Here is a 113,857-nt window from a genome sequence, read left to right as displayed (position 1 = left end):
ATTGCTGGCGGCGCGCGGTCTGGCGGGCCTGTTCGGCGGGCCGGCGGGGGCCCTGTCGGTCGCCATCGTCGCCGACAATGTGCCCGCCGAACGCCGGGGCAAGGCCATGGGCATGGTCATGGGTTCCCTGTCGATCAGCGCGGTTCTGGGTGTTCCGGCCGCCCTGGAACTGTCACGCCTGTTCGGCTGGCGGGTTCCGTTCCTGGTGGTGGCGGGTCTGGGCCTTGCCATCATCTTGGTCTCGCTGCGCCTGCTGGGGCCGCAGCGTCTACATCTCACCGATAAGCCGGTCCCCCTGCGCGAGGCGCCGTCACACCTGCTGAATGTGGCGCGTGGCACCTTGCCGGCCCTGGCCTTCGCCCTGTCCTTCATCGCCATCGTGCCCAGCTTCATGTTGATCACCAACATGGCGGTGTTCGTGCAGTTCAACCTGGGCTTCCCGCGCGAACAGCTGGGCCTGCTCTATATGGTGGGCGGGGTGTTGAGCTTTTTTGGCATGCGGGTGACGGGCGCGCTGGTGGACCGTTATGGATCGACGCTGGTCACCACCGGTACGGCCCTGGGTCTGGCGACGCTGATCTGGCTGCTTTATTACGACTGGCACTGGGCCGCACTGCCCATCGTGACCCTGGTGCCGGGGTTCATGGTGTTCAACAGCGCCCGCATGGTGGCGCAGAGTGCGGCCGTGTCCAAGGTGCCGGCCCCCGCCGACCGGGCCGGCTTCATGGCCCTGGTGCAATCGGTGACGCAGGTGGCCGGCGGTCTGGCGGCCTTGACCGGTTCAGCGATGCTGACCACGGGCGACAAGGGGGAATTGCATAATATGGAGGCGGTGGCCCTGGTTTCCCTGATCATCACCCTGCTGGCCCCGCCGCTGATCTGGGCCCTTGAACGCCGCCTGCCCCGGAATGCCGATGTCAGCCACCGCGTGAAGGCGATGGTGAAGGGCAGTTCCGGGGGCTAAGCCTGGCCAGCCGACGTACCGGGATCACTGCCAGTCCTTGACGCCATACTTGGCGAGGATGGCCGTCAGCTGCCCGTTCTTGCGCAACTCCGCGACCTTGGCGTCGATCAGCTTGGCATAGGTGGCGCTGTTCGGGTCCTTGGGCGAAAAGCCGATGGACACGCTGCTCTGCTGACCCAGGGCGTGATAGTTGAACAGGGTACGGTAACCCTTCGATTCCAGCAGATAATCAACGACGTTGCTGTCCTCGACCATCGCGTCGATCTTGCCGTCGATCAGCAGATTGACCAGATCCTCGGTTACATTGTCGCCCGACACCTGAACGATGTTGGGGGAGCCCTTGTTGGCATCAATGAAGGCGTTCACTTCGGTGCTGTAGAAATAATCCTTGATCGACCCGAAGCGCACGGCCTTCAGCGCGTCCAGGTTCGTCACCTTGAAATCCTTGGTATCCTTGCCCTTGCGGATGACCAGGGTGGGGCGGGAGATGCCAAGGCCCAGGCTGGGGTAGATCATGCCCGGCGCTTCTTCCTTGGTGGCCCCGACAGCCCCCGTGGCCGTACCGGCGGCCACAGCGGCCAGCGCATCAGTCCAGGCCATCAGCTGGTAATCGACCTTGTGGCCCGCCGGTTCCAGAGCGGCGCGCGCAATCTCGATCAGATAGCCGGGGCGGTTGCCCGGTTCGCAATTATAGGGGCACCAGCTATCGGCCCGCAGCTTGACCTCTCCCGCCATCGCCGGCAGGGAAACCATGACCACGCCCAAGGCCAGAAGAGCCACAGCACCGGAAAGTCCAGACATGCGCCGCATTACCTTACCCCATTCCTTCAGCTTAAATTTTAGGCATGGGTGTTAATCTTCACGACAGTCTGTGTCAATTCATGCAGACCTGACCAAATGGATTGCAGACGCGCGCGCCAGGACTGTCAAAATTCATTGCCCGGAACCATCGGGCCTTTCCGTCTGTTTCAAGACCAGGGGAGACTGGACAGAAGCCATCCCCCGCCCCACCCTTATGTCCGTCAACATATGGAAAGCGACACATGGAACGGGTGCACCTGTCCGTCTGCATGTCACTGGATGGTCATATCGACACCGATCTCGGCCAGCGGCTGGTGTTGTCCGGCGAGGAGGATTGCCGCGACATGCATGCGGTGCGCGCCGATTGTGACGCCATCCTTGTCGGCGCCGGCACCGTCCGGCGCGATCAGCCGCGCCTGACCGTGCGTTATCCCGACCTGCTGGCCGCCCGCCGTGGGCGCGGCATGCCGGACCACCCCGCCAAGGTGGTGGTGACGCGGGGCGGCGACGGGCTGGAACCGGAATCCTGTTTTTTCCAGCAGGGCGGCCCCGTGATTGTGCTGTGCGCGGAAACCGCCCTGCCCGCGCTGCGCGCGCGTCTGTCATCGGTGGCCCAGATCGTGGGGTTGGGGGATGAAGGGGTTCCTGCCATCCTGTCCCGCCTGTCGGGTCTGGGCATTCAGCGGTTGATGGTCGAAGGCGGGTGTCAGGTTCTGACGCAGTTCCTGGCCGCCGGTGCCTTTCACCGGCTGCGGGTCGCCGTGGCGCCCTTCATGGTGGGCCGGGCCGGCGCGCCCCGGCTGGCGGGACCCGGCCCCTTCATCCATGGACCGGATAACCGCCTGCGCATCCTGTCGACGCGCACCCTGGGCAATATCGCGGTGATCGATATGGAAAACCCGGACCCGCAGGTCAGTTTCCGCTGCCAGGGTTAGTTTCCGCTGAACGTATCGCGAAGGCGCGGGGCGCTCTGCACCTGCTCGCGCGCGGCGGAACGGTCATTGGGACCATTCATGGTTCCGCCGGACGCGAAGACCTGGTCGCCACGCGGCTGGCCCGGCGGCTCCTTGCCGAACATCGCGTGCAGGCGCTGATATTCCTTCTGGTGATATTCCTGCGCTTCCTGGAAGTCGGGCTCCCCGTTGCGGGGGGCCGTCACGATCACTTCGTCCATCACTTCCGGCTGCGGCTGGGCATTCTGCGCAGCGACAGGGCCGGCCAGCGCCAGAAGCAGCAGGGACAGGGCAGGGATACGCATGCAAGCAAACATGGCGGGCCTCATGATCGATAAACCCATCATAGCATAAATGGGTGGCGCGCACCGTTGTTCCCACCCGCACGAAAGATGGGTTACTCCCACCCGCCCAACAGCGGACGCATGCGCAGGCTTTCCTTGTTCCGCACGCGGACCTTGCCATGCACATGCTCCGGCATGGCATCGCGCGGGCCGCCCACACGCACCGGCCGTTCGGCGAAGCGGCCCAGGCTGATCATGCGGTCGTAGGTGACAATGGCGGCGGCCACCGAGACATTGACGCAGAACTTGGTGGGGATCTTCACGACATGGTCGCAGCGGGCCAGCATGGCCGCCGACAGGTTGCCCCGTTCCGGCCCGAACACATAGGCCGCGCGCAGCGGATGACGAAAGCTGGGCAGTTCCGCTGCATCGTCGGTCAGCTCGCACCCGACCAGCTGGCAGCCCTCGGGCAGCGCCATTTCCCCGATCGAACCCCAACCATAATAGGGCACATGATCGACCCCGCCCGAGGTGTCGGTGACGCGCAGTTCATTCATATCGACGACGGCGTTCACGGAAAAGACGAAGCTGGCGCCGAACGCATGGCCCGTCCGCATGATGGTGCCAAGATTGCCGGACTTGCTGATGCCTTCGGCACCCAAGGCGAAATAGCCGCGCATGATGACCTGATGATGAAAGGGGGTGATTTGCCGGGACTCCTTGCATGGAAAGGGCCGCCGGGGCAAGGTGCCTGCCCCCATCCCTCGCCTGCGCGCTGGTCATGCCCGATCCCAACCAACCCCATATCCATGGTCCCGGCTGCGGCCATCACCATCACGAATCCGGTCCCGCTGGCGGTGTCGCGGTGCGCCTGCCCGATGACAGCGCCAACCCCATCCTGATCCAGGTGACGCGCGGCGGGCTGGTGGAAAGCATCCATCGCGGCCGCGCGGTCGTGGTGGGGGCCGACGGCCATGTTCTGGCCAGTTTCGGCGATGTGAAGGCTATCACCTTCCCCCGGTCCGCCAACAAGGCCTTGCAGGCCCTGCCGCTGGTCGAAACCGGGGCCGCCGACGCTTTCGGCCTGGGCAGCGAAGAACTGGCACTGGCCTGTTCCAGCCATGATGGCGAACCGATGCACACGACCCGCGTGGCCGCCTGGCTGTCGCGCATCGGCCTGACCCCGGACCATCTGGAATGCGGCAGCCACGCCCCCTACTCGGTTCCAACCTGGGAGGCGATGCTGCGCCGGGGGGAAGAGCCGACGAGCCTGCACAATAACTGTTCCGGCAAGCATGCGGGCATGGTCACCACGGCCCTGCACCGGGGAGAGGCCATCCGTGGCTATGTGAATTATCAGCACCGGGTGCAGCAACGTATCCTGGGCGTCATGGAGCAGGTAACGGCGCAGGATCTGACAAGTGCCCCCTGGGGCATTGACGGCTGTTCCATCCCGACCATCGGTTTGCCTCTGGAGGCGCTGGCCTTTGGCATGGCCCGCATGGCCGATCCACAGGATTTGCCATCCGCCCGCGCCGACGCGGCCCAGCGCCTGCTGGCCGCCTGGGGTGCGCATCCCGAACTGGTCAGCGGGACGGAAGGTTTCGACACTTTATTCATGCAGACCCTGGGCAGCCGCATCCTGTCCAAGGCCGGGGCGGAGGGGGTCAGTGTCGGGATCATTCCCGAGGAAGGCATTGCCATCGCGGTGAAGATCGATGACGGAGCCAAACGCGCCGCAGGCCCCGCCATGGCTGCGGTCCTGCGCCGACTGGGCCTGCTGACCGACACCGACTGGACGGCCTTGCAGCCCCTGGTCAATCCCGCCCTGCGCAACCGCGCAGGCGTGAAGGTAGGGGCGGTGGAGGCGGGGTTTTGACCCCGCCCCTCCCCCTCACTTCCACCCGGCCCGGTCCATGATCTTCAACGCCTCGGCATTGTTCTGGCCATAGACGCTGGCATTCAGGCTGTCGCGCTTGAACTCACCCCAGGCGGCCACCGCCGGGTGCGAGGGGATGCCCGCCACCACGGGGAATTCGTAATTGGCCTCGGCGAAGATTTTCTGCGCTTCCGGCTTGGCCAGGAATTCCAGGAACTTCAGGGCGTTGTCACGGTTGGGGGCGAATTTGGCGACACCCGCACCGGAAATATTCACATGTGCGCCGCGATCCTTCTGATTGGGGAAGAACAAGCCCACCTTCTGCGCCGCCGCCTTTTCCGCCGGGTTGTTGGAATTCAGCATACGGGCAAAATAATAGGTGTTGGAGATGGCAACATCGCCCTCCCCCGCCGCCACGGCTTTGATCTGGTCGATATCGCCGCCCTGCGGCTTGCGCGCGAAGTTGGCGGCCATGCCCTTGGCCCAGGCTTCGGTTTTCTCTGCGCCATGGGCGGCCAGAATCGATCCGGTCAGCGACTGGTTATAGACATTGGTGGAGGACCGGACCAGCAGTCGGCCCTTCCATTTCGGGTCAGCCAGATCTTCATAGCTGGACAGGTCCGACGGCTTCACCGTCTCCTTGTTATAGATGATGACGCGGGCGCGGGCCGACAGGCCAAACCAATAGCCATCCTTCTCGCGATATTCCGCCGGCACTGCCTTTTCCAGCGCCGCACTCTTCACCGGCTGGAGGACACCTGCATCCTGTGCCCGCCACAGCCGTCCGGCATCAACGGCCAGCAGCACGTCCGCCGGGCTGTTGCGACCTTCGGCCTTCAGGCGCTCGATCAGTTCGTCATCCTTGCCTTCGATGACATTGACCTGAATGCCCGTCTCCTTCTCGAACGCGGTATAAAGCAGCTTGTCGGCATCGTAATGGCGCGAGGAATAGATATTCACTTCAGCCGCACCCGCCGCCAGTACCGGCAACGACAGCAATGCGACACCCAGGCCGATACAAGCCGCCTGACGGGCCATGGTATGCAGCAGGGTACGGCGGGCGAACATCTTCATCATCGGCTCCTGGGGTGGCTGGGCCAGCGGCGGTTAAATCCGCCCGATATGTCGGCCCGCCCCTTCTTCCTGTCAAGATGCCAATGAGAGCGATTCGCAAAATGACTTTCCTCGCGAACAGCCCTTCGACGCCACACCACCGTATGTTATTGACAGAATTGTAAAATTCTCACCGCGACAGCTTGCCGCGCCTCAATGGAAACCATACTCTGCGGTTGCAACCAACCGGGGGGATGAATTGACCAGCCTGCCTTTGAGCGACGATTCCACGATACCCTATGCGGACAGCACGCCGCCCGGCGACGACGGCATCCTGGTCGATATCGACCGTGGCTCCCTGATCGGACTGCTGCTGCTGAACACCTTTCTGACAGTCATCACACTGGGTATCTACCGGTTCTGGGCCCGGACCAAGGTGCGGCAGCGTCTATGGTCCGCCGTCATCCTGCGCAGCGACCGGTTCGCCTATACGGGAACTGGCAAGGAACTGTTCGTGGGCTTCCTGGTGGCACTCGTTGTACTGCTGCCGTTTGGTATCGCCATCTCGGTGGTGAATAACCTGATCCCGCCGACGGCCTTCGGTCAGCGATTCCTGTTCCAGATGGTGGTGGCGCTGGGGGCCGGTCTTCTGGGCCTGATGGCGATGTATTTTGCCCGCCGCTATCTGCTGACCCGCACCCGCTGGCGCGGCATCCATGGCAGCCAGGATCGGGAACTGGGACGGTTCATGCTGACCCACCTGAAGGCGTATCTGCTGGTGATGGTGACCCTGGGCCTTTACCAGCCGGCCGCCGACGCAGAGACCTATAACTACCGCACCGGCATCACCTGGTTCGGGACGGAGCGGTTTCGCGGCACAGCAACCAGTCAGGGGCTCTGGGCCTCCTACCTGCCCAGCTGGCTGTTATTCATCATCGGCTACGGCACCATGGTTGCCGCCTTCATCCCCTTCATGACCTGGTCGGCGGCGGCGCAGCAGGCCCAGGCAACGGGCGTCAGCCCCGGTCCGATGCCGGCCTTCGAGCCCACAATGTGGATTGTGTCCGGCATCCTGATCCTGTTGGGAACCGGGGGATTCTTCCTTTATGCCGTGCGCCGGTCCATCGCCTTTCTGGGCGCGACGCAACTGGGCGCGATGGTGTTCCACCTGCCGCTGCGCACCCGGCAGGTCCTGTATATCCCGCTGGTCGGCATGGTCATCTATGTGGTGACGCTGGCATTGATGGTGGGTGCCGGGGCGCTGTTCATCTGGGCCCTGGGGCCCAAAAGCGCCATCATGTCCCTGCTGCCGCTGATACTGATCATTGTGTTTCTCTCCCTGAACAGCCTTGTTTCTGTGGCCTGGACCCAGGTGGAGGTGCTGCGTCAGATCGGCCGGCACCTGCGTCTGCACAATACTGGCGTGCTGGACGATCTGCTGAACCGGGGGCAGCCGGCACCGACCCGGGGTGAGGGGCTGGCCGATGCCATCGGTGATATCGGCATCGGTGCGTGATGCAGGCATCCTATGAAGACCGTCAGACGGGCCGGAGCATCCCGGTCCGTCTGACCTTCCTGGAACAATGGCTGGTGATCAACCGCGAGGATGGGCGCGAGTTGGACCGCTGGTCCTGGGGCGACGTCGCCCCCGTTCCAGGGACGTTCAGCGACGGGCGCATGCGCGTCGGTCTGGCCGCCGATGCCCATGCTGTTCTGGCACTGGACGATCCCGACGCCCTGCTGCGGCGGGCCCACGCCGTCGGCATGCCCCAACCCGTGAAGCGGGAACACCGACACCGGCGCGAGCTGCCCCTGGCGGTCTGGCTAGTCGGGGCCGTGGTGTCGGTGGCGCTGCTGGTGGAACTGGTCATTCCCGCCATGGCCGGCATGCTGGCCCCTATGGTGCCGGCCTCCTGGCAGGCGCGCATCGGCGATCAGGTGCAGACCATGGCCACCGCCCTGCTGACCCGCAAGGATGGCAACCACCGATGCGACGCACCCGATGGCACCGCCGCCCTGACGAAGTTGGCGGGCCGGCTGGGTGACGCTGCTGGCAAGGCGCGCCTGCATGTCATCGATGCCGACCTGCCCAACGCCTTCGCCCTGCCCGGTGGTCATGTCAGCGTCACCACGGCCCTGATGGACAAGGCCGATGGGCCGGATGCCGTTCTGGGTGTCATCGGGCATGAGCTGGGGCACCTTCATCACGGCCATTCCATGGAACGGGTGATGCGCTACAGCCTCAGTTCGGCTCTGATTTCTATGGTGGTGGGGGATATCGGGGGCGGTGCCCTGGCCGTCGGCGTCAGCCAAATGGTGGAATCGGAATTCAGCCAGGATCAGGAACGTCAGGCCGACCAATATGCGCTGGACATGCTGGCCCAGGCGGGGGTGTCGCCCGCCGGCCTGTCGCGCCTGTTCGCCGCCATCCGTGACGATCATCCCGAGGCCGATGGCATCCTGGCCGAATGGATGGGCAGCCACCCAACCTTGACCGAACGGATCACCACGCTGGATAAGGCCGCCGCCAACACCACGACACGCGGCGAGACGCTGTCAGGGGCCGAATGGGCCGCCTTGCGCACCATCTGCAAACAACCCGACGCAGAACCAGCGCCCACCGCGAAGCAGGACTGATACCGGGCAGCCACCCTGCGGCAGCCTCCTCCTTTTTCCGACTTGTAATTAAGAATGATTCGCAATAACGTTCATGTCATTGGATCGGATGGCGTCGGAGAAGGTGATGAACGACATGGCTCTATGGTGGCCCGACCTTGGGGCCAGCCCTGCCCCATCAGGGTCGGAACAGTCGGACAGCCCCCATCTGGAACGCGCCCGTCTGCTGGCCGGGATGCAGGAGGGCGGCACCGTCTTCACCCTGTCACGGGGGGAGCAGCTGTTGCTCTGGTCAGCGCGGCGCTGGCGGCATGGCCGTTTCCGTTGGGATCAGGTGGAGATGGAGTTCCAGCGTCTGCTGCCCGGCGGCTGGCAGGACGCGGTCATCGCCTGGGAGGAGGTGATGGAGCTGCTGCACCAATATCCGGTTGGACGGCCCGATATCGGCAATGGCTGCCGTTCAGCCCTGTCGACTGACGAACGGGCCCTGCTGACCCTGGTGGCCTTGTTGCAGCGGGGGGTGCCAGGGCGGCCATCGGCGGCCTTGCTGCTGTCGCACCTGATCGCGCCGGCGCGGCAACGCGATGTGGCGGGGCCATTGCTGGCGCTAGCCACGACCCTGTCGCTGGCCGGGGTGGACCTGCCTCTGCGCAGCCCCGCCCCGGTTTCAGCAGGTCAAACCAGATTTACCGTTCGATCTGGAGATAGCTGACGGGCAGCAGGTCCCAGGGGAAGTAAATCCAGGTATCCTGGCTGACTTCCGTGATGAAGGTATCGACCAGGGGACGGCCCGCCGGCTTGGCATAGATGGTGGCGAAATGCGCGTTGGGCAGCAGCTTGCGCACATAGGCCGCCGTCTTGCCGGTATCGACCAGATCATCGATCAGCAGCCAGTCCTTGCCGCCATCGGTGACAGCGTCGGCGGCCTTCAGCACGCGGATTTCGCCCTGGGTCTGGTGGTCGTAGCTCTTGACCGAGATGGTCTCCACCACGCGGATATCCAGCTCGCGGGCGATGATGGCCGCCGGAACCAGACCGCCGCGCGTGATGGCGATGATGCCCTTCCATTTGGCATGATCGGCCAGACGCCAGGCCAGCGCCTTGGCGTTGCGGTGCAGCTCTTCCCAGGTGACGGGGAAGTTCTTGTCGGGGTTCTGGATCTTGTTGGTCAAGGCGGGCCTGCTTTAGAGGGGTTTCGGGCAGGAATAGCCGATGCGGCGGCGAACGGCAATCACGTCAAGGCGGCGTTGCACGCAAGCCCCGCAAAATCCCGTTGCAATCCCCATCCGCATCGGATACAAGCCCCACCTCACCGGACGGCACCCCTCACCGGGTACCGGAAATCGGATAATGCGCGCCCGTAGCTCAGCTGGATAGAGCACCAGACTACGAATCTGGGGGTCAGAGGTTCGAATCCTTTCGGGCGCGCCATTCCGAATTCATCCAGACCGGTCGATCATGGCGATGCGCCCGTAGCTCAGCTGGATAGAGCACCAGACTACGAATCTGGGGGTCAGAGGTTCGAATCCTTTCGGGCGCGCCATTTTTCATTGACCACCAAAATGGCGACGATTGTCCGGGCGACCTGGCCGCATAGTTTGCTGCCCGCTGCTGTCTACCCTTGCATGTGCCCGCCATCCTATCCTTTGGCAGAGGCCTTTTGCCGGTGCCGCGTCGCACCGACAGGGATAGGTTGACGTATTGTGCTCCGCCGGTGCCCCGCATGCATGACGTCTTTCGCCTGGATGATCTGACCAACGACACGCAGCATTATGCCTTGTCGCATTGGACAGATATTGTCCGACGCAACCCGGCAGTGCCGTTGGATGACATGATGGCCTGCCGCCGGGCCGCCGATACTGCCGACAATTGCCTGTTGTTCAATCTGGATGGCGGCAGCATTCGGGAGGCGCGGATCATCAAGGTCGGCCAGGGTGTTGCGACGGCATTGGGGATCGATCCTGTCGGGTTGACGCTGTCGGAACTGATGCCGGCTTCCTATGTCGCCGACATTATCCCCGCCTATGCCTTCTGCGCCGGCGTGTTCCGGCCATTGTCCAGTCTGGACGAGGTCACCTATGCCGACGGCGGGCGAACGCTGGTCCGCCGTCTGATCCTGCCGTTGGAACGGCAAGCGGAGGGGGCTGCCTTTGCCGCCCGTTACCTGCTGATGATCTATGACACTTTGGGGGGTGTCCGGGGATCGTCCGACGGGTCAGGCCTGTGCCGGGAGATCCTGGCCACCCACTCCCTCAGCGTCGCCGTGTTTCGCGACAAGTTCGACTGAAACGCGGCCCTCGCCCCGTTCATGCTGACGGCAGCGGCACCGGTTCAGGATCCCCATACAGATCAGGGGTCGGCCCGATGGGCCGACGCGCGGCCAGACGCTGCACGATGGCGGCCTTGGGGCTGGACACTTCACCTTGTTCAAAGGCGATCACCTGCAACCCCTGCTCCATGGCCAGACGCAGCAACTCTCCGTCACGCAGCAGGAAGGCGGGGCTGGATGGACGGCCATGGCGCTGATTGCCATTGGCGAAGGTCTCATACAGCAGCAGGCCACCGGGTTTCAGTGCCGCGACCATAGCGGACAGCAGCGGACGGTGCAGATAGTTGGTGACAACGATCCCGTCAAATCCCGACAGGGCGGGCGGCCAGCCGTCCGGCCCCTCCAAATCGGCCTGCATCAGGGTCACGCCTTCCCGACCCGTCAGGTCAGCAACACCGCGCAGGTCGATATCAACACCCGTGACCAACTGGCCACGGTCGCGGAAATGCCGCAGATGCCGCCCGCCACCGCAGGCAACGTCCAGCATGCACGCGCCGGGCCGCAGCAACGGCGCAAAACGGAGGATCCAGGGCGAGGGCGGGGCGAAGGGCAAGGCGTGGGTCATGGCACCGGATCATAGATTGATTACGGGGCGATACAAACATCCTCTGGGTCGCCAGCGACAGATCGGGGTCAGGAGCCGGGAACAGATCAAGAGTTCGGTAGCAGACCCCGAATGATGGAAAGCATCTGCTCGCGGTTGGGCAGGCCGTCAAAAACCGCGACCACCTCGTCATCGGGCGGCGGTCCGAAGTAACGCAGGACATAAGGTGTCGACGCCCCGTAGAGGCCAGCACCACCGGCTGGGATAGGCAGGCCTTCCATGGCGGTCCCGCCATCGCCGATGAGGACAAGCCAGCCATTTGCCTTGCCGGCTTTGTCCTGGCGACGCAGCAAGCGGGCGAAAGGCGGCAGTTCGGCCTCAATACAAACCTCTTCAGGCGCGTCGGGCAACCAAGGGGAAATATGGCTTTCATCCTTATGGAGCCCTGGCAGGGCAGAGCTGATACCCGGTTCCATCCGCATGGCCTCCGGCCCGGACTGTCGCGCGGGGCATGCCGTGGGACGCAGATAAAGGACGGGAAATGGCGTCGTGCCGGGGTCGATGCGAATGCCTGCCAGTGCCATCTGCATCAACCGTTCAACTGTCGCACGGTCCCGTCCGGCGGTTTTCAGTTCCATCACCCAACCGCCACTGAATAGCGCGGTAACCGCGTTGCCCCAGTCCCCCTCCCCGTCCTGCCACAAATAATGACGCAACACCGGCCTGCCATCGCCGCCCGGCAGCGCCATGGCACCTGCCTCCACCCACTGGCGCCAGGCAAAGGCCGGATTGTCCGGAACCATGATCCGCGGCGCATCGATGGCGGCAGTCCGATCAAGAAGCAAGCTGACATGGCTGTGGTCCCCGCCTTCGCGATACCAGCTCATCGCGCCGTCAATCTGGCCGGAGTTGGGGAGACCCGCGATCTCTCGTGGTACCAGGAACGGGGCCGTTCCATAGCGAAGGCCGTCAGCGTCCGGCTGATCAATCCAGCGACTGACGAACCTTCCCTGCGGCACCTTTGAACAAGGCGGCGCGGCTTCGGCAACTTGCGTCGCGGGGCCGGTTACCCCCTGGCATCCAGCCAGAAGAAGCGGCAGCACGAGCAGGGGTAGATATCGGATCACGGCACCTCCGGCGCAGGGACAGGGGGACAGGCGTCCCGCGCCAGCTGATCATGGCGAGTGGAAGGTACAGAAACCATTTACAGAATAAGGCATTTGGCCCTACCAGGACAGACGGGCGGTGGACAGCCAGCGCCCACTTGCGGCATCAGCGACATAGCACCCCGGATGCCAAGGGACTTGCCCGCCAGACCGCGACGGTCCATCTATCTGTCATCACCCAGACCATTCATCGCCCCATGATCCTGTTCGACCTTAAATGCAGCCAGGGCCACCGGTTCGAAGGCTGGTTCCGCAACGGTGCCGCATATGAGGCGCAGGCGGCCTCGCACGCCATCACCTGCCCCCTGTGCGGCGACGCCAAGGTCGAAAAGGCCCCCATGGCCCCCGCCATCGCCAAGGGTGGGCGGTCGCGCGACCGCGAAGCCCCGTCGCCCGCGCCTGTGCCGGATGCTCCCGCCCCGGCCACGGCCCCACCCGTGCCCGATGCGGTGCGCGAGGCACAGGCCGAAATCCTGCGCCACCTGCGTGATCTGCGGTCCCAGGTAGAAAAGAACGCCGATTATGTCGGCGACCGTTTCGCGGAAGAGGCGCGCAAAATCCATTATGGCGAGGTGGAAAGCCGAGCCATCTATGGCGAAACCTCCCCGGACCAGGCAGAGGCCCTGCGCGAGGAGGGCGTGCCCATCGCGAGCATCCCCTGGCTGCCGGTCGAGAACTGAACACCGTCCCTTCCAAGGACGCAGCCATGTCCCCACAGGCGCGGAAATCCACGGATTCCGCTTGACCGGGGGCCGGGTTTGGCGCATCAACCCAGCGATATCGACGCCCGCCCGTGCGGGACCGTGCTGGACGACATCCCGGCACGGCCCCGCGACGCGTGGGCGCGTGCCCGTTCCGGGATACCGGAACCCGGTCGATAGGGCACCGTCATGGTGCCGGGTGCGTTCATCCCTCAATCATCTTAATGTGGAGACATCCGATGTCGATCACGGCTGAGCGCAAGACTGCGCTGATCGAAGAGTACAAGACCAAGGAAGGCGATACCGGTTCGCCGGAAGTTCAGGTTGCCATCCTGACCGAGCGCATCAACAACCTGACCGAACACCTGAAGACCCACTCGAAGGATTTCCATTCGCGTCGTGGTCTGCTGGTGATGGTCGGTCAGCGCCGCCGTCTGCTGGATTACGTGAAGGGCAAGGAAAAGGCTCGTTATGACAGCCTGATCCAGCGCCTGGGCCTGCGCCGCTAAGGCGGGCCGGTCGCGACGGTTACAGACCCGAACGCCCAAGGTGATGTTCGACGTGAACATGCAGCCCACCGCCCACACGATGTTCCACACCCGCTCCGGCGGTGGGGGATGGCGTGCCGGTGGCGGGCCCCTGGGGCGCGGGAACCGTCGGGACCCGCGTCAGAGTTGAGGTGTGGACGGCCAGCCGGGACCCCTTCCGGCTGGCCGTTTTCCCATGCGCGCCGTGCGGATCGCGCTGAAAAATGGTACTGAAGGGGCAAGAAACAGGCGGGGCCGTCCGAACGGGCCCCGGCCCGGCCGCCCAATCCGGGGTGTTGCGGGTTTCGGATGGAAGGATCGATACAATGTTCAAGGTGTTCCGCAAGGAAATGGAATGGGGCGGTCGCAAGCTGGTCATCGAGACCGGCAAGATCGCCCGTCAGGCCGATGGCGCCGTCATGGTGAGCTATGGCGACACGGTGGTGCTGGCCACTGCCGTCGGCGCCAAGTCGCCGAAGCCGGGCGTGGATTTCTTCCCGCTGACGGTGAATTACCAGGAAAAGGCCTTCGCCGCGGGCAAGATCCCCGGCGGCTTCTTCAAGCGTGAAGGCCGTCCCACGGAAAAGGAAGTGCTGGTCAGCCGCCTGATCGACCGTCCGATCCGTCCGTTGTTCGTCGATGGCTACCGCTGCGAGACGCAGGTCGTCTGCACCGTGCTGAGCCACGATCTGGAAAACGATCCCGACATCGTCGCCATGATCGGTGCATCCGCTGCACTGACCATTTCCGGCCTGCCCTTCCTGGGCCCCATTGGCGCCGCCCGCGTCGGGTACGAGAACGGCCAGTACATCCTGAACCCGACCGCCGACCAGATGGAAAACGCCACCCTGGATCTGGTCGTCGCCGGTACGCAGGAAGGCGTGCTGATGGTCGAGTCCGAGGCCAAGGAGCTGTCGGAAGAGATCATGCTGGGTGCCGTCACCTTCGGCCATGCCCAGTTCCAGCCCGTGATCGACCTGATTATCAGCCTGGCCGAGGATTGCGCCAAGGAACCGCGCGACATCGCCCCGCCGGCCTTTGACAAGGCCGCCGTCAAGGCCCGCATCCTGGAAGTTGCCGGGGCCGACGTGAAGGCCGCCTATGCGATCCTGGTCAAGCAGGACCGTTACGCCGCCGTGGGTGCTGCCAAGGACAAGGCCAAGGCCGCGCTGAAGGACGAGTTCGCGCCCGAAGCCATTTCCGAGATGTTCAAGGAAGTGGAAGCCGACGTTCTGCGCGGCGCGGTGCTGGAGACCGGCAAGCGCATCGATGGCCGCACCACCGTGGATATCCGCCCCATCGTGGCCGAAGTGGGCATCCTGCCCCGCGCCCATGGTTCGGCCCTGTTCACCCGCGGCGAGACGCAGGCCCTCGTGGTCGCCACCCTGGGCACCAACCAGGATGAGCAGATTATCGACGCGCTGGAAGGCGAATACCGCGAAAGCTTCATGCTGCACTACAACTTCCCCCCGTACAGCGTGGGTGAAGCCGGGCGCATGGGCTCTCCGGGCCGTCGTGAAATCGGCCATGGCAAGCTGGCTTGGCGCGCCATCCACCCGCTGCTGCCGTCCAAGGAAGATTTCCCCTACACGCTGCGCGTTGTGTCGGAGATCACGGAATCGAACGGCTCCTCCTCCATGGCCACGGTCTGCGGCACGTCCCTGTCGCTGATGGATGCCGGCGCCCCGCTGGCCCGCCCCATCGCCGGCATCGCCATGGGTCTGATCAAGGAAGGCGACAAGTTCGCCGTCCTGTCCGACATCCTGGGTGATGAAGATCACCTGGGCGACATGGACTTCAAGGTGGCCGGCACCGAAGCGGGCGTCACCGCCCTGCAGATGGACATCAAGATCACTTCCATCACGGAAGAGATCATGAAGATCGCCCTGGCCCAGGCCCAAAAGGGCCGCATCCATATCCTGGGTGAGATGAACAAGGCGCTGAATACCGCGCGCGGCGAAGTGTCGGGCAATGCCCCGCGCATCACCGTCATCAACATCCCCAAGGAGAAGATCCGCGACGTCATCGGTTCGGGCGGCAAGGTCATCCGCGAGATCGTGGAACAGACCGGTGCCAAGATCGACATCGAAGATGATGGCACCGTGAAGGTGTCGGCGGTCGACAGCAAGTGCTCCGACGCCGCCATCAAGTGGATCAAGGGCATCGTGGCCGAGCCGGAAGTGGGCGAGATCTATGACGGCAAGGTCGTCAAGGTCATGGATTTCGGTGCCTTCGTGAACTTCCTGGGTTCCAAGGATGGCCTGGTCCATATCTCCGAACTGAAGAACGAGCGCGTGGCCAAGGTCACCGACGTCGTGAAGCAGGGCGACAGCGTCAAGGTCAAGGTCCTGGGCTTCGACGATCGCGGCAAGGTCAAGCTGTCGATGAAGGTCGTCGATCAGACCACCGGCGAAGACCTGTCCAAGAAGGCCGAAGCCACCGAGGGCTGATGCCTGAGGGTGCTTCCCGGCTTTCGGGATGGTGGTGTGAGTAAGGAAAAGGCCGTCGGGGCGACCCGGCGGCCTTTTTCGTATATGCTTGCATCCCGAACCCGAGGCAAACCTAGAGCTGACAAACTGATGTTTAGTATCCGCCCGTCCCGCGATGACGATGCCGAGTTGCTGCCACTGATCGAAAAGTCGGGCGACGAGCTATTTAAGAAAGTTTCTCATCTATCCCCGTTTGTGCAGGAAGATGTGCTTTCTGCCCACGAACATCGCGACCTCATGCGATGCGGCATCGCATGGGTGGCAACAGACGAAAGGGATGCTCCGTTCGGCTTTCTTTGCGCCATGCTGTTCCCGGGAACGCTGCACATCCGGCAGATGAGCGTTCATGGGCAGCAGCAGCGCCGTGGCATCGGCTCGGCGCTGCTGCTAGCAGCCATAGGATGGGCGCAGGAACAAAGACTTAAACAAATCACACTCACTACCTTCCGGGACATTCCCTGGAACGACGGCTTCTACAAGCGGCACGGATTCCTGCCCGTACTCCCTCATGAAGTTGCACACTTGGCGAGCATCATGGCCAATGAAGCGGCGAACGGCCTGCCTTCGACATGCAGATGCGCCATGCGCCTTATTGTGCCGACTGGGTGACATACCCCGAACCCCAAGAGGCGGCGTTGGACACCTGCCAGGAGTCGCTCTCGCTCCACCGACGGCACAACGACCCGAAACAACTTTGCATTCCATGGCGCTTAACCTTAATTTCTCGTTCAGGGTCCGGCAGCGTGCCGGGACCGGTGACGGAGCAACGGATCGATGTTCGAGACCCTGCCGCTTTACCTGACCTTTGTCGGTGCCTCGGTGGCGCTGCTGGCCTTGGCCTTGCTGGCCTATACGCTGATCACGCCTTATCGCGAGTGGGCGTTGATCCGGCAGGGCAATTCGGCGGCGGCGACCAGCATGGGTGGGACCGCCATCGGCATGGCCATTGCCCTGTCGTCGGTGGCGCGGGGCACCTACTCCGTGGCTGAACTTCTGATGTGGGGCGGGGTGGCGCTGGTCTGTCAGCTGCTGGTGTTTGTTGCCGTCTGTTTTCTGCTGCCCGGTTTCCGGCAGGGAATCGAAGCGGACAAGCTGGGCTATGGCGTCACGCTGGGCACCTTGTCTATTGCCATGGGAATTTTGAATGCCGGGGCGCTTTCGGTTTAGCTCGGGCCTCCCCATCTCTGGTTAACCCTGCCCGGCTGTGACCGGCGGGGCCGTTCTGCTTGGTCTTGAGGAGCCAGTTCCAATGATGCAGTTCTTCCGCACGCTGTTGGGCGTGAAAGGTGAGAAGGTGGGCCGCCAGGTGGTGGATGCCCTGGTCGCCATGGACCCCAAGAGCGCGTCCGTCGCCCAGTTGCGGGTCATGGAGGCCGATCTGGACAAGGCCGGCAAGCTGCTGACCAATCTTCGCGTTGATATGCAACGCGAACGCAAGGAAGCGGTCGAAGCGCGGGAGAATTATGACCGCCGTCTGGCCGCCGCCGAACATCTGAACAACCTGCTGACCACCGCCGAGGGTGAGCGCAAGGCCAGCCTGGAGGCCAGCCTGGCCAAGCTGCTGGCCCAGTTGGAAGAGTTGGAAAGCGAAGTCGCCATTGAGGAGCGGGAGGCCGACGAGGCCGAGGCCTTGGTGGCGGAGGCAGAGGTTGCCTATCGCGAGAAGGCCCGCGCCCTGACCGAGGCCAAGTCGGCCCTGGCCAAGGCCGAGCGCGACATGCAGCGCGCCAACATTCAGGAGGAGCGGGAGCGGGAGCGCGCCAACCGCGCCGCCCAGGTGGCGGGCCTGCGCGATGATGGCGGTTCGAAGCTGAACACCGCCATCGACGCCATGACGCGCCGCGCCAACGAGGCCCGCGCCAATGCCGAGGCCGCCCGCATGAAGGCCCAAGCCCTGGGCGACCTGTCGCGCAAGTCCGCAGATGATATGGGCGATGCGGATATTCAGGCGGCCCTGGCCGCCGTGGGCAAGGGCGGGGCGCCCGCCCTGTCGGTGCAGGAACGTCTGGCCCGCCTGAAGGGCCCGTCGCCCGATGCCGCCCCGCTGGCCATCACCGACAAGTGGAGCAAGTAGGGCCGCAACGCCCCTGACCGCAACCGTTACCCCGCCACCATCGCCATCCGGGCCGCCATGACCGACCAACAGCGCAAGCGCCGCCGTTCCGCCCATGTCTCCACCCTGCTTGTCGGGGGGGCGGCGGCCCTGATGCTATCGGGCTGCGGCGGTGATGATGTTCAGGAGACAGAGGCCCGCATCTTCCCCACGGTGGAGGCGTGTCTGGTGGAGTTCAGCCCGCAGGAATGCAACAGCGCCTTTGAACAGGCCAAGCAACTGCACCTGCAATCCACCCCGCGCTTCGACACCGCCGCCGCCTGTGAGGCGACGATGGGCAATGGCGCCTGTCAACCGATGGTGCTGTCACAGCCGGATGGCAGCCTGAGCAATGTCTTCGTGCCGGCCCTGATGGGCTTCATGATGGCGAAGGCCCTGCAGCCACCGCCGCAATATGGCGGCGGCTATGTCAGCACCGGCGGCGGTTACTATTACCCGCGTCCCATCTTCATCGACCGCGACGGCTTCATGCATAGCGGCCGGGGCAGCCTGGGCCGTGCGCCGGTCAGCCGCGACAGCTTCACCCAAGGCAAGACCGGGTACAGCATGAAGACGGAAGTCCGGGGCAAGTCAGCGCAGGTGGGCACCACCAGCAAATCGACCAGCCGGGGCGGCTTTGGCAAATCATCGGCCCGGTTCGGCGGCGGCGGTTCCTGATCGCCGCCCTTTCCTATCGTTGCCTTCGCACGCCTTCATCTGAGCGGACAAGACCATGCATCGCCAATCCATCCGCCCGCGTCCCGATTGGAAAGCCCGCATGGAAGCGCTGGGCTTTGATTTCCACACCATCCCGACCGACGAGGACCCGAGCGGCGTCTATTGGGATGAAAGTGCCTGCTGGGTGTTCAGCGAGGCGGAGATCGACCTGCTGGAAGAGGCCGGAAACGAGCTTCACAAGATGTGCCTTGCCGCCGCCAAGCGCATCATTGATGAACGGCTCTATCCGCTGCTGAACATCCCCGCCCATGCCATCCCCGCCATCGAGGCATCGTGGCAGCGTTACCAGCAAGGCCAGGAATTCTCCCTCTATGGCCGTTTTGACCTGTCCTATGGCGGGGCGGGGCATGGCGATGGCATGCCCAAATTGCTGGAGTATAACGCTGATACGCCCACGGGCCTGTATGAGGCGGCGGTGGCGCAATGGGCCTGGCTGGAGGATGTGTTCCCCGACGGGGATCAGTTCAATTCCATCCATGAGGGGCTGGTGGAGCAATGGAAGGCCCTGCTGCGTGCCGACCGTCTGCTGGCCGATGACGGCGACCGGCGCGGTGTGTGGGAAGCGGGGCGCGCCCTACACCTGACCTGCGCCATGCCACATACGGAGGATGAAGGCACGCTGCGCTACCTGCAGGACACAGCCATTGAGGCCGGGCTGGCGACCAAGAGCATTGCCCTGTCGGATATCGGCTGGACGGAGGAGCAGGACCACCTGACCCGCCGCACCCGCAGCTATTTCACCGACCTGGAAGAACAGGAGATCAAGTGCCTGTTCAAGCTGACGCCCTGGGAATGGTTGGTGGCCGATGATTTCGGGGGCAACCTGCTGACCCTGGCGCAGCGCAATGATATCCGGGTCGTGGAACCTGCCTGGAAGATGCTGCTGTCCAACAAGGGCCTGCTGGCGATCCTGTGGGAAATGTACCCGCACCATCCCTATCTGGTGGAGGCACATTTCGACCGCCGCGCTTTTGCCGCCGGCACGCGGGTGGTGGCAAAGCCGCTGCTGGGCCGTGAAGGGGCCAATATCAGCGTCGTCACCATGGGGCCCGATGGTCGTCCGACCACCCGCGAACTGGACGTGGCGGGACCTTATGGCGAAGAAGGCTATGTCTATCAGGCCTGGTCGCCTGTGGTGTCGGCGCGGGGGCCGGATATCAAGGGCGTGGTGCGCGACCACCATGCCGTGATCGGTGCCTGGATGGTGGGCGATGAATGCCGGGGCATCGGCATCCGGGAGGACAGCACCGCCGTCACCCGCGACACCTCCCGCTTCGTGCCGCACCGGTTCGAGTGAGGGCAGGCGGCAGGATCGGCGGGCCTGCGTCGTATCAGGCATAGGTCCACACCCGGAGCATGCCATGCCCAGCCGCCGTCTGTTCCTGTCCGGCCTTGCCGCCGGCCTGCTGCTGCCGCTTCCCGCCGCCCGCGCCCTGGCGGTCGATCCCGCATCACCGGACCTGCCGCAGGTCACAGCCCTGATCCAGGACGCCATCCGCCGCCACCGGCTGGACGGGGTGGCCGCCATCGCGCATCAGGGCGCGCGCGTGCTGTATCGCGGCTATTTCGGCGATATCGGGCCCGGCACGGCCATTGAGGTGGCGTCGGCCAGCAAATGGGTCGCGGGTCTGGTGATCATGGCCCTGGTGGCGCAGGGGCGGCTGCGTTTGGACATGACGCTGGGCGAGGCGGGACTGATCGGCACGGGGCCGAAGGCGCGCATCAGTCTGGCACAGTTGATGAGCCATACCTCCGCCCTGCCCGCCACGGGGCCTTTCCTGCAACAGCGCCGCTATCCCACCCCGCGCGCGGCGGCGGAGAAGCTGGCGGAAATGGACCTGATCGGACAGCCGGGCGCGGTCTTCGCCTATGCCGGCGTGTCGATGCAGGTGGCAGCCTTCATGGCCGAACAGGCGGGTGGGGCCGATTGGAACAGCCTGTTCCGCCGCCTGATTGCCGACCCGTTGGGCCTGTCGCCCGCCTGCCGCTGGGGCGACCGCTGGGGTGTGGCGGGTGGGTTGATCGCCAGCCCGGATGATTATGAACGCATCCTGCTGCTGATCGCGCGGCGGGGCGTGATGGCCGATGGACGCCGCCTGCTGCCCGCCGACATCTTCCCCGCCATGGAACATGACCAGATCGGCAATGCCATCCGCAAGGAGCAGCCGGACGCGGCTGACGCCATGAAGGGCTATGGTATCGGCCTGTGGTGCGAGGCGGTCAGCGCCGATGGCAACTGTCCCGCGATCTCCAGCCCCGGTGCCTTTGGCACTTGGCCGCGCATCGACCGCACGCGCGATCTTGCCATCCTGCTGATGGTGAGATCGCGCCTGCCACGCCTGGCGGAGGATTGGCGGGCCATCATCCGGGCGCTGACCAATGCAGCCACGCCCGGATGAAAGCAGGGATCACAGCTGACGACCGGTGCCGTCAGTGCTGGCAAAGACGCTGTGCAGGAACCAGAAGATGAAGGTTGCCAGCAGCATGAAGCCGCCCCACTGACGGCTGACGGTCATGACACCACCTGCCGCAAGCAGCGCAGCGGCGTAGAAGAACAGGGACTTTTTCATCGTTAAGGACTTTCCGGCATGGGCGCAGGGCCGGGCATGGGCCATAGCGGCCCCGCGCGCTCAAGGATCAGGGTGGATCAGGCGGAAAGTCCGGCGGGCGGACCGGTCGGCATGCGGGCGGCATGGCCGGCCCGGACCATTGCAGGCCCCGTAAAGGTCGGCGGCAGGGAGGATGCGTCCGCGGACACCGGCACCGGCATCCAGGGCGGGCTGGCCGCAACGACCTTAGCCGGCGGGGTGTCATCCCCACCCGACAGGTCGGCGCGGCGCTGATCCTCCGGCGGCGCGGCAAGGGCCGCCGGTGCCTCCGACAGGGTGGCGCGCAGACCGGCACCACTGGCCGTCAGCCCTTCGCGTGCCCGATCCCCCTCACCCCCGCCCAGCCCGGCCAGGACGCCGGCACAGGCCAGCAGCATCAGCAGGGCCAGCGTCTTCACCCGATCCGACCATTGGCCTATGGTCCCGCGCGGGCGCGGGGCGGCAATCTCGGGGTGCATCGGGGCGGGATCAATCATGGCATCAAGATGGGGGTTGGCGATGCCGGACACAAGGGTCGCGTTCACAAGTCCCGCGCCATGGCGATGCCCTGTTGCAACGCCTCGCCCATTCGGGCGGCCTTGTCACACAGAAAGGCGGCGGCGGGTGGGGTGAACAACCGGTTAGTGGTCTGCGCGAACAGCTCCAGCCAGCGTTGGAAATGCGCCGCCTCCAGACCGGGGATGCCCGCGTGCACCTGCATCGGCCGTCCCCCATATCGCCCCGTGCCCATGGTCACCGACGACCAGAAATCATGCACACGGCGCAGATGGGCCGCCCATACCGCGTCCCCATCGCCCACCATGGTCTGGAAAACCGGCCCCAGCAGCGGGTCCAGACGGGCGGCGGCATAGAATTCGATCAGCAGCGCGGTCAGGCTGTCATCATCGATACGGGTATAGGGCGGTTGGGTCACAGTCATGATGCGATCTTAACGTGCTGCGATTTACCCGACCTTTGCCCGCGCGGACGGTTTGCGTTGCGCGCTGCGCTTGCCTACAATCAGGACAACAACAAACGGATGCATCCATGCCCCGCGGCGATCTGTTCTCCCCGCTCGACCCGTTCCAGACCGGCAGGTTGCAGGTCGACGATGTTCATAACCTTTATTGGGAACAGAGCGGCAATCCCGACGGCGTGCCCGTCCTGTTTCTGCATGGCGGGCCGGGGGCCGGTGCCTCGCCCACCCATCGCCGCTTCTTCGATCCCACCTTCTACCGCATCATCATCCTGGATCAGCGCGGGGCGGGCCGCTCCACACCGTTGGGCGATCTGCGCAATAACGACATCCCGCATCTGGTGGAGGATTTGGAGGCGCTGCGCGGCCATCTGGGCATTGACCGCTGGATGGTGTTCGGCGGCTCCTGGGGTTCCACCCTGTCCATCGCCTATGCCGAGGCGCATCCCGACCGGGTGATCGGTCTGGTCCTGCGCGGCATCTTCCTGATGCGCAAGTCGGAGATCGACTGGTTCCTGTACGGGATGAGACAGATTTTCCCGGAGGCCTGGAACCATTTCAACAACTACATTCCCCTGGCCGAACGCGATGACCTGCTGGAGGCCTACTGGAAGCGGCTGACCCATCCCGACCCCGCCATCCACCTGCCTGCCGCCCGGGTGTGGAGCATGTATGAAGGGTCCTGTTCGACCCTGATGCCCAGCCCGGAACTGGTTTCCGCCTCCGGCGAGGATAATCACGCCCTGGGTCTAGCCCGGATTGAGGCGCATTTTTTCCGCAACAACATGCTGACCCCGGAGGACAAGTTGCTGCGCGATATCCGTGCCGTGCGGCATATCCCCACCGTCATCGTGCAGGGCCGATACGACATTGTCTGCCCCATCCGCACGGCCGATGAATTGCACCGTTCCTGGCCGGAGGCCGACTATATCGTCGTGCCCGATGCGGGCCACAGCGCCATGGAACCCGGCGTGCGCATGGCCCTGGTCCAGGCGACCGAGCGGTTCAAGACCCTGCGCTGATCTCCGCCATCATCGCCTCGTTTGCTGAAAGGCCCGCCACCGGCGGGCCTTTCTTCCGTTATAGGCCTGCCTTCGGACGGCCATGCGGCATAGGCGCGGTATTACCCCGAAAGTTACACCCTATACGGCAAGTTGGCCGGTTGAAGCAGGACGCCCACGCATTAATTCTAAATTAGCCTTCGCCAATGATCACGTAAGGAAAACGGAACAGAAAAAAAATACCTGAATGATAAATTATATCCAAAATCCATCCGATCAAGATTGCTTTCATTCTTTTTGATCGGCTAACTATAGAACTTCAAAAATCCCACTGAATACCCACCAATACTGACCCTTATCAAGGGCGGTCTCGCTCCTTCTTTGCCCGAATCGACCATGGTCAGGAGAAACGGCATCATGAACAAACTGCGCGACCTTTCGATTGCCCGTAAATTGCTGATCGCCTTCGGGGCACTGGTGCTGACCTCGGCGCTGGTGGGTAGCATCAACCGGGCACAGCTGGCCTTCATCGAGAATGGCAATGCCGAAACCGTTCATACCTATGAGGTGATGCGCACCGTTCGTCAGCTGAGCATGGCGAAGGTCGACCAGGAAACGGGCCTGCGCGGCTACATGCTGACCGCCGACAGCAGCTTCCTGGAACCCTACAATAACGGGGTGCGGAATTTCGACGCCAGCTTCGCTCGTGTCAGCGAACTGACCAAGGACAATCCCGAACAGCAGGCCCGTCTGCGGACGATCAAGGAGGCGTCCGACGCCTGGAACCGCGAAGTGGCGGAACCGATGATCGCCGGCATCAAGGACCCCGCCACGCGCGACGCGACGCGCGCCACCGCCGCTACGGGCGTCGGCAAGAACCGGATGGACGCAATCCGTACCAAGGTGGAGGAGGTGCAGAATGTTGAGCGCAGCCTGCTTGATGGTCGCCGTGCCGGGCTGGAGAACGCCTTCTCCACCGCCAACCTTGCCACCATCGTGGGGGCTGCCGGCTCGCTGCTGATCGCTATCGTCGCCGGCCTGTCGCTGTCCGGTGCCATCGCCCGACCCATCCGCGCCATGACGGACCAGATGGGCCTGCTGGCCGGTGGCGACAAGACCATCCATATCGCCGGCCTGGACCGCCAGGACGAGGTGGGCGGCATGGCCCGCGCGCTGGAGGTCTTCCGGCAGAATGCTATCCGCGCCGATGAACTGGCCGCTGAACAGGCGCGCGAACAGGAGGCGAAGCTGCGCCGGACGCAGGTGGTGGAGGCACTGATCGCCCGCTTCGATGCCGAGGTGACGGCCGTGTTGGGCAGCGTCGCGGGTGCCACCAGCCAGCTGGACGCCACGGCCCAGGGCATGACCGCCATTGCCGAGGAAACCCGCGCCCAGGCGACCGCCACCGCCAGTGCTGCCGACCAGACCGCCGCCAATGTGCAGACGGTGGCTTCGGCTGCGGAGGAAATGGCAAGTTCCATCCAGGAAATCTCCCGTCAGGTGGTGCATTCGACCCAGGTCGCCGACAATGCCGCCAGCCAGGCCGCCCGCACCAATAACACGGTACAATCCCTGGCCGAGGCCGCGCAGCGCATCGGTACCGTGGTGCAGCTGATCAGCGAGATTGCCAGCCAGACCAATCTGCTGGCGCTGAACGCCACCATCGAGGCGGCACGGGCAGGAGAGGCCGGCAAAGGCTTTGCCGTCGTGGCATCGGAAGTGAAAAGCCTGGCCAACCAGACCGCCAAGGCGACCGACGAGATTGCCCAGCAGATCCAGTCGATGCAGGCGGTCACGGGCGATGCCGTCGGGGCCATCGGCTCCATCACCGGCACCATCGCCCAGATCAACGAGGCGATGGCCACCATTTCCGCCGCCGTGGAACAGCAGAACGCCACCACCCTGGAGATCAGCCGCAATGTGCAGCAGGCGGCCCTGGGCACCCGTGAGGTCTCATCCAACATCGCCAGCGTGACCCAGGCAGCAGGAGAGACCGGCGCGTCGGCCACCCAGGTTTTGGGTGCCGCGCGCGAGTTGGGCGAACAGGCCGAGGTGATGAAAAGCCGTGTGGAAACCTTCCTGTCCGGCATCCGGGCGGCGTGACAGTTCCGCTCTCTCTTCCCTTCCCTGTCAACTCACGGGCGGCCTTCGGGCCGCCCTTCTTGTTTGGCGGGCAGATGTTCCCGTTTTGTTGATGCATGGCGACGGGACTTGCCTATACTCCGCCGCCATGAGCGAGATTGTCCCCTTCCGCCGGCCCGGTGCCGATACGGTGCCCGATGCGCCTGCCAAGCTGCGCACGGCACCGCCGCGCCTGCTGCTGCCTGATGCGCCGGCCATTGTGGTGGGCGCACGCGGCGTTACCTGGGTGACGCCGGATGGCGAGGTGGACCTGATCCCGCATGATGAGGCAGCCTATCGTTTGCGTCACGAAAGCGTGATCCTGGCCCATGCCCGCGCTGTGGGACGGCGACTGCGCACCGAACGGATGGCCGATCCGTTCGACCTGCTGGAACTGTTCGCCTTTGTCCGTCCGGCGCGGTTCTGCCTGCCGACGCCCAAGGGTCTGGCAGACGCCACGGGACAGCCTGTACCCGCCGACCCGGAGGCAGAGGCCCTGTCCCTGATCGACAGTGCCCGCGCGCTTCTGTCCGAACTGGCCGAGAATAACCGTCCCGAACCGGACGGGGAGAAGCGCAAGCAACGCCGTGAACTGTCGGATGCCGCTGGCATCGGCTGGTTCATGGGACAGGCGGGCTGGACCTGGGCGCCATCGGTGATGGCGGCATTGGGCCTGCCGCATGGTCCCGGCGACGGGCGGGCGCGGCGCGGCCTGATGGTCTGGAACCATCTGAAGGAATGGCAGGCCGAGGCACCGGAGCCACCGCCCGGCCATATCCCCGTGGAACCGGCGGAGGCGCGCTGGCGTCTGGCCGAACTGGTGGGCAGCGGGGCCGGGGCCGAACCCCGCCCACAGCAGGCCGATTATGCCAGCGCCGTGTCCAGCGCCTTCACACCGCGCGATGAACAGGGCGTGCCCAACGTGGTGCTGGCCGAGGCCGGGACAGGCGTTGGCAAGACCCTGGGTTACCTTGCCCCCGCCACCGTCTGGGCGGAGAAGAACAGCGGTCCCGTCTGGATTTCCACCTACACAAGACAGCTTCAACAGCAGATCGACAAGGAACTGGACCGGCTGCATCCCGACCCGGCGGTGAAGGCCAAGCGTGTGGTGGTGCGCAAGGGGCGAGAGAATTATCTCTGCCTTCTGAACCTGGAGGAAGCGGCCAACATCGCCCATACCCAGCCCGCCTATGCCAATGCCATCGGCCTGATGGCGCGATGGGCCGCCGCCACGCGTGATGGCGACATGGCGGGCGGGGATTTTCCGGGCTGGCTGGTCGATATTCTGGGCAAGGGGCGCACGCTGGGGCTGGCCGACCGGCGCGGCGAATGCGTCTATAATGCCTGCTCGCATTATTCCCGCTGTTTCATTGAGAAATCGGTCCGGCGCGCGCGCAAGGCCGACATTGTGGTCGCCAACCATGCCCTGGTCATGGTGCAGGCGGCATTGGGTGGCGGCGACGACGCCTATGTCCCCACGCGCTACGTGTTCGATGAGGGGCACCATGTGTTCGACGCCGCCGACAATGCCTTTGCCGGGCATCTGACGGCGGCGGAGGCGGCCGAACTGCGCCGCTGGCTGCTGGGGGCCGAGGTATCGGGCCGCAGCCGGGCACGGGGCCTGCGCCGCCGGGTGGAGGATCTGGTGGGTGGGGATAAGGTCTCCCTGGAGCTGCTGCAGGAAATCCAGCAGGCGGCCCAGATCCTGCCGGGGGAGGCCTGGTCACAGCGTATCCATGGCGGGGAGGTGAAGGGCCCGCTGGAGGCGTTCCTGGCCGGGGTGCGCGGACAGGTCTATGCCCGCGCGCAGGGCGTGGACAATCCCTACAGCCTGGAAACCGACTGCAAGCCGGTGGCCGAGGGGCTGGTCGATCTGGCGGGCGAACTGGACATCGCCCTGCTGAAACTCGCCACGCCGCTGGAAAAGCTGGCCGACCGGTTGAAGGAGATGCTGGATGAGGAAAGCGACGAGCTGGAGGCCGAAACCCGCCGCCGCATGGACAGCGTGGCGCGCGCCTGCAAACGCCGCGCGCAGAACGAGGTCAATGGCTGGCGGCTGATGCTGCACAGCCTGAAGGATGAAACCCCTCGCAAATTCGTCGATTGGTTCGGGGTGGAACGGGTGGAGGGCCGGGATTTCGACCTGGGCATGTATCGCCACTGGGTGGACCCTACCATCCCCTTCGCCGATACCGTGGGCACAGCCGCCCACGGTCTGGTCCTGACCAGCGCCACATTGACCGACGGCACCGGCGATGTGGAGCAGGATTGGCAGGCCGCCCACCTGCGCACCGGCACGGTTCACATGGGGGCCACCGCGCTCCGCGCCGCCGTGCCCAGCCCGTTTGATTATGCCAGCCAGACCCGCGTGCTGGTGGTGAACGATGTGCGCAAGGATGATCTGGGACAGGTGGCGGCCGCCTATCGCGAACTGTTCCTGGCGGCGGGCGGCGGCGGGCTGGGCCTGTTCACGGCCATTCAGCGGTTGCGAGCGGTCCATGAACGCATCGCCGAACCGCTGGAAGAGGCTGGCATCCCCCTGCTGGCCCAGCATCTGGACGGTATGGATGTGCCCACCCTGGTCGATATTTTCAGGGGCGAGGAAGATGCCTGTCTGCTGGGCACCGATGCCGTGCGAGACGGGGTGGATGTGCCGGGCCGTTCCCTGCGCCTGATCGTGTTCGACCGCGTACCCTGGCCCCGGCCCGATATCCTGCACAAGGCGCGGCGGAACTATTTCGACAAGATCGCGGGCCGTCGCGGCTTTGACGACATGATCACCCGCCTGCGCCTGCGTCAGGCCTTTGGCCGTCTGGTCCGCCGCGCCGATGATCAGGGCGTGTTCGTCCTGCTGGATCCGATGATGCCATCCCGCCTGATCGGTGCCTTCCCCGAGGGGGTGGAGGTGCGCAAGGTCGGTCTGGCCGAGGCGGTTCGGGTGACGAGGGGCTTTTTGCACCGCCCCGACTGACGGGCGGTGCGCTCGTACCGGTCGCGGCCTACCGGTCCAGATGCGCGGTCAGGATGGCACTGATGGCGCTAGGGGAAAAGGAATTGTAGCGCAGGGAGACGGCCAGATCGTTGATAGTCGCGGCGGTCAGGCTAATTTCATGGTCTGCCTGACGGCAGATGCCCGACGCCACATAGATGGCAAAAAGCTCGTTCACGAACAGATAGCGGCTGGCATCTGGCACATAGATTGACTGTACGGAACTGATTTTACCGACAATAAGACCGTCGGAATTAAGTTGATCAATCGACTGCTGAAGCGAGTTCAAGTTGATCACGCGCAAGGGTTTCAGCTTGCGAAGCCAGAAGGCGAAATGGCTGGCTTGCTTCAACTCATTCGGACTTGCCTTTGGGACACGATCAATGGTTTCACACGCCTTGATCGCGCTTTCATCAAGGATCGCGTGGTCAATCTCAATGACGCAGCCCCATTCCCGTTCAATTTCGGGGATAATCCGTTCTGCAAACAGTCGCAGACCGGCAATCGCCTCGTCATAAGGCTGCTTGGCCATGATATTTTTCGCTATGTAAAAGTTTAATTTTAGACTGGCTATTCCTGGGCTTCGTCAAGCAATTCGCCAACCTTCTTTAGCGATGCCCCTTCTTCACCAACCAACTCTGACGCCTTCTTTGCGGCAAGAGCCCAGTTGATCTTCCGGCCCGTATTTTCTGCCAAGGGGCGCCGGACCTTTTTCTTGGCCTGTTCGCTAAGGCCTGCTTCGTTGGTGACGATCATGTGGCAAGGCGCCCTGAATTGCGTTAACTGATTTAAAGACAGCGCAAGACCCTACAGCGCAGAAAACGCCAGGGCAATAGTGCATTTCGGCACACGCCAATTGCGAGATGGACCGTGGCATCACCACCACAACGCCATCTCGCAACGGGAACGCTGCCCCTTACGCCCCCGGCACGCCCTTGCTGGTCGAGTATTCAAAGTGCAGCACATGATCGGGATGCACCAGACTGTGCGCCGCGTGCGCTGCCATCGCCGCCTCGCTGAATCCGCACAGGATCAGTTTCAGCTTGCCCGGATAATGCGCGATGTCGCCGATGGCGAAGATGCCGGGGGCGGACGTGGCCAACGTGCGCTGATCGACCATGATATGGCCCTTTTCCATATCCAGGCCCCAATCGGCGATGGGCCCCAGGTTCATGGCAAGACCAAAGAAGGGCAGCAGGACGTCGGCGTCCAGCACCTTTTCATTATCATCCAGGTCGGCGACCCGCACGCCCGTCAGCTTGCCATCCGCGCCCTCCAGGCCGGAAAGCTGGTACGGCACCACCATTTCCACCTTGCCTTCCTTCACCAGCGCATCCAGGCGGGACACGCTTTCGGGTGCAGCACGGAATTTGGGGCGACGGTGAACGACCATGACATGGGCGGCCACTTCCGACAGGGAATTGGCCCAGTCAACGGCACTGTCGCCGCCGCCGGCAATGACGATGCGCTTGCCCGCGAAATCCTGCCGCCGCTTCACCAGATAGAAGATGCCCGTCCCTTCATAGGCCTCCAGACCGTCCAGCGGCGGCTTGTTGGGACCGAAGGCACCGACGCCGGCGGCGATGATCACGGCCTTGGCATCGATGATCGTGCCCTTGTCAGTGCCCACGCGCCAGCCGGTATCGGTGCGGGTCAGGTTCGTGACCTGCTGGCCCAGGTGATAGGTGGGGTTGAAGGGGGCCGCCTGTTCGGCCAGTTTATCGATCAGGTCGGCCCCATCAATGGAAGGATGGGCGGGAATGTCATAGATCGGCTTTTCTGGGTACAGCGCCGCGCACTGCCCGCCCACCATGTCGAGCGCGTCCACGACATGGGCGCGCATCTTCAGCATGCCGCATTCAAACACGGCAAACAGGCCCACGGGGCCAGCGCCAATGATGACGACATCGGTGGAATGGCTGTTCTCGGACGACATGCAAACGCTCCCCATCGGGCGGATATCAAATCTGGCGGGTTTGGTGCCGCGTTTCGCGCGCGATGGCAAGTGCGGATGCGCGGATGCGGGATTGCGTGCCCCCTTGCGGGGCGGGGGTCTTTTGTCGGAGTCTGGGGGCATGATCCTGGAAAGCCACCCCCAATGACCCTGACCCTTTCCCTTGCCGATGAAGCCGCGACCAAGGCACTGGCCGCCCGGCTGGCCCCGCATCTGCGGGCTGGCGACGTGGTAACCCTGCGCGGTGACCTTGGCGCTGGCAAGACGGCGCTAGCCCGCCACCTGATCCGCCATCTGGCCGGGGATGAGGCGGAGGAGGTGCCAAGCCCCACCTTCACCCTGGTCCAGACCTATGAACACCTGACGCCGCCCATCTGGCATTTCGACCTGTACCGCCTGACCGATCCGGGGGAGGTCGTGGAACTGGGGTGGGAGGAGGCCCGCGAGGCCTGTGCCCTGGTCGAATGGCCGGAACGGCTGGGCCCGTTGCTGCCGCGTGACCGGCTGGACGTACAACTGACCCTGGACGGGCCGACGGCGCGGCAGGTGGTCATCACCGGCCATGGTGCCTGGGCCGACCGCGTGGCGGGGATATAATACCAATTTGCCGAGGGTTTAACCCTTGGCAGATTGGAGGCTGGCGACGGCCAGCCCGGTGCCTGTGCGCCGTGAGCCAAGCTGCCGGATGGCAGCGCCCGGCGTTTGAGGGAGATTGGTATACGCATGATGCGCGACGATGTGATTATCGCTTTCCTGGCCCGTGCTGGTTGGGCCGATGCCACCCGTGTGCCCATGGGGGCCGATTGGTCCACGCGGCGTTATGAACGGCTGGCAAAGGCCGACGGCGCGCGCGCCATCCTGATGGATGCGGCCGGCGACGGGGCGGGACAGGTGCCGCCCTTCGTGCGGCTCTGCGGTCTGCTGCGCGATGTGGACCTGTCCGCGCCGGAGATCTTTGCCGAGGATCAGGGGCAGGGCCTGTTGCTGCTGGAAGATTTCGGGGATGACAGTTTCGCCGCCCTGCTGGAACGCGGGGACGATCCCTGGCCGCTCTATCGTGTGGCGACCGACGTCCTGTCGCACCTGCACCAGCGCTTTGATCCCGGCACCGCCCCGGACATCCAGCGCTATGACCTGACCCTGTTCACCAGACAAGTGGCGCTGTTCGGTGATGCCTATATGGACGCCGCGGGCAATTCGCTGACAGCGTCGGCGCGTGGCGCGCTGGATGATGGCTGGGCAACGGTGCTGACCCAGGTGTTGGGCATCGTGCCCGACAGCCTGCTGCTGCGCGATTATCACCCCGGCAACCTGATGCTGCTGGGCCGTCCGGGTGTGCGGGCCTGTGGCCTGCTGGATGTGCAGGATGGCGGCATCGGGCCGGTCAGTTACGATCTGCTGTCGCTGTTACAGGATGCGCGGCGCGATGTGCCCGATGCCATCCAGGCGGCAATGATCGACCGCTATCTGGCATCCATGCCCGGCCTGGCGCGCGATGCCTTCCTGGCCAGTTACGCGGTGATGGGGGCCATGCGCCATGCCCGCATCCTGGGCCGGGTGGCGCAACTGGCGGCGGGTGGGGGCAAGGCCAAGCAGCTGGCCTTCCTGTCCCGCGTCTGGGGACAGTTCCGGGCCGCCATTGCGCACCCGCTCTTGTCGCCAATACAAAGTTTCACGGATGAACATTTGCCCCGCGATGGGGCTGTGGCCCATATTCTTGGGCGTTGACTAAAGTTGGAGTAAAATTCGATGTCCTTCATGCCCAAGCGGGCGATGGTGCTGGCGGCGGGGTTGGGCCTGCGCATGCGCCCGATCACCTTGGAGACGCCCAAGCCGCTCGTGAGTGTTGGTGGCCGCACCATGCTGGATCATGCCCTGGACCGGCTGGAAGCGGTCGGCGTGCAGGAGGCCGTGGTGAATGCCCATTGGCTGGCCGACAAGATCGAAGCGCATCTGGCGGCGAACCCCCGCCGCAACCTGAAACTGACCCTGTCGCGCGAAGAGACACAGCTGGAAACGGGCGGCGGTGTGAAACACGCCCTGCCGCTGCTGGGCGACGAGCCGTTCTTTGTCGTCAATGCCGATATCGTCTGGCTGGACGGGCCGGTGCCGGCGCTGAAGCGACTGGCCGATGCCTGGAACCCGGCGGTGATGGACAGCCTGCTGCTGGTCACGCCCACGCCCAGCGCCATCGGCTATGACGGGCGCGGCGATTACCTGATGGACCCCGATGGCCGCCTGTCGCAGCGCCCGGACCTGGAAGTGTCGCCCTTCGTGATGGCCGGCGTGTCGATCATGACAGCGGCGCAGTTCACCGACACGCCCGACGGTGCTTTTTCCAACCTGCTGCTGTGGCAGCGCGCGGAAGAAGCGGGCCGTCTTTTTGGCGTCCGGCATGAGGGCAACTGGTACCATGTCGGCACGCCCAATGCCGTGCCTCTGGTCGATAGCCATCTCCAGGCCCCGGCCAGCCGCGAGGTTGTGCCCTGATGCCCCCGGCCCCGCCGTCGGCCAAGGTGTTCACACTGGCCCCCAACCTGCCCTTCGTGGATGCGTTGGCGGCGGGGTTGTGGGAACAGGCGGGTGGGGATGCGCTGGCGCTGAACCGGTTCACGGTGCTGCTGCCCACAGCCCGCGCCGTCCGGTCGCTGCGGGAGGCGTTTTTGCGCCTGTCAGGCGGGCGGCCCATCCTGTTGCCGCGCATGGCCCCGCTGGGCGATGTGGACGGGGACGAAGTATCCTTGATGATGGATGGGGTGGCGGGCAAGGCCGGTGGCCTGGACCTGCCCCCCGCCATCGCGCCCTTGCGCCGGCAATTGCTGCTGGCCCGCGCCATCGCCGCCGCCGGCGACCGTTTCGCCAAGACGCGCGCGCAGGCTGCCCGGCTGGCCCGTGAACTGGCCAAACTGCTGGATCAGACGCAGACGGAAGGGGTGGGGTTTGAGCGGCTGCACGCCCTGGTCCCCGATGATTATGCCGAACATTGGCAGGTCACCCTGTCCTTTCTGTCGATCATCGTCGACCAATGGCCCGCCATCCTGGCCGCTGAAGGGGCCGTGGACCCGGCGCAGGAACGCAATAACCGCCTGCTGGCCTATGCGGCGGCCCTGCGCGCGGCCCCACCCGCCCATCCGATCATTGCCGCCGGCTCCACCGGCTCCATCCCCGCGACATCCGAATTGCTGGCCACCATCGCGCGCCTGCCCACGGGCTCTGTGGTGCTGCCGGGGCTGGACCGGGAATGCGATGACGCGACCTGGGCGGCGCTGGACGACGCCCACCCGCAATTCGGCCTGAAGCAGCTGATCGACCGGATCGGCGTGACACGCGATGAGGTGGCGGACTGGCCCCTTGCCGTCGGCGTCACCCCGTCCTGCCCGCCGGCCCGCACGGCCCTGATTGCCGAGGCCCTGCGGCCCGCCGGCACAACAGAGGCCTGGCGCGATCTGGGCGACCTGGACCCCAGCGCCCTGTCCGGCCTGACCCGCATCGATGCCGCAACACCACAGGAAGAGGCCGGCATCATCGCCCTGATCCTGCGTCAGGCGCTGGAAATGCCGGGGCAGACGGCGGCCCTGGTCACCCCTGACCGCAATCTGGCCCGCCGCGTGGCCACCGAACTGCGCCGCTGGGACATAAGGGTGGATGACAGTGCGGGCCGCCCCCTGGCGCAGACACCGGTCGGGTCCTACCTGCGCCTGATCATGGACACGGCGGTGCAGGGGGCACCCATCCCGCTTCTATCGCTGCTGAAACATCCGATGGCTGGGGCCGGCTGGCCGGCGGGGCAGTTGCGGCGACAGGCGCGGTTGCTGGAAACCGCCATCCTGCGCGGCCCCCGCCCGCCCGCCGGGTTGGAAGGGTTGCGCCACGCCATCCGCTTCATGGCATCGGACGCCGCCGATAAGCGCCGCCGCATCACCAACCCCAGCATCCGCGATGATCTCCTGACTATGGTGGACCGGCTGGATGCTGCCATGGGCAGCCTTGCGGCGGCGGTCGCGGATGGCGAGGAGCGCCCCCTGTCCGACTGGCTGCGCCTGCATGTCGGGGCGGCAGAGGCGTTGGCAGCGCTGGAGGGGGAGGCCGGGTCCGACCGGCTGTGGCGTGACAATGACGGTGAGGCCGCCGCCAAGTTCATTGATGAACTGCGCGAGGCGGCGGACGGTTACCCGCCGCTGGGCGGCAAGGAATATGCCGGCCTGATGGAGGTGCTGATCGCCGGCAAGGCCGTGCGTTCCGCCTTTGGCCTGCATCCACGCCTGCATGTGCTGGGCCTGATGGAAGCCCGGTTGCAGCAGTTCGACGTCATGGTCCTGGCGGGATTGAACGAGGGGACCTGGCCCCCTGCCCCGCCGCCCGACCCCTGGATGTCGCGCCCCATGCGCCGGGATTTCGGCCTGCCGGCCCCCGAACGCATGGTGGGACAGGCGGCGCATGATTTTGCGACGTCGTGCGGGGCGAAGACCCTGTACCTGACCCGATCGGAACGGGTGGAGGGTACGCCGACGGTGCCGTCACGCTGGCTGTTGCGCCTGGATACGGTGCTGGGCAAGGCCGGCCTGCGCGGGCGGATTGAGGCGGATGGCGATTACTGGCGCGGCCTGTGGCAGGCGCTGGACCGCCCGGCCCAGGTGCGCCCCTGCCCCGCCCCCGCGCCGAAGCCGCCCCTGTCGGCCCGGCCCCGCCGCCTGTCCGTAACCCAGATCGAAACCTGGATGCGCGACCCCTATGCCATCTATGCGGCCAAGGTTCTGGACCTATCCGCCCTGGACCCTATCGATGCCGATCCGGGTGCGGCGGAGCGGGGGGAGATCATCCACAAGGCCTTGGACCTGTTCGTCCGCCAATATCCCGACAGCCTGCCACCCGACCCGCTGGGCGAGTTGATCGCCATCGGGCGCGGGGCGTTTGGCGACCTGCTGGACCAGCCGGGCGTGGCCGCCTTCTGGTGGCCGCGCTTTGAACGGGTGGCGGAATGGTTTGTGGCACAGGAGACGGAGCGGCGGCGCACCATCAAACCGCTGGCGACCGAGGTGACGGGCCGCATAACCCTTTCCGGCCCCGGCGGCGATTTCATCCTGACGGCCAAGGCCGATCGTATCGACCGCACGCCCACGGGCGGCCTGGTCCTGATCGATTACAAGACCGGCACCCCGCCCACAGGCAAGGAAGTGCGCCTTGGCAAGGCCCCGCAATTGCCGCTGGAGGCGCTGATCGCCAGTGGCGGCGGGTTTGAGCATCTGAAACCCGCCCCGGTGGACGGCTTGGAATATTGGCGCCTGTCAGGCGGCGACCCCGCTGGCACCATCCAGGTGTTGAAGGAGGACCCGGCGGCCCTGGCGGTGGAAGCGCGCGAAGGCCTGTTGGACCTGATCCATCAGTTCGATGATCCCGACATGCCCTATCACAGCCAGCCGCGTCCTGCCTGGGCCCCCAAATATACCGACTATGCCCATCTGGCCCGCATCAAGGAATGGTCCGCCGGCGGCGGGGGAGAGGCAGAGGGGTAAGAGATGAACGATGAAATCCGCCTGCTGGCCGAGCAGCTTCTGACCCAGGGTGAAACCGTCCTGTCGGACCGGGAACGCCGTGTCCTGACCCGCATCGCCCATCGCCGCGCCATCTCCCGCAACAGCCATTCCGACTATGAGGCCAGCATGACGCTAGGCGACCGGCTGGCCGACCGGGTGGCAACGGTGGGCGGGTCGTGGAGCTTCGTGATCGGCTTCGCGCTGGTCATGGCGATCTGGATGGGGCTGAACGCTGCCATCTGGGGTTTCGCCTGGGACCCCTACCCGTTCATTCTGTTGAACCTGATGCTGTCCACCCTGGCCGCCGTGCAGGCCCCCATCATCATGATGTCGCAGAACCGGCAGGCGGCCAAGGACCGGGCCCAGGCCAACATGGACTATGAGGTCAACCTGAAGGCCGAGCTGGAGATCATGGCCCTGCATGAGAAGCTGGACCGGCTGCGCACAGATGAGCTTGAGACCTTGATGCGCCAGCAGCAGCAGGAAATTACCCTGCTGCGTGCGGCGGTGGAGAAGTTGGGCCAATCGCCTTTCGCATCGGCACGAACGGAATGACGTTCCCGTCCGACAGTTTCTCGGCATGGGTGCCGGTCGCCACAAAGCCCAGTGCCTTATAAAGCGGAACGCCCGGCAGGGTGGCCATCAGTTCAAGGCTGCGAAATCCCTCCGCCAGTGCCGCCTGCTCGGCGGCCTTCATCATCAACCGGGCGATGCCGCGCCGGGCGAAGGAGGGATCGACAAAGAAGGCGCGGATCTTGGCTGCGTCCATATCCGGGTTCAACAATTCCGGCGACCGGCCCGCCGCCTGATCCCCGCCGAACAGGGTCCGGCGGCGGCTCCACCCGCCACAGGCGGCATAGCGGTCACCGACCATCACCGCGAAATAGGTGCCATCGGCAATCAGGGTGCCATCAATGCCGAAAATCGCCTTCAGCGAGGCATCGATCTGACCAGGGCTGTAATAACCCTGGCTGAGATCGCGTACCGACCGCTCCAACAATGCCTCCAGCGCCGGCCGGTCTTCAGGCACGGCCAGCCGCAGGACAGGTTCATCCACCATGGTTACTGCCGCATCCCCTTCACATCCTCGGGCGTCACAGCATCCTTATAGCCGTTGCCGAAATGTGTGCGGACATAATTTACAACGGCAGCCACCTGTTCATCCGACAGATAGGCGAAAGAGGGCATGGCCTTCTGCCCGTTGACCACCATGTGGATCGGGTAAGTTCCAGCCTCCAGATTGCCATTAGCGGCCAGGGCCGGATAGGCACCGGCCCCTTGCGCGCCCTTGCCGTCGGGCATGTGACAGGCTTGGCAGATGGCGTGATAGAGCTGTTCCCCGTTCTGATAGGGAAAGCGGCGGGCATCGGCGAAATCGCTGCTTTGTGCGTCGGTGCGCTGCGCGCCTACGGGACCGGTTGCGGCAAGGGCGGCCAGGAAAAGGGCGGCGATGGAAAGCGGCTTGATCATGCGCATGTCGTTCTTCCCCATGATCATTTTGCGGTGACGCGCTGGTGCAGGCGGGTGATGGCGTCCAGCGACGATTGCACCGCCCCTTCCTGCCAGGCCGGCAGGTAGGAGACATGTTCACCAGCCAGCAGGATACGCCCGTCGATCTGGCACATATTCTTGTAATGCTCGGCCCGTTTCGCCTCCGTCCATGACCCGAAACAGCCCAGCGTCCAGGGCACGCGGTGCCAAGCCACCGCCACGCCGTTATCAAATTCCTTCAGATATTGCGGGTGGATCTGCGCACCGAACTCCACGCATTTCTTCACCCGCTCCTCCGGGGCCATGGAGGCGAATTCATAGGCGAAGGGACCCCAGGGATAGGCGCCCAGCAGCACGCCCTTGCCCTTTTCGCCATAATGGCTGTTGGGATAGGCGATCAGGGAGATGGGCAGGTCGGTGTAGGTGATACCGCCATAGATCTCCTCATCCTGTTCCCAGAAGCGGCGCTTGAACTGCAAGCCCACCTTGAACGCCGCCTCATAGGGCAGCGCGTTGATGGCGGCATCCATGTCGGACGACACATTCTTCTTGATCTGCGACAGGATGGAGGCCGGGATAGTGCAAAGGCACCAGTCGGCCTTGGCCGTCTTCACGGCCCCACCGGCCCTGGTGTCTTGATAGGTGACGGTGACGCCGCCGGAATCCTGCTGAATTTCGGTGACCTTGGCATTGAAGGTGATCTTGTCCTTCACCTTTTCGGCCAGGGCCAGGGGGCCGGCATCCATGCCGCCTTCCGGCTGGAACAAAGCCGTCTGGAACTCGTACCCCGAGCCTGTGCCGATGGCCCGCCACAGGCCGGATTGCAGCAGCTGCGAGAATTCGATGGGTTTGGAGAAGACGGGTTCGCCCGACAGACCGCCGCCCGGGTCCTTCTCAAAGCCACGGCGGTTGGAGGTCTCGGCATTGGCCTTGTAGGCGTAATTATCATCCAGGGCGCCCCAGTCCTGCATGGCCTCCAGCAGCTTTTCCTGGTCCTCCTTGGTGACATAGCCATCCAGCCCGCCCCTGTGCCCCAGCTTGGACAGAAGCTCTGCGACATGGCCGTTGAAATCGGCCAGTACATGGCGATAGCGCTGCGGCTTGCCGCCAAAGGCGCTTTTGGAATGGACATAGGCGTTGTAATTGATCTGGAAGAACGGCTCCAGCTTCACGCCCAGCTCGTGATAGTAATGCATGACGCCGCGATGATGGTAGGGCACGCGCCAGGGGCCGGGGTTCAGGTAATGGCCCTTGTCGAACCCCACCTTCTGCGTGAACCCGCCCAGCTCGGTATAGGTGTCGCCGCCGCGCAGCGTCCAGGCGCGGCCACCGGCTTTTTCCCGGTACTCCAGGACCTGCACCTTGTACCCGGCCTTGCCCAGCTCATAGGCCGCTACCAGACCGGCCCAGCCGGCACCCAGGATCAGGACGGAGGTGCCCTTGGGCGCGCCGGATAGGTTGGGCGGGCCTTTGAACTCGCTCTCCGCCGCATAACCCAGGGACGTCGCCGCCTGATACATGACGGAGCTGCCGGCCGCCGTGCCGATCATGGCCAGCAGTTCGCGCCGCGTCATGCGGGAGCGGGGGGGCACGTTGTTCATTACAACCATCATCGCCTCGGAAGGGAAATTCAGGGCATGATCTCGCAAGCACCGCCCCCGGGGACGCCGGGGGCGGCGAAGGTCGAGATGACAGGGATTTCAAATGCCGGGGGCGGGGGATGGGCCACCACCCCCGGCCATGTGCCTCACGCTCAGAACTTGACGGTCACGCGGGCATAATACATGCCGCCATTGTAGCCCATGGGCGAGGTGTCGGGATAAACCTGACCCACGGCATATCCGCCACCAGCCAGCGCATCGACCTTGTCCGGGTAATTGTCGAACAGGTTCTGCACACCGATGGCGAAATTGATATCGTCATAGACATCATAGGAAATTTCGGCGTCGAACACCCATTCCGAACCGAAGGTCTTGGCATAGTTCGCCGTGTCGGTGAACTTGCTGAAATAGCTGGCGCGACCCAGGATGGAGAAAGCGTCCAGCGTGTACTGGGCAGAGAAATTGCCACGGAACTTCGGCAGCTGCTTTTCCAGGTCCGCCTTACGCGTATCGTCGATGACTGCGGCGTTGCGCTTGATCACCTTGGTCTTGTTGTAGTTCACGGCCGCCGTCAGGTCGACCTTGCCGTCGCCCGCCGGGACCGTGGTGTTGGCCACAAAATCCACACCCTGGGTACGGGTGTCAAAGGCGTTGGTGAAGTAATTGACGGCACCCAGCGTGTTGGCACCCGGTACACCCAGTGCTGCCAGGGCGATCTTGTCGGCCGCCGTCGGATTGAAGTCACCCGACAGCGCGATACGATCCTCAACCTTGATGTTGTAATAGTCGATGGTGATGTTGATATCAGCCAGATCGGCGACGATACCACCGGCGAAGTTCACGCTCTTTTCTTCAGACAGCGGCTGGGCACCGAAATACTGCGCCACGACGCTGGCCGCCGGATAGGTGCCGCGCGCCACCGGGCTGGAGCTGCCAGCGGGGAAGAAGGTCTGCACGGATGAGGTCTGCGACTGGCCCGGCGTCGGCGCACGGAAGCCGGTATTGACGGAGCCACGGACAGCGAAGCTGTCGGTAATGTCGTAACGGCTGCTGAGCTTCCAGTTGAAGGTGGAGCCGAAATAGTCGAAATCCTCGTACCGGGCAGCGGCACCGACCGTGAAGCTGTCGGTCACGTCACCTTCCATGTCAGCGTAGAAGGCGATGTTATCACGCTTGAACTCGCCCGAATCCTCGGGACGGAAGCCGGGATAGCCATTGGACCCGATGGGCAGGGCCGCCGGCAGACCGGTGCGGAGATCAATGAAGGAGGCGTAGGGACCGACCGTGTAGGAGGCCGTGTCGCCGGGTCCGATCTCATACAGTTCGCGGCGGAACTCCGTGCCGACGGCAATGTTCAGAGGCGTGGCCCAGCCGATCTCCACCGGATAGGACAGGTCGACGTTGAGATTCTCTTCCTCCTGCACCAGACGACCGACATAGAACTCGGTCGGGCTTGCCGGCCCCAGCGAGGGATTGACGGTATTCTTCAGCTCATAATCGATCTGGCTGCGCCCGAAAGAGCCGGAAACATTGTAGATCAGGCCACTTTCCAGCTCGTGCTTGAAGCCACCCAGAATGGAGGCGTCCTTCACGTCACCATAGAAGCGGGGCGTGAAGCCCAGCGGGAACCATTCAGCGAAACGGAACCCGTTCGCATCACCGGGGACCGGTATTGTCGGGCCGTTGACGGCATGCTCCAGCGTCGGCGGGCGGTAATAGAAGGAGCCATTGGCCTTCGACGCGCCGTAATTGCCGAACAGATAGATCGACGCCGTATCGGTCAGGTCGATGCCGGAATTCACGAAGACGCGTGTGGCTTCCGAATCCGGGTCGCCCCAGTTCATGGCCAGATCGGTCTTGGCTGCGGGCGCGCGCGGGTCCTGGACACCGCGGTTGGTCGGGTCACCCTGGCTATATTCCGCCGACAGGTTGAAGAAGCCATTGGGGCCCAACGGCAGACCGACATTGGCGGCGAACTTGGCATTATCGCCATCGCCTTCATAGGTGGAGCCATACTGGATCGTGGCAGAGCCGCCTTCGGACGCATCCTTGAGCTGGAAGTTCATCACGCCGGCGATGGCATCGGAACCATACTGCGCCGCCGCACCGTCGCGCAGCACTTCCACCTGCTTGATGGCGATGGAGGGGATTTGCGACAGGTCGGGGGCCTGGGCACCCGCCGCAAGGGCGCCGCCGGACAGCTGCACCAGGGCCGACCGGTGGCGGCGCTTGCCATTCACCAGGATCAGGGTCTGGTCGGGCGGCAGGCCGCGCAGCGTAGGCGGACGGACGAAGGTGGAACCGTCGGAGATGCCGTTACGGCTGACATTGAAGGACGGCACCAGAGTACGCAGGATGTCATTGGTATCGGTGAAGGCCTGCTTTTCCAGGTCACCCGCACCCAGAACATCGATGGGCGCCAAGCTTTCGGTCGCGGTGCGGTTGGCCACGCGCGTACCGGTCACAATGATCTCTTCGATCTCAAGCCCCTGGGCCGCCGCCGGGGCGGCAAAACCGAACGGGATGAGGCTGGTCGTGCACAGGATGCCGAACGCGACCTTCCGCACGGATGCGCGCTTGGCCGGCTTGCTGTTGTTTACCTGCATGAGAGGTCCCCTGTTCAACTCGGTTGTTTGGTTCCTTCCTCCTCGGTTGCGCTTCTTCCCGTTTGACGGTCCCTTTGCGGGACGCTTTTCCGGGGTCCGGTCCCCACCGCCGGTGTTCCGGTCGTGCAGGCCCCCCGTCCCCGATCCTCCTGCCGGTCCCTACCCGTAGGCCCAAGCGGAAGTTCGTTAAAAACCGAAAGGGCCGGTCAGGGGCTTTCCCCTGCCCCCGACCGGCCCCGCCGGCTATTTCTTGGCCTTGGCGGCCACCACTTCGATTTCCACCAGCATGCCCGGCGTCACCAGGCTGGAAATCTGCACCGTGGAGCGGGCCGGTTTGTTCGGCTGCTCCGGCGTGCCGAAGAACTTGGTATAGCCGGCCATCATGCCGGCGAAATCCATCTTGCCCTCCTTGGCCGGGTCACCGACCAGGTAGACATGCATCAGAACCACATCGCCCATGGTCAGACCTTGGGCCTTCAGCGTTTCCTGAATGCGGGTCAGGACATTGACCGTCTGCGTCTCGGTATCGCCAAATACGTCCACGCTGCCGGCGGGGGCTTCCTTGTTCACAGCCGGCGGCACCGTGCCGGACAGGAAGAACAGATCGGACCCGGCCGGCACCTGCACCGCCGAGGCAATGGGGAAGTTCGGCACATCCGTGCGCTTGATCTCGCGGGCCTCTTCCTTATTGCAGGCCGTCAAGGCCGCCGCGAGGACCAGGAGACTACCCAACCGCTTCAACATTCTTCCTCCGTTATGGATGGGCCGGCGGACGGGTCAGCCCCGGGCCGGCAAGGACAGGGGATGAACCAGCCAGACCTTACGGCCTTCATCCCAGGAGACGCCGGACAGAAGCTCCGGCGCTTGGAGGCTGACAACCGGCTGGCGGACCTGACGATCCGCAGCCCGCGCCTTGGCGGCAACGAGGGCCGGCGGGGCCGTGACCACCCTGACGACATTTCTGACGGCGACCCTTACGGCATGTTTGGCCATGTCCACCTTCGCGTCTGTCGGCGGGGATGGAGATGGGCAGTCCAGACAATGCCGCCCGCATCCCCCTGATACGAAACAAGGTTTCAGCAACAACCGTGCCATGGTCACGCATGTGCGAAATCAAGGGTGCCGTTAGGGAAAGGGGGAGTTGCGCTGCTTAACGAATAAGCAACGTGCCGAGAAAGAAGAGCATTTGACTTTTTTTGAGGCAACTGAGGAGTTCTAAAGAGAATATTGGTTAATTTTTTATTAATCAAGCCAAGAATAGTGCTGCTTTTCGCAGCACGATTTTATGCACTAACGATTTTCAGCGAGTGTGCTTGCGCCAACCGATACCGGCGCTCAGCCGGCCCGTTCGGCCATCATCAGGGCCGGCTGCGTATGGGCGCGGCGCCAGGTGCGGCGGCCTGGCACTTCCTGCGCCACGAAGACATAGCCTTCGGCGGCCAACTGCTCGGGCCGCATCGGTTGATGGTGGCGGTCATCCAGGTATATCTCCTCCGCCCCCTGTTCCGCCTGCCGCCGGACGGACAGGATTAGATGGTGGCCGCCATTGCCGGGCAGGCGCACGATGGTGGCGCGCAGGGCGGCGCGCGGGAAACCCCGGCGCAGCAGCCGCGAAATGCTGGTCATGACCACATCATCACAATCCCCGGCCATGCCGCGCCCCGGCGTGCCCAGAATCTCCCAACGGTCCTGCCTGTCCTCGCGATAGATCAGGTCATCCACCACCTGCCGGTGGACCAGCACCGCCATGCCCAGCGTGGCGCGCCCGGCATCGATCCGGTCCATCCCCACCGGCGTGCCGACCTTGCCGCCCAGGCCCACGGCGCAGCCGGGGTCACGGTCACCATAGGTCTGGCAATAGCTGCGGTACTGGGCCAGCGGCTCCATCTCCCCATCCCAGACCAGGGCAAAGGCCGGCGCATTGGCCGCCAGAACCGTGACCAGCAACAGGGTCAGCGCCAGGAAGGGGGACCGCCGGCGCAATCGATCAAGTGTTATAGATCGAATTATATAGAGACCATCCTGCTGACAGGTAAATATTAATATTTTAGTAACCAATATCAAAATGCCGATACGCCGCAGCGCTGAATAATAATGCCAAATATTGCGCTGCAAAATTCCCATATTTGCATCGCAATATGATGAATTTGACGTCCCATATAGGGCAATGACGGTCATGGCCGTTCACTTATCTGCGTTTCCTCTGGCCAATCACTGTATGTCAGCAAGAATTATTCGCCATCCGAAAATTGCCATGGCGACAAGAAAAGACGCGCCTTTCCTGTCCCGGCAGCAGGGGCGGCCGGGCGGGGAAGGCGCGTCAAGTGGGTAGGTATGGGTGTGAGATGACGGGAGCAGGTCGGGTCGGACGATCCCTTACTGCCCCCCGCAAGACCGGCGGCGGACATCCGCCGGGTAATCACATCATCGGTCAGAAATCCTGGCCGATGATGTCCGCGCCGACCGGCGCGGCGGCGGCACGTGCCGCCGAAGCCTTTAGCTTCGAACCATCGAAACTAAAGGCAACCCGTATCAAGCGCGACTGCGCCAGCCTGGCGCTTCCGCGTCCAGGATCCTTTCAAGCTGCAGGACCCGGTCCTCCAGCCGTGCGGCCCGTTCCGACAATTCGGCGGCCGCCCCTTCCGACAGCCCCCCGACCCGCATGGCCCGCATCTGGGTCAGATGTTTCATGACGATGGCCACGATGGGGATCATCAGGGCCATGACGGGAACGATATAGGGTGAATTGAACATCGTGCGTCGCCTTGGCTGCTGGATCAGCGATTGGGGCGTTCCAGGTCGCGGAACTGCCGGTTCAAACCGAATTCGGGGCTGGTGACATAGCGTTCGATGCCAGCCACCCGCCGGTCGATATCATCCAGCGCCCGGAAGCGCCGGCGCAGATCGACCTCGCTCTGCGCCACCTCGATATCGATCTGATGCCAACGCCGCACCCCCCGGGCAATCAAGGCCACGATAGGAATGGACAGGGCCAGAACGGGGATCATGTAGGGGCTCATGGCTTCACCTGATACGGGGGAAGAAGCGGCGACAGGCGCCTTACTTCTTCTCCAGGTCGCGGAACTGCCGGTGCAGGTCATACTCGCGGGAGGCCACAAACCCTTCCAGCTTGGCAAGGTCACGGTCCAGGTCGCGGAACTTGCCGCGCAGGCCGGACAGGGTCTGGTCGGGCTTGGTCGCCACGGAACGCATGAACACTTCCTCTTCTCGCGTCTCATACAGGCCCGACGGCCGTTCCTTCAAAATCCACCACAAGATCGGATAACCGAAGATGAAGACGGGCGGGAAGAAGAAGAAACCAACAACAAAACCCAGACGGACGATCCAGGCATCGACATTGGCATATTCGGCGATACCGCCGCAGACGCCGGCAATCTTGCTGTCGGTGCGGCTGCGCCACAGTCGGTACGGCCTGGAAGGATAATGGTCGCCCATGCTGTCCCCCGCATACTGTCCGTGGTGGTCGTTATTGCGACCGGGATCAGATGACGGGGCCGGGCCCCAATCATCACGCTGCCGCTGTTTGCGCTTGGACCCGCCAAACGTGTCGGGCCCCAGGCCGAAATAGTCTGCCCAGCTCTGTTCCGGGCGCTTACCGAAATATTCCTGTTCCCAGTTCCGGTGAGGACCGGAACCCCGCCCCGACCGCGACCGGTACTGGTCGCGGCCAGGAAAAGGCGGTGGCGTGCCCGGGCCGTGGCGGTCGCTCATGCTTTCGCCCTCCAGCCCGGCGCCTCGGCGTCCAGGATCTTTTCCAACTGGCGGATGCGGTCTTCCATCTTGTTGGCGGAATGCCAGAGCTCGGACAGCATCTGCTCATCATCCGCCGACAGCGTCTTGGCGATGCGCCAGCGGGTCACATAGTGGAAGATGATCCAGACGGGCGCCACGATCACCATGAAGATGACGGCGACGACAAATACTCCTTCAGGCATCGTTGCCCCCCTTATCCCAAGGCCCAGCCCAGTGCGGGCGGCCCCCCTCTCATTCCCGATGCGAGGGGCGCCCCTTCGGGGTTACCCCTGCTGATCCTTGGCCGCGAGCTTGGCCTTGAGTGCCGCCAGTTCCGACTCCACCTTGGACTCGGCTTCCAGTTCGGCGATCTCATCCTCCAGGCTCTTGGCACCGCGACCCATGCCCAGCACTTCAGAGCGACCTTCCAACACATCGAGGTTCCGTTCAACCTGCTCGAAGCGGGAGAAGGCATCGGTGATGCGGTCGTCATAGAGCTGGGTGCGGACCTTCAGACGGTTGGTGGCGGTTTTATGCCGCGCAATCAAGGTCTTTTCGCGGGTCTTGGCGTCGGCCAGCTTGACCTGGAGCGCACCGATATCCTCGTTGGTCTTGGCCAGTGCGCTGTCCAGACGGCCCAGCTCGCTGGACATCTGCTCTGCGGCTTCGGCCAGCTTGGCCTTGGCGACCAGGGCACCCTTGGCCAGATCTTCGCGGTCCTTGGACAGGGCGAATTCGGCCTTACGCTGCCAATCCTCCGACTCGCGGCGGATTTCGGAGAGGCGACGTTCGATCTCCTTCTTCTCCGCGACCGTCTTGACGGCGGAGGAGCGGACCTCGACCAGCGTGTCTTCCATTTCCTGGATGATCAGGCGGACCAGCTTTTCCGGGTCCTCAGCGCGATCCAGGATGGCGTTGATGTTCGAATTGACGATGTCGCCGAGGCGGGAAAAAATGCCCATGTCGGGGTCTCCTTCAGGCAAGGGCAATGAAAAGGTTGCTCAAACCGGTGGCCACCGCAAGGATGATCCAGGCTTCCACAGGCACGGCCCGAAAATCCTCGTAGAGGTCTCGGAACATGCCACCCGCAGGCCGGGCAAAGAACCCGTCGGCGGACTTGGTATAGCCGGTTGCCGGCTGATCGGACATCCCATTGTCGTAGGTGAAGTCGGTCATGGCTGGCTTCCTTGCGATCTCGTTGTTTCCCCGGTGTCTGAAAACAGTAAGAGCAAAGGGTGTGCCAACTCTCCGCCACAATCTCACTTTCGTTGAATATCAATAAGTTAGCCTATTTTGCGATTTCACGGCGACAGGGCAATGGGTGGCAATCAACCCACTCGTTGGCGATTTTCACCACTCGCTCGCCAATCCGCCCACTCTTCGCTAAGATGCTGATATTGGCAGTCAAAAAAGAGTGGCATCGGCCCCATGTCCCCTGCTGTTTCCCCCCCGTCGCTGATCGGTCAGGCCCCATCATTTCTGGGGCTGATGGAGCATGTCTCGCAGGCCGCCCCCCTGAACCGCCCCACCCTGGTGATCGGGGAGCGCGGGACGGGCAAGGAACTGGTGGCAGCCCGCCTGCATTATCTGTCCCCGCGCTGGGACAAGCCGTTTGTGAAGCTGAACTGTGCGGCTTTGTCCGACACGCTGCTGGAAACCGAATTGTTCGGGCATGAGGCCGGGTCCTTCACCGGGGCGGCCAAGCGGCATGTCGGCCGGTTCGAACTGGCCGATGGCGGCACCCTGTTCCTGGATGAGATCGCGACCGCGACCCTGCGCGTGCAGGAGAAGATCCTGCGCGTCATCGAATATGGGGAGTTTGAGCGGGTGGGCGGCAACACCACCATCCAGATCGATGTGCGCGTCGTGGGCGCGACCAATGCCGACCTGCCGCGTTTGGCCGATCAGGGCAAGTTCCGCGCCGACCTTCTGGACCGGCTGTCCTTCGACGTGGTCACCATCCCGCCCATGCGCGCGCGGCCAGAGGATATCCCCATCCTGGCCGAACATTTCGGCGTGGCCATGGCCCGCGAACTGGGCCGCCCCTTCTTCGGCGGCTTCACGCCCGATGCGATGCAGCAGATGCTGGCCTATGACTGGCCCGGCAATGTGCGTGAGCTGAAGAATGTGGTGGAACGCGCCGTCTATCGCGCCGGCGACCCGGAAAGTCCCATCACCGACATCCATTTCGACCCGTTCCAGTCGCCCTGGCGGCCCAAGCAGATGTCGATTTATGACGATGCCGCACCAGCCCCCATCGTCGTCACCATGCCCCCGGCCGCATCTGCACCCAGCGCCCCCGCTGCCGCCAGCCCGGCGGACAGTGCTGGCCCCGCCCTGCCCGAGGGGCCGTGCGACTTCCTGGGTCTGGTTGCGGATTATGAGAAGGTGCTGCTGCGCAATGCCCTGGAACGCAACCAGTTCCACCAGAAGCGGGCCGCCGCCGATCTGGGCCTGAATTATCACCAGTTCCGGGGATACTTGCGCAAGTACGGCCTTCTGGAACGCCGCCACGGCCCGCGTGAGGCCGATGATGGCGATGAGGGGGATGAGGGCTGATGCCACCCAAGGCCTATAAGACTGTCGAGGCCTTCCTGGCAGACCTGCCGGCGGAGACGCTGGCGGTTGTGCAGGAACTGCGCACCCTGATCCGGGCCGCCCATCCGGGGCTGGTGGAGGGGATCAAATGGAACGCCCCCAACTTCGCCCTGGACGGCACCGACCTTGTGACCCTGGGGCTGCAACGCGACGGCACCGCCCGGCTTGTCCTGCATCGGGGAGCCAAAGTGAAGGACAATAGCGGCTTCTGCTTTGACGACCCGGACGGGTTGGCCGACTGGCCCGCACCCGACCGGGGTGTGGTGGTGATCAAGGATGGAGCGGAAATGGCCGCGAAGGGCGAACAACTCGCGGCCATGGTCCGGCGCTGGGTTGGCGCGTAGCCCCTTTATGCCGCCAGCGGGGAGACGCTGAACGCGGCGGCCCAGTTGGCGGGCGTCATGAAGGCCTTGTAGTCGGCCTGCATCTTCGGGGTCAGGACCTCGATCATGAAGCGATTATCGACCCAGACCTCCACCACCTGAAAGGCCGGGCCGCGCCAGCAGGTCAGCGACCGCCAGCCTTCCCGCGCCGCGATGGCATGCACGGCGTCTTCCTCCAGATGCGTGCCGATGGCGATATGGGTTTCGGTGGCGGGTGCTGCTTCTACCTGTTCGGCCACCACCATCTCCGGCCCGGCATGCAGCACATGGCCGGCGGGATAGACCTCGATGGCCGTGCCGCGCCCATCGCCGCCGGCACGGTCGCCGGCGAAAACAAGATAGCAGCCGGGAAAGGGCGGAAAGGGCAATGCCTGCGCGCCCCACAATTCGGCGATGATGGTGGCGGTATGGGCGGCATCCCGGGCCGGGATGGAGGCGTGAAACAGCATGATGGGTCAGTCCTTGTTGGTCATTGTCTGGGGCTTGGCGCGATTGGCGTCCGCCATGCGCGCGGCCTCATCCAGCAGGGTCTTGATGGCCCAGACGCTGGCATCACCCGCCGCCTTGCCTTCCAGGCCCCAGTAATCCTTCATCGTCATCCAGGCAGTGGCGCTGTAGAGCAGCTGGATGGTGGCCAGCAAGTGCTGCCCCTGCTCCGCCGTCAGATGCGGCAGCAGGTCGGACAGCACATCGCGCAGGGTCGCCTGACGTTCATCATTCACCCGCAACCGGAATTCCCGCCCCTGCGGGGAGGAAAGCAGGGCGCGCATCAGCCCTTCCTGCCGGTCGAACCCGGCATAGGCGACGGGCGGCATGGACAGCAGTTCGGCCCGCGTGCGGGCAAAGCCGGGAATATCCGCCTGCCGGTTCACCCATTCCCACAGGGCAGTCAGCAGCGCGTCCTTGTTGGGAAAGTGGCGATAGGCGGTGCGTTCCTGCACCCCCGCCTCCTTGGCCATCGCGGCGAAGGACAGGCCTTCCAGCCCGTCCTGCGTCACCACACGCCCCGCCGCCGCCAGAAGCATCTGGCGGGTATCGTCCTTCTGCCGGGCGCGCAGCGGGCTGTGATAACGGGGCGGGGCGGAGGCGTCAGGCGGCATTTAAGGTCAGCAGCAAGCTATTGATGTCAGCATTCATGACATCAATAGTCCACCGCGTCAAGTGCTACCGGCGATTGCCCGGCCCCGATACGGGTGTTAAGCACTATTTCCCATGGGGAAATGGGGGCAGATGATGGTGGCGCAGGTCATGGATGATGGGGCGAATACCATGGCGGACCGGCTGTTATGGTTGTCTGCACGGCTACTGGTGGCCGTGACCTGGGTCAGTGCCGGACTGTTCGGCGCCTATATCCTGGCCTTCTATGGTGGGGCCATCGCCGATGGCCGGATGGAGGGCTGGAACGCGACGCTGCCCCGCCTCTATGTGCCGGACAGCCCCCTGTCCATCCTGGGCATGGGCGTACATTTCCTGATGGGCGGCGTGCTGCTGCTGTTGGGTCCGGTACAGTTGATCGGGGCTGTGCGCAGCCGCTGGCCGGTCTTCCATCGCTGGACGGGCCGGCTTTATGTTCTGGCCGCTTTTCTGACGGGGCTGGGCGGGCTGATCTTCATCGCATTGCTGGGGACCATCGGCGGGATGCCGATGAATCTCGGCTTCGGGCTTTACGGCGTGCTGGTGGTGCTGGCCTCGGTGGAGACCTTCCGCCATGCCAGGGCGCGGCGCATGGACCGGCACCGGGCCTGGGCCATCCGTCTGTTCGCCCTGGTCACCGGCTCCTGGCTTTACCGCATGGATTACGGGTTCTGGCTGATGCTGGTCGGCAAGCTGGGCCATGCCCAGGATTTCAGCGGCCCTTTCGACATTGTCATGGCCTTCTTCTTCTATCTGCCCAACCTGATCGTGGCAGAGGCCTTCATCCAGGGCCGGAAGCTGGCGGCGGCACCGGCTCTTAGGGTGCTGGCCGCCCTGGTGCTGCTGCTGGCCACGGGCTTCGTGGCGCTGGGCACCTTCTATTTCACGAAATTCTATTGGGGCCCGCCCATCCTGGCCCGGCTGGGCCTGTGATCCCTATGGTGCGTGGGCGTCCATCAGGTCACCCGGCAGTTCCATCATGAAAGGCCCGTCGGTCCAGAGCAGGACACAGCGCACCGCCTTGCCCGGATAGATCCGCGAAAGGGCGGCGCGGTAGGCGGCCATCTGCTGAAGATAGATGGCGGGCACCTTCTCCACCTCACGCGGGGGTGGGCGGTTAGTCTTGTAGTCCACAATCCAGACGGCATCGTCGGTGACACACAGCCTGTCGATCCGGCCCGACAGGGCGCGGCCACCGACCAGACCGACCAGGGGCACCTCTGCCCGGCTACCCGGTGCGAACAGGGGCGCAAAGGTCGGGTCAATCAGAACGCGCAGCGCCTCTGCCCCGATCTCCGCCTGCTGCACGGCGGTTAGGTTGTGGGCAGGCCGCGCCAGCCAGGCCGCCGCCACCTCCGCCCATCGCGTCGACTCCGTCTCCGGCAGGACCTGCAACAACGTATGGATCAGGTTGCCGCGCTTGAACCGCAGGCCATCGTCGGCACCCAGGGGCGACCGCAGGGATGGTTCCGGCGCGTCGGGCTGTGACGGGGCCAGCGGCTTGGACGGGCTGGGGTCGCGGGGTGCCGGTTCCAGCGCCCAGGCCGGCAGGTCCATCCCGCCCACCGCCTCTGCCATTGCCGGCGTCGCATCGGGCACAGGCACTGTCTGCGGCTCATGCAGGACCAACCCCGTTCCGGCCCAGCCGGCGGGCGACAGGCCCGTGAAATCGAACGGTTCCGGGCGGGCCAGCCCGTCCAGCGCTCCTTCGATCAACCGATACCAGGACCCAAGCCCGCCTTTGCGCTGCTGCTCCCAGCCGCAGACGATCAAGCGATCCTCGGCGCGGGTCAGGGCGACATAGAGCAGGCGGCGATATTCCTGATCGCGCCGACGGTTGGCGATGGCCCGGCGTACCCCCGCCGTCGCATCCTCCATCCCCCGCCTTGGGGCATAAAGCGGCAGCGGCGGGCCGGGATCAGCCGGCACCTCGCCCGCCAGCGGCTTTTCCGGCCACAGGATTTTCGGGCTTTTGTCCGGCTCCCGCATCGTGTCGGGCAAGAAGACGATGGGGGCCTGCAACCCCTTCGATCCATGCACCGTCATGATGCGCACCTGACCCGGCCCGTCGCCACCGCCGGTATCCAGCTCTCGCTTGATCTCCGCCTCCGACGCCTCCAGCCAATGCAGGAAACCTTGCAGGGAGGCCACATGCTCCCGCTCAAACAGCAGGCAGGCTGTTAGGAACTCCTCCAGCGGGTCCTGCGCCTCTGCCCCCAGCCGCGACAGGATGGCCCGCCGCCCCGACCCGACGGGATCGGGTGGGCATGGCCGCGACAGCACGCCGGCAAACAGCTCATAAGGGGCGCGATAGTCGGTATCGTTCAGGATGGCGCGCAGATACTCCCACGCCGCCGCCAGACCCGCATCGGCCTTGGCCTTATCCGTCAATGCTGCCCACAGCCGCCCCGGCCGGCCATGTGCCACCTGAAAAAGCTGTTCCTCGCTCAACCCCACCAGCGGGGATTTCAGCAGGATGGCAAGGTTCAGATCATCCTCTGGCAGGACCAGGAACCGGGCCAGCGCCATCAGGTCCATCACGGCCAGCTGTTCGGTCAGGACCATACGGTCCACGCCGGCCACCGGCACATCCCGATCCTTCAGCGCGCGCACCAGATGGCCCACGAACTGATCCCGGCTCCGCACCAGCACCATGATATCGCCGGGCCGCAGGGGCCGGTTGCGCGACACCAGCATTTCGCCATCGGCCAGCCAGCGGGCAATCTGATCCGCCATGGTGCGGGCCAGCCGCGCCACGGGCTTGTCCGCCTGTTCGGGTTTCAGCGGCAGGGACCAGGGGTCGGGATCAACCGCATCCTGCGGGCTGACCAGGGGCCAGATCTCCACCCGCCCCGCATTGCCGCGCCGGTGCGCCAGATGCCGCACCTCTACATCCGGCCCCGCCACCCCGTCACGGGCCAGACCGCTGGCAAAGACCTGATCCACCGCCGCCAGGACGGCCCCCACCGACCGGAAACTGGTCTGCAGGTCAACCACCCGCCATGTGCGCTGGGCCGCGTTCACCTTGGCATCAAAATGCCGGCGCATGCGGGCAAACTCGGCGGGGTCGGCGCGTTGGAAGCTGAAGATCGACTGCTTGTCATCGCCCACCACAAACAGGGTGCGCACCCGGTCATCCCGCGCGCCCAGCCCCGCAAAGAACTCCTCTGCGATGGCCGACACCACGGCCCATTGTTCGGGGTTGGTGTCCTGCGCCTCATCAATCAACACATGATCCAACCCGCCATCCAGCTTGAACAGCACCCAGGCACAGGCATCCGCCCCCGCCCCGCCGGACAGCAGGCTTGACGCCGCCAGGATCAGATCGTCGAAATCCAGGACGCCGCGCGCATCCTTCAACCGCTGATAACGGCCCAGCAGCGCCTCTCCCAGGACCAGCAGGGCCGATGTATGGGCCGCCACGGCCACCCGCCGCCGTTCCTCCATCACGGCAACCAGCCGCGCCGCCTCCCGCTGCAAAATCTCCAGCGCCATCGGATCGGCCTCCGACGGCTTCTTGGTCATCAGGGATTTGCGCGGCTCCCCCTCCGTCGTCAGGTACAGCGACGTATAATCGGCCCAGCCGCGCAGGCGGCGCGGTTCATCCCCGTCCAGCCAGGCCTGGATGCCGATCCCGCGTTCCACATCCGTCTTGGTGCCCGTGGCCAACGTGGCGCAGGCACGGCGCAACCCCATCTCATCCACGATACCAGCGGCGCAGGCGCGCGACAGCACCGACAGGTCCGTCTCCCCATCGGGCACGCGCAGACTGTCGCGCAGGGCCGCGATGGCCGGTTCCAGCCCGCCCTGGGCGTCCAGGGTACGTTTCAGCCGCCCGCGCTCCGCCGTCAGGCTGGCCAGAAGATCATTGAACTCATCCTCCGACACCGACCCGGTCAGCAGATCGACCGCGTTGGCCAAATGACTTCCGGGTTCGAAACGACCAGCCAGAAGAACCGACTGTTTCGCCTCCGCAAGTAATTCCTCTGCCGTGCGGTCGTCCATGACCTCGAAATTCGGGGCCAGCCCGGCCTCCAGCGGGAAACGGCGCAGCAGCGACTGGCAGAAGGCATGGATGGTCTGGATCTTCATGCCGCCAGCCGTATCCAGCACGCGGGCGAACAGGCGGCGGGCCGCCACCACCTCGCCCCGCGACGGCTCCCGCCCCGTCAGCGCATGCAGATTGGCACGCAGCTTATCCTCATCCTGCACTGCCCAGACCGACAGACGGTCGGCGATGCGGTTGGCCATTTCGGCTGCCGCCGCCTTGGTGAAGGTCAGGCACAGGATGCGCGACGGGTCGGTGCCGGCCAGCATCAGGCGCAGCACACGGTCGGTCAGAACCTTGGTCTTTCCCGTCCCCGCCGACGCGCCCACCCACACCGAACTGTCAGGATCGGAGGCCAGCCGTTGCAGGACATTGGGATCGGTGGGGCGAATGTCATTCATGGGGCGGCAGACTACAGGCCCGCCCCCCTGCGGGTCCAGACCAGAGCGCGGATCGCGCGAAACGTGTTCACACAGACGCTTTCTTCACCCGGCCATTGTGGATTATGCTGTTAACCCTGTTCGCTGCCCTGACGCGCGGAGGCGCCATGGACACGGTACGCTGGCTGGCATCAGCTCCAAACAAGGCAGCCTTCCGGGTGGCCTTTGTGTTTGTCGCCGTATCGGCCCTATGGATCATTTTTTCCGATCAGGCGGCGAAAGCCATGTTCGGCGATGTCGCCGACCTGTCCGCCTTTCAGACCACCAAGGGCCTGTTCTATGTCGGCGTGACGGGGCTGATCCTGTTTCTGCTGGTCCGGTTCCTGGTGGGCCGTCTGGCCGACCGGACGACAGAGGCGCTGAATGCGCGTGAGGCAGCGGCAGAGGCGATGCGTCAAGCCGGTATTGAAAGCCGCGCCCTGGAACGCGCCAAAAGCCAGTTCCTGTCTTCGGTCAGCCATGAGCTGCGCACGCCCCTGAACGCCGTCATCGGCTTTGCCGACATACTGGGTGATCCATCCCTGCCCGTATCGGCGGACCGGGTGCGCGACTATGCGGGGGAGATTTCGGCCGCCGGCCATCACCTGCTGGAACTGGTGCAAAGCATCGTGGCCTGCGCGGAAGCCGAGACGGGCCACATCCTGGCCCCGGAACCGCTGGACCTGCGTGAAGAGGTGGGGCGGGTGGCCGGACAGGCGCGCGTGCGGGCACAGCATCGCCGCACTTCGGTTGAAAACCACGTTCCCGACGGATTGATCGTGAAGGCCGACCCGCTGGCCCTGCGTCAGATCCTGTTCGCCCTGCTGGACAATGCCGTCACGCATACGCCGGAATATAGCCATGTCCGCATCGATGGAGAGGCGACGCCGGCGGGCGAGGTGGTGGTCAGCATCATCGATGATGGGCCGGGCCTGCCCCCGGAAGTGATGACCGGCATGGGCCGTCCCTTCCTGCGCGGCGGCGATCCGCTGACGGCCAGTGTCGGCGGGCTGGGCTTGGGCTTGTACCTCGCCACCCTGTTGACCAGCCGCCATGGCGGACGCCTGTCGGCGGACCGCCCCGATGGTGGTCACGGAACCCGCATCCGCATCGCCCTGCCGGCGGGCGTGGCGGCTTGATTATGCTCCCTCAAGCGCCGGGCGCCGCCATCCGGCGGCTTGGCTCACGCGCCACGTGGCGGCAGTCGCCCCCGTATCAACGGTCAATGATCTTGACCGCTGACATCACTTGGCGGGCGGTGCAGCCCAGCTGATGACGATGACCTCAATCCCCAGCAGGGCCGACATCTCGCCTGCCACCCGCTTGGCCGTCGCCTCATCCGGTTGCGGGGCCAGGGTGACCAGATACCAGGGCGGCATGCCCGGATAATCGGCCATCACAATCTGTGGGCGATATCCCTTTTCCGTCAGGCGTTTGGCAAAGACGGTGGCGCTGTCCTGGCGCGTGAAACGGCCCAACTGTACCGCCAGGATGCGGGTGGACGGTGGGGGGGCGGGCACCGCCGGCTGTGGCGGGGGCGGCGGCGGCGGGGGTGTTGCCGCCTGTGCCGCCAGCGGCCCCATCAGGGGGGATGACACGGGCTGTTTGGGGTCGGCGGCGCTGCTGACATCCGTCACCACGGGCGGCGGCGGGCCGACGGGGATGATGGGGGGCGGGTCGACAATGGTGCCCTTGGCCGGTGCCGCCGCCGCATCCGGGGGCGGGGCTGTGGCCGCCGTCGCATCCGGCTTGGCCCCCGGATCGGCCTTGGGTTCTGTTGTCTGAACCGCATCCGCGACAGGCTGCGCCTTATCGGCGGGCGGCGCTGCCGGGTGCAGCATGTTCAGCCCGACCAGCACGCCGATGCCAAAGGTCAGAAGACCAAACAGCAGAATGCCCGACAAAATCAGGATCAGGCGACCGCGCGTCACCGGGACAACCCGGACCAGCGGACGGGCGGCGGGGCCACGCTACCGCGCGCCATCTTCGCCTGCGCGGGGGCTGCCGCCGGGGAGGGCGCAACCGTGGGCGGCACAGGGGCTGTCGGGGCAAGGGCCGCAGGCGCGGCCGGGCGAGAGACGCCTGAAACCGCCGGCTTGGCCGCCGTCGGGGCGGGGGCGGCGGTCGGTTTTACCGGGGCCGGCGGCGTGGGGGTCGCTTTCACCGCGGGGCGGGCGGCGGCCCCTTCCTTCTCTGCCGCGGGGGCGGCACTGGCCGCAGGGGCTGCGGCTGGCTTGGCCGGAGACGCGGGTTTTTCCGGGGCCGTGGGGGCGGACGGGTCGCGGCGGTCCAGGAAGGTGCCGCGCTGCATCCCCACCCCGCCCATCTGCAATTTCTGCCAGGGCTGGAACCGCTCCACAGGCAGGCCCGCCTGTCCCTTGAACGCGGCCATGGGCTGGTACGTGCCGGAATAGTTGCTCCACCATTCCAGCGAACCATTATCGAATCGGGCCGTCCCGGCATAAAGCACAGGGCGTCCGGCTGCGATAGCGGCGTGCCCCGCCTTGGAAGAGACCAGCGTTTCCGCCTTGGCCCGCGTTTCCCCCGTGACCCGCACGAAATTATAGGTGCCATTGGGCCGGACCATGACGCCACGCCCGCTGTCGCGCACCTGGAACATGTCGCTTGTGGCACGGACCAGGGGGTCACCCGCCGTCGCCGTCTGCTGTCCGCCGCTGGGTCCGGGGCGCAGCGCCTCAAACGTTTTCAGCCGCTGCGCCACGGCAGCACCCGGCCCCGTCGGCGGGGCCGGACGGGACGGGTTCGGGGGCTTGCGCGCAGCATGGCCGGACATGCGGTCCTCGGGCTGGTGTATCGATAAAGATGATAAGGGAACTGGGTCCCCAACTCAACCGGTGGCAGTCAGCGTCAGGGGACCTGCACCGTTGCCTGACCCGCGAAATTGATGGCGATCGACCCGCCCCAGGCGCACATGCATTTCGAGGAATTGTTGAGCGCCGGCATATTGCCGATCAGCACGGTGGGCGCCCCGACGATCCAGGGTGCCACCGTCATGGGAATGCAGGGCATGGGCGTCAGCACACCCAGCGCCGCCGCCGTCGCCGCCGCCACCATGGGGTTGGCCATCGACATGCAGGTGCCGAACGGCATGATGTTCATCATGGGCACGTAATCCATGATATTGGCCGCCGGCATGTTGCAGGCCATGGTGCAATTGGCGGGCAGCACCATCATGCTGCTGGGTGCAGCACCCATCGTGCATTGCAGAAGCGCACCCATCACGACCTGTTGTCCCATGGATCAGCCCCCCTTCTTGCCAAAGAGTTTTTGCCGCAGTCCCGTCTTGGCCACCGGCCCAGCCAGGGGTGCCAGCGGACCCTTTGCCAGCCCTTTATCGAAGATCACACGCTCCGGCTCCGTGCCTGCCGCCCCGAAGGTCAGCACCTCGCCATGCAGCATATTGGCGACATAGGTGGACCGGCGCAGCAGGCTGCCATCGGGGTTGAACTCCTCCACCGGCCCGTGCATCTGATCGTCATGCCAGACCTCGCGCCGGAACAGGGTGCCGTCGGGCCGGAAAATCTGGCTGTCGCCCGATCGCTTGCCGCCGACAAAACTTGTCACCGCCGTCAACCGCCCGGCGGGATCGAAGCTGCGCACCTCCCCATGTAGCAGGCCGTTGACATAATGCATCTGCACCGCTGGCCGTCCCGCCTGGAAGATGGTGGAGGGCCCGTGCAGCGTGCCCTGGTGAAAACTCATCCGCGACTCCGGCACGCCATCGGCGTCGAACGTCTCCATCACGCCCTGCAACACCCCGCCCTGCATGGTGTAGCGGCGGCGGACGGTCCCCACCTCGTCCCGGTCTTCCATGGGAACGGGCGGTTCGGGCGGCGGGCTTGCCTGCTGCGTTTCGTCCATCACCGCCCCCTCAATTGATCTTCACCAGGCCACCCTTGACGGTCAGCATGCCGCCGCCATCAATGGTGCCCGTGGCCGATCCCTTAACCGTGGCCCCGACATCGCCCTGAAGCGTGGCGTTCAACCCCTGCACCTTGGCATCGGTCGATGCCTTGGCCGTCAATGCCGTGCCGGCCTTCAAATCCATGGTGGTGCCTGACTGTACCGTCAGGCCGGTGCCGGATTTCAGGGTCACCGATCCCCCCGCCTCGATGGTGATATTACCATCCACCTTGAGCGAGAAATCGCCACTGACGGTCCAGGTGACCTTGTCCTTGTTGGTCTTGGTCTCCGCCCCCTCCACCGTGATGGCGCGCGTGCCCTTCACCCCATAGGTTTCCTTGCCCTTGGCAACCGAGAAGGTGCGGTCGCCCTCCGTGATGGTCAGGGTATCATTGCCCTTGGTGATGGTGGTGGCGCGGTTACCCTTGTCAAGCGTCAGGGTATCGTCAGCCTCATTAATGGTGGTGGTGCGGGAATTCTTGATCAGGACATTCATGTCCTTCTGGGCCTGGAGATAAATCTCCTCACTGTCCTTCTTATCCTCGAACCGCAGCTCGTTATAGCCGCCACCACCCTTCGACGTGTTGGTCTTGATGGTGCTTTTCGTCTGATCGTCGGGCAGGGTGTAGGGCACCTGCTGTTCGCCATTATAGACGGACCCGGTCACCAGTGGCCGGTCGGGATCACCCTCCAGAAAGCTGACCACTACTTCCTGCCCCACACGCGGCAGGAAGAAGGCACCCCAGTTCTTGCCGGCCCAACCCTGGGCCACCCGCACCCAGCAAGAGGAGTTCTCATCCTTCTTGCCCAACTGGTCCCAATGGAACTGCACCTTGATGCGGCCGAACTTGTCCGTCCACACCTCCTCGCCCGACTTGCCGACAACCACGGCGGTCTGGGTGCCGGGGATGCGGGGGCGCGGGGTGCGGCGGGGGGGCCGGAAGGTCGTGTCGGCGGGCAGCGCCTCGAAACTGTTGGAATAGCCGCCCAGGCTGACCGAATGGTTGACCCCGTGCAGGACATAGGCGGCGTTGGCATCGGATCGCGGATGGCCCGACAGGGTGAATTTCAACCCCGCCGCCACGCCGCGCACCGTGGATGACCCGCTGGCCCGCTTGGCAGCCACCTCCAGTTCCGCCAGCCGCACCTTGCCGCGCGCGTCGCCGGCATCCTTCTTGGTATAGCCGCCGGGATATTCATAGACCTGCAGGCTGCCCGTGCCCGCGACATTGACCTTCAGCTCCGTGGACGGGGTTTCCAGGAAATAATCATCCGTCTGGTACTTTCCGGGCACCATAGCCGTTTCGATCAGAAAACTGTCGACCCGGTCATCCTCCAGCCATTCCTTGCCCGCCGGCAGCGGCAGATAAGGCAGGGTGGCCAACACGGGCAGATCGGTATGGGCGCTGGCATCATCGGCCAGGACCATGGTGTGCTTGCCGTCGGCGAAGGTGAAGAACCAGAAGATGCCCTCGTCCTCCATCAGGCGGCAGACGAAATCCAGGGCGGTTTCATTATACTGGACGCAATATTCCCGCGCCGTGTAGCTACCGGTCAGACTGTCCTTGAAATCGGAAAAGCCCAGATCGCCGAACACCGCCTTCACGATCTCCGGGACCGTCTTTTCCTGAAAAATCTTGCAATCGCTGGTCAGGCCCAGTTGCCACAGCCAGGGGCGCAGTTGCAGGGAATAGGTCTTCTCCATCTGCACGGCCCGCACGCAGATGCCGTTGATATAGCGCTTGGTGCTGTCCGGTCCTGTCAGGGTGACGGTGACCGACTTGCCCACCACCGACGTCATGTCCAGCGCTGCGTCGGATGCAACGGCGGTGATGTCGAACTGGAACAGTTCGCAGATCCCCTCCCGCCCCGTCATCTCCCGAAGGATCAGCTTGTCCGCGCCCAGCGGCGTTGTGATCGACAGCGACTGGCCGCTTTGCTTCTGATCGGCGTCGCTCATCGCCGGGCCGCCGGGCGGTCGAACTGGATACGGATGTCACCATCGTCAGCCACCGTCACATGCGCCATGTCGATGGTCTCTCCCATCGACAGCCGGTCCAGGATGGTGGCCGACATCTGCGGCAGCAGGCCATTGGTCAATATCTGATCAATGGCACGCGCCCCCGCCTCCACCGCCTGACAACGTGACAGGACATGGGCCACCAGACTGTCATCCCAGCTCAGTTCCGCCTTATAGGCATCGTCCATCCGGCGCTGAATGCGCGACAGTTTCAACGTCACAATCTCCCGCAGCCGCGCCTCATCCAGCGGCAGATAGGGCACCACCACCATGCGGCCCAGCAAGGCCGCCTTGAAATGGCGCAGCAGGTCAGGGCGGATCAACGCTTCCAACGCATCCGGCCCCGGCGGCGGGCCGGGCCGGCGGGCGCGGTCGATGATGGCGTCGGACCCCAGATTGCTGGTCAGCAGGATGACGGTATTCTTGAAATCAACCAGAATGCCCTCGCCATCCTCCAGCATGCCCTTGTCGAACACCTGATAGAACAGCTCCAGCACGTCCGGGTGCGCCTTCTCCACCTCGTCCAGCAGGACGACGGAATAGGGGTTGCGCCGCACCGCCTCTGTCAGCACCCCGCCACGGCCATAACCGACATAGCCCGGCGGTGCCCCCTTCAGGCCGGAAACGCTGTGCGCCTCCTGATATTCCGACATGTTGATGGTGATGACCGACCGTTCGCCCCCGAACAGGGTTTCAGCCAGCGCCAGCGCCGTTTCCGTCTTGCCCACACCCGATGGCCCCACCAGCAGGAATACGCCCGTCGGCTTGCCCGGTTCGGCCAGGGAGGCGTAATAGGTGCTGATGCGCTTGGTGATGGCGTCCAGCGCCGCATCCTGCCCCACCACCCGGTCGGCCAGCTTGGCGCGCAGGTTGCGCACCACCGCGATGCTGTCGGTCAGCATGCGGCCCACGGGAATGCCAGTCCAGCCTGACACGACCGATGCCACGGCCCGGTGATCGACCGACAGGGGCACCATGGCGTCGGTGGTCTGCAACTGCTCCAGCTCCAGCCGCAACCCGTCCAGTTTGGCCTTCACCCGCGTGAAATCGGCCCCGTTCAGGCCGCCACCCGCCAACTGCCCCTCCAACTCGCGCACCCGCCCCGCCAGATCGCTTTCCTGCTGCCAGCGCTGCTGCAGGTGGGCCTCTTCGTCTTCGGCCTTGGCCTGTTCGTCGGACAGGGCGTCGATCTTCTCAGCATGGTCACGGCCCAGCGCCGACTCGCGGCCCAGCAGGGCGATTTCGTCGGACAGCAGCTTGCGCCGGCGCTGTGCCGCCTCCAGCTGCGGCGGCGGGCCGCTGCGGGCGATGGCGACGCGGGCACAGGCGGTATCCAGCACCCCAATGGCCTTGTCGGGCAATTGCCGCCCGGTGATATAGCGATGCGACAGGCGGACGGCATCCGACACCGCCTCGTCCAGAATGCGCACGCCGTGATGGGCCTCCAGCTTGGCGACCAGACCGCGCAGCATGGCGATGGCGTTCTTCTCGTCCGGCTCCTCCACCTTCACCACCTGGAAACGGCGGGCAAGTGCGGGGTCCTTCTCGAAATATTTCTTATATTCGGCCCAGGTGGTGGCCGCGATGGTGCGCAGCTCACCGCGCGCCAAGGCGGGTTTCAGCAGATTGGCCGCATCCCCCTGCCCTGCCGCCCCGCCGGCCCCGATCAGGCTGTGCGCCTCGTCGATGAACAGGATGATGGGTTGGGGCGATGCCGCCACCTCCTCGATCACCTGCTTCAGGCGGTTCTCAAACTCGCCCCGCACGCCGGCCCCGGCCTGCAACAGGCCCAGATCCAGCGACAGGACGCGGACATTGCGCAGCGGTGGGGGCACCGACCCTTCGACCACGCGCTGCGCGAAGCCTTCCACCACCGCCGTCTTGCCCACGCCGGGATCGCCGGTCAGGATCGGGTTGTTCTGCCGCCGGCGCATCAGCACATCGACCAATTGCCGGATTTCCGGGTCACGCCCCACCACGGGATCGGACTTGCCCGCCCGGGCCTGTGCCGTCATGTCGATGGTGTAATCGTCAAGCCCGGGCGTCGGCCCGCCGGCCAGCTTCACCCCCGCCGGGGCAGCGGGGGAAGCGCTGGACGCTGTGGCTTGCCTGGGCACAGCGGCGGTGGCCGGTGCCGAAGACCCGCCACCGCCAGCCCCATCCTCCGCTGTCCCACGCACCAGCTCCTTCAAATCCTCCGCCAGCCGCCCGCGCGGGATCTTGGCCAGCAGTGGCACCGGCTCCAGCAGCAGGCCGCGCAAGCCATCATCCTCCAGCAGCGCCTTCAGGATGGCACCCGAACGCACATGGGTAGCGCCCAACTCCAACGAAGACACCAGCCAGGCCGATTGCAGCAGCCGCAGCACATGGTCGGAAAAGGCCGGCGTGCGGCTGTTGCCACGCTTCAGCCGGTCCAGCGCGGTGGTCAGTTCCTTCTGCAACGCCCCGGCATCGACACCGTAATAGCGCAGCACCGGCGTCAGATCGCCCTCCCCCCGTTCCACCAGCTTCAGCAGCAGATGCTCCACCTCCACGGCGTAATGGGTCTGGGCCAGACAAAGCTGTGCAGCCCCCTCCATGGCCCGCTTGGTCAGCGGATTGAGGCGGGCGATGAGGGTGGCGATGGAGGACATGCGTCACACGGCCTTTTCAGTCGTAGATATTTCTTGGACCGTTCTTTCTCGAATTGCAGCTTCGACACAATATCTGGAGGTTATCGGTGTCATTGTAGGCGGTCTTCGCGGCCCGTGAGGTGATCCGTCCATCATCGTCAGGTTCCGCATTATTGTAGATGTAGGTTCGCAATTAATGATGTGATCTATCGTAGCGTCGTGGCGCCGGTCGGATCCCGCCGGGGCATCCCTGCGACGGTATATCGGCGATCTATCGCATTCCGTGCAAGTGTAGGTATGAGGCTGGCGCACTCCGTCGGCAAGCTCTCGCCATACACTTTCTTCCCAGGCAGGACGTGTGCGGCCGTTCCAATGGCCGCGCGCGACCCGCTCAATATAGCGGACGATCAGCCGGCGTTCGCCGGCATTGGTGCCGAGCTGCTCGCGCCGCCGGGCGGAACGTATGCGCGAACCCATGTTGCGCCGGCCCACCCGCGAACCGATGGTTTCCATCATCTGGATAATGGCTGGACTGGCTTCGGAGCGCAGGCGTCCGACTTCTGCCTTCTTCAAAAGCTCCAGAGCACGACGATTGAGGTCTGCCTTGGCCTGAATTTGCGCAGGTCGCCCTGCTGTGACAAGCGGTGGGGGAGCAGGAGGCACAGGACGTGACTGTATTGAGTCGCCAGGGGCGCGCACCACCAAGGTGTGTAAACCGTTCCGCGCCGTGGCCACAGTCGATGCCGTCTTTTTCGGCATACCAGCGGAAAGGGCTGGAGGGCGGCCCGGAGGAAAAGGCGGCTTCGTCATGGCTTTCCCTAACACTGGGGTTCACGGCGGAAGCATATGATAGATAAAATCATCTTTGCCCGCCTTCTTGCGATGAAATGATACGCCACCTGAATGACTGTCCTGGTAATTCCAGGATGTCGACACCTTCATTCTCAATATGTCGATCACATGGCTCGGCACGGATTTGGCTCCGGTCACGATACCCGGTCCCGAAGAACCCCACCATGCACCGCGATTAGTCAGGGTGCCGTCCCAGCGACTATATTGATCTTGCATGTCCGCCCAAATCTGATCCGCTTCATCTTCCCCCACGAGCCTCGCGCGGACGGGCGCGAAGCCCAGCTCGACAAACGCATTGTAGGCGGCAGTTGTCTCCGAGGTGACGTTTGTGCCATCGAACGCTCTTTTCAGGTCGCCGAACGCTGACAGCCACGTAGATGAAATTTTCGGACCAGACTTGGGCCAAGCTGCGATCAACTTTTCAATTTGCCCGATCTGGAATGCCAGAATGAACGCAAAATGCGGAACAGTCGGGTCCTTGAACTTGTGCCAATTACCATTGTGGATTTTTGGCTTCGGGCTCACATCCATACATTGAATGACGTGCCGACCAACCATCGGCTTGGCTTGCAACAATGACCACCTTGATGCTGGCTGGCCAACCTTGGCATGAACCATCGGAGCAGGAGCAACAGGGCGAGGCGGCGGCGTGAAAATTACAGTACGGAAACCGGGGGCCGGCTTGGCCTGAACTGGGCCGGTTTGGCCGTACTTGGTCGGCGGCGGCAAGTGCTTCTTCATCCAAGCCCCTCTTGGGAAGGCAGTCCGGCATGCGGGCCGACAACCGCCCTCAAATCTTCCGATACCATTCCCGCGGGCTTTTCACCTTGGCACCGGCGAAATCATCCACGCCGGCCGCCCGCGCTACATCCATGGCAAAGCTGCTGCATTGTTTGCGGGCCAGACTGAACTGTGCGCCCTTGCGGTATTCGGCGACCTTGCCCATGGCCTGTTCGGCCTGTTCGCGGCTGATGGCGTAGGAGCGGGTACGCACGCCGGGCTTGGTGAAGGCGCTGGCGTCATCATGCACGCGCCCCGGCACCCCGGCGGTCAATTTGCCCAGGTCGCGCTTGGCATCCATATTGGAGAAACCGGCGGGGGAGAAGCCAAAGGCCTGACGCCCGCCGCCCGGCTTTTCGATGGCCACGAAGCCATGGCCCGCCATACCGTCGGGCAGGTCCTTTTCCTGATGCAGATAGCCACCGACGATCAGGCGGTAACCGCCGGCATCGGGAGCCTTGGGTGCCTTGGGCTGCGCCGGACGCGGGACACCGGCCCCGCGCGGCACCAGACCCGGTGCCGGCTTGGCCTGCACGGCCTCCGGCACGCGATGGTTGGCGGCTCGGGCACCCATCCGGTCGGCCTCTGCCTCCAGATGCAGGTCCTGGACAACGGCGATGCCGCTGCCGAACGGGTTGCGCACGCGCCCCTGGCGCTGCTGCACCACATGGGTCAGTTCATGACCCAGCAGGGCCAGACCCTGCGGGCTGTCGGGATTATATTGGCCCGGCGCGAAATAGAGGCTGGACCCCATGGTGAAGGCCAAGGCGCCGATGCTGGCAGCCTCCGATCCCACATGCACGCGCACGTCGGAGAAATCGGTGCCGAAGAAACTTTCCATCTGGCCGCGCACGCGTTCAGGCAGGGGCCGACCACCACCGCCGGGCCGGATCAGACCGGGCGGCAGTTGCTGGGCACCGGGATGGCCGCTGCCATGCCCGCCGGATGCCATGACGACACGCACATGCCCCGGCCCGCCGGCCGTGATGCCGCCCAGAACCCCCGGCAGTTTGGCACCGCCGCCCCCGAACCGTCCCTGTATCACCGCCCCGGCCATGACCCTGTCCCCTGGTTGGTCCACCCTGTCCGCCAGACCCTCAATTCTACCCCAGTCCTGGTACCCGTGAAAGCGTGAAGCATGGTCCCCTCACACCAACCGCTGGGTCAAAACCGCTTCGCGCTTCGTCTGTGACGGCAGCCAGGCGGTACGGCCCAGCACGCGGTCCTGGCGATCGGGCTTGAATTCCACCGCCGGCACCTCTTCCGCCTTCAGGCGCAGGCGCAGGGTGATACCCAATTCCGGTCCCGCATGCAGGGCCACCAGATCGGCCAGCGCCTTCGCCGCGTCCCCGCCCGGAAGAAAGGAGCGGAAGGTGGGCAGGTCCAGCGGCCCCAGTTCAACCGTGATCCCCGCCCCCTGGTCCCAGACGCGCGCGCCCAGGACAGCGCCGACGCCCAACCTGACATTATCGCCCTTGTCGCCCAGACGCGTGCGATCCTCCGGCTCCAGTTCCATCCAGTCGCCGGTCAGCGGCTCCACCCGCACCGGCACCGCGAAATGCGCCGCCAGCAGCCGTTCCAGCCCATGCTGGCTGGCCACGGGCCGGTTCAGCAGGCCAGAATGCCGGTACAGCGACCGGTCGGGCAGCGACAGCCGGCGGCGCAGATCCTCAACCCCCAGCCCGCACAGGGCGGCCAGCCAGTCGGCCAAGCTGGTGCGCCACGGTGCCTTGCCGGTCATATCGGGCCGGTGCGCCCGCCGGGCGCGCACCAGCAGGCTGGCCAGCCGGTGATTGAACAGGTCCAGGAAGTCGCGCATGGCGGCATCGCCGGCCCGCACCCGCTCGGCCAGCAGTTCCGATACCGGCGGCGGCAGCGGCGCGAACGGCCCACCCAGGCCCAGAAAGTTGATCTTCGCCCGGAACCGTGTGCGCCCCGATGGCGTTTCCCGCCGGTCGATCCGTTCCAGCGGGTCGGCCGACGGGCGGGCGCGCAGGCTGGCATGGAAACGGATGGCTTCCTGCCCGGCATCGGCCCCTTCGCCCACGGGCACAGGTGCCGCCCCACCGCGCGCGGCGTCGCGTTCCATGATCAAGGCCGCCTGATACAGGTCGAACCATTCCGGGTTCGACCTGAGTTGGCTGATCAGAGAATGTTCCGTTCGCCAACCCGCGCCGGCCATCGCTTCCACACTCCCTCGCGCTGCACGCTGTTCAGCACCAGTTGGGTAAAATTGTTGACCCGGCCATAAAGCGCCAGGAACCGGTCCAGTACGCTGGCCAGAAGATAGGCACTACCGCCCGCGAACTGGCTTTCATCGATGGTCAGACTGATTTCGGTGCCCCGGACAAAGCCGCGCCACGCCTCATCGCCCAGCCGCCGCGTCACGGGGCGCGACGACAGGGCCGTCATGCCGCCTGCCTGCTGATGCACGGCAAGGCCGCAGCCCTCGCCATACAGCACCATGATCTCCCTGAGCGCCCGCAGCGCCGACCCACTGCCATCATCGGCCAGCGACAGATGGTTCAGGGTCAAGGCAGAAACCAGCTGCCACAGGGTTTCGCCCTGTTCGGGCGCACTGATCTGCGGCGTAGGTCGGGTCAGGCAGCGCACTTCCCGCACCGGCGCATCCACCTCCAGGTTCAGCACCGTATCGGGCGGAAGCTGTTCGGCCATGCCCCGGTTGGTGCAGAGTGTGTGCGCGAACAGGGTGCGCGTGGGCGGCAGCGACGGGTCAAGCGCCAGATCGACAAAGGACAGGAACATGTCCGTCCCCGGCATGTCGGCCCGCACCGTGGGACGCCGCCGTGCCATCCAGAAACAGTCGGGTGCCGACCGTACCGCCAGATGGTCGTAGGAGAAGAAGGGGCGCACCAAAGCCGTCTCGTCCGCCCGGTTCATGACGGCGGAGACCTTCTGGATCGAATGGATTTCCGTGGACCGTTCCCAGCGGCTGTCGGGCAGCAGGCGATATTCCGACTGCGTCTGATCCAGGCGCAGCGGCTCGCTGGTCTTGGGGAACAGGTTGATGATGGGGGCGCAGTTCAGGCGCACCGTCACCCGTTCCAGCCGCTCCGCCCGTTCTGGCTGCTGATCCAGCAGGAAGAACAGGTCCACCTCCGACCCCGTGGGCCAGGCCGCAGGATTGCCGTCCGCATCGGTGAAATCCACGTCCAGGAACAGGAATTTCTGCGGGAACACAAAATATTCCCGGATCAGGCGATAGCCCTGATGGGCATGGGCCGGAAAGCGCAGCAGATCCTCTTCCGGTGCAAAACCGACGGGCGACAGGCAATCCCGCTTCAAGGTGGCGGTCGGTTCCGCCCCGTCCACCGCCGGGGCCAGCACAACGGCGCGTGCCTGATCCAGCAGCATTTCCATCAATGGCCCGGCAACCGCCGGCTCGCCATCCAGGAACAGGCGCAGACGGTCGGGCTGCATATCGGCGAAGGTCAGGTTGCCCTGGGCCCGCAGCCGCAAGCGCCAGACGGCCGCCCCGCCCAACCGCGCCATAAAGGGGAATTTCTCGGGCCGCAGCATCTCCTGCCGCACCACCTGCAGCGGCCACAGCTTCACCGGATAACAGGTGTTGAAGCGGCAGGTCAGCCCGTGCGAGGGGCTTTCGGCATGCAGGGCGATATTGTCGGGCAGTTGAAAACCCTGTGCCGCCCGCGCCTGACCGGGGTCCACCTCAAAATGCGCGATGGCCGCACTGGGCACCGGGGCCGTGAGGGCGGGGTAAAGCGTGTCCAGCAGGGCCGACGGGATCAGGGGGAATTCAGCGTCCAGCGTGCGCTGGATACGCGCCGTCAGGAAGGCAAAACTTTCCAGCAGTCGTTCTGTGTGCGGATCGCGGCTTTCATGGCCGTTGAAATCCAGTCGCCCCGCCACGCGCGGATAGGCGCGTGCAAATTCCGCACCCTCATTGCGCAGATACATCAGTTCGCGTTCATAGGCCGCGAACAGGGCCTCGGCCTCGTCACGCGGCATCGCGACCTCCCGAGGCGTCGCGCAACATCACGGGGAAACTGACCGGTTCGAGCCGGTCGTCCAGCCGGATGGAGCCCGTGACCTCCACCAGCAGGGCGCGGCGGCCATGTTCGGGCGGCAGCACCGTGAACCAGGCCCCTTGCCGGCGCAGCCCCTGATTGGGTGGCAGCGATGCGGCGCGCTGCGACCATTCCGTCAGAAATGCGTCCTTCAAGGCCGGCGTCAGGCGCGACACATGCACGCGCGGGGATAAAAGCCGGGGTTCGAAAGTCGCGATCGCCGTCTCCAGTTCCGCCACCAGGGCCGCCTCGGCAGCGCTGTCGAAAGGCTGGAAGCCCGACAGGTCGGGAATGCCGTAATCTAGGGTCGTGCGCCGACGCCCCGCCATGACGTCGCGCGAACGCGGGCAGCGGGTGTTGAGCAGCAGCGATATCTCCCCCGCGATGGACAGGATCAGCCCGTCGCGGTCCAGCATGGACTGCGCACCTGCCGCCTCCCCCGTATCGACCAGCCGGTCGAACAGCGGGGCGGCCACACCTGGCATCAGGCGGGGACCCGTGATCATGCATCCTCCCGTCGGGGCGGCACAAAGACACCGGCGCAAAGGCCCGATACCGGTCCAGGGTGGGCAACGCCCGCTCTGGACCGGTTGGCGCGTTGAGCGCCCGCGGGCACGTGCCCGCGCAAGCCAAGGGCGCGGATGCGCCCGCCCGGCGCCTGAGGGCGCGTGTTAAGACACTTCCTGCTTGATCAGGTCGTGCTTGACCGGCTGGGCGCCTTCGCCCGTGCCGTCATCTTCCTTCTGCGGGATGTACTTGTACTCGACGGTGCCATAGGAGAGCGTGATCGTCTCCGTCGGGATGTCGCCGGTACCGCCGCCGATGGACACGTTGGAGACGATGATCTTCTCCATCGTGATCACCAGATATTCCACCGGCTTGTTGTCGCCGTTGGAACGATAGGCGGAGAAGACACCCTTCTGAATGTGCTTGCCGCTCCAGCACATTTTCAGCAGGTCGTCGGTCGACGCGTCGATGTACTTGGTGAAGGAAAAGTCGGAGTGGTTCGCCTGCTCCACGGTGCCGCCGCCCGCACTGCTGCGGGTGGGGGAGGTGGGCTGGTTGAAGGAATGGCTCCAGGACAGGACCTGGATTTCGCCGGTATGGCTGCTGTCGGTGCTCTCACCCGTGATATCCGGGGTGGTGAGCTTAAGGAACATATTGCCGGCCATGGCCGCTCTCCGTCTCGATGTCTGTTCGGTCTATGACAGGGCGGGACCGGCCGGAAGACCCGGCCGGTCCCCATGGGATCAGGCAGCCGGCGCCGGCAGTTCGGCGACGAGGCGGATGGAGGCGGTCAGTTCCTCCAGCTGGAAATGCGGCCGCAGGAATACCGTGGCGCGGTAGGCGCCGGGCTTGCCAGGCACGTCGAACACATCGACGCGGGCTTCGCGCAGCGGATACTTGGCCTTCAGTTCCTGGCCGGCATCGTCCTTGCCCAGCACATAGTCCATGACCCAGGTGTTCAGGAAGGTCTGAACATTGTCCTTGGTCATGAAGCTGCCGACCTTGTCGCGCATGATGACCTTGATGTAATGCGCGAAACGCGAGGCGTTCAGCACATAGGGCAGCATGGCGGAGATGCGGGCATTGGCATTGGCCGCGTCCGTATTGTACAGGCGCGGCTTGTTGGCCGTCTGGCCGCCGAAGAAGGCGGCATAGTCGGTGCCCTTGCAATGGACCAGCGAAATGAAGCCGAGATCGTTCAGCTCCTTCTCGCGGCGGTCGGTGATGGCGATCTCCGTCGGGCATTTCAGCGCGACATCGCCCTCGTCGGTGCGGAAGGTGTGAGCCGGCAGACCCTCGACCTTGCCGCCGCCTTCGACGCCACGGATGGCGGCGGTCCAGCCATGCTTGGCAAAGGCGTCGGTGATGCGCTGCGTCAGGACATAAGCGGCATTGCCCCACAGATACTTCTTGTGGTCACGACCGTCCGTATCCTCCACGAAGTTCACGCCCTCGACCGGCTTGGTGTCCGGGCCATAGGGCAGGCGCAGCAGCACATGCGGCAGCACCAGGCTGACATAACGGCTGTCCTCGCTGTTGCGGAAGGACCGCCACTTCACCAGCTCCATGCTCTCGAAGATCTTGGACAGATCGCGCGGCACGCCCAGTTCGGTAAAGCTGTCCATGTCAAAGAGGCGCGGGGACGCGGCGGAGATGAAGGGCGCGTGCGCAGCGGCAGCCACGTTCGACACCAGTTCCAGCAGCTTCACATCGTTGGGATGGCGGCCGAACTCGTAATCGCCCATCAGCATGCTGTAGGGGTTGCCGCCGAAGGTGCCGTACTCTTCCTCGTACACCTTCTTGAACAGCGCCGACTGGTCGAACTCGACGGCCTTTTCCAGGTCCTTCAGCAGTTCGTCCTTAGTGATGTTCAGGATGCGCAGCTTCAGGCTCGTGCTGGTCTCGGTGTTGAAGACCAGGAAGGACAGGCCGCGCCAAGTGGCTTCCAGCTTCTGCAATTCGGGATCGTGCAGGATCTCGTTCAGCTGGGCCGACAGCAGATCGTCGATCTCGGCGATCTTGTCATTGATCAGGGCCACAACGTCGTTGCCGACCGTGCCGCCTTCTTCGGCCAGCACGGAATTGACGAACTCGGCAACCAGATCGCGGGCGAATTCCTTCTGGCTGTCGTCACGCGCCAGCTTGCCCTCGACAATGATCTTGTCAAGCAATGTAGTATCGGGCATCGCAAAGCCTCCATCGGCTCGGCCGGTACGCCTTCAGAGGCGCCGGCCCGGAATGATTTCAAGCGGGTTGCCGGCGCTTACGCCTGCGGTTGCAGCAGCTTCTTCAGCTCAGCCTGTTCTTCCGTGCTCTTCACAACGGAGGACAGCAGGGCGTCGAGGCTGTCATTGCCGTCCAGCTTGGTCAGCAGGTCGCGCAGACGCTTGCGGGCATCCAGAAGCTTCTTCAGCGCCGGAACCCGCTCCATGATCTCGACCGGGTCGAAATCATCCATGTGCTTGAAGGACAGCTCGACGCCCAGCTGCTCGTCGCTGTCCTTCACCAGCCGGTTCGGCACGCGCAGCGTGACGCGCGGGGTGGCGGCGGACAGCACCTCGTTGAAATTGTCGCGGTCGATCTCGACGAACTTGCGGTCCTTGACCGGGGCCAGGGCCTCGGCGGGCTTGCCCGACAGATCGGCCATGATGCCGACGATGAAGGGCAGCTCGCGCTTCTCGATCGCGCCGCCGGTCTCCACGTCATAGGTGATCTGGACCCGCGGCGGGCGGACCCGGCTCAGCTTATGCTGCGTACTCTCAGCCATCATGTACCCCCTTTTTGCAGCCGGCGCCCGGTTACGTGATCGGTCCGCCGCGTCAGTCAGTTGGAAGAGATATCAGACAATCACGCTCACTCGGGACTCAATTAAAGCGATTTTGATCGAGAAAACCACTCGACCTTTGAGACTCCTTGGTTCTATCCGGTGTCACCCGGCGCCCCCACCAGTTCAAAGATGGCGGCGACGTCCTTCCGGCCCCGGCTCAACTCCCCCAGCAGCACCGGCAGTGGCAGATCGCGCCACTGCACGATGCGGTGCAGGATGTAGGGCGTGGGGCTGTGGGGTTCTGTCCTGGCCAGAAAATCGGCGATTTCGGCCAGTTGGCGATAGGCGTCGCGGCGGGACGCGATGGGACCGGCGGCGGAGAGAGCTTGGCCGCCCGCGGCGGGCGCCTCTTCCTCGTCCAGTTCCAGCACGGGTTCCTCCGTCTCGGGCGGCGCCTGTTCCTCATCAATCATCGCTGGATCCTCCCCGCGTTCACGCAGGATGGTCTGGGCCCATTGCGTCATGTCGCTCAGGCGTTGCACCAGTTCGCTCATGGACGGGGCATCGCCATTCAGTTCCGCATCCAGTGCGGCCCGCAGCCCTTCCAGCGCCCCCGACACCGCGCGCAGCGAGATGTAGAGATCGCGGTAGAACGGCGTGCCCGTGCCACGGACCGTGGCGTTGAACAGCTGCAGGGTGACGGGTGCGGGGCCGGTTCTGCGGCCATTGCCCTCATTCCCGCCGCCCATCGCCTGCAGGCGCTGGCTGTTCAGGAAATCGCCGAAGGTCAGGCCGGCCTCGCGATCACCGGGCGGATTGGTGACGGCCAAGGTCAGGACCATCACCACCAGCCGGCTGTTCAGCCATTCGAACACCAGGGCCAGACGCGACCGGTCTCCATCCTCGTCGGCACGCGGATGCAGGCTGGTGCCGCGCCCTTCGACCAGCCGGGCCAGCAGGATCAGCCCCGCCTCCATGCCCGGCATGCCGTAACGGCCCAGCAGCGCCTCGCACAGCCAGGCGGCCACCTGTGCGTCCTTGCTGCGCGCGGTCAGAACGCCCTTGGCCAGCCGGATCACCTCCGACCAGTCGGCCCGCTTGCGGTCGGATTTCCACACGCCCTGCGGCAGGTCGGCATCCTCACGCCGCGCTTCCTTGATCAGATCATGTTCAGCGCCATAGCGGATATCCTCGCCGGCGGGGTCGCCGCCGGGAATATCGGCCAGCAGCGCCTCGATATCGATGGGGGGCTTGCTCTGGACAGGGCTCATTACCGGCCTCCCCCTACGCTGGCATTGTCATAGGGCGGGGCCTCCACGGGGAAGGACGGCAGGATATGGCGGCGCTTGGCCGGCGTGCCCCCGCCCTCTGCGGGGGGCGGTACCGACGCCAGGGCGACACGGACATAGATGCGGCTTTCCTTCTCGGCCTTGCCCAGGGGATCGCTGCCTGCCGGGATAGTTGGGATGGTGAAGCGCAGCAGATGGGGCTGCGGATCGCCGCCCTTGCCCACATCCTGGTCGCCGGCCTTCTGATCCTGCAAAAGGCGCAGCAGGGCCCAGCGGCCGGTATAGCCGAAGATCGCGGACCGATCCTCCACCCCCGGCCCGCCATCCAGCGCCAACGGCACCTCTGCCCCATCCTTGGCCCAGCGCAACCGCAATGCCACGGGATCACCGGGACGCCAGGTGGCGATCTGCTGTTCCGGGCCATTATGCAGCAGGCCACCGCCTACCTGCAGCACCCATTCAATGATCTGGTTGGCCCCCTGCTCGCGCTGACGGTTCACGCGGAAATCGGCGGTGACCTCATAGGCACCCGCCTCCGGCGGCTTGCCGGCATCGGGGGCGGCAAACGGGGCCAGGAAGGTTCGCATTTTCAGCACCGATTCGACAAACCGGGCGGCGGGGCGCAGGTCGGTGCTGGTCTTGGCCCGCGCCGACAGGATGGGGTAAAGCCGTTCCGCCACCGGCCCATAATCACGCAGGAACAGGGCCAGCTCGTCGGGATCGGCCTCCTCGGCCACATCCGGGTCGGTATCGCGCGCCGTGAAGGGATAACGGCCCGCCAGCTTGGTATTGAACGTCTCAGCCAGTTGCCCGTAATCGGCCTGCACCGCCGCCCCTGTCAGGTTCTGACAGCGTTCCAGCAGCTGTTGGCGGATCAGTTCACGGCGATAGAGGAAGAAATCGCCCGACTGCGCCTTTTCCGACCCCGCCAGCTTTGCCTCGCAATTATCCAGCCGTACCTCGTCCAGGTCGAAGCGAATGAACTGTTCCAGGGCGGCCAATGTGCTGCCCGGTGCCTTGGCGCGGTATTGCAGCAGTTCACGGCCCAGCGATTGCCACGACCCCAGTACGATCGGGTCCTGCCAGCCGCTGCCCAGCTCGGCCCGCGTCATGAAGGCTTCCAGCGGCCCGGCCAGATTATCCCACAGCAGGTCCAGCCGACCGCGCATCCCGTCCAGGTAATGGGCCGTGGCAACGGCATCGGTCGCATAGAAGCCGGCGGGGCGCGGCGATCCCTGACCATCCCAGCCTTCAAAGCCTTCAGCGGCTTCATAGAAGGACTGGGTACTGGCCAGTTCCTCCAGCTCCTGCAACAGGTTGCCCGACTGTTCGCGCAGCACCTGACGCAGTTCGGCATGCAGCCGGTCCATCTTGTACTGTGACAGGGTGGTCAGCAGCGCCATCAGCTGTTCACGGGCGTTCGACAGATCGCGAACCTGATTGGTCAGTGACGCCTCGCCATAATCATCGACGTCATTGTCTTCCACGGCCAGACGCTGCGCCGCCACCAGTTCGGCCCGCAGCGCATTCTCCAGCCGCTGCTTGGCCATGCGGTCCGCGGCCCCCTGGAATTCCGACGGGATGCGGGGCAGGTCGGTGATGCGGAAATCCTCATAGGATTGCTGATACGCGATGGCCTGGGCCAGATGCTCGGTGTCCCAGCTCATGCCCCGACCGGAAAAAGCGGGTGGGGCCGATGCCAGCTTTTCAGCGGCACGCGGGCGCATGAAGGGTCGGGCCAGGGCCGGCTGGAAATGTTTCGACAAGCCATCCAGATGGTCGTTCAGACGCAGGCCGGGACCGCTCGTTACAGGCACGAACAGGGGCTGACCCTGACTGTCCTTCAGACCGGTCAGATAGTCGCGCAAACTCGCCTGCGCGCTGCGCAGATCGACCGCGAACTGTTCGTGGATTTCCCGTCCCACCGTGGGCGTGTCCATGGTGCGCAGCAGGTCGGCCAGCATCGGGTCGGTGGTGATGTCGCGCAGGCCCAGCCAGAAGAAGCCGGGATCGTCCAGCATCTGGCGCACATCGACCAGGGCGTTGGCCATGTCCTGCATGCGCGCCCCGACATCGGTGCCCGACCGGGGCTGACGCACATCCACGACGGCATCGCGCAGCCGGCCGGCGCGCTGCGCAATCTCCCCCGACGGGCCCAGCCGGGCCAGGACCGCGCGCGACATCTTCTCCACCACGGGGCGGATGCGGCGGGGATGATCCTCGTTGACCTGCTCCAGCCTGATCGATTCCAGACCCAGCTGATAAAGCCGCGAGTTATGCGCGAAATTACCGTCCAGCTTAGTCTTGAACAGGCTGTTGGACAGGTCGGCCAGCCCCTCGACCGGGCCTTTGGTCACGCCATGATATTGGGCCGACAGGCGGTCCAGCTTGGCTACATCAGTCAGGAAATCGGACATCACCTTCAGGTCGGCGCTGCCGGACAGAAGGTAATAGCCATCGCTGGTCGCCTTCTCCACGCCGGGATGGCGGGCAAGATCGAGATAGCGGGCCTCCAGCTCCTTATGCAGGGAGGCGAGCACAATATGGTTGATGCCGCGCCCGAAGGCCGCCACCACCTCATCCTCCGTATCCCCGGACCAGGAGGAAGGGATAAGGCCGTAGAACAGGAAGCCCCGGCTGATCGATTCGAAATCCGTCAGCAACTGGCGGGCGGCTTCCACATCAAACGTATCCCCCTGCCCTGCCGCCATGTCGCGGCGGATCAGTTCCAGGGGCGGTTCCAGCGTGGCGACCAGCCGGCGCAGCGAGGCATCGACCAGCACCAGCCCCACGACCAGCGCCACCGTCAACCCCACCAGCCCCAGCTGTGCCATGCGCGCACCGCGGGTACGGGCCACCAGCCCGGCACGGGCAGGGCGGGTCAGGCGCGTCTCACGGAACAGCTTTTCCGACAGAAGGTCGGTGATGAACATGACCTTGGCCGGGGTCACATCCAGTGGCGCTTCCTCCACGACGGGACCACCGCCGGGACGCAAGCCGGCCAAGGCCGCCGACAGCGGCTGCGGTCCCACAGGGGCCACAGGGGGCGCGGTGAGCGGCGGCGGCGCACCGACCAGCAGATGCGCCGGTTCCAACTCCGCCTGCGCGCCCGTAAACCAGATGCCCCGCAGGAAATGGCCTTCCTGATAGGGCGGCACCCGCATCACGCGGCTCAGGATGGTCTTCAGCGGCGACGCGATGGACGAGAAGGCACCGGGGAAACTGAACATCCCGTCGGGATCGGTTGGCTTATCCAGCCCGGCGGCGGCGTGGACATAATGCGCCCACAGGTCACGCACCAGATCGACCATGGCCTTGTCGATGTCAGCCGGCTCAAACGGCAGGTCGCTGACATGCGGTTGCGACCAGCCCAGCATGGTGTCGGGACCGCCGGCGGGCGGCATCTGCCAGAAATCGCTGAAGCCGGGCAGGCGGTCACACTGGGTGATGACGATATGGACCGGCAGGCGCAAACCCGTCTGCCGCATCAGGTCCAGCAGCCGTTCCTGCAGGATGTCGCCCTTGGCCAGCAGGCTGTCAGGGCCCAGCGCACCCGCCCCCGTCAGGTCGGTAACGGGAATGGTCAGGATAACCCCGTCCAGCCCGCGTTGCGGTCGGTGGATCTGCAATCGCCGGGTCAGGCCACGCCAGCGGTCGCGGTCACCGGCCCGCCCCTCCGCCGTCATGATCAGGGCGCCACGGGCATCGATGACGATACCGCCCTCAAATGCGTGCAAGGTCGCATCCTTGCCGATGGGCGTTTCTTCTAGCGGCAGCAGACGGGGCACGCGGGCCGAATGTACCAGCGAGCTTTTGCCGCTTCCGGCCTCCCCAATCAGCAGGAACCAGGGCAGGGCATAGGGCGACTTCACGCCGGCCCAATCGGACAGCCGGCGCAGGGTGGTGATGAAGGCCATGCCGGTACCCGTGTGGCGACCGACGGAGGGGGCCGCACCCGACGCGGCAGTGGTGCCCGTTGCCCCCCCCTTTTCCGGCTTGGCCGCTGCCTTGCCACGCTTCAGCGTCACGATGACCAGGATCAGCACCAGCAGCGCCAGCAGCCCAAGGCCCAGCGCCACCCAAAGCCCATATTCCGCCAGGAAGACCCCGATATTCATCGCGCGGCCTCCGGCTTGGCGGCGGGGATGGCCGGGGCGGCGGGTGCCGCAACCGGCTTCTCCGCTGTCACCGGGGCCGCCAGCGGCCCCAGGCGATAGGTGCGGACAAACCAGATCCCGTGCGCCACCGCCGTATGCAGGGCCAGCACGATCAGCAGACCGTAAAGCCAGGGCCGCAGGTGCGGCAGCCGCACCTCCCTACCCTCGGTAACGGTGGCGGTATAGGCGGTCGGGCAGAGCAGCGGCGCCGGCCCATCATATCCCGCCGCGTCGGCCAGACGGTCGGCCAGCCCCTGACGGTAACGGCGGCGCACGGGTTCATCCTGGGGCCGGTGATACCGCCCCCGAAAACCCAGCGACAAGGCCGCCAGATAGACCGACAGCAGCTCATATTCCTGCTGCGGCGGCCCGGCCAGAAGAACGTCGAGCCGTTGAAATACCCGCTCCCCGGCCACCCTTGTGCCGAACAGCGACATTTCCAGCAGATTGTCCAACCAATGCTCCCTGCCGGTCCAGGCGTCGCCATGCAGCAGCACCTCATCGGCCAGGGCAGCCATCACATATTGCGCCTCACGGTACAGCTCGGCCCCGAACCGACCGCCCAGCCGCAGGGCCGTCGCGGCCTGGGTGTCCAGCAGCCGGTGCAGGCGGCGGTTGATACGCACCGCCACCTGGGCCGGATCAGGCAAGGGCTGCCCTTGTTCTGCCATGCGGTCGCCCAGCGACAGGGCACTGCGGATGCCCGACAGTTCGGCATGGAATTCCTGGAACATCGACAGCAAAGACAGGGCGCCGTTATGCGCCTCGTCTGCTTGCGGCCGTGTCGTCAGGGCGATGCTCATGCTTCATCCGCAGCGGTAGGAATGAACAGAAGGATTTCGCCCGGCCGCGACTTGGCCGTGCGATCCAGCGGATTGACGATCAGCAGCATTTCGCCGGCCTTCACATATTCGTCCTCGGCAATGCGGAACAGAACCATGTCGCGGCTGGTGGCGAAGCCCGATGCCTCTTCCGGGGGCAGGGCGGCACGCATGGCGCCGCGCAGGCGGTAGGACAGCAATTCCTCCACCTGCCCGTCGGGCACGATCAGGGCGGAGTCGATCCAGGCGGAAACCTCGTCCGTTCCCTGCCCGCCCTTCAGGCGCAGGCCCACGACCAAGCCCTTGCCCGTCAGCCAGTTCTCCTCGATCCGCAGCTTGAACCCATCGACCGTGGCCTGGAACGGCAGGGCGGAGAAGGCTTGGCTCACCAGATTGACGACACCGTCAAGCTGTGACAGCAGCGCGCCGATGCAGCCGCGCGGATTGTCATGGTCATAGGGTTCGGTCAGCGGCGGCGTCATGGCCGGACGCAGCACCGCCGTATGGCCCGCCACATTCTGCAAGGCCATGTACAGGTCGAACGGATGCACCTGCGGAAGGCGCAGCAGGGTTTCAAGCGCCGGCAGACCGGCCACCAGACACATGACGGTGAACCGCGCTTCGCCCCGGTTCACCTCATGCCCCTGGCTTTCGGCGACGTAAGTGGCCTTCTCCCGCAGCTTGGCCACCAGTTCCCGGCATTCGCGTGACAAGGCGTCATCCGGCTCCAGCGCCGGTGTCGGTGGCTGATAGGCGGTCAGCTGGAAGCCCTGATTGCGGAACTCCACCTCTGCGATGGGCAGGTGGGTATGGTGCGGCGGTACGTCTTCCGCCAGCAACAGCCGGGGCAGCGGACGCAGGCGCGGGACAGACAACTCCTGCTGGCCCGTATTCTCGTCCACCGCATTGCTGTGATAGGAGCCCCAGCGGGCCAGATTGTCGCGCGGCTTGGCGGCACCCGGATGATATTCCGGCACCACCAGATGCAGGCGCTTCGGCATGCGCAGCTTGTCCTTCACGGCGGCCAGATTGAAATCCAGCTCCGCCGCGAACCCGTCGGACCAGACCAGCAGCCCGTCCGGCAGCACCGCCTCCAGGCCGATAATCTGGAACCGGCCCGCCGCCAGCTGCGCCCGGTCGATCTCCAGACGCGTCACACCGTAATGAAAGGGCGACAGGCGGCGCATGTGATAGGCCAGTTGGGCCTCCCCATGCAGCCATGCCTGTTGCAGATGCTGCGGCGATAGCAGCATGCCCTCATGCCATTGCACGGGATCGGGAACAGGCTGGCTCAAGCGCTTTTCATCCTTGGCCATGATCATTGTCCTGCTTCCACGGAAAAGGCGCTGCGGCCCAGGCGCACCACGGGGTTTTCCATCCGGTCGACGCGGGCGCGGTGGGTTCCGGGTGTGGAATATCCGGCAAAGATGAAGGCACCGACGGCCTCATCTTCGTCTTCGCCGCTATCGACCTCGTATTGAATGCTACGCTGTGGAGAGAGTTCGAAGGAATGCACGCGCAACCCCGTGGGCAGGGCCAGCATGATCTGCGACTTGTCCTTGAACCATTGCGCCGATGCCAGATTGGAAACGGCGGCCAGCGCATCCTCGTCCATGGCAAAGACCAGATCGACGGCGACGGGCGCATCGGCATTGGCATCCATGGCCGCTGAAATCTTGAATTGTTCAGTATCGATGCTGGGCAATCCGCCGCCGCACCCGCCTAACGAGAGGCCGAGAATCAGGATTATCGCCGCCGTCGCAGCATGTGAAAAAGACCGGCACCGGGCAGCGGTCGAAACCACAGCAATCCCCTTGTCGCCCATTCGGGTCTATAGCTTCTGACCTCTCCAGAAGCGGTAATTCATAGTACCCCAATGAAATTCTGAATCTCCAGAATATTGGCGAAACAAGGGGTTCGCGCGTTCAACCTATGGCCGTCTCAGACGGGGTCCTTGGGCGCGGTTTTCGACTTGGGCTTCAAGGTTTTGATGGTTTCCATCAGTTTCTGCCCCAAGACCTTGATTTCGTCCCGCAGAGTCTTGAGCAGACGTTTTTCCATCGCCTGCATCGCCTCGGCCTGCCGGCGCTGCTCATCGGCCAGCTGGCCGATCTTTTCCATCAGCTCCGCATGATTTGGGGCGGGAATCGGAGAGGTTGTGGCGGAAATCCTAGGTTCCGTTCCTCCCACGACCGAAAGCCTGGGAGGGTTGACCGCAATCGGCAGCGGCTCTACCGGTGCGCGAATCGGAGGGTCATCCAACCAGACCTGAATCGTAGCATATGAGACTGAAAGCGCATCGGCGATCCTGCGATAGGACCATCCCTGTTTGCGCAGCCGTTCGGCAATCTCGCGCCGACGGCTGGCGGACGCGTGGCCGTCCACCTTGACGCCATTGGCCTCGGGCAGGCCGGCGACGATGGTGATATTGCCGTTGGTGCGTTCGCCCATGGGTCCAGGGTCCGTCCCGTGAAGGCGCGCCGGTGGCGCGCCCTTGGCATCGTATCAGAAAGAAGGCGGTGACCGCAGCCAAAGATCGCAGAGGCGCGATCATGCCTTCTGGCAGTTGGCCTTGTCCTCGCTCAACCCCCGGCAGATCAGGCCGGTGCTGGTCTTGAAGCTGTTGTCCGGGTTGCGGCGCACCGCGACGCGGTTGGAAAACTGTACCCACCCAGCGCTGCCCCAATGGGACCGGATACCGTTGGAGAAGGCCAGAGTCCCATCCGGGAACTTCACGACGGAGGTTCCGTCCTTGAAGGTGATGCGATCCCCGTCCAGGGTTACCACCTGCTTGTTAGAACAGAGCACCATGTCCTCCGTCCCTTCCTGGCGTGTACAGACCAGCGGATCATTGCCGCCCGCCAGCACCATCGCGAAGATCGTCACTTCCAGTATATTCAACGGCATTGCCGGCTCACTCCCGTCTGCGCCCCTGGCCCTACTATCCTAAATCCGGACCAGGATGAAAATACGCCGGAAGGGGAAGAGGGTGCTGCCATCGGCCTCCACCGGATAGGCCTCACGCAGCGCCGCACCATAGGCCGCCCGGAATGCGGCGGCCTGATCGGGCGGCAGCCTGTTGGTGACGGGCAGCAGGGCCGTGGCCGACACCCATTCCAGTACCGGGTCATCGCCTTCCAGCACCTGCAGGTAATCGCTGTGCCAGATATCGATGCTGCGGCAATGGGGCCGCAGGGTCCGCCAATAGGCATCTGCCGTCAGCACGGTCCCATGGTCCAGCGCACCGGTGAGGGCGTCCCGCCACGGCTGCCGCCCCGCCAGTTCGGCCAGCAGCCGGTGTGACGGGGCCGCGAAATTGTCCGGCATCTGCACCGCCAACACCCCGCCCGGTGCCAGGAATCCCGCCAGCCGCGCGAACAGTCCGGCATGGTCAGGCAGCCAGTGCAGAGCGGCATTGGAGAAGATCAGGTCGGGCGGCGTCCCCGGCTGCCAGTGCCCGATATCGCCCTGTTGCCAGAAAACCCGCGATGCGGTCTCCGCCGCCTTGGCCAGCATGACGGCATCGCTGTCCAGCCCCGTGACGGTGGCTGCCTGGAACCGGTCCGCCAGTTGCCGCGTCAGATAGCCGGTGCCACAGCCCAGATCGGTGATGGCGTCCGGCATGATGTCGGGGATGGCCGACAGAAGATCACGCCCCGGCCGTTCGCGCAGGACGCGGTAGCGCTCGTAAAGGTCCGGGTTCCAGGCCAACGCATCCTCCCGCTTCGCCAAACACCGCCATGGTGGCGCGAAGCGGCAGGGCCGGCAAGCACCCAACCAGTATTAAGCCGCCGCCGCTTCCGACACAGGCAGTTGCCGCGCCAGATGCGCACCCAGGCGCAGGGACAGGGCCACGATGGTCAGCGTCGGGTTGGCCCAGCCGGAGGTGGGAAAGACGGAACTGCCGGCCACGAACAGGTTCTCCTTGCCCCAGACCTTGGCATTGGCATCGACCACGCCGGTGGACGGATCGGCCGACATGCGGGTGGTGCCGATATGATGGTGTCCGCCTTGCAGCACATCATGATGGTCGCCATCATCCGCCCCCGTGGGCCAAGCATCGGTCCCGTCCAGCAGCCAGTCATCCAGATGGACACGGCCCAGGCCGGTGCGGGCCAGTTCCGCCCCCACCAGTTCGGTGACGGCATGGGCCGAACGCTTATCCAGCGGCGACAATTGCCAGTCCAGGTCGGCCCGGCGCTGACCCAGCATATCGCGGACCTGCGACAGGCGCACACGGCTGTCGGGATTGGGCGCCTGCTCACCGCGCACCAGCAGATAAAGCGCCTTGGGCTGCGCGATCAGGGCGCGGCGGCGGACATAACGGCGGAACAGATTGCCCGGCACCGTGGGCAGCACCGGCAGCAGCCGCATCAGGTTGCGCCCCGCCCCTTCCGGCCACCATTGCCCCTTCTTCCAGGCGGCATTCAGCTCGGTTGCCGCATCCGTCACGCCGGCGAAAGACCGGTAATAGAGCGCGATGGAGCTGTTCAGCACGCCCAGTTCCGCCTGCTTTTCCGCGGACAGGACCAGGGAGGGGCAGAGCGGGGGCATGTGGCGCGGATAGGTGGTGCGCAGCTGTTCCAGAAGCCGCACCGGATTATCGGTCTGCACCCGCGCCGTCCGGCATTTGGGATGTTCCATGAAGAAGCGGCCGACCAGATCGCGGCCATTGCCGATGCCTGCCTTCTCCACATCATTGGAGGCCAGAAGCAGGCGCGCATTCTCGATCCCGCCGGCGGCCAGCACATAATGGCGCGCCCGTACCAGGTGCCGCGTACCCGACGGCGTGGCCAGACGCAGGCCCGTAACCCGGCGGGCATCGCCGGCCACATCGATATTCACGACGGTGCCCCGCAGTAAGGTGCGCACGCGCGGGCTGGCGTCCAGTTCGGCGCGGAACGCCTCCCCGAACCGCTGCGCCTTCATGCGCCAGAACCGGGCCTGTACCAGGGCGGGATCAAAGCCGGGATCATCCAGCCCCGCCTCCAGCCACAGGTCGTTGAACTTCGCCTCCCCCACACCGCACAGTTCGGCGGCAAGCTGGTAATCGCCGGCCAGATCAGTCGCAGTCACGGGCCAGCCGCTGTGCGGGACCCAGTCGCGGCGCTCGAAATCGATGGGGTCCAGCGGCACGCAACGCCCCGACCATGTGGCCGTGGTCCCGCCCAGCACGCGGTTGCGCGTCACGTCCAGCGGGTAATAGGGCAGGCCCACATTCTCCCCGCTGTTCAGGCTTTGCAGTTCGGCCTCCAGTGTCGGCCCGCCGCTTTCGATCAGGCAGACATCGCTGCCCGCGCGGGACAATTGCAGGGCCAGCGCGATACCGGCAGCGCCCGCGCCGACGATGGCAACATCGGCGGCGAATTCCTGGTCGGGCGGCAGGGACAGCAGATCGATCAACATGATGACACGTCCGGGTTGGCTCAATTCCATGGTTTACGCACCAGCGCCGGCCTTATTCCCTGCGGTGCCAAAATTTTTGTGGCAGCGCAGCATGGCACGCCTGTCCGGGAAAATTTCGCATGGTACGGGAATAGGCGGGGCCAAGCGGCGTATATGCTTCAAACACCGCAAACCAACAGATGGGTCCCTGGCCGTGCTTCCCGACATCACCCGCCATATACCGGCGCTGCGCCGCTATGCGCTGGTGCTGACCCGCGATCCGGGGCAGGTGGAAGACCTTGTCCAGGAAAGCCTGGCCCGCGCCCTGGCCGGCAGCCGCACCTGGCGGCCCGGATCGGACCTGCGCGCCTGGCTTCTGTCCATCACCCACAACACCTTCATTTCCGGCTGGCGGCGCGAACAGGTGGCGCGCACGGGCCTGGAACAGGGGGCGGAGATGCTGCCGACACCCATGGCCGCCGCCCTGCCCGACCTGCGGGTGGAGGCACGACAGGTGGTGGAGCGGCTTCTGGCCCTGCCCGATGGCATGCGTGAGATTCTGCTGCTGGCCGTGGTGGAGGAGATGAGTTATCGCGAGATCGCGGATATGCTGAACATCCCGCTGGGCACCGTCATGTCCCGGCTGGCACGCGCCCGTCAGGCCCTGCGGCAGCAGGCGGATGACGGGCCTGCCACGCCCGCCGAACGCCGCGCATCCTTCAAGTTGGTGGAGTAGGCCGATGCATCCGTTCGACCCGATCACCGAGGATGACCTGAACGCCTATATCGATGGCGGCCTGGACGCACGCCGCCGGGCGGAGGTGGAGCGCTGGCTGGCCCAGTACCCGGAGGAAGCGGCACGCGTGATGGCGGAGCTGGGCGATGCCGACCTGCTGCGCGAAGGGCTGGGTGACAGCGGTTTCGGTGCCCCGCCGGACGGGGAGACACGCCATCTGGCCTTGCGTCTGCGCCGCCGCCTGATTTGGCGCGGGGCGGAACATGTGATGCAGCGCGCCCTGGTCATCGTCCTGTGTCTGGCCGCCGGCTATGGGCTCAGCTGGCTGCCCATCGGGGCACAGCCCTCGGCGGAGGCGGCGCATATCGTACCCCTGTTCGCGGATGAGGCGGCGGAAGCCTTCCGCACCGCCATGAAAGAGGTGCGCACCGACCAGAGCCTAGCCTATCCCACACCTGAGGTGCCGGCCCGTCTGGCTGCTGTCGATGCTGCACACCCCCTGCCCATCCCCGACCCGCCCAGCCAGCGCTGGCGGCTGCTGGGCGCACAGCTGGCGGCCTGGGACCGGGGCGACGCCGTGCAGGTCTTCTGGCGGCACGAAACCAAGGGCACAATCATGCTGTTCGTGACGGAAGACGGGGTGGACCCTGCCGAACCCGCCGTCGCCCCCACGCTTGGCCATACGGACGAAGGCGACGTCATCTATTGGCGGTCCGGCCCCTATCTCTACGCCCTGATGGGCACCGCCGACATCAAGGCGCTGGAACGCGTTGCCAACCTGATCGCCCGACCCGTGCCGGGCTGAGTTTGCGCTTCCGCGCTTCTCTATTTATGAAATTTGTTTTATTTATTCTTCCCGCCAGCCAAGGGCCGTGATGCGCGCCTGGGCCTGGACAAGAGCAGCCCCGCCAAAGGGGCCGATCCATGGGAAGGAAAAATCAATGAAGCAGGCAGTTGTCCGCCGTCATGTCCGCGCCGCCTTGTTGACAGCGCTGGCGCTCGGCCTTGCCATCCCCGCCGCCTGGGGTCAGGCACATCAGGGGCTGGGTGGTTCCGGCGGTCTCGGACCCGGCGGCTACGGCCCCTTCGATGCGCAATTCCCCGCCGGCGGCGATGGTCTGGCCAAGCCGAAGCTGGACGAGAAGCAAAGCCCCGGCGCGCCCGTCCCGGCCAATGCCCCCTGGACGCTTTATGGCTGGGTACAGGCCGAAGCGGCGGGCAAGGGCCTGTCGCTGCTGGGCGGTTTCGCCACCGCCGATGGCACGGCCCCCGCTTGGTTCCTGGCCCTGTCGGATGGCAAGCCGGCGGTCGTGGCGGGGGCCAAGACCATCAGCGGCGGCAAAACGCTGCCCCCCGGCCAATGGGCCTTCCTGGCCGCCAGCTTTGACGGGGCCAAGGCGCGACTTTATGTCGATGGACGGGAAGTGGCGTCGGGCGATGCCGCCACCACATCCGCCATGGCGCAGTTCATGCTGGCCCCGCGCCGCAGCCGCACCGCCGCCTTCGTGCCCGCCGCCGCCACGCCGTTCGCGGGCCGTCTGGCCGGCTTCTCCGCCCTGCCCCGCGCCCTGTCGGCCAGTGATATCAAGGCGCTGGGCGGCAGCGCCCCCAGCATCGACCTGACCAATTTCGAAAATGGTGCCCCCACTTGGCCCGTGCAGGTGCGGCAGATGTATGGGCAGGTCGCCCCGCAGGACCCCTGGACCCGGCCCAAGGCCAAGACGGGCTTCAGCCAACCTGTGGCCAAACCCGTCATCGAAACCCCTGCCCTGGCCCCGGCGGGGGAGGGCGAATGGGTGTTGGGGGCGTGGAAGCTGGTGGAAGCGCCGAAGCTGCGCGATGGGGGTCCCGCCCTGTCGCGCCCCGGCTTTGACGCCAAATCCTGGTATGCGGCCACAGTGCCGGGCACGGTGCTGACCACGCTGGTTGATCGCGGCATCTATCCCGATCCCGATTACGGCCTCAACAACCTCGCCATCCCGGAAAGCCTGAACAAACAGGATTACTGGTATCGCAGTGAATTCACCGTGCCCGCCGATCAGGCCGGCAAACGCCTGCAATTGTCGCTGAACGGCGTGAATTATCAGGCAGAAGTCTGGCTGAACGGGCAAAGGCTGGGCAGCATGAAGGGGGCCTTCATCCGGGGCCGCTTCGACGTGACGGGCATCGCCAAGCCGGGACAGGCCAATGCACTGGCCATCCGCATCAGCCCCCCGCCCCGCCCCGGTATCCCGCACGAGGAAAGCCTGACCTCCGCCGTAGGGGAAAACGGCGGCATCATGGCCCTGGACGGGCCGACCTTTGTGGCATCGGAAGGTTGGGACTGGATCCCGTCGGTGCGGGACCGCAATACCGGCCTATGGCGCAACGTCACCCTGTCGGCCACGGGCGATGCAAGGCTGGGCGACACGCAGGTCATCACCTCCCTGCCCAAACCTGATAATTCCGTCGCCGATATCAGTATCAATGTCCCGGTGGAAAACCTGTCGGGTCAGCCCCTATCGGCCAGCGTCACCGCCAGCTTTGACGGGGTGAGCGTCACCAAGCAGGCCACCATCCCCGCCGGTGGCGGCACCATCACCCTGGCACCGTCCGAATTCCCGCAATTGTCGGTGAAGAACCCGAAACTCTGGTGGCCCAACGGCTATGGCGAGCCAGCCTTGCATCAGATGAAACTGGCGGTATCGGTCAATGGTCAGCCGTCGGACAGCCAGGAACTCCGCTTCGGCATCCGCGAGGTCACTTACGAGTTCTCTCTGATGGATCAGAAAGGGGCGCTGCGCCGGGTGGAGGTTGACCTGACCGACGCCAAGGCACGCGGGGAGAAGATCATTGACGTCACGCATGAGGGCATCCGCAAGGTGCCCGACGGCTGGGCCGCCTCGCTGTACCCCGGTGCCGAGAACTCACCCGCGGTAAAGCCTGTGGACGGTGCCGAACTGTCGCCGCACATGGTGATCAAGGTGAATGGCGTGCGCATCGCGGCGCGCGGCGGCAACTGGGGCACCGATGATTGGCGCAAGCGGGTGGCCAGGGACAGGCTGGAGCCTTACTTCCGCCTGCACCGCGACGCGCATGTGAATGTGATCCGCAACTGGGTCGGCCAGAATACGCAGGAAGAATTCTTCGAACTGGCTGATGAATACGGCTTGATGGTGCTGAATGATTTCTGGGCCTCGACCCAGGATTATCAGCTGGAACCACAGGACGTGCCCTTGTTCATGGCCAATGCCACCGACACGGTCCGCCGCTATCGCAACCATCCCTCCATCGTGCTGTGGTTCGGGCGCAACGAAGGCGTGCCGCAGCCCATCCTGAACGAGGCGCTGGACAGCATGATCCGGGCGGAGGATGGCACCCGCCACTATACCGGCTCGTCCAACCGTGTGAATCTGGCCGGCAGCGGCCCCTATAATTACCGGGAGCCGGAAACCTATTTCACCGAGCATGCCCAGGGCTTCTCGGTAGAGGTGGGTACCCCCTCCTTCCCCACCATGGAGGCGCTGAAGGCATCCATGCCGGAGACGGAGCTGTGGCCCATTTCCGACAGCTGGGCCTATCACGACTGGCACCAGACCGGGAACGGCGCCACCCAGACCTTCATGGATGCGATATCGACGAAGTTCGGCCCCGCCAGCAGTCTGGCGGATTTCGAGCGCAAGGCGCAGATGCTGAACTATGAAGGTTACCGCGCGATTTTCGAGGGCATGAATGCCGGCCTGTGGACGCGCAATTCCGGCCGCATGCTGTGGATGACGCAGCCCGCCTGGCCCAGCACCATGTGGCAGATCCTGTCCCATGATTACGACACGCACGGTGCCTTCTACGGCATGAAGAAGGCGTCTGAACCGGTGCATGCACAGTTGGACCTGCCCGACCATCGCATCACGGTCATCAACAATACCCGCGATGGCCTGTCGGGCCTGACCCTGAATGCCCGCACGCGCTCCCTGTCGGGCAAGGCACTGGGCGACCGCACCGCCACCCTGGATGCCGGGGCCGGCTCCGTCGCCCATCCCTTCACGCTGGACCTGAAGGGTCTGCTGGCAACGGAGAAGCTGGTGCTGGTCAGCCTGGAACTGACCGACAAGGCCGGCAAAATCCTGTCGCGTAACGATTACTGGGTCGCCGCCGACGCCGCCGCGCATCAACGCCTGAATGAGCTGCCCACCACCCCGGTCACCATCTCGGCCAATGGCAAGGTGGCGGCGAATGGGGAGGTGACGCTGGACGTGACTCTGTCCAATGGCGGCAACAGCCCGGCCCTTCTGGCCAAGCTGACGCCGCAGAAGGCGGACGGCACCCGCATCCTGCCGGCCTATGTCAGCGACAATTACGTAACCCTGATGCCGGGGGAGACGCGTAACATCGCCGTCACCTATCCGGCCCGTGCGGCGGGACCGGGTACACCCGCCCTGTCCCTGCGTGGCTGGAACATCCAGCCGACCAGCGTCAGCGTGACGATCACGCCCTGACGCGCTTTGACGGGCCCGGCCTTTTCCATTCCACCCGGCAACCGGGTCGCAAGAGAGTTTGTGTTGATGATCAGGATAGGCGTGGATTTCGGCGGTACGAAGATCGAGGCGGCGGCCCTGTCGGCGGAGGGGGAGTTCCTGTCCCGTCTGCGGGCGCCCAACCCCGGCACCTATGACACCGCCATTGATACGGTGCGTGACCTGATCGCACGTACAGAGGCCGCCGTGGGTCGTGCCGCCAGCATCGGTCTGGGCGTGCCCGGCAGCGTCAATCCCGCCACCGGCCTGATGCGCAACGCCAATTCCACCTATCTGAACGGTCGCGACTTCGCCTCCGACCTGTCCGCCGCCTTGTCCCAGCCCGTGCGGCTAGCCAATGACGCCAATTGTCTGGCCCTGTCAGAGGTGGTGGACGGGGCGGCGGCGGGCGCGAAGGTCGCCTTCGCCATCATCATCGGCACCGGCTGCGGCGGCGGGCTGGTGGTCAATGGCCGGCTGGTGGAAGGGGCCAACGGCATTGGCGGTGAATGGGGCCACATGCCTCTACCATGGCCCATGGCTGATGAAATTCCCGGCCCCGCCTGCTGGTGCGGACAGCGCGGCTGTGTCGAGACCTGGGTATCGGGCACCGGCCTGCGCCGCGACCATGCCGCCGTCACCGGCCAGGACCAGCCCGGCGAATGGATCATCAACGCGGCGCGCGGCGGTGATCCGGGGGCCAAGGCCGCGCTGGATCGCTATATCCACCGGTTGGGCCGCTCCATGGCGGTCATCGCCAATATCGTGGACCCCGATGTCTTCGTGCTGGGCGGTGGCCTGTCCAACGTGGCGGAGATTTATGAGGGCCTGCCCGCCGCCATCAAGGCCCATGTCTTCTGTGACACCTGGAACGCCCGCATCCTGCCCGCTCGCTGGGGCGACAGTTCGGGTGTGCGGGGTGCCGCCCGGCTCTGGCTTTCCTGACAGATAGGCTGGCGCGACGCGCTGCGCGCTTACGCCCTATATCCCACTGCGACAATCTCATAGGCCGCGTGACCGCCATCACGGCGGCGGGGGACGCAAAGGGATAGGATAGGGGAAATCAATCATGCAGCCATTGAAATGTCATGGAACAGGCGCATGATCAAATCGTTGCCTCGTGGAACCGCGTATGCAGGCCCCTCACGGGCCCGGACAGGAGGACGCTTATGAATACCAATGACTTGCCCCTTGATCATGCCCTGCTGGGCGAAGCCAGCCTTGGCGAGCTTCTGTCCGATCCCATCGCCCTGCTGCTGATGGATCGTGACGGGGTGGTGCCGGAGGATGTACTGCGCATCGTCCGCGTCACGGCGGACCGTATCGCCAGCAATGATTGCGGCCCGGTTGGTGCGGCCATCTCGGCGGCCTGACCTTTTTAACCTGCTGTGACGGACGGGCGACCATCCCGTCCGATTGAACTGCCGCTGCCCCCGTGCCATATGCAATTGACGTGATTGCAATGCCGGAGGGGTATCGTGCCCGACAGCCTGAACCATGCCGACCTGGGCGAACTGCCCGCCTGGGACCTGTCCGACCTGTATGCCGGCCCCGACTGCCCCGTACTGGCCGCCGACCTGACAAAGGCAGAGGGCGACGCCGCCGCCTTTGCCGAACGGTATCAGGGCAAGCTGGCGGGGTTCAGCGGGGCGGAACTGGCCCAGGCCATCGCCGATTATGAAAAGCTGGACGAGGTTCTGTCGAAGGTCATGTCCTTCGCTGGCCTGCTCTATGCCTCCAACATGGCCGATCCCAATATCGGCCGCTTCTATCAGGGGATGAGCGAGCGGGTGACGGGCATTTCCGTGCATCTGTTGTTCTTCACCTTGGAGATCAACCGGCTGGAGGATGCGGCCCTGGAAGCCAAGCTGGCGAACCCCGCTCTGGCCGCCTACCGCCCCTTCCTGCGCGACACCCGCATCTTCCGCCCGCATCAGCTGTCGGACGAACTAGAGAAGCTGCTGCATGAGAAATATGTGGCGGGCCGTGCCGCCTGGACCCGGCTGTTCGATGAACATCTGGCCGATCTCCGCTTCCCCATCCGGGGGGAGGAGCTGACCTCGGCCCAGGCCCTCAACCTGCTCTCCTCCACCGACGCCGCCGTGCGCAAGGACGCGGCCCAGGTGCTGGGCGAGGTGCTGGGGAAGAACCAGCGCACCTTCGCCCACATCATGAACACCCTGATCAAGGACAAGGAGATCGAGGATCGCTGGCGCAGCTACGCCAACCCCTGGTCATCCCGCAATCTGGCCAATCAGGTGGAGGATGAGGTGGTGGACGCGCTGCTGTCCTCCGTCCGCTCCGCCTACCCGCGCCTGTCCCACCGTTACTATGCGCTGAAGGCCAAGTGGTTCGGGCAGGACAAGCTGGATTACTGGGACCGCAACGCGCCCTTGCCCGGCGATGATGACCGCAAGATCCCGTGGGAGGAGGCCAAGCGCATCGTCCGCGACGCCTATGCCCGCTTCAGCCCGAAAATGGCGGAGATCGGCCAGGAATTTTTCGACAATCCCTGGATCGACGTACCGCCGCGTCCCGGCAAGAATCCCGGTGCCTTCGCGCACCCGGTGGTGCCCTCGGCCCATCCCTATCTTCTGCTGAATTATATGGGCCGCACGCGCGATGTGATGACCCTGGCGCATGAGCTGGGCCATGGCGTGCATCAGTATCTGTGCCGCGAACAGGGGCATTTGCAGGCCTCAACCCCGCTGACCTTGGCCGAAACCGCCTCTGTCTTCGGGGAGATGCTGACCTTCCGCGGCCTGCTGGACGCCACCACCGATCCCAAGAAGCGCAAGGCGCTGCTGGCCGGGAAGGTGGAGGACATGATCAACACAGTCGTGCGCCAGATCGCGTTTTATCAGTTCGAACGCAAGCTGCACACCGAACGGCACGAGGGCGAGCTGTCGGCCGAGCGCATCGCCGATATCTGGATGGAGGTGCAGACCGAAAGCCTGGGTCCCGCCTTCCGCTGGGAAGACAGCTACCGGCCCTACTGGACCTATATCGGGCATTTCGTCCACTCGCCCTTTTATGTCTATGCCTATGCCTTCGGCGACTGTCTGGTGAACAGCCTGTATGCCGCGTACCAGGAGGCGGCGGCCAAGGGCCAGGGGGCAGAATTCGCGGACAAGTACATGGCCATGCTGTCGGCGGCGGGCACGCTGCACCATACCGACCTGCTGGCCCCGTTCGGCCTGGACCTGAAGGACCCGTCCTTCTGGAACAAGGGCCTGGGCCTGCTGGACAGCTTCATCACGGAGCTGGAAAGCCTTTGAAATAAAGCGGTGGTGAGGGTCCTTCACCACCGCTTTATTTCCTGCCCCTCAATTGCCGGCGCTGCATCCGCAGCTTGGCTACGCGCCACGTGGCGCGCGGCGGCGGTCGCCGCCGTACCGACGGTCAACAATTTTGACCGTCGGTATTACATCAACAGCAGCGATTGACCCCGCTCCACCGCCGGTCCAGTTCCGACAGGTAGAAGGCCTCCCGGTCCAGCGGCGGCTGGTCCGGGTGGCGTTCCAGATGGCGGGTCAGGTACAGGTCATAGGCTGCGTCGCCCGAAACCTCCCGCAGCACGGTCCAGGCCGTGCGCAGGAACCGGGCCGGTCCCGCCATCATCTCAATGCCCTCCCGCCCCGGCCGGCTGCGGCAGGCTGGCCGCATCGACATAGGGTGCCTCGGTCAGGGGCGGCACCGCCTTGCCCTGCACATGGCGAAGGGAGATGCGGGCCATTTCGATGATCATCACCCACAGCACAATGATGAAGAATACTGTCAGGGCCGCATCCAGCCGCTGATTGAAGATCAACTGCGGTGCAGACTCCAGCGCCTTGCCCGACAGCGACCCCGCCGCCAGCTTGCCCTCCAGCGCGTTGGCCCCGGCCAGGAAGCCGATGCGCGGGTTGGGGTCGAACAGTTTCAACCAAGCGGCATAGGTGGTGGTGACGGCCAGGAACGCCATGGGCAGGCCGGTGACCCAGGCATAGCGGGCCTTGCCCTTTTTCACGATGATGGCCGTGGCAATGGCCAGGGCCATGGCCGCCAGCATCTGGTTGGAGATGCCGAACAGCGGCCAGAGGATATTGATGCCGCCATAGGGATCAATGACCCCGATATAGAGGAAATAGCCCCAGCTGGCCACGAACAGGGCCGAACAGATAATCGCCGGCCCTCGCGCCTTGGTATCGCCCAGCGGCCGCCAGATATTGCCCAGCAGGTCCTGCAGCATGAAGCGGCCCACGCGGGTGCCGGCATCCACCGCCGTCAGGATGAACAGGGCCTCGAACATGATGGCGAAATGATACCAGAGCGCCAGCAGGTTCTGCCCGAAGGCCCCCGCGAATATCTGCGCCATGCCCACGGCCAGCGACGGCGCGCCGCCGGTACGGGCCAGCAGCGTCGTCTCCCCCATGGCCGTCGCCAGTTCCTGCATATGCTGCGCCGTTACGGGGAAACCCCAGGAACTGATGGTGGCTGTCGCCGTCTCCAGCGTGGCACCGACGATGCCCGCACTGCTGTTGATGGCGAAATAGACGCCGGGGTCCAGAACGCAGGCCGCGATCAGGGCCATGACGCCGACAAAGCTTTCCATGGCCATGGAGCCATAGCCGACCAGCCGTAGGTCCTTCTCCGACATGATCAGCTTGGGCGTGGTGCCGGCACTGATCAGGGCGTGGAAACCGGAAACCGCACCACAGGCAATGGTGATGAACAGGAACGGATACAGCCCGCCCGCCACCACCGGCCCGGTGCCGTCGGTGAATTGCGTCAGGGCCGGCATATGCAGTTCAGGCCGCAAGATGACGACGGCGAAGGCCAGCAGCAGGATGGCCCCGATCTTGATGAAGGTGGAGATATAGTCGCGCGGGGCCAGCAGCAGCCAGACCGGCATGATGGCCGCGAAGAAGCCGTAGCCGATGACCATCAGGGCCAGCGCCGGCCCGTCATAATCGAACATTGGCCCCAGGACTGGATCATGCGCCACCCAGCCGCCGCCAACGGTGGCCAGCAGCAGCAGCGCCAGTCCGATCAACGATCCTTCCAGCACCCGGCCCGGCCGGATGCTGCGCATATAGATGCCGACCAGGATGGCGATGGGAATGGTCATGGCCACCGTGAAGGTGCCCCACGGGCTGTGCTTCATGGCATTGACGACGACAAGACCCAGCACGGCCACGATCAGCACCATGATCAGCAGGGTCCCGACCAGGGCGGCCCCGCCGGCCACAGGCCCCAGTTCGTCCCGCGCCATCTGTCCCAGGGGGCGGCCATCCCGGCGGGTGGAGGCCCAGAGGACCACCATATCCTGCACACAGCCGCCAATGACGGCACCGGTCAACAGCCAGAGCGTGCCCGGCAGATAGCCGAACTGTGCCGCCAGGGTGGGGCCGACCAGGGGGCCGGCACCGGCAATGGCCGCGAAATGATGGCCGAAGGTGATCCAGCGATGGGTGGGCACATAGTCGCGCCCGTCATTGATGCGCAGGGCCGGTGTGGCCCGGCTGGGATCGGCGACCAGCACGCGCGTAACGATCCAGCCGGCATAAAGCCGGTAGGCGACGGCATAGATGCCGAAGGCCGCCGCGATGAACCACAGGGCATTGATCGTCTCTCCCCGGTGCAGGGCGATCCCGCCCAGGCAAGCAGCACCGAAGACGCCAATGACAATCCAGATCAGATTTTGGGCCAGTTTGGGCATTTATCTTCTCCCAGGCGCCGCGCGGGTCGCGGCTTTTTCCTCCCACGTTTCCCATGAAACGCTGTGGAACCGGGAAAGGCCAGCGCAACTTGACAAGCTTTTACAACAACGCCGCCACTCCGCGTCCCAGGGCCACAAGACCCAACCCCGCCAGCGCCAGGCCCGACACAATGTCCAGCCAGCGGCGGGCACCCAGACCCAGCGCATGGCGCAGCAACCCGACCAGGGCGATGATGATGCCCCACCACAGCAGGGACCCCGCGAACACCCCCGCCACGGTGGCCAGGGCCGCCCCCACCCCCGCCCCTTCCGCCGGCACCAGGGCCGTGAAGATGGCGGCGAAGGTCAGGATCGTGGGCGGGTTGGTCAGGGTCAGGAGAATCGCCGTCACAAAGTCGCGGCCCGCTCCGCCTTCGGCAATGGTCCTGGCCTCTGCTGCCGGATCGGCCCGCAGCGCCTTTACGCCCAGCCAGATCAGAAACAGGCCGGCAACGACATTCAGGGGGGCTGCATAGGCCAGCAGAAAGGCCGACAGGCCCGCCATGCCCAGCGCCGCGACGACGCCGTAAAGGGCATCACCGACGGCGATGCCGCCGCCGATGGCCAGTCCGCGCCGCCATCCCCGCGTCAGGGTGGTCCGCATGCAAAGCAGGCTCATGGGCCCCACGGGCGCGGCAATGGCCGCACCAATGCCCATGGCTTTCAGAAAAAGCGCCATATCCAGCATCTTTGATCTCCAGAAATGAAAAAACCCCGCCGACTGGCTGTCGGCGGGGTCCTTGACGTTCGTGATGTCCCGGTATCGGGGGACGGCGGGCCTTGCGCCCTATCCCGCCCTGATCCCATCCGGCCACGCGCAGGCCACCGCCAGAAGGCGGGCCTGTTGTTGGGCGAAAAGGGCGGGGCTGAAGCTGTTCATGGGCTGAACGTCACGCGGATGACGCCATCCGTCAAGGGTGATTCGCAGCGGGGCCACGCCAGAAGCCCCAAATGAAAAAGGCCGGCACCCAATCGGGCACCGGCCTTTCCTCCGTCGTCCGTTCCCTGATTACAGGGCGCGGGCGATTTCTTCCATCTCGAAGGCTTCGATCGTGTCGCCTTCGCGGATGTCGTCGTAGTTTTCGAAGGCCATGCCGCATTCGAACCCTTCGCGCACTTCGCGGACTTCGTCCTTCATGCGCTTCAGGGTCTTCAGCGTACCCTCGTGGATCACGACATTGTCGCGCAGCAGGCGGACCTTGGCGCCGCGCTTGACGATGCCTTCGCTCACGCGGCAGCCAGCGACCTTGCCGACCTTGGTGATGTTGAAGACCTGCAGGATGTGCGCGTTGCCCAGGAACTTCTCCCGTAGCGTCGGCGACAGCATGCCGGTCAGCATCTGCTTAACATCATCGATGATGTTGTAGATGATCGAGTAGTAGCGGATTTCCACGCCGTCGCGCTTGGCCATATCGCGGGCCTGCGGATTGGCGCGGACATTGAAGCCCACGACCAGACCCTTGGACGCATTGGCCAGCGTGATGTCGCTTTCCGTGATGGCGCCCACACCGGACGTCAGCACGCGCACCTTGACCTCGGTATGCTCGGCCGTCAGCTTCTCCAGCGCACCGGAGATGGCTTCGACCGAACCTTGCACGTCGCCCTTGATGACGATGGGCAGTTCCTTGGCTTCGCCCGCCTGGATCTGCTTGAACATCTGTTCCAGCGAACCACGGCCGGACTTGGCGCTTTCGGCTTCACGCTTCTTGCGGGCACGGTATTCGGTGATTTCGCGGGCGCGGCTTTCGCTGTCGACCACGACCATCTCTTCACCGGCCAGCGGCACGCCGCCCAGGCCCAGAACCTCGACCGGCATGGCCGGCGGGGCATCGGGAACATTGACGCCACGGTCGTTGACCAGGGCGCGGACGCGGCCCCATTCGGAACCGGCGACCACGATATCGCCCACCTTCACGGTGCCGCGCTTGACCAGCACCGTGGCGACCGGACCACGGCCCTTGTCCAGCTTGGCCTCGACCACCACGCCATCAGCGGTGCGGTTCGGGTTGGCCTTCAGCTCCAGGATTTCGGCCTGCAGCAGGATGGCTTCTTCCAGCTTGTCCAGGTTGATGCCGGCCTTGGCCGACACTTCCACGTCCAGGACGTCACCGCCCATGCCTTCCACGACCAGATCATGCTGAAGCAGTTCCTGGCGGACGCGGTCCGGCTTGGCCGAGGGCAGATCGCACTTGTTGATGGCGACGATGATCGGCACGCCCGCCGCCTTGGCGTGGCGGATGGCCTCGATCGTCTGCGGCATGACGCCGTCATCGGCCGCCACGACCAGCACCACCACGTCGGTGACGTTGGCGCCACGGGCACGCATCTCCGTAAAGGCGGCGTGACCCGGCGTATCGATGAAGGTGATCTTGGAGCCGGACTTCAGCTGTACCTGATAGGCACCGATATGCTGCGTGATGCCACCGGCCTCGCGGGCTGCAACGTCGGTCTTGCGCAGCGCGTCCAGCAACGAGGTCTTGCCATGGTCGACGTGACCCATGACGGTCACGACGGGCGGACGGGACATCAAATCCTCGGCCACATCCTCGTTGCCCATCACGCCGATTTCCACGTCGCTCTCGGCGACGCGAACCGGACGGTGACCCAATTCCTGCACGACCAGTTCGGCGGTGTCGGCATCAATGGTCTGGGTGATGGTGGCCATCACGCCCATGCGCATCAGCGACTTCACGACATCGGCGCCGCGTTCGGCCATACGGTTGGCCAGATCGCCGACGGTGATAACCTCGGGGATGATGACGTCGCGGGTGACCTTCTGGGTCTCCTGACGACCGAACATCCGCAGACGCTCACGCTCACGGGCACGCTTGGCGGCGGCCATGGAGCGACCGCGGCGGCCTTCATCGTCCGACAGGGCCTGCGAGATGGTCATCTTGCCGCCGCGACGCTTGTCATCGACCTTGGCCTTGACCGGAGCGGCGGGGACCTTGGCGGCGGTCTTGCCGGGACCGGCCACCTTGGCGCGGCGAGCACCACCATCTTCATCGTCGAAATCGGCGGGCGGACGCGCACCGGGCAGAGCCGGACGGGCAGCACCGGCGTCCGTCGTCGTCGTGGCGGCAGGACGGGCAGCGGCCGGACGACCGGAACGGTCATCATCGGACGCGGCCGGGGCAGCGTGACGCGACCGGCTGGTCTCCGCACGGCTGGCGGCTTCGGCCTTGCGGGCGTCCTCCGCATCCTTGCGGCGGCGCTCGGCCTCGGCAGCGGCGGCCTTCTCGGCCTCCTGGATGGCGCGCAGTTCTTCCAGCTCGCGACGGCGGACCGTGTCCTCGTCCAGCGGTTCGGACGCGCGGGCTGCGGCCTCGGCCTCGGCGCGGGCAATGGCCTCGGCACGGGCGCGGGCTGCGGCTTCGGCGGCGACAGCCGCTTCGGCTTCGGCGATGGCGCGGGCTTCTGCCTCTGCTGCTTCCTGGATCGCGCGCTCGCCCTCGGCCTCAGCGGCGGAGCGCAGGGCGCGGATGCGGGCTTCGCGTTCAGCGTCGCTCAGCTGACGGGGGGCATTGCCACGCGGCTGGGGCCCGCGGCCGCCGGCCGCACCCTCGGCTGCGCGCCGGGCAGCAGCACCGCCATCGGCGACGCCGGGAATGGCACCCTTCTCGAAGGTCTTCTTGCGCTTGACCTCGACCGCCACTTCCTTGCCGCGTCCATGCGAGAAGCTCTGGCGCACGGTGCCGGACGCGCCTGCGCCGCCGCCTGCCGCTGCGGGCTGTGCAGGGGCCGCCTGCTTCGGCTTATTGGCCCCGCCCAGTCCAAGCGTCGGGCGACCACCCAGGGTCAGCACCTTTTTGTCGCGGTTTTGGTCGTTGGTATCGCTCATCCCTAATCCGACAGTAAGCCGTTGAAACCTAACACATCCGCCCAATGACTCAGGCGGCCGTTCCGCCAAGGGCGGAAAGCCGTGCAACCTCGCGGCGGACCTGCTGTGCCAGCGGACCCGCCGCCATCACCGCATGTACCGCCTCTTCCCGGCCCAGAGCCGCCCCCAGTTCCGTCCGATCGAAGACATCGACCAGCGGCACACCCAGCGCCTGTGCCAAGGCATGCAACTTGGTCCGACCATCGTCGGACCCGTCACACGCCTCTAACCACAACCCTACACCCTTTTGGCCCGCACCGCCTGCCCGGCCTATGAAACCGGAACGCAATGCAGCCTGTACCTTCTCGAAACCCGCGATGGCACCCCCGCCCTTGCGGGCAAGACCGATCAGACCGAGGGCCCGGCGACGGATCAGCCGGCGCGTCAGCACCAGCAGGTCCGGCACGGGCTTCACGCCCTGGCGGGCGGCCTTGGCGAACAGTCCCTTGTTCAGGGCCTTTTCGACCAGTGCCGCGTCAGCCGTCAACCACAGCCCGCGACCGGGCAGGGTTTCATCCACATCGGGAACCACCTGAAGCGACGGCCCCACAACGAAGCGGATCATGCCCGCCTTGTCCTGGACCTTTCCGCTGGCGATGCAGCGGCGCAGCGGGCTTTTGCGGCCCGCCACGGCTTCCGGTTCGTCGGCCTGGGCCTCGGCGTCGAGTTCCGGCGGATAGCCGGGCGTCGTATCAGTGCCGCTGCTCATGCCTGTTCCTCAATAACCTGGAGTGGAAGGCCTCAGCCTTCCGCCCCTTCCTCGTCGGCGAACCAATGCGCACGGGCGGCCATGATCACCTCATTGGCTTCGTCCAGCGTCATCGCATCCTTGCCGATGATGTCCAAAAGCTCGTCACCGGCCAGATCGGCCAGATCGTCCAGCGTCTTGACACCCTTTTCACCCAGCTTGACCAGCATGGTCGGCGTCAGCGCCTCGATATTGGCGACATCGTCTTCCACGCCCAGTTCGCGGCGCTTGGTTTCCAGGATTTCGTTCTGCTGTTCCAGGAAGGTGACGGCGCGATTCTGCAGCTCGGCGGCCACATCCTCGTCAAACGCCTCGATCCGGGTCAGTTCGTCCAGGTCGACGAATGCGATTTCCTCAACCGAGGTGAAGCCTTCGTTCACCAGCAGATGGGCAATCATGTCGTCGACGTCCAGGGCCTCCATGAACAGGGCCGACCGCGACGAGAATTCCGTCTGGCGGCGCTCGCGTTCTTCGGCCTCGGTCATGATGTCGATAGTCCAGCCCGTCAGCTGCGACGCCAGACGGACATTCTGACCACGGCGGCCGATGGCCAGCGACAGTTGGTCGTCGGGAACCACGACTTCGATCTTGTTGCCTTCATCATCCAACACGACCTTGGCCACTTCGGCCGGGGCCAGCGCGTTCACGACGAAGGTGGCCGGATCGGGCTTCCAGGGGATGATGTCGATCTTCTCGCCCTGCAACTCGCCCACCACGGCCTGCACGCGGGAACCGCGCATACCGACGCAGGCGCCCACGGGGTCGATGGAGCTGTCCTTGGAGATGACGGCGATCTTGGCGCGGCTTCCCGGGTCACGGGCCACGGCCTTGATCTCGATGATGCCGTCATAGATTTCCGGCACTTCTGCCTTGAACAGACCGGCCATGAACATCGGATGGGTGCGCGACAGGAAGATCTGCGGGCCGCGCGGTTCCTTGCGTACATCATAGATGTAGGCGCGGACGCGGTCGCCGGTCTTGAAATGCTCACGCGGCAGGCACTCGTCCCGGCGCAGCACGGCTTCCGCGCGGCCCAGATCGACGGTGACATTGCCATATTCGACGCGCTTGACCAGACCGTTCACGATCTCGCCCTTGCGGTCGATATATTCATTATACTGACGCTCGCGCTCGGCCTCGCGCACCTTCTGCACGATGACCTGCTTGGCGGTCTGGGCGGCGATGCGGCCGAAATCGATGGGCGGCAGCGGATCGACGATGAAATCGCCAAGCTGCGCCTTCGGGTTCTTGCGGCGCGCCTTGGCCAGCGTCACCTGCACGGCCTCATTCTCCACCTCTTCCACCACTTCCATGTGGCGGGTCAGCTGGATATCGCCCGTCTTGCGGTCGATCCGGGCACGGATGTCGTGCTCGTGCCCATATTTGGAGCGGCCAGCCTTCTTGATGGCCTCCTCCATGGCTTCGAGCACATGCTCCTTGTCGATATTCTTCTCGCGGGCGACCGCGTCGGCTACTTGAAGCAGTTCCATCCTGGCGAACCCTGCCTTCTATCCTGGTCGTCAGACCGCCCCGGCGCCGGCATCGGCGTCGGAGGGGCCATCGGTGGTCACAACATCCTGTTCATCCTGGCCCTGACGGGCAAAACGCCCCGGACCCTTCTTTTTGGACGCCTTCTCGGCCTTGGGACGCTTCACCGGCTTGGCCGTGTCGTCCACATCCATCTGCCCGCCCTCGGTGCCCGCAGCCAGCCCCTGTTCGGATGCCGCCATGCTCAGCAACTCGTCGGTCAGTTCCAGCCGGGCCTTGGCGATCTGGTCAAAGGGGATCTCTGCCACTTCCACCAGACCCGGATCAATTTCCACGGGCTTCGCCTTGGCCGAAACCTTCGCCCCCGGCTTGCGCTTGGGCGGCTGTGAGGTCTTGGCATCCAGAGCGATCAGCACATTCCCGCCCTCGACCCCATAAAGGGTGCCGCGGAAGCGCTTGCGCCCATCCATCGGCATCTGGGTTTCGATACGGGCTTCCAGTCCCTTGAACCGCTCGAAATCCTTCAGGCGGGTCAGCGGGCGGTCGATACCGGGGCTGGACACTTCCAGCGTGTAGGCCGACGTGATCGGATCTTCCACGTCCAGCAGGGCCGAAACAGCATGGGAAATGTCGGCGCAATCCTCAACCGTCATGGCCCCGCCATCGGCGCGGTCAGCCATGATCTGCAAGGTCGGGCGCTCACCACCGGAAATCTGCAGGCGCACGATCTCATACCCCATGGCCTCGACCGAGGGGGTGATGATGCCACCGATGCGTTCCAGCACGTCCATTCGCGTTCCAACTCCACCCGCCACCCAGCCTGTGCCGGATAAGCGGAGCCCAGATAAACAAAAAGGCGGGCCAAAGGCCCACCCGCAAAGCAGACCAGCCTGCCAACGACGGTCGCTGGCCGGTCCGTATGGGATAAAGATGATGGGTATATAGACCCGAACGGCCCGCGTGAAAAGCGGAATCACTACAGGGCCTTGCATCCCTGCCCCCCAGGGTGGCTTTAACCATCCTGGGGAGAAGGCTTTCCTTCATCAGAAGCTGGCGCGGGCCGTCAGCTTCACAATGTGGCTGGTGACATAGTCGGACCCACCACCCTTGCTGTCTACCCACAGGTAGCGATAGCCGGGGGCCAGCGTCAGCCCATCCCAGACCACCATGTTCAGGCCGGCTTCGGCGAAGAGGGCGCCATGGGTGCCTTCCTTGACGATCAGCAGGCTGCTGTCATTCTTCAGGTCGGCGACACCGCCGCCCAAACCGACATAGGGCTGGTACGTCTTGGTGACGGGAATGTCGTAATAGGCACCGGCCAGGGCCGTCCACATGGACAGGTCACCATTGGGCTGGGTCACGGTCGCGGACTTGTTGCCCGTGATGTCCGCCAGACGCCCGAAACCGCCTTCCAGTTCAAAACGGAAATCGTCCATCCGGTAACCGGCGGCGATGGTGCTGGTGTACTTCTTGTCGGCGTTGCCCTTGGCGGTCCGCCACGTCGTCGCATGGGTATAGTCATTGCCGACAAAGGCGCCGACAGAGGCGGAGACATAAGGGCCGTCTTCGGCACGGGCAGCACCGGTGGCGGCGAGCAGCATGGCGGCGACCGCCATCAGCAGTTTGGTCTTCATGATACCTGTTCCCTGTAACTTCTAAAGCCTCGCCCCTGGCCGCAGACATAAGCGCTCGTGCCGCACTGCGGAAGTGGCGGCGTCGGCAGATGTGGGCCGCGTATTTGTGCGGTCTGCGCAGGCAAAAACTGCGACTGATCGCCCATTTGACAGGCATTCGCAAATTACCTCGAATGCCGGATAATTATCTGATCAAAAACACCGTCGCAGAGTATAAAATGAACCGAATTGTTACAATTGTTAGCGCATAGCTTGTCTTGGTTGCGATGCACAAAAGTAAAAACTCAGGCTATTGCGTTTCTGTGGGGCTGTGGCATGGTCTTTACACATCAGATTGGAATTATTTTGCAGCGCAGCACAGAGTAGGAGACCGCCACATGCTGACCAAGACCCGTTCCGCCCTTCTGCTGGCCTCCCTGCTGCTGCTGCCTGTACCGGCCTTTGCCGGCTGCGCCATCAACGCCGCGCCGACCGTTCCTGACGGTACGACCGCAGCTCCGACTGAAATGAATCAGGCTCAGGAGGCCGTGAAGGCCTACATCATGGAGACGCAGGAATATCTGTCCTGTCTGGAGGCAGAGGCAAAGGGCAACTTCACCCCCGAAATCACCGCCCGCTATAATGAGGCCACGGACCGGATGAGCAGCCTGGCCATGCAACTGAACACACAACTGCGCAGCTTCAAGAGCCGTGGCTGATCCCTGCTCCTGACGACCAGCTCAAGGCAAAACGCCCCGCATCTGCGGGGCGTTGACGTTTCAGCCTTCAGTGTCGGCCAATGCCGCCCCGGCATTGCCAGGGTCGGCGGCCCTGGGGTTCAGGGTGGCGGCCCCACCCACGGCCAGGGCCAGCCGGTTGCTGGCGCTTTCCAGCCGCGCCTCCAGTTCGAACAGGGCCACATCCTTGGGAAGGCCCGGCGGGATGGGCGGCAAGAATTCGATGGTGATGCGACCGGGCCGCTTCAGGAAGGTCTTGCGCCCCCAGAAGACGCCGGAATTGACCGCCATCGGCACCATCGGCACGTTCAGATCATCATACAGAACGGCGATCCCCACCTTATAGGGACGGTATTCACCCACGGCCACGCGCGTGCCTTGCGGGAAGATCACGATCTCGCGCCCCATCGCCTTCATCTCCCTGGCACCCTTGACCAGGGAGGCGATGGCGGCCCCGCGCTTGCCGCGCTTCACGGGGATCATGCGGGCCCGCCAGGCATACCAGCCCCAGAGCGGGATATGGATCAGCTCGTGCTTCAGCACGATGGCGGGGTCGCGGAAGATGAGGTGGAGCTTCATCGTCTCCCACATCGACTGGTGCTTGGCCCCCACCAGATAGGCCCCATCCTTGGGCAGATGCTCGCTCCCCTTCACCTCATAGTGAAGGCCGATGACGTGGCGCTCCAGGAAACACAGGCTGCGCATATAGAAGCGGATGGCCGCCAGCAGGACCGATCGGGGAAACAGCAGCGTCCAGAAGATCGCGGTGCAATAAACCGCCGTCCAGGAGAAGAACAGGACATTGAACAGCAGAGAACGGAGGAAAATCATGCGCATCTGGTCCGGAAGATCGGCGGGCGCCTGCACTTAACCCGAAAGGCCCCGGCCCTGTCCAGACCCGGTGCTGCTCATGCGGCGTAGCCGAGCCCAAAGATGGGGGCGCGGGTCATTGAAGAGCCTGAAAGATGGGGTCAAACCGCCGGGCGCGGGGCTGTCAGGGCGGCGCGGACCACGGCCAGCAGATACTTGTTATATTCCCCGATGATCAGCTCGGCTGTGCCGGGCCAGCTCCACCACCCGTCCAGACGCACCTTCTGCGGCGTCACAGGATGGGGGACCAGGGTGACGCCCGGCAGGGCGCGGCGGAATTCCACCAGACTGCGCGGCATATGGTAATTGGCGGTCACCACCCGCAGGCTGGTGAAGCCTTCCTCTTCCATCCAGCGTCCCGTCTCGACGGCGTTGCCTTCGGTATCGTCGGCGTCATAGCCAAGCTGCACACAGCATTCCAGGTCGTTGCCCGACTTGGACGACAGCGCCAGCAGCTCCCGCACCTCCACCCCGCGATAGACGCCGGAGATGAACAGCTTGCGAGCCCGCCCGGCGCGCAGCAGGTCGAACCCGACCGACAGACGCTCGCTGCCGCCGGTCAGGACCACGATGCCGTCGGTGCGCACGTCATCGTCGGGCGCCTGACGCGGCAGGGACGCCGCGAACAGGAACAGGCCGCCGCCCCAGGTCCCCGCCAGCAGGGCGACCAGCAGCAACAGGCGGCGCAAAGACCGGGATGCTGGATGTCCGCTCACGGCAGCCGGCCCAGCGCGCGCATGACGGTCAGCCGCGCCGTCAGGGCCGCCAGCAAGGCCGCCACCACCGGCACCACGGGCAGCCAGGCCCAATCCCGCATCGACAGCGCCATGTCAGGCAGCAAGGACGCGCCCATCCCCTGCCCCGCCTGTTCCAGACCCCAGAGCGTGGCCAGCGCCAGCAGGAACCCGACCCCGCCGCCCAACAGTGCCTGCCGCAGCATATGGGTCTGGAACTGACCCGCGACATAGCCGTCGGTAGCACCCATGACATGCAGAAGTTCCACCTCCTGCCGATGCACTGCGAATCCAGAGGACGCGGCGAAGATGATGGAGATGACGCCCGCCCCGCCGATCAGCGCGATGATGCCGACCGACACGGCCTGCACCGTCCGGGCCAGCCGGCGCAGATCACCCAGCCAGCGGGCGGGGTCCTCCACCGTCACATAGGGGGCGGCGCGGTTCAGCTGTTCTGACAGATCGGCGACATTGGCCCCGTCGGTCAGACGCACATCGATCAGCACGGGCAGCGGCAGTTCCGAAATCAATGCTCCCTGACCCAGCCAGGGCTCCACCAGGGCGCGGGCATCGGCGTCCGACAGGCGGCTGGCGGTCGCGACAAAGGCGCTGGCCGACAGGGCGTCCATCACCTTGCGCACCCGTTCATCCAACTCGCGTTCATTGGCGGTGCCCGTGGGTGCCACCTGCACCGTCATGCCCGCCGTCAGTTCGCTGTCCCAACGGCGCGCCAGACCCGACAGGATCAGCGACACGGCCAGTGCCAGCGCCGCCAGATAGACCATCAGGGCGATGATCCAGGGCAGGAACCGCCCCGTGGCGTCCTGGCTCAGCGGTATGTCGAAATGGGCGCGGCGGCGCATCGGTCCCTGTTCCGGCTGTGGGCGACCGGTCATCCCGGCCTGTCGGTCAGCGACAGGAATGGCATGGGCGGGCGGCGAGGTAAAGCCGGCAGACCCCGTCCGACGGAGGTAGCGCTTCTTTCAGCCCCCGTCCTTGCACAGGATGCCCGCGCCCGCCTATAAGGGATTGGCGCGGGCGGCATTGCCGTTCCGCCTTCCGATTTCCGATCCACCCCGTATCCCGGCGCCTTGACCCGATGATCCTGTCCTGTCCGTCCTGCGCAAAACGCTTCATGCTCGACGGGCGTCTTCTGGGTGCGGGCCGCAAGGTGAAATGCGGCCAGTGCGGGAATGTCTGGTTCGCCGAACCCAATATGGCGGTCGCCCCGCCACCGCCGCCCTCCCGGCCTGCGGCGGCTCCGGCACCCCGTCCTGCCGCCGCACAGCGGCCGGCAGCGCCGGCGAAGGCACCCCTGGCCGTGGTGGAACGGCCCGGTGCGGGCGGGGCCAGCCCGCCATCGCGACCGGCGGCCCGCAACGCCGTCTCGCCGCCGCCGCCTCCACCGCCGCCCCTACCGCCGGCGGAAGAACCACGCGGCAACCTGTTCGATGATCCGCCGGGCGACGATCTGGCTGGATTCGGGGATTTCGGTGGCGATGCCGGCGGCGGTGGATTCGACACCAAGCGATTCGACAATGACGCCGATGATATGGGTCTGGCCCGGCCCTTCCGGCCCCGTCCCATCCCGAAGGGCAGCAATCTGCCGGCCCTGCCCGGACAGGCAAAGGCTCGCCGCGCCGCCATGATCGCCTGGGCGGCGCTGGTGCTGGTTGTCGGCGGCATCGGGGCCGGGCTGTTCTATGGCAAGGACATGATCATCCAGGCCTGGCCCGCCGCCTTCCCGCTTTATGAAATGGCGGGTCTGGCCGAACTGCCGGGGGCCGGCTTGTCGGAACCGGGCGATCCAAAGACCACCAAGGTGGAAATCCGCGATATCGAAGGCATCAACATGCTGTTCGTGTCGGGGGAAATCGCCAATAAATCCGACAGTCAGCGCGAGGTGCCCGACATCCAGGCCGTGGCGATCGGGGAGGATGGCAAGGAACTCTACGCCTGGCGCATCGTGCCACCCGTGCGCCGCCTGTTCCCCAACCAATCGACCAAGTTCGAGTCGCGCCGCCCCGAAAACCAGGGCACCCAGGCCAAAAGCATCAGCTTCCGCTATGTAGCACCAGAGATGCCGGCGGCACATTAGGGGCAGGATCGCGGCGGGTCGGGATTGCAGACTTCCCGCCCCGTCCCTGCTAAGATGCCCCCATAAACGCCCGTCTTATGCCCACTGCCATTCAAAGCCACCGGCTTTTGCAACCGGATAGGCGCGAACCTGTGAAACACGATCCTGTTTTGTGTTTCACTTGGTTGCTTAGACTGGGAAGACCGGCCTTGCTCGGGGCCGGCGGTGGTCAGCGCCGAAAGGCCTGAACCCTGCAACACGGTCCTGTTTTGTGTTTCACTTGGTTGCGTAGACCCGCATGCCGGTCAGGGCGCGCGGCGGGCCGCCAGCCGCCAATGCTTGGCCTGTGAATAATTGCGGGCCAGGAACTGATAGGTCTTTTTCAGCACCGCTTCGAATGCCTGGCTCTTTTCCGCCGGCACGCCTTCCCAATCCTCCAGCACCTCGTCCCAGGGCAGCATGGTCTGGTGCAGGTCGTCGCGCATTTCGCGGATATAGGTGATGTTCTTGTCGAACTTGGCCAGCATCGACAGGATTTCGCCGGTCTGCGCGTCGACCTGGGCGAATCGCGCTTCCAGATCGGTGATTGGCGGCAGCGACAGGGTCTGCATGCGCACAATCTCTTCCTTCAGGTTGCGTTCGTTCTTGTAGATGCGGTGGGCATCCTCCAGCCCGGTCCGCACCGTGTGCAGCTTGGCCGCCCGTTCACGCAGCGCCTCGATATAGGACAGTTCCTTGGCCAGAGAGTCGATGCGAGTCTCGACCTGCTCCTCGGCATTGCCGGTCAGCGACAGCTTGTTGGCGATCATCTTGAACGCCTCGCGCACGCGGGCCTTGGTGTTGGGGTCCTCCACCACCTGTTCCAGCTGCTCGGGGCTGGACACCACCGTCTCACCCCCCGTCAGCCAGGTCACCATCTGCACCGTCAGGCGGCCCTTGGCGATCAGGAAGTGCCGGTCATCAACGCGCCAGGAGGCGGAACCGTCGATCAGTTCATTGGGGATCGTGTCGCCGGGCCGGATTTCGCGGACATATTTCAGCCCCTTGGCGACCATATCGATCAGCTGCCCGTCAAAGCTTTTCGGATCGATCTTGAATTCGTTGCAGATCTTATCCAGAGCCACCTCGGCCTGGACCTTGCCCAGCATGAAGCGCATCACCGCCTCTTCCGACGATTTCGACCAGACGAACCGGCAGCCATCGACCGTGAACACCTTGTGCTCGAACAAAAAGTGCGTGCTGCGATTCGGGCTGGGCTGGATGCCTTGGCTCATGGGGGGATCGTTTCCGGTCAGACTGCGTAATGACTGTGCAACAGATAGCATGGTCGCGGCCAAGCAGCCGCGCCCAAATCGATCAACGCGCCGAAACCCAGGATTTCCCCTTTCGCGGCCATGCCTTGGCGGGGTAGCTTGGCACGAAATCCTTAATTGCCCTTAATGGATGCCGATGTCGCCTGCCCCCATCGTTTCCGGTCCGGTCCCCGCCGTCGAGGTGGAGGCGCTGCATAAGCGCTTCGGCGACAATGAGGTGCTGAAAGGCGTGTCGCTGAACGCAGCGGAGGGCGAGGTGGTGGCACTGATCGGGTCCTCCGGGTCAGGCAAAAGCACGCTGCTGCGCTGCATCAACCTGCTGGAAATCCCGGATGAGGGCGTGGTGCGCATCGGCGGGGAACAGATCGCCATGAAGCGCGGCCGCCACGGTGCCATGCCCGCCGACGCAAGGCAGGTGGAACGTATCCGGCAGCGCTGCGGCATGGTGTTCCAGAGCTTCAATCTCTGGACCCATATGACGGTGCTGGAAAACATCATCGAAGCGCCCGTCCATGTCCTGAAGCAGCCCAAGGATCAGGCCATCGCCAAGGCAGAGGCGCTGCTGGCCAAGGTGGGCCTGTCGGGCAAGCGCGATGCCTATCCGTCGCAGATGTCGGGCGGACAGCAGCAGCGCGCCGCCATCGCCCGCATGCTGGCCATGGAACCCAAGGTCATGCTGTTCGATGAACCGACCAGCGCCCTTGACCCCGAACTGGTGGGCGAGGTGCTGAAGGTCATCCGCGATCTGGCGATGGAGGGGGCGACGATGCTGATCGTCACCCACGAAATGGCCTTCGCGCGTGAGGTCTCGCACAAGGTCGTGTTCCTGCATCAGGGCCGTATCGAGGAACAGGGGACGCCAGCGGAAGTCTTTGGCAACCCGACGTCGGAACGGTGCCGCCAGTTCCTGTCCCGTGAGGGGCAGCGTTAAATAACAGCAATCCACATGAAGCTATCGAGCCGGGAAACCCGGTCATGTTCCGCGCAATCGGGGGAGTTGAAAGTATGAAAAAGCTGATGGCGACGCTGGCGCTTGCCGGTGTGATGGCGCTTTCGGGCTGCGGCAAGGAAGAGGCCAAGCAGGCTGGCCCCGCTGCGGGCGGTATCCCCAACCCCCTGCGGGTCGCCACGGAAGGCGCCTACCCGCCCTACAACATGGTCGATGCGTCCGGCAATCTGGTCGGGTTCGAAGTCGATATGATGAAGGATATCTGCAAGCGCATGGGGACCGAGTGCAAGTTCCAGGCGCAGGCCTGGGACGGTATGATCCCGGCCCTGCAGGCTGGTCATTTCGACGCCATCGTGGCCGGCATGTCGATCACCGATGAACGCATGGCCGCCGTGGATTTCTCCAGCGGCTACACGACCACCCCGGCCTATCTGGTGTCGGCCAACGCCAACCCCTTGCAGGATGTCGATTACGGGATTGAACGCATCGACCTGACCGAGATCAGCGGCGACGAACAGGCCGCCATCGACAAGATCAAGGGCTTGCTGAAGGGCAAGGTCCTGGGCGTGCAGACCAGCACCATCCACGCCAATTTCGCCGACACCTATCTGGCCGACGTGGTGGAAATCCGCCGCTACGACACGCAGGAGAATCTGGCGCTGGACCTGCAGACGGGCCGGGTGGAGATCGGGCTGGCCGACGCCATCACCTGGAACGCTTTCCTGCAGCGCCCCGAAGGCAAGGATTTCAGCTATTTCGGCCCCGGCTTCGATGGCGGCCTGTTCGGGCGCGGTCAGGGCATCGCCATTGCCAAGAACCGCCCGGAACTGCTGGCCGCGCTGAACAAGGCGATTGCCGAGATGAAGGCCGACGGCACCATGAAGAACATGTCGGTGCAGTGGTTCGGCTTTGACAGCTCCATGCCGTAATTTCTGGAACGGACGCAAAGAAGATGACGATCAAGGTTGAAGTCGGCGAAGGCGAACTGATCGACAAGATCACGATCCTGGAGGTCAAGCTGGCCCGGATCAGCGATCCCGCCAAGCTGAAGAATGTCCGGCACGAATATGAGGTGCTGGAGGCCACGGCCAAGGCGGAGATCCCGCCATCGGCCGATCTGGACGCGCTGCGGGCGGAACTGAAGGCCATCAACGAGGAACTGTGGGTCATCGAGGATGATATCCGCATCTGTGAGAAGCGGAGTGATTTCGGCGATGAATTCATCCGTCTGGCCCGCGCCGTCTATTTCACCAATGACCGCCGGGCCACGGTAAAGCGCCGGATCAACGATCTGCTGGGCGCCAGCATCGTTGAGGAAAAATCATATTGCTGATGCCGGACGCCCACCTGGGCGTCAAAGGCCGGGAGTGTCGGAATGGCGCTTGAACTGAAGCAGCCCATCGTCATCAATTGGGGGGTGACGGAGGCGCACGGCTGGGGACTGGTCGGCCTGCATACGGCCCTCTACCTGCTTGATAACGGGCATGTGCCGATCCTGTTGCTGGAACCGCGCCTGGTGACCTTGCAGCCGGAGAATCTGGCGCGCCTGCAGCCCTGTGTGGTGCTGTCGGAGAAGGTTCGGGCACTGGTGGCGCAACAGACGACGCCACGCGTTCGCATGTCGGGACACACAGCGCTGCTGGCGCTCAGCCGGGATATGACGCCGTCGCTGGAAGACACCATCGTCACCGGCGACCGCAATATCGGCGTGCTGCCGGGCGAGGGGGCGGTGCTGGATGCCGCCGCCGTACAGCGCGGCAATGGCTATGACCGGATCATCAGCCATTCCACCTATATGGTGCAGCTGTTGAAACAGGCGGGCGTGCGTGATGCACGTCTCGCCTTGCAGGGTGTCGACCCCACCGATCTGCATCCCGGCCCCCGCACAGGCCGGTTTGGCGACCGGTTCGTGGTGTTTTCCGGCGGTAAGCTTGAATACCGCAAGGGCCAGGACATCGTCTTGCAGGCCTTCCGCATCTTTCATCAGCGGCACCCCGACGCGCTGTTGGTGACGCTCTGGAACAATCTGTGGCCGCAGCTGGCCATGGACATGGCCGAGAGCAAGCTGGCCCCATCCCCGCCGGTCATCGCAGGCGAGGCGATTGATCTGGAGCGCTGGTGCGTTGAGAACGGGCTGGTGCCGGGTTCGTTCTTCAACATCCCGTTCCTGCCCCGGGCACAGCTGGCGCCGCTGATGTGGGAATGCGATCTTGCGGTCTTCCCCAACCGCTGCGAGGCCGGGACCAATTTGGTGGCAATGGAGGCCATGGCCTGCGGGCTGCCCGTCGTGCTGTCGGTCAATACCGGACATCTTGATCTGATCGCACCCGGCCGCTGCTACATGCTGGCCGATCAGAAGCCGGTACCCAATACTACGGGCGGCCGCATGCTTTGGGGCGAATCCTCGGTGGAGGAGCTGGTGGCCCGGATGGAAGAGGCCTATCAGGACCGGGACGAGGCGAAGCGGCGGGGCGCTGCCGGATCGGACTTCATCCTGACCCATCGCACCTGGCGGAAATTCGCCGAGAATTTCATTGCCGCCGTGGAAGAATGAGCCAAGTGACCAGCCGCAACGGATGCCGCCATGCTTGACCTGTTACGTTTCGGCAGTGACGGATGGGGAGACGAGATCGCGCGGGGGGCCGGCATGACCCTGGCGGTCGCCATCCTGGCCTATCTGATCGGTATCCTGGCCGGGTCGGGCGTGGCCGCTGCCAAGCTGTCGGGCCCCGCACCCCTGCGCTGGCTGGCCGCCACCTATACGACCATCGTGCGCGGCGTTCCGGCCCTGCTGGTCATCTGGCTGCTGTTCTTCGGCGGGTCGGGCCTGATCAGCTGGGTAGCGGGCCTGTTCGGCTATGGCGGGCGGGTAGACCTGTCCGCCTTTGCGGTGGGTGTGGCCGCCGTCGGCATCGTCTCGGCCGCCTATGCGGCAGAGGTGATCCGGGGTGCCGTCAGGGCTGTGCCGAAGGGACAGCTGGAAGCGGCCCGCGCGCTGGGCATGGGCCGGTTCCTGATCCTGCGCCGTATCCTGGTGCCGCAGGCCCTGCGCTATGCCCTGCCGGGCCTGGGCAATGTCTGGCAGATGACCTTGAAAGATACGACCCTCGTCTCCGTGGTGTCGCTGGCCGAACTGATGCGTCAGGCCTATCTGGGCATGCAGTCCACGCGTCAGCCCTTCCTGTTCTATGTCACGGCGGCCATTCTCTACATGATCATGACCACCTGTTCGGAGGCCCTGTTCCGCGCCCTTTCGCGGCGGGCCGAACGCGGCGTGCGCCGCGCCGTGACGAACTGAGGGGCGGGGCCATGAATATCGACATGATCCTGTCTTCCCTGCCTTCCCTGCTCGCCGGCGCCTGGGTGACGGTACAGTTGGTGGTGCTGTCACTGTCGCTGGGCTTCGTCCTGGCCCTGTTCGTGGCGTTCGGGCGGCTGTCGTCGAACCGGGTCGTATCGGGCCTGACGGGGGTTTACGTCTTCCTGTTCCGCTCCACCCCGCTGCTGGTGCAGATTTTCCTGATCTATTACGGGCTGGGGCAGTTTGCGGGCATCCGGGAAAGTTTTCTGTGGCCCGTCCTGCGCGAGGCCTATTGGTGCGCCATCATCGCGCTGACCCTCAACACCGCCGCCTATACGGGCGAGATCATGCGCGGCGGCATCCAGGCCGTTCCCTTCGGGCAGATCGAGGCGGCCCGCGCGCTGGGCATGTCCCGCCCGCTGCTCTACCGCCGCATCGTGCTGCCGCAGGCCCTGCGCACCATCCTGCCCGCCTATGGCAATGAAATGATCCAGATGGTGCAGGCGACCTCGCTGGCCAGCGCCATCACCCTGATCGAACTGACGGGTGCGGCCCGGACCATCGCGTCGCGCAGCTTCCAGCCGGTGGAGATGTTCATCATCGCCGGGGCCATCTATCTGGCCATGAACTTCATCATCGCCCAGGGCGTGCGCTGGGCGGAGCGGAAGAGTGCGGCGGCCGGCTGATCCCCCACGGACGCCAAAACAAAACACCCCGCCGAATCGCTTCGGCGGGGTATTCCATTTCAGCCCTGGGGCTTGAACAATCACTCGGCGATCGAGCGGCCGTTCTTCATGCCACGGCCCGTCGTGCGCTCGGCGATACGAGCGGACTTGCCGGTCAGGCCACGCAGGTAATACAGCTTGGCGCGACGGACCTGACCCTTGCGGACCAGTTCGATGCTGTCAACGCGCGGGCTGAACAGCGGGAACACGCGCTCCACGCCTTCGCCGTAGGAAATCTTGCGGACGGTGAAGCTGGAATTGATGCCGGCATTCTTGCGGGCGATCACAACGCCTTCATAGGCCTGGATACGCTCACGCGTGCCTTCGGTGACCTTCACGTTCACCTTCACGGTGTCGCCGGGGGAGAAGGTGGGGATCTTCTTGCCTTCGGACAGCTTGGCGACCTGCTCGGCTTCCAGCTTCTGCAGAATGTTCATGGTACTCATCCTTCGTGACTGCCACCGTTCCCGTCCGGGGTAAGGGTGGTTTTGGTTGGCTCGGCCGATGCCCGACGGGCTCGGCGTTTCTTCACCTTTGGGGCCGGGCGGTTCGCCAGGTAGTCGGACCACAGGTCGGGCCGTCGGGCCTCTGTGATCTTTTCCGCCTGTTCGAGCCGCCAAGCCCGGACCTTCTCATGGTGACCGGACAAAAGGATCTCCGGCACCGCACGGCCATTCCAGACGGGTGGCCGCGTATAATGGGGGTACTCCAGCAACCCCCGTTCAAAACTCTCTTCCCCCGCCGTCTCGACATTGCCCATGACACCCGGCAACAGCCGGACCACGGCGTCGATCAGACAGAGGGCCGCCGGCTCGCCACCGGACAGCACGAAATCGCCCAGGGAGACCTCCTCCAGGCGATGTTCCTCGATCACCCGTTCGTCGATCCCCTCGTACCGCCCGCACAGCAATGTCAGGGTCCCTTCGCTGGCGATTTCTCTTACCAGCGCCTGGTCCAA

110 protein-coding genes and 2 tRNA genes (2 of these 112 running past the window's edge) are annotated in these 113,857 nt (G+C 64.8%); 44 read left to right on the top strand and 68 right to left on the bottom strand.

Annotated elements, in window-relative coordinates:
* Positions 1–964, top strand: the 3' portion of a protein-coding gene (locus tag ABC729_RS16240) for an MFS transporter (RefSeq protein ID WP_495608580.1). 284 nt of this gene lie to the left of the window's left edge; 964 of the gene's 1,248 nt are visible here — the last part of the coding sequence; its start codon lies off the left edge, out of view; the stop codon is at positions 962–964.
* Between the two features lie 24 nt (positions 965–988).
* Here the strand turns inward: ABC729_RS16240 and ABC729_RS16235 are convergent, their stop codons facing one another.
* Positions 989–1,765: a substrate-binding periplasmic protein gene (locus ABC729_RS16235; protein ID WP_495608579.1), complete on the bottom strand. Its 777-nt coding sequence runs from the start codon at positions 1,763–1,765 to the stop codon at positions 989–991.
* A gap of 242 nt (positions 1,766–2,007) precedes the next feature.
* Between ABC729_RS16235 and ABC729_RS16230 the strand changes: the two genes are divergently transcribed.
* Positions 2,008–2,700 (top strand): RibD family protein, encoded by a 693-nt coding sequence (locus tag ABC729_RS16230; RefSeq protein ID WP_495608578.1) that lies wholly within the window; start codon positions 2,008–2,010, stop codon positions 2,698–2,700.
* On the opposite strand, the gene ABC729_RS16225 is transcribed toward ABC729_RS16230, so the two are convergent.
* Both ABC729_RS16225 and ABC729_RS16220 read right to left on the bottom strand, forming a co-directional pair.
* Positions 2,697–3,023 (bottom strand): hypothetical protein, encoded by a 327-nt coding sequence (locus ABC729_RS16225; protein WP_495608577.1) that lies wholly within the window; start codon positions 3,021–3,023, stop codon positions 2,697–2,699. The two genes, ABC729_RS16230 and ABC729_RS16225, sit on opposite strands and share 4 nt — an antisense overlap.
* Positions 3,024–3,115: 92 nt before the next feature.
* Positions 3,116–3,682: a TrmH family RNA methyltransferase gene (locus ABC729_RS16220; RefSeq protein ID WP_495608576.1), complete on the bottom strand. Its 567-nt coding sequence runs from the start codon at positions 3,680–3,682 to the stop codon at positions 3,116–3,118.
* 44 nt (positions 3,683–3,726) lie between these two features.
* Here ABC729_RS16220 and ABC729_RS16215 point away from each other — a divergent pair, with 44 nt between their 5' ends.
* On the top strand, positions 3,727–4,881 hold the full coding sequence (locus tag ABC729_RS16215; RefSeq protein WP_495608575.1) for an asparaginase: 1,155 nt from the start codon (positions 3,727–3,729) through the stop codon (positions 4,879–4,881).
* Between the two features lie 15 nt (positions 4,882–4,896).
* On the opposite strand, the gene ABC729_RS16210 is transcribed toward ABC729_RS16215, so the two are convergent.
* The gene (locus ABC729_RS16210; RefSeq protein WP_495608574.1) at positions 4,897–5,958 is read right to left on the bottom strand and encodes a Fe(3+) ABC transporter substrate-binding protein; all 1,062 of its coding nucleotides are present in this window, start codon (positions 5,956–5,958) and stop codon (positions 4,897–4,899) included.
* A 235-nt stretch (positions 5,959–6,193) separates the two neighbouring features.
* Between ABC729_RS16210 and ABC729_RS16205 the strand changes: the two genes are divergently transcribed.
* The 3 genes from ABC729_RS16205 to ABC729_RS16195 all read left to right on the top strand — a co-directional run bounded on the left by ABC729_RS16205 (position 6,194) and on the right by ABC729_RS16195 (position 9,262).
* Positions 6,194–7,450 carry a DUF898 family protein gene (locus tag ABC729_RS16205; RefSeq protein ID WP_495608573.1) on the top strand — a complete coding sequence of 419 codons (1,257 nt, stop codon included), beginning with the start codon at positions 6,194–6,196 and terminating at the stop codon, positions 7,448–7,450.
* Positions 7,450–8,571 carry a M48 family metallopeptidase gene (locus ABC729_RS16200; RefSeq protein ID WP_495608572.1) on the top strand — a complete coding sequence of 374 codons (1,122 nt, stop codon included), beginning with the start codon at positions 7,450–7,452 and terminating at the stop codon, positions 8,569–8,571. Before ABC729_RS16205 ends, ABC729_RS16200 begins: the two co-directional genes overlap by 1 nt.
* A 106-nt stretch (positions 8,572–8,677) precedes the next feature.
* Positions 8,678–9,262: a hypothetical protein gene (locus ABC729_RS16195; RefSeq protein ID WP_495608571.1), complete on the top strand. Its 585-nt coding sequence runs from the start codon at positions 8,678–8,680 to the stop codon at positions 9,260–9,262.
* Here ABC729_RS16195 and gpt read toward each other — a convergent pair.
* Positions 9,237–9,722, bottom strand: coding sequence for a xanthine phosphoribosyltransferase (gpt, locus tag ABC729_RS16190; RefSeq protein ID WP_495608570.1), 486 nt, complete (start codon positions 9,720–9,722; stop codon positions 9,237–9,239). The genes ABC729_RS16195 and gpt overlap by 26 nt on opposite strands.
* A 182-nt stretch (positions 9,723–9,904) precedes the next feature.
* Between gpt and ABC729_RS16185 the strand changes: the two genes are divergently transcribed.
* The 3 genes from ABC729_RS16185 (at position 9,905) to ABC729_RS16175 (ending at position 10,837) form a co-directional block, all read left to right on the top strand.
* Positions 9,905–9,981 (top strand) — tRNA-Arg (locus tag ABC729_RS16185).
* A 35-nt stretch (positions 9,982–10,016) separates the two neighbouring features.
* Positions 10,017–10,093, top strand: a tRNA-Arg gene (locus ABC729_RS16180).
* A gap of 180 nt (positions 10,094–10,273) precedes the next feature.
* Complete coding sequence (locus ABC729_RS16175; RefSeq protein ID WP_495608569.1) at positions 10,274–10,837, top strand: hypothetical protein; 564 nt, start codon at positions 10,274–10,276, stop codon at positions 10,835–10,837.
* 19 nt (positions 10,838–10,856) lie between these two features.
* On the opposite strand, the gene ABC729_RS16170 is transcribed toward ABC729_RS16175, so the two are convergent.
* Both ABC729_RS16170 and ABC729_RS16165 read right to left on the bottom strand, forming a co-directional pair.
* Positions 10,857–11,444 carry a class I SAM-dependent methyltransferase gene (locus ABC729_RS16170; protein WP_495608568.1) on the bottom strand — a complete coding sequence of 196 codons (588 nt, stop codon included), beginning with the start codon at positions 11,442–11,444 and terminating at the stop codon, positions 10,857–10,859.
* A gap of 86 nt (positions 11,445–11,530) precedes the next feature.
* Positions 11,531–12,526: a hypothetical protein gene (locus ABC729_RS16165; protein WP_495608567.1), complete on the bottom strand. Its 996-nt coding sequence runs from the start codon at positions 12,524–12,526 to the stop codon at positions 11,531–11,533.
* A 260-nt stretch (positions 12,527–12,786) separates the two neighbouring features.
* Here ABC729_RS16165 and ABC729_RS16160 point away from each other — a divergent pair, with 260 nt between their 5' ends.
* The gene (locus ABC729_RS16160) at positions 12,787–13,269 is read left to right on the top strand and encodes a DUF1178 family protein (protein WP_495608566.1); all 483 of its coding nucleotides are present in this window, start codon (positions 12,787–12,789) and stop codon (positions 13,267–13,269) included.
* An 86-nt stretch (positions 13,270–13,355) separates the two neighbouring features.
* Here the strand turns inward: ABC729_RS16160 and ABC729_RS16155 are convergent, their stop codons facing one another.
* Positions 13,356–13,499 carry a hypothetical protein gene (locus tag ABC729_RS16155; RefSeq protein ID WP_495608565.1) on the bottom strand — a complete coding sequence of 48 codons (144 nt, stop codon included), beginning with the start codon at positions 13,497–13,499 and terminating at the stop codon, positions 13,356–13,358.
* 30 nt (positions 13,500–13,529) lie between these two features.
* On the opposite strand from ABC729_RS16155, the gene rpsO reads away from it, so the two are divergent.
* The 8 genes from rpsO (at position 13,530) to ABC729_RS16115 (ending at position 21,535) form a co-directional block, all read left to right on the top strand.
* On the top strand, positions 13,530–13,799 hold the full coding sequence (gene rpsO / locus ABC729_RS16150; RefSeq protein WP_495608564.1) for a 30S ribosomal protein S15: 270 nt from the start codon (positions 13,530–13,532) through the stop codon (positions 13,797–13,799).
* Positions 13,800–14,143: 344 nt separating this feature from the next.
* Positions 14,144–16,267, top strand: a complete 2,124-nt coding sequence (gene pnp, locus ABC729_RS16145) for a polyribonucleotide nucleotidyltransferase (protein ID WP_495608563.1) — start codon at positions 14,144–14,146, stop codon at positions 16,265–16,267.
* Between the two features lie 129 nt (positions 16,268–16,396).
* Positions 16,397–16,915, top strand: a complete 519-nt coding sequence (locus ABC729_RS16140; RefSeq protein ID WP_495608562.1) for a GNAT family N-acetyltransferase — start codon at positions 16,397–16,399, stop codon at positions 16,913–16,915.
* Between the two features lie 165 nt (positions 16,916–17,080).
* Complete coding sequence (locus ABC729_RS16135; protein ID WP_495608561.1) at positions 17,081–17,473, top strand: DUF350 domain-containing protein; 393 nt, start codon at positions 17,081–17,083, stop codon at positions 17,471–17,473.
* An 82-nt stretch (positions 17,474–17,555) separates the two neighbouring features.
* Positions 17,556–18,380, top strand: coding sequence for a hypothetical protein (locus tag ABC729_RS16130; RefSeq protein ID WP_495608560.1), 825 nt, complete (start codon positions 17,556–17,558; stop codon positions 18,378–18,380).
* Positions 18,381–18,437: 57 nt separating this feature from the next.
* Positions 18,438–19,076: a DUF1190 domain-containing protein gene (locus tag ABC729_RS16125; protein ID WP_495608559.1), complete on the top strand. Its 639-nt coding sequence runs from the start codon at positions 18,438–18,440 to the stop codon at positions 19,074–19,076.
* A gap of 55 nt (positions 19,077–19,131) precedes the next feature.
* Positions 19,132–20,433, top strand: a complete 1,302-nt coding sequence (locus tag ABC729_RS16120; RefSeq protein WP_495608558.1) for a glutathionylspermidine synthase family protein — start codon at positions 19,132–19,134, stop codon at positions 20,431–20,433.
* Between the two features lie 64 nt (positions 20,434–20,497).
* Positions 20,498–21,535 (top strand): serine hydrolase domain-containing protein, encoded by a 1,038-nt coding sequence (locus tag ABC729_RS16115; protein ID WP_495608557.1) that lies wholly within the window; start codon positions 20,498–20,500, stop codon positions 21,533–21,535.
* Positions 21,536–21,544: 9 nt separating this feature from the next.
* Here ABC729_RS16115 and ABC729_RS16110 read toward each other — a convergent pair whose 3' ends face one another.
* The 3 genes from ABC729_RS16110 to ABC729_RS16100 all read right to left on the bottom strand — a co-directional run bounded on the left by ABC729_RS16110 (position 21,545) and on the right by ABC729_RS16100 (position 22,664).
* On the bottom strand, positions 21,545–21,706 hold the full coding sequence (locus ABC729_RS16110; protein WP_495608556.1) for a hypothetical protein: 162 nt from the start codon (positions 21,704–21,706) through the stop codon (positions 21,545–21,547).
* Between the two features lie 77 nt (positions 21,707–21,783).
* A complete protein-coding gene (locus tag ABC729_RS16105) occupies positions 21,784–22,269 on the bottom strand; it encodes a hypothetical protein (RefSeq protein ID WP_495608555.1) in 486 nt (161 codons plus the stop codon).
* Positions 22,266–22,664, bottom strand: a complete 399-nt coding sequence (locus ABC729_RS16100; RefSeq protein WP_495608554.1) for a group III truncated hemoglobin — start codon at positions 22,662–22,664, stop codon at positions 22,266–22,268. The genes ABC729_RS16105 and ABC729_RS16100 overlap by 4 nt, the downstream gene beginning before the upstream one ends.
* Positions 22,665–22,771: 107 nt before the next feature.
* On the opposite strand from ABC729_RS16100, the gene pip reads away from it, so the two are divergent.
* From pip to ABC729_RS16085, 3 genes are all read left to right on the top strand, one after another.
* Entirely contained in the window at positions 22,772–23,722 is a 951-nt protein-coding gene (pip, locus tag ABC729_RS16095; protein ID WP_495608553.1) for a prolyl aminopeptidase, read from the top strand.
* Between the two features lie 396 nt (positions 23,723–24,118).
* Entirely contained in the window at positions 24,119–25,804 is a 1,686-nt protein-coding gene (locus tag ABC729_RS16090; protein WP_495608552.1) for a methyl-accepting chemotaxis protein, read from the top strand.
* Between the two features lie 127 nt (positions 25,805–25,931).
* A complete protein-coding gene (locus ABC729_RS16085; protein ID WP_495608551.1) occupies positions 25,932–28,793 on the top strand; it encodes an ATP-dependent DNA helicase in 2,862 nt (953 codons plus the stop codon).
* A gap of 28 nt (positions 28,794–28,821) precedes the next feature.
* On the opposite strand, the gene ABC729_RS16080 is transcribed toward ABC729_RS16085, so the two are convergent.
* From ABC729_RS16080 to ABC729_RS16070, 3 genes are all read right to left on the bottom strand, one after another.
* Positions 28,822–29,343, bottom strand: coding sequence for a hypothetical protein (locus ABC729_RS16080; protein WP_495608550.1), 522 nt, complete (start codon positions 29,341–29,343; stop codon positions 28,822–28,824).
* Positions 29,344–29,381: 38 nt separating this feature from the next.
* On the bottom strand, positions 29,382–29,567 hold the full coding sequence (locus ABC729_RS16075; protein ID WP_495608549.1) for a hypothetical protein: 186 nt from the start codon (positions 29,565–29,567) through the stop codon (positions 29,382–29,384).
* Between the two features lie 160 nt (positions 29,568–29,727).
* Entirely contained in the window at positions 29,728–30,747 is a 1,020-nt protein-coding gene (locus tag ABC729_RS16070; RefSeq protein WP_495608548.1) for an NAD(P)/FAD-dependent oxidoreductase, read from the bottom strand.
* A gap of 162 nt (positions 30,748–30,909) precedes the next feature.
* On the opposite strand from ABC729_RS16070, the gene tsaE reads away from it, so the two are divergent.
* From tsaE to ABC729_RS16045, 5 genes are all read left to right on the top strand, one after another.
* Positions 30,910–31,362: a tRNA (adenosine(37)-N6)-threonylcarbamoyltransferase complex ATPase subunit type 1 TsaE gene (gene tsaE / locus ABC729_RS16065; protein ID WP_495608547.1), complete on the top strand. Its 453-nt coding sequence runs from the start codon at positions 30,910–30,912 to the stop codon at positions 31,360–31,362.
* A 126-nt stretch (positions 31,363–31,488) separates the two neighbouring features.
* Entirely contained in the window at positions 31,489–32,493 is a 1,005-nt protein-coding gene (locus ABC729_RS16060) for an aminoglycoside phosphotransferase family protein (RefSeq protein WP_495608546.1), read from the top strand.
* A gap of 21 nt (positions 32,494–32,514) precedes the next feature.
* Positions 32,515–33,255 carry a nucleotidyltransferase family protein gene (locus ABC729_RS16055; protein WP_495608545.1) on the top strand — a complete coding sequence of 247 codons (741 nt, stop codon included), beginning with the start codon at positions 32,515–32,517 and terminating at the stop codon, positions 33,253–33,255.
* Positions 33,255–36,278, top strand: coding sequence for a double-strand break repair protein AddB (addB, locus tag ABC729_RS16050; protein WP_495608544.1), 3,024 nt, complete (start codon positions 33,255–33,257; stop codon positions 36,276–36,278). The genes ABC729_RS16055 and addB overlap by 1 nt, the downstream gene beginning before the upstream one ends.
* 3 nt (positions 36,279–36,281) lie before the next feature.
* The gene (locus tag ABC729_RS16045; protein WP_495608543.1) at positions 36,282–36,854 is read left to right on the top strand and encodes a DUF1003 domain-containing protein; all 573 of its coding nucleotides are present in this window, start codon (positions 36,282–36,284) and stop codon (positions 36,852–36,854) included.
* Here ABC729_RS16045 and ABC729_RS16040 read toward each other — a convergent pair.
* The 13 genes from ABC729_RS16040 to ABC729_RS15980 form a co-directional block, all read right to left on the bottom strand.
* Positions 36,787–37,359 carry a GNAT family N-acetyltransferase gene (locus ABC729_RS16040; RefSeq protein ID WP_495608542.1) on the bottom strand — a complete coding sequence of 191 codons (573 nt, stop codon included), beginning with the start codon at positions 37,357–37,359 and terminating at the stop codon, positions 36,787–36,789. The two genes, ABC729_RS16045 and ABC729_RS16040, sit on opposite strands and share 68 nt — an antisense overlap.
* Positions 37,360–37,361: 2 nt before the next feature.
* Positions 37,362–37,775, bottom strand: coding sequence for a c-type cytochrome (locus tag ABC729_RS16035; RefSeq protein ID WP_495608541.1), 414 nt, complete (start codon positions 37,773–37,775; stop codon positions 37,362–37,364).
* A 17-nt stretch (positions 37,776–37,792) separates the two neighbouring features.
* On the bottom strand, positions 37,793–39,391 hold the full coding sequence (locus ABC729_RS16030) for a flavin monoamine oxidase family protein (RefSeq protein ID WP_495608540.1): 1,599 nt from the start codon (positions 39,389–39,391) through the stop codon (positions 37,793–37,795).
* Positions 39,392–39,543: 152 nt separating this feature from the next.
* On the bottom strand, positions 39,544–41,997 hold the full coding sequence (locus tag ABC729_RS16025; protein WP_495608539.1) for a TonB-dependent receptor plug domain-containing protein: 2,454 nt from the start codon (positions 41,995–41,997) through the stop codon (positions 39,544–39,546).
* A 243-nt stretch (positions 41,998–42,240) separates the two neighbouring features.
* Positions 42,241–42,741, bottom strand: coding sequence for a RidA family protein (locus tag ABC729_RS16020; protein ID WP_495608538.1), 501 nt, complete (start codon positions 42,739–42,741; stop codon positions 42,241–42,243).
* A gap of 33 nt (positions 42,742–42,774) precedes the next feature.
* Positions 42,775–42,990: a hypothetical protein gene (locus tag ABC729_RS16015; RefSeq protein WP_495608537.1), complete on the bottom strand. Its 216-nt coding sequence runs from the start codon at positions 42,988–42,990 to the stop codon at positions 42,775–42,777.
* Positions 42,991–43,332: 342 nt separating this feature from the next.
* Positions 43,333–43,980, bottom strand: a complete 648-nt coding sequence (locus ABC729_RS16010) for a transglutaminase-like cysteine peptidase (protein WP_495608536.1) — start codon at positions 43,978–43,980, stop codon at positions 43,333–43,335.
* A 549-nt stretch (positions 43,981–44,529) separates the two neighbouring features.
* A complete protein-coding gene (locus ABC729_RS16005; RefSeq protein ID WP_495608535.1) occupies positions 44,530–44,751 on the bottom strand; it encodes an envelope stress response membrane protein PspB in 222 nt (73 codons plus the stop codon).
* A gap of 23 nt (positions 44,752–44,774) precedes the next feature.
* On the bottom strand, positions 44,775–45,017 hold the full coding sequence (locus ABC729_RS16000; protein WP_495608534.1) for a hypothetical protein: 243 nt from the start codon (positions 45,015–45,017) through the stop codon (positions 44,775–44,777).
* A gap of 40 nt (positions 45,018–45,057) precedes the next feature.
* The gene (locus tag ABC729_RS15995) at positions 45,058–45,729 is read right to left on the bottom strand and encodes a PspC domain-containing protein (protein ID WP_495608533.1); all 672 of its coding nucleotides are present in this window, start codon (positions 45,727–45,729) and stop codon (positions 45,058–45,060) included.
* Positions 45,726–45,953 carry an envelope stress response membrane protein PspB gene (gene pspB, locus ABC729_RS15990; RefSeq protein WP_054166666.1) on the bottom strand — a complete coding sequence of 76 codons (228 nt, stop codon included), beginning with the start codon at positions 45,951–45,953 and terminating at the stop codon, positions 45,726–45,728. The genes ABC729_RS15995 and pspB overlap by 4 nt, the downstream gene beginning before the upstream one ends.
* 81 nt (positions 45,954–46,034) lie before the next feature.
* The gene (gene pspA / locus ABC729_RS15985) at positions 46,035–46,712 is read right to left on the bottom strand and encodes a phage shock protein PspA (RefSeq protein ID WP_102112711.1); all 678 of its coding nucleotides are present in this window, start codon (positions 46,710–46,712) and stop codon (positions 46,035–46,037) included.
* 13 nt (positions 46,713–46,725) lie between these two features.
* Positions 46,726–46,926, bottom strand: a complete 201-nt coding sequence (locus ABC729_RS15980; RefSeq protein ID WP_054166664.1) for a hypothetical protein — start codon at positions 46,924–46,926, stop codon at positions 46,726–46,728.
* A gap of 252 nt (positions 46,927–47,178) precedes the next feature.
* On the opposite strand from ABC729_RS15980, the gene pspF reads away from it, so the two are divergent.
* Entirely contained in the window at positions 47,179–48,309 is a 1,131-nt protein-coding gene (pspF, locus tag ABC729_RS15975) for a phage shock protein operon transcriptional activator (protein WP_495608532.1), read from the top strand.
* Positions 48,309–48,692: a DUF1801 domain-containing protein gene (locus ABC729_RS15970; protein ID WP_495608531.1), complete on the top strand. Its 384-nt coding sequence runs from the start codon at positions 48,309–48,311 to the stop codon at positions 48,690–48,692. Before pspF ends, ABC729_RS15970 begins: the two co-directional genes overlap by 1 nt.
* A 5-nt stretch (positions 48,693–48,697) precedes the next feature.
* Here ABC729_RS15970 and ABC729_RS15965 read toward each other — a convergent pair whose 3' ends face one another.
* Both ABC729_RS15965 and ABC729_RS15960 read right to left on the bottom strand, forming a co-directional pair.
* Complete coding sequence (locus tag ABC729_RS15965) at positions 48,698–49,180, bottom strand: hypothetical protein (protein ID WP_495608530.1); 483 nt, start codon at positions 49,178–49,180, stop codon at positions 48,698–48,700.
* A 6-nt stretch (positions 49,181–49,186) separates the two neighbouring features.
* Complete coding sequence (locus ABC729_RS15960; RefSeq protein ID WP_495608529.1) at positions 49,187–49,831, bottom strand: TetR/AcrR family transcriptional regulator; 645 nt, start codon at positions 49,829–49,831, stop codon at positions 49,187–49,189.
* Between the two features lie 112 nt (positions 49,832–49,943).
* Here ABC729_RS15960 and ABC729_RS15955 point away from each other — a divergent pair, with 112 nt between their 5' ends.
* Positions 49,944–50,798: a DUF2306 domain-containing protein gene (locus tag ABC729_RS15955; RefSeq protein WP_495608528.1), complete on the top strand. Its 855-nt coding sequence runs from the start codon at positions 49,944–49,946 to the stop codon at positions 50,796–50,798.
* A gap of 3 nt (positions 50,799–50,801) precedes the next feature.
* On the opposite strand, the gene addA is transcribed toward ABC729_RS15955, so the two are convergent.
* On the bottom strand, positions 50,802–54,314 hold the full coding sequence (addA, locus tag ABC729_RS15950; protein WP_495608527.1) for a double-strand break repair helicase AddA: 3,513 nt from the start codon (positions 54,312–54,314) through the stop codon (positions 50,802–50,804).
* A 146-nt stretch (positions 54,315–54,460) separates the two neighbouring features.
* Here addA and ABC729_RS15945 point away from each other — a divergent pair, with 146 nt between their 5' ends.
* Entirely contained in the window at positions 54,461–55,471 is a 1,011-nt protein-coding gene (locus ABC729_RS15945; RefSeq protein WP_495608526.1) for a sensor histidine kinase, read from the top strand.
* Positions 55,472–55,576: 105 nt separating this feature from the next.
* Here ABC729_RS15945 and ABC729_RS15940 read toward each other — a convergent pair whose 3' ends face one another.
* The 24 genes from ABC729_RS15940 to ABC729_RS15825 all read right to left on the bottom strand — a co-directional run bounded on the left by ABC729_RS15940 (position 55,577) and on the right by ABC729_RS15825 (position 83,516).
* Entirely contained in the window at positions 55,577–56,263 is a 687-nt protein-coding gene (locus ABC729_RS15940; protein WP_495608525.1) for an SPOR domain-containing protein, read from the bottom strand.
* Positions 56,260–57,126, bottom strand: a complete 867-nt coding sequence (locus tag ABC729_RS15935) for a hypothetical protein (RefSeq protein WP_495608524.1) — start codon at positions 57,124–57,126, stop codon at positions 56,260–56,262. Before ABC729_RS15935 ends, ABC729_RS15940 begins: the two co-directional genes overlap by 4 nt.
* A 74-nt stretch (positions 57,127–57,200) precedes the next feature.
* Complete coding sequence (locus ABC729_RS15930) at positions 57,201–57,590, bottom strand: DUF4280 domain-containing protein (RefSeq protein ID WP_495608523.1); 390 nt, start codon at positions 57,588–57,590, stop codon at positions 57,201–57,203.
* A gap of 3 nt (positions 57,591–57,593) precedes the next feature.
* On the bottom strand, positions 57,594–58,214 hold the full coding sequence (locus ABC729_RS15925; RefSeq protein WP_495608522.1) for a toxin-antitoxin system YwqK family antitoxin: 621 nt from the start codon (positions 58,212–58,214) through the stop codon (positions 57,594–57,596).
* 10 nt (positions 58,215–58,224) lie between these two features.
* Positions 58,225–60,216 (bottom strand): type VI secretion system Vgr family protein, encoded by a 1,992-nt coding sequence (locus tag ABC729_RS15920; RefSeq protein ID WP_495608521.1) that lies wholly within the window; start codon positions 60,214–60,216, stop codon positions 58,225–58,227.
* Positions 60,213–62,909, bottom strand: a complete 2,697-nt coding sequence (gene tssH, locus ABC729_RS15915; RefSeq protein ID WP_495608520.1) for a type VI secretion system ATPase TssH — start codon at positions 62,907–62,909, stop codon at positions 60,213–60,215. The genes ABC729_RS15920 and tssH overlap by 4 nt, the downstream gene beginning before the upstream one ends.
* A gap of 16 nt (positions 62,910–62,925) precedes the next feature.
* Positions 62,926–63,081 carry an HNH endonuclease gene (locus tag ABC729_RS15910; protein ID WP_495608519.1) on the bottom strand — a complete coding sequence of 52 codons (156 nt, stop codon included), beginning with the start codon at positions 63,079–63,081 and terminating at the stop codon, positions 62,926–62,928.
* Between the two features lie 638 nt (positions 63,082–63,719).
* A complete protein-coding gene (locus ABC729_RS15905; RefSeq protein WP_495608518.1) occupies positions 63,720–64,481 on the bottom strand; it encodes a hypothetical protein in 762 nt (253 codons plus the stop codon).
* Positions 64,482–64,530: 49 nt separating this feature from the next.
* Entirely contained in the window at positions 64,531–65,577 is a 1,047-nt protein-coding gene (locus ABC729_RS15900; protein WP_495608517.1) for an eCIS core domain-containing protein, read from the bottom strand.
* 90 nt (positions 65,578–65,667) lie between these two features.
* Complete coding sequence (gene tssG, locus ABC729_RS15895; RefSeq protein WP_495608516.1) at positions 65,668–66,702, bottom strand: type VI secretion system baseplate subunit TssG; 1,035 nt, start codon at positions 66,700–66,702, stop codon at positions 65,668–65,670.
* The gene (gene tssF, locus ABC729_RS15890) at positions 66,666–68,510 is read right to left on the bottom strand and encodes a type VI secretion system baseplate subunit TssF (RefSeq protein WP_495608515.1); all 1,845 of its coding nucleotides are present in this window, start codon (positions 68,508–68,510) and stop codon (positions 66,666–66,668) included. The genes tssG and tssF overlap by 37 nt, the downstream gene beginning before the upstream one ends.
* Positions 68,500–69,075 carry a type VI secretion system baseplate subunit TssE gene (gene tssE / locus ABC729_RS15885; RefSeq protein ID WP_495608514.1) on the bottom strand — a complete coding sequence of 192 codons (576 nt, stop codon included), beginning with the start codon at positions 69,073–69,075 and terminating at the stop codon, positions 68,500–68,502. The genes tssF and tssE overlap by 11 nt, the downstream gene beginning before the upstream one ends.
* Positions 69,076–69,240: 165 nt before the next feature.
* Positions 69,241–69,741: an Hcp family type VI secretion system effector gene (locus ABC729_RS15880; RefSeq protein ID WP_495608513.1), complete on the bottom strand. Its 501-nt coding sequence runs from the start codon at positions 69,739–69,741 to the stop codon at positions 69,241–69,243.
* Positions 69,742–69,819: 78 nt separating this feature from the next.
* A complete protein-coding gene (tssC, locus tag ABC729_RS15875) occupies positions 69,820–71,262 on the bottom strand; it encodes a type VI secretion system contractile sheath large subunit (protein WP_495608512.1) in 1,443 nt (480 codons plus the stop codon).
* Positions 71,263–71,339: 77 nt separating this feature from the next.
* Complete coding sequence (tssB, locus tag ABC729_RS15870; protein WP_495608511.1) at positions 71,340–71,846, bottom strand: type VI secretion system contractile sheath small subunit; 507 nt, start codon at positions 71,844–71,846, stop codon at positions 71,340–71,342.
* Between the two features lie 149 nt (positions 71,847–71,995).
* The gene (tssA, locus tag ABC729_RS15865; RefSeq protein ID WP_495608510.1) at positions 71,996–73,114 is read right to left on the bottom strand and encodes a type VI secretion system protein TssA; all 1,119 of its coding nucleotides are present in this window, start codon (positions 73,112–73,114) and stop codon (positions 71,996–71,998) included.
* Positions 73,114–77,250, bottom strand: a complete 4,137-nt coding sequence (locus ABC729_RS15860) for a type VI secretion system protein (RefSeq protein WP_495608509.1) — start codon at positions 77,248–77,250, stop codon at positions 73,114–73,116. The genes tssA and ABC729_RS15860 overlap by 1 nt, the downstream gene beginning before the upstream one ends.
* Complete coding sequence (locus tag ABC729_RS15855; RefSeq protein ID WP_495608508.1) at positions 77,247–78,092, bottom strand: DotU family type IV/VI secretion system protein; 846 nt, start codon at positions 78,090–78,092, stop codon at positions 77,247–77,249. Before ABC729_RS15855 ends, ABC729_RS15860 begins: the two co-directional genes overlap by 4 nt.
* Complete coding sequence (gene tssK / locus ABC729_RS15850; RefSeq protein WP_495608507.1) at positions 78,089–79,426, bottom strand: type VI secretion system baseplate subunit TssK; 1,338 nt, start codon at positions 79,424–79,426, stop codon at positions 78,089–78,091. The genes ABC729_RS15855 and tssK overlap by 4 nt, the downstream gene beginning before the upstream one ends.
* A gap of 2 nt (positions 79,427–79,428) precedes the next feature.
* Entirely contained in the window at positions 79,429–79,815 is a 387-nt protein-coding gene (locus ABC729_RS15845; RefSeq protein WP_495608506.1) for a hypothetical protein, read from the bottom strand.
* Positions 79,816–80,051: 236 nt separating this feature from the next.
* The gene (locus ABC729_RS15840; protein WP_495608505.1) at positions 80,052–80,561 is read right to left on the bottom strand and encodes a helix-turn-helix domain-containing protein; all 510 of its coding nucleotides are present in this window, start codon (positions 80,559–80,561) and stop codon (positions 80,052–80,054) included.
* A gap of 99 nt (positions 80,562–80,660) precedes the next feature.
* Positions 80,661–81,017, bottom strand: a complete 357-nt coding sequence (locus tag ABC729_RS15835) for a hypothetical protein (protein WP_495608504.1) — start codon at positions 81,015–81,017, stop codon at positions 80,661–80,663.
* Between the two features lie 39 nt (positions 81,018–81,056).
* Positions 81,057–81,821, bottom strand: a complete 765-nt coding sequence (locus tag ABC729_RS15830) for a methyltransferase domain-containing protein (RefSeq protein WP_495608503.1) — start codon at positions 81,819–81,821, stop codon at positions 81,057–81,059.
* 72 nt (positions 81,822–81,893) lie between these two features.
* The gene (locus ABC729_RS15825) at positions 81,894–83,516 is read right to left on the bottom strand and encodes an FAD-dependent oxidoreductase (RefSeq protein WP_495608502.1); all 1,623 of its coding nucleotides are present in this window, start codon (positions 83,514–83,516) and stop codon (positions 81,894–81,896) included.
* A 193-nt stretch (positions 83,517–83,709) separates the two neighbouring features.
* On the opposite strand from ABC729_RS15825, the gene ABC729_RS15820 reads away from it, so the two are divergent.
* The 6 genes from ABC729_RS15820 to ABC729_RS15795 all read left to right on the top strand — a co-directional run bounded on the left by ABC729_RS15820 (position 83,710) and on the right by ABC729_RS15795 (position 92,002).
* On the top strand, positions 83,710–84,231 hold the full coding sequence (locus ABC729_RS15820) for a sigma-70 family RNA polymerase sigma factor (protein ID WP_495608501.1): 522 nt from the start codon (positions 83,710–83,712) through the stop codon (positions 84,229–84,231).
* Positions 84,232–84,235: 4 nt separating this feature from the next.
* Positions 84,236–85,036: an anti-sigma factor family protein gene (locus ABC729_RS15815; RefSeq protein ID WP_495608500.1), complete on the top strand. Its 801-nt coding sequence runs from the start codon at positions 84,236–84,238 to the stop codon at positions 85,034–85,036.
* A 136-nt stretch (positions 85,037–85,172) separates the two neighbouring features.
* A complete protein-coding gene (locus ABC729_RS15810; protein ID WP_495608499.1) occupies positions 85,173–88,706 on the top strand; it encodes a glycosyl hydrolase 2 galactose-binding domain-containing protein in 3,534 nt (1,177 codons plus the stop codon).
* Positions 88,707–88,772: 66 nt separating this feature from the next.
* Positions 88,773–89,669 carry an ROK family protein gene (locus ABC729_RS15805; RefSeq protein WP_495608498.1) on the top strand — a complete coding sequence of 299 codons (897 nt, stop codon included), beginning with the start codon at positions 88,773–88,775 and terminating at the stop codon, positions 89,667–89,669.
* Between the two features lie 224 nt (positions 89,670–89,893).
* A complete protein-coding gene (locus ABC729_RS15800; RefSeq protein WP_495608497.1) occupies positions 89,894–90,097 on the top strand; it encodes a hypothetical protein in 204 nt (67 codons plus the stop codon).
* A 105-nt stretch (positions 90,098–90,202) separates the two neighbouring features.
* Positions 90,203–92,002, top strand: a complete 1,800-nt coding sequence (locus ABC729_RS15795; RefSeq protein ID WP_495608496.1) for a M3 family oligoendopeptidase — start codon at positions 90,203–90,205, stop codon at positions 92,000–92,002.
* Between the two features lie 151 nt (positions 92,003–92,153).
* On the opposite strand, the gene ABC729_RS15790 is transcribed toward ABC729_RS15795, so the two are convergent.
* The 8 genes from ABC729_RS15790 to ABC729_RS15755 all read right to left on the bottom strand — a co-directional run bounded on the left by ABC729_RS15790 (position 92,154) and on the right by ABC729_RS15755 (position 102,214).
* Positions 92,154–92,345 carry a YbdD/YjiX family protein gene (locus ABC729_RS15790; protein ID WP_495608495.1) on the bottom strand — a complete coding sequence of 64 codons (192 nt, stop codon included), beginning with the start codon at positions 92,343–92,345 and terminating at the stop codon, positions 92,154–92,156.
* Position 92,346: 1 nt separating this feature from the next.
* Positions 92,347–94,425, bottom strand: a complete 2,079-nt coding sequence (locus tag ABC729_RS15785; protein WP_495608494.1) for a carbon starvation CstA family protein — start codon at positions 94,423–94,425, stop codon at positions 92,347–92,349.
* A 100-nt stretch (positions 94,426–94,525) separates the two neighbouring features.
* Entirely contained in the window at positions 94,526–95,152 is a 627-nt protein-coding gene (locus ABC729_RS15780; RefSeq protein ID WP_495608493.1) for a LysE family translocator, read from the bottom strand.
* A gap of 321 nt (positions 95,153–95,473) precedes the next feature.
* On the bottom strand, positions 95,474–98,305 hold the full coding sequence (gene infB, locus ABC729_RS15775) for a translation initiation factor IF-2 (RefSeq protein WP_495608492.1): 2,832 nt from the start codon (positions 98,303–98,305) through the stop codon (positions 95,474–95,476).
* Between the two features lie 49 nt (positions 98,306–98,354).
* Positions 98,355–99,053, bottom strand: a complete 699-nt coding sequence (locus tag ABC729_RS15770; RefSeq protein WP_495608491.1) for an RNA-binding protein — start codon at positions 99,051–99,053, stop codon at positions 98,355–98,357.
* 32 nt (positions 99,054–99,085) lie between these two features.
* On the bottom strand, positions 99,086–100,582 hold the full coding sequence (nusA, locus tag ABC729_RS15765; RefSeq protein ID WP_495608490.1) for a transcription termination factor NusA: 1,497 nt from the start codon (positions 100,580–100,582) through the stop codon (positions 99,086–99,088).
* Positions 100,583–100,612: 30 nt separating this feature from the next.
* Positions 100,613–101,371 carry a ribosome maturation factor RimP gene (rimP, locus tag ABC729_RS15760; protein WP_495608489.1) on the bottom strand — a complete coding sequence of 253 codons (759 nt, stop codon included), beginning with the start codon at positions 101,369–101,371 and terminating at the stop codon, positions 100,613–100,615.
* A gap of 252 nt (positions 101,372–101,623) precedes the next feature.
* Complete coding sequence (locus tag ABC729_RS15755; protein ID WP_495608488.1) at positions 101,624–102,214, bottom strand: outer membrane beta-barrel protein; 591 nt, start codon at positions 102,212–102,214, stop codon at positions 101,624–101,626.
* Between the two features lie 377 nt (positions 102,215–102,591).
* Here ABC729_RS15755 and ABC729_RS15750 point away from each other — a divergent pair, with 377 nt between their 5' ends.
* Positions 102,592–102,912 (top strand): hypothetical protein, encoded by a 321-nt coding sequence (locus tag ABC729_RS15750; RefSeq protein WP_495608487.1) that lies wholly within the window; start codon positions 102,592–102,594, stop codon positions 102,910–102,912.
* A 60-nt stretch (positions 102,913–102,972) separates the two neighbouring features.
* On the opposite strand, the gene ABC729_RS15745 is transcribed toward ABC729_RS15750, so the two are convergent.
* The 3 genes from ABC729_RS15745 to ABC729_RS15735 form a co-directional block, all read right to left on the bottom strand.
* Positions 102,973–103,761 carry a lysophospholipid acyltransferase family protein gene (locus ABC729_RS15745; RefSeq protein ID WP_495608486.1) on the bottom strand — a complete coding sequence of 263 codons (789 nt, stop codon included), beginning with the start codon at positions 103,759–103,761 and terminating at the stop codon, positions 102,973–102,975.
* 140 nt (positions 103,762–103,901) lie between these two features.
* On the bottom strand, positions 103,902–104,489 hold the full coding sequence (locus ABC729_RS15740) for a YdcF family protein (RefSeq protein ID WP_495608485.1): 588 nt from the start codon (positions 104,487–104,489) through the stop codon (positions 103,902–103,904).
* 23 nt (positions 104,490–104,512) lie between these two features.
* Positions 104,513–105,397 carry a cell division protein FtsX gene (locus tag ABC729_RS15735; protein ID WP_495608484.1) on the bottom strand — a complete coding sequence of 295 codons (885 nt, stop codon included), beginning with the start codon at positions 105,395–105,397 and terminating at the stop codon, positions 104,513–104,515.
* Between the two features lie 236 nt (positions 105,398–105,633).
* On the opposite strand from ABC729_RS15735, the gene ABC729_RS15730 reads away from it, so the two are divergent.
* The gene (locus ABC729_RS15730; RefSeq protein ID WP_495608483.1) at positions 105,634–106,632 is read left to right on the top strand and encodes a zinc-ribbon domain-containing protein; all 999 of its coding nucleotides are present in this window, start codon (positions 105,634–105,636) and stop codon (positions 106,630–106,632) included.
* Between the two features lie 284 nt (positions 106,633–106,916).
* Here ABC729_RS15730 and ABC729_RS15725 read toward each other — a convergent pair whose 3' ends face one another.
* Positions 106,917–107,885 (bottom strand): hypothetical protein, encoded by a 969-nt coding sequence (locus ABC729_RS15725; protein ID WP_495608482.1) that lies wholly within the window; start codon positions 107,883–107,885, stop codon positions 106,917–106,919.
* A 169-nt stretch (positions 107,886–108,054) separates the two neighbouring features.
* Here ABC729_RS15725 and ABC729_RS15720 point away from each other — a divergent pair, with 169 nt between their 5' ends.
* The 6 genes from ABC729_RS15720 to ABC729_RS15695 all read left to right on the top strand — a co-directional run bounded on the left by ABC729_RS15720 (position 108,055) and on the right by ABC729_RS15695 (position 112,860).
* A complete protein-coding gene (locus ABC729_RS15720) occupies positions 108,055–108,855 on the top strand; it encodes an ABC transporter ATP-binding protein (protein ID WP_495608481.1) in 801 nt (266 codons plus the stop codon).
* A 74-nt stretch (positions 108,856–108,929) separates the two neighbouring features.
* The gene (locus tag ABC729_RS15715; protein WP_495608480.1) at positions 108,930–109,802 is read left to right on the top strand and encodes a transporter substrate-binding domain-containing protein; all 873 of its coding nucleotides are present in this window, start codon (positions 108,930–108,932) and stop codon (positions 109,800–109,802) included.
* A gap of 23 nt (positions 109,803–109,825) precedes the next feature.
* A complete protein-coding gene (locus tag ABC729_RS15710) occupies positions 109,826–110,206 on the top strand; it encodes a DUF6165 family protein (protein WP_495608479.1) in 381 nt (126 codons plus the stop codon).
* A gap of 42 nt (positions 110,207–110,248) precedes the next feature.
* Entirely contained in the window at positions 110,249–111,427 is a 1,179-nt protein-coding gene (locus ABC729_RS15705; RefSeq protein WP_495608478.1) for a glycosyltransferase family 4 protein, read from the top strand.
* 30 nt (positions 111,428–111,457) lie between these two features.
* Complete coding sequence (locus ABC729_RS15700) at positions 111,458–112,171, top strand: ABC transporter permease (protein WP_495608477.1); 714 nt, start codon at positions 111,458–111,460, stop codon at positions 112,169–112,171.
* An 11-nt stretch (positions 112,172–112,182) separates the two neighbouring features.
* Positions 112,183–112,860, top strand: coding sequence for an ABC transporter permease (locus ABC729_RS15695; RefSeq protein WP_495608476.1), 678 nt, complete (start codon positions 112,183–112,185; stop codon positions 112,858–112,860).
* Positions 112,861–112,940: 80 nt separating this feature from the next.
* Here the strand turns inward: ABC729_RS15695 and rplS are convergent, their stop codons facing one another.
* Both rplS and trmD read right to left on the bottom strand, forming a co-directional pair.
* Positions 112,941–113,336 carry a 50S ribosomal protein L19 gene (rplS, locus tag ABC729_RS15690; RefSeq protein WP_495608475.1) on the bottom strand — a complete coding sequence of 132 codons (396 nt, stop codon included), beginning with the start codon at positions 113,334–113,336 and terminating at the stop codon, positions 112,941–112,943.
* Positions 113,337–113,341: 5 nt separating this feature from the next.
* Positions 113,342–113,857: the 3' portion of a tRNA (guanosine(37)-N1)-methyltransferase TrmD gene (trmD, locus tag ABC729_RS15685; protein WP_495608474.1), read on the bottom strand. The gene runs 315 nt beyond the window's last position; the window shows 516 of its 831 coding nt (coding positions 316–831); the start codon falls outside the window, past its right edge; it ends in the stop codon at positions 113,342–113,344.

It is taken from the genome of Niveispirillum sp. CC-CTL257 (assembly GCF_059489915.1).
This window is presented reverse-complemented; position numbering and strand designations above follow the sequence as displayed.

Coding starts and splice junctions, on each gene's coding strand:
- ABC729_RS16235 (WP_495608579.1), bottom strand. CDS start 1,765: ATGTCTGGACTTTCCGGTGCTGTGGCTCTTCTGGCCTTGGGCGTGGTC.
- ABC729_RS16230 (WP_495608578.1), top strand. CDS start 2,008: ATGGAACGGGTGCACCTGTCCGTCTGCATGTCACTGGATGGTCATATC.
- ABC729_RS16225 (WP_495608577.1), bottom strand. CDS start 3,023: ATGCGTATCCCTGCCCTGTCCCTGCTGCTTCTGGCGCTGGCCGGCCCT.
- ABC729_RS16220 (WP_495608576.1), bottom strand. CDS start 3,682: ATGCGCGGCTATTTCGCCTTGGGTGCCGAAGGCATCAGCAAGTCCGGC.
- ABC729_RS16215 (WP_495608575.1), top strand. CDS start 3,727: ATGGAAAGGGCCGCCGGGGCAAGGTGCCTGCCCCCATCCCTCGCCTGC.
- ABC729_RS16210 (WP_495608574.1), bottom strand. CDS start 5,958: ATGATGAAGATGTTCGCCCGCCGTACCCTGCTGCATACCATGGCCCGT.
- ABC729_RS16200 (WP_495608572.1), top strand. CDS start 7,450: ATGCAGGCATCCTATGAAGACCGTCAGACGGGCCGGAGCATCCCGGTC.
- ABC729_RS16195 (WP_495608571.1), top strand. CDS start 8,678: ATGAACGACATGGCTCTATGGTGGCCCGACCTTGGGGCCAGCCCTGCC.
- ABC729_RS16175 (WP_495608569.1), top strand. CDS start 10,274: ATGCATGACGTCTTTCGCCTGGATGATCTGACCAACGACACGCAGCAT.
- ABC729_RS16170 (WP_495608568.1), bottom strand. CDS start 11,444: ATGACCCACGCCTTGCCCTTCGCCCCGCCCTCGCCCTGGATCCTCCGT.
- ABC729_RS16160 (WP_495608566.1), top strand. CDS start 12,787: ATGATCCTGTTCGACCTTAAATGCAGCCAGGGCCACCGGTTCGAAGGC.
- ABC729_RS16155 (WP_495608565.1), bottom strand. CDS start 13,499: ATGAACGCACCCGGCACCATGACGGTGCCCTATCGACCGGGTTCCGGT.
- rpsO (WP_495608564.1), top strand. CDS start 13,530: ATGTCGATCACGGCTGAGCGCAAGACTGCGCTGATCGAAGAGTACAAG.
- pnp (WP_495608563.1), top strand. CDS start 14,144: ATGTTCAAGGTGTTCCGCAAGGAAATGGAATGGGGCGGTCGCAAGCTG.
- ABC729_RS16140 (WP_495608562.1), top strand. CDS start 16,397: ATGTTTAGTATCCGCCCGTCCCGCGATGACGATGCCGAGTTGCTGCCA.
- ABC729_RS16135 (WP_495608561.1), top strand. CDS start 17,081: ATGTTCGAGACCCTGCCGCTTTACCTGACCTTTGTCGGTGCCTCGGTG.
- ABC729_RS16130 (WP_495608560.1), top strand. CDS start 17,556: ATGATGCAGTTCTTCCGCACGCTGTTGGGCGTGAAAGGTGAGAAGGTG.
- ABC729_RS16125 (WP_495608559.1), top strand. CDS start 18,438: ATGACCGACCAACAGCGCAAGCGCCGCCGTTCCGCCCATGTCTCCACC.
- ABC729_RS16120 (WP_495608558.1), top strand. CDS start 19,132: ATGCATCGCCAATCCATCCGCCCGCGTCCCGATTGGAAAGCCCGCATG.
- ABC729_RS16115 (WP_495608557.1), top strand. CDS start 20,498: ATGCCCAGCCGCCGTCTGTTCCTGTCCGGCCTTGCCGCCGGCCTGCTG.
- ABC729_RS16110 (WP_495608556.1), bottom strand. CDS start 21,706: ATGAAAAAGTCCCTGTTCTTCTACGCCGCTGCGCTGCTTGCGGCAGGT.
- ABC729_RS16100 (WP_495608554.1), bottom strand. CDS start 22,664: ATGACTGTGACCCAACCGCCCTATACCCGTATCGATGATGACAGCCTG.
- pip (WP_495608553.1), top strand. CDS start 22,772: ATGCCCCGCGGCGATCTGTTCTCCCCGCTCGACCCGTTCCAGACCGGC.
- ABC729_RS16090 (WP_495608552.1), top strand. CDS start 24,119: ATGAACAAACTGCGCGACCTTTCGATTGCCCGTAAATTGCTGATCGCC.
- ABC729_RS16085 (WP_495608551.1), top strand. CDS start 25,932: ATGAGCGAGATTGTCCCCTTCCGCCGGCCCGGTGCCGATACGGTGCCC.
- ABC729_RS16080 (WP_495608550.1), bottom strand. CDS start 29,343: ATGGCCAAGCAGCCTTATGACGAGGCGATTGCCGGTCTGCGACTGTTT.
- ABC729_RS16075 (WP_495608549.1), bottom strand. CDS start 29,567: ATGATCGTCACCAACGAAGCAGGCCTTAGCGAACAGGCCAAGAAAAAG.
- ABC729_RS16070 (WP_495608548.1), bottom strand. CDS start 30,747: ATGTCGTCCGAGAACAGCCATTCCACCGATGTCGTCATCATTGGCGCT.
- tsaE (WP_495608547.1), top strand. CDS start 30,910: ATGACCCTGACCCTTTCCCTTGCCGATGAAGCCGCGACCAAGGCACTG.
- ABC729_RS16060 (WP_495608546.1), top strand. CDS start 31,489: ATGATGCGCGACGATGTGATTATCGCTTTCCTGGCCCGTGCTGGTTGG.
- ABC729_RS16055 (WP_495608545.1), top strand. CDS start 32,515: ATGTCCTTCATGCCCAAGCGGGCGATGGTGCTGGCGGCGGGGTTGGGC.
- addB (WP_495608544.1), top strand. CDS start 33,255: ATGCCCCCGGCCCCGCCGTCGGCCAAGGTGTTCACACTGGCCCCCAAC.
- ABC729_RS16045 (WP_495608543.1), top strand. CDS start 36,282: ATGAACGATGAAATCCGCCTGCTGGCCGAGCAGCTTCTGACCCAGGGT.
- ABC729_RS16040 (WP_495608542.1), bottom strand. CDS start 37,359: ATGGTGGATGAACCTGTCCTGCGGCTGGCCGTGCCTGAAGACCGGCCG.
- ABC729_RS16035 (WP_495608541.1), bottom strand. CDS start 37,775: ATGCGCATGATCAAGCCGCTTTCCATCGCCGCCCTTTTCCTGGCCGCC.
- ABC729_RS16030 (WP_495608540.1), bottom strand. CDS start 39,391: ATGAACAACGTGCCCCCCCGCTCCCGCATGACGCGGCGCGAACTGCTG.
- ABC729_RS16025 (WP_495608539.1), bottom strand. CDS start 41,997: ATGCAGGTAAACAACAGCAAGCCGGCCAAGCGCGCATCCGTGCGGAAG.
- ABC729_RS16020 (WP_495608538.1), bottom strand. CDS start 42,741: ATGTTGAAGCGGTTGGGTAGTCTCCTGGTCCTCGCGGCGGCCTTGACG.
- ABC729_RS16015 (WP_495608537.1), bottom strand. CDS start 42,990: ATGGCCAAACATGCCGTAAGGGTCGCCGTCAGAAATGTCGTCAGGGTG.
- ABC729_RS16005 (WP_495608535.1), bottom strand. CDS start 44,751: ATGTTCAATTCACCCTATATCGTTCCCGTCATGGCCCTGATGATCCCC.
- ABC729_RS16000 (WP_495608534.1), bottom strand. CDS start 45,017: ATGAGCCCCTACATGATCCCCGTTCTGGCCCTGTCCATTCCTATCGTG.
- ABC729_RS15995 (WP_495608533.1), bottom strand. CDS start 45,729: ATGAGCGACCGCCACGGCCCGGGCACGCCACCGCCTTTTCCTGGCCGC.
- pspB (WP_054166666.1), bottom strand. CDS start 45,953: ATGCCTGAAGGAGTATTTGTCGTCGCCGTCATCTTCATGGTGATCGTG.
- pspA (WP_102112711.1), bottom strand. CDS start 46,712: ATGGGCATTTTTTCCCGCCTCGGCGACATCGTCAATTCGAACATCAAC.
- ABC729_RS15980 (WP_054166664.1), bottom strand. CDS start 46,926: ATGACCGACTTCACCTACGACAATGGGATGTCCGATCAGCCGGCAACC.
- pspF (WP_495608532.1), top strand. CDS start 47,179: ATGTCCCCTGCTGTTTCCCCCCCGTCGCTGATCGGTCAGGCCCCATCA.
- ABC729_RS15970 (WP_495608531.1), top strand. CDS start 48,309: ATGCCACCCAAGGCCTATAAGACTGTCGAGGCCTTCCTGGCAGACCTG.
- ABC729_RS15965 (WP_495608530.1), bottom strand. CDS start 49,180: ATGCTGTTTCACGCCTCCATCCCGGCCCGGGATGCCGCCCATACCGCC.
- ABC729_RS15960 (WP_495608529.1), bottom strand. CDS start 49,831: ATGCCGCCTGACGCCTCCGCCCCGCCCCGTTATCACAGCCCGCTGCGC.
- ABC729_RS15955 (WP_495608528.1), top strand. CDS start 49,944: ATGGGGAAATGGGGGCAGATGATGGTGGCGCAGGTCATGGATGATGGG.
- addA (WP_495608527.1), bottom strand. CDS start 54,314: ATGAATGACATTCGCCCCACCGATCCCAATGTCCTGCAACGGCTGGCC.
- ABC729_RS15945 (WP_495608526.1), top strand. CDS start 54,461: ATGGACACGGTACGCTGGCTGGCATCAGCTCCAAACAAGGCAGCCTTC.
- ABC729_RS15935 (WP_495608524.1), bottom strand. CDS start 57,126: ATGTCCGGCCATGCTGCGCGCAAGCCCCCGAACCCGTCCCGTCCGGCC.
- ABC729_RS15930 (WP_495608523.1), bottom strand. CDS start 57,590: ATGGGACAACAGGTCGTGATGGGTGCGCTTCTGCAATGCACGATGGGT.
- ABC729_RS15925 (WP_495608522.1), bottom strand. CDS start 58,214: ATGGACGAAACGCAGCAGGCAAGCCCGCCGCCCGAACCGCCCGTTCCC.
- ABC729_RS15920 (WP_495608521.1), bottom strand. CDS start 60,216: ATGAGCGACGCCGATCAGAAGCAAAGCGGCCAGTCGCTGTCGATCACA.
- tssH (WP_495608520.1), bottom strand. CDS start 62,909: ATGTCCTCCATCGCCACCCTCATCGCCCGCCTCAATCCGCTGACCAAG.
- ABC729_RS15905 (WP_495608518.1), bottom strand. CDS start 64,481: ATGAAGAAGCACTTGCCGCCGCCGACCAAGTACGGCCAAACCGGCCCA.
- ABC729_RS15900 (WP_495608517.1), bottom strand. CDS start 65,577: ATGGCCGGGGCGGTGATACAGGGACGGTTCGGGGGCGGCGGTGCCAAA.
- tssG (WP_495608516.1), bottom strand. CDS start 66,702: ATGGCCGGCGCGGGTTGGCGAACGGAACATTCTCTGATCAGCCAACTC.
- tssF (WP_495608515.1), bottom strand. CDS start 68,510: ATGCCGCGTGACGAGGCCGAGGCCCTGTTCGCGGCCTATGAACGCGAA.
- tssE (WP_495608514.1), bottom strand. CDS start 69,075: ATGATCACGGGTCCCCGCCTGATGCCAGGTGTGGCCGCCCCGCTGTTC.
- ABC729_RS15880 (WP_495608513.1), bottom strand. CDS start 69,741: ATGGCCGGCAATATGTTCCTTAAGCTCACCACCCCGGATATCACGGGT.
- tssC (WP_495608512.1), bottom strand. CDS start 71,262: ATGCCCGATACTACATTGCTTGACAAGATCATTGTCGAGGGCAAGCTG.
- tssB (WP_495608511.1), bottom strand. CDS start 71,846: ATGATGGCTGAGAGTACGCAGCATAAGCTGAGCCGGGTCCGCCCGCCG.
- tssA (WP_495608510.1), bottom strand. CDS start 73,114: ATGAGCCCTGTCCAGAGCAAGCCCCCCATCGATATCGAGGCGCTGCTG.
- ABC729_RS15860 (WP_495608509.1), bottom strand. CDS start 77,250: ATGAATATCGGGGTCTTCCTGGCGGAATATGGGCTTTGGGTGGCGCTG.
- ABC729_RS15855 (WP_495608508.1), bottom strand. CDS start 78,092: ATGAGCATCGCCCTGACGACACGGCCGCAAGCAGACGAGGCGCATAAC.
- tssK (WP_495608507.1), bottom strand. CDS start 79,426: ATGGCCAAGGATGAAAAGCGCTTGAGCCAGCCTGTTCCCGATCCCGTG.
- ABC729_RS15840 (WP_495608505.1), bottom strand. CDS start 80,561: ATGGGCGAACGCACCAACGGCAATATCACCATCGTCGCCGGCCTGCCC.
- ABC729_RS15835 (WP_495608504.1), bottom strand. CDS start 81,017: ATGCCGTTGAATATACTGGAAGTGACGATCTTCGCGATGGTGCTGGCG.
- ABC729_RS15825 (WP_495608502.1), bottom strand. CDS start 83,516: ATGTTGATCGATCTGCTGTCCCTGCCGCCCGACCAGGAATTCGCCGCC.
- ABC729_RS15815 (WP_495608500.1), top strand. CDS start 84,236: ATGCATCCGTTCGACCCGATCACCGAGGATGACCTGAACGCCTATATC.
- ABC729_RS15810 (WP_495608499.1), top strand. CDS start 85,173: ATGAAGCAGGCAGTTGTCCGCCGTCATGTCCGCGCCGCCTTGTTGACA.
- ABC729_RS15805 (WP_495608498.1), top strand. CDS start 88,773: ATGATCAGGATAGGCGTGGATTTCGGCGGTACGAAGATCGAGGCGGCG.
- ABC729_RS15800 (WP_495608497.1), top strand. CDS start 89,894: ATGAATACCAATGACTTGCCCCTTGATCATGCCCTGCTGGGCGAAGCC.
- ABC729_RS15790 (WP_495608495.1), bottom strand. CDS start 92,345: ATGATGGCGGGACCGGCCCGGTTCCTGCGCACGGCCTGGACCGTGCTG.
- ABC729_RS15785 (WP_495608494.1), bottom strand. CDS start 94,425: ATGCCCAAACTGGCCCAAAATCTGATCTGGATTGTCATTGGCGTCTTC.
- ABC729_RS15780 (WP_495608493.1), bottom strand. CDS start 95,152: ATGCTGGATATGGCGCTTTTTCTGAAAGCCATGGGCATTGGTGCGGCC.
- infB (WP_495608492.1), bottom strand. CDS start 98,305: ATGAGCGATACCAACGACCAAAACCGCGACAAAAAGGTGCTGACCCTG.
- ABC729_RS15770 (WP_495608491.1), bottom strand. CDS start 99,053: ATGAGCAGCGGCACTGATACGACGCCCGGCTATCCGCCGGAACTCGAC.
- nusA (WP_495608490.1), bottom strand. CDS start 100,582: ATGGAACTGCTTCAAGTAGCCGACGCGGTCGCCCGCGAGAAGAATATC.
- rimP (WP_495608489.1), bottom strand. CDS start 101,371: ATGGACGTGCTGGAACGCATCGGTGGCATCATCACCCCCTCGGTCGAG.
- ABC729_RS15755 (WP_495608488.1), bottom strand. CDS start 102,214: ATGAAGACCAAACTGCTGATGGCGGTCGCCGCCATGCTGCTCGCCGCC.
- ABC729_RS15750 (WP_495608487.1), top strand. CDS start 102,592: ATGCTGACCAAGACCCGTTCCGCCCTTCTGCTGGCCTCCCTGCTGCTG.
- ABC729_RS15745 (WP_495608486.1), bottom strand. CDS start 103,761: ATGATTTTCCTCCGTTCTCTGCTGTTCAATGTCCTGTTCTTCTCCTGG.
- ABC729_RS15735 (WP_495608484.1), bottom strand. CDS start 105,397: ATGCGCCGCCGCGCCCATTTCGACATACCGCTGAGCCAGGACGCCACG.
- ABC729_RS15730 (WP_495608483.1), top strand. CDS start 105,634: ATGATCCTGTCCTGTCCGTCCTGCGCAAAACGCTTCATGCTCGACGGG.
- ABC729_RS15725 (WP_495608482.1), bottom strand. CDS start 107,885: ATGAGCCAAGGCATCCAGCCCAGCCCGAATCGCAGCACGCACTTTTTG.
- ABC729_RS15720 (WP_495608481.1), top strand. CDS start 108,055: ATGCCGATGTCGCCTGCCCCCATCGTTTCCGGTCCGGTCCCCGCCGTC.
- ABC729_RS15715 (WP_495608480.1), top strand. CDS start 108,930: ATGAAAAAGCTGATGGCGACGCTGGCGCTTGCCGGTGTGATGGCGCTT.
- ABC729_RS15710 (WP_495608479.1), top strand. CDS start 109,826: ATGACGATCAAGGTTGAAGTCGGCGAAGGCGAACTGATCGACAAGATC.
- ABC729_RS15705 (WP_495608478.1), top strand. CDS start 110,249: ATGGCGCTTGAACTGAAGCAGCCCATCGTCATCAATTGGGGGGTGACG.
- ABC729_RS15700 (WP_495608477.1), top strand. CDS start 111,458: ATGCTTGACCTGTTACGTTTCGGCAGTGACGGATGGGGAGACGAGATC.
- ABC729_RS15695 (WP_495608476.1), top strand. CDS start 112,183: ATGAATATCGACATGATCCTGTCTTCCCTGCCTTCCCTGCTCGCCGGC.
- rplS (WP_495608475.1), bottom strand. CDS start 113,336: ATGAACATTCTGCAGAAGCTGGAAGCCGAGCAGGTCGCCAAGCTGTCC.